83 protein-coding genes, 1 tRNA gene and 9 pseudogenes are annotated in these 90,720 nt (G+C 51.8%); 55 read left to right on the top strand and 38 right to left on the bottom strand.

Annotated elements, in window-relative coordinates; translation table 11 throughout:
- Positions 1-24 precede the first annotated feature (24 nt).
- The 4 genes from JCM2850_RS19480 to JCM2850_RS13765 all read left to right on the top strand — a co-directional run bounded on the left by JCM2850_RS19480 (position 25) and on the right by JCM2850_RS13765 (position 2,698).
- Positions 25-432 carry a PH domain-containing protein gene (locus JCM2850_RS19480; RefSeq protein WP_025872583.1) on the top strand — a complete coding sequence of 136 codons (408 nt, stop codon included), beginning with the start codon at positions 25-27 and terminating at the stop codon, positions 430-432.
- A gap of 139 nt (positions 433-571) precedes the next feature.
- Positions 572-937 (top strand): hypothetical protein, encoded by a 366-nt coding sequence (locus tag JCM2850_RS13780; RefSeq protein ID WP_148301286.1) that lies wholly within the window; start codon positions 572-574, stop codon positions 935-937.
- A gap of 767 nt (positions 938-1,704) precedes the next feature.
- The gene (locus JCM2850_RS13770) at positions 1,705-2,025 is read left to right on the top strand and encodes a hypothetical protein (protein WP_025872579.1); all 321 of its coding nucleotides are present in this window, start codon (positions 1,705-1,707) and stop codon (positions 2,023-2,025) included.
- Between the two features lies 1 nt (position 2,026).
- Positions 2,027-2,698 carry an SOS response-associated peptidase gene (locus JCM2850_RS13765; protein WP_025872578.1) on the top strand — a complete coding sequence of 224 codons (672 nt, stop codon included), beginning with the start codon at positions 2,027-2,029 and terminating at the stop codon, positions 2,696-2,698.
- On the opposite strand, the gene JCM2850_RS23530 is transcribed toward JCM2850_RS13765, so the two are convergent.
- Positions 2,695-2,823, bottom strand: coding sequence for a hypothetical protein (locus tag JCM2850_RS23530; protein ID WP_267879295.1), 129 nt, complete (start codon positions 2,821-2,823; stop codon positions 2,695-2,697). The genes JCM2850_RS13765 and JCM2850_RS23530 overlap by 4 nt on opposite strands.
- A gap of 612 nt (positions 2,824-3,435) precedes the next feature.
- Here JCM2850_RS23530 and JCM2850_RS13755 point away from each other — a divergent pair.
- The 12 genes from JCM2850_RS13755 to JCM2850_RS13700 all read left to right on the top strand — a co-directional run bounded on the left by JCM2850_RS13755 (position 3,436) and on the right by JCM2850_RS13700 (position 16,841).
- A complete protein-coding gene (locus JCM2850_RS13755) occupies positions 3,436-3,804 on the top strand; it encodes a LexA family protein (RefSeq protein ID WP_234406271.1) in 369 nt (122 codons plus the stop codon).
- Positions 3,782-5,074, top strand: a complete 1,293-nt coding sequence (gene umuC, locus JCM2850_RS13750) for a translesion error-prone DNA polymerase V subunit UmuC (RefSeq protein ID WP_025872574.1) — start codon at positions 3,782-3,784, stop codon at positions 5,072-5,074. Before JCM2850_RS13755 ends, umuC begins: the two co-directional genes overlap by 23 nt.
- Positions 5,075-5,096: 22 nt before the next feature.
- Positions 5,097-6,785, top strand: coding sequence for a VRR-NUC domain-containing protein (locus tag JCM2850_RS13745; RefSeq protein WP_199898350.1), 1,689 nt, complete (start codon positions 5,097-5,099; stop codon positions 6,783-6,785).
- Complete coding sequence (locus JCM2850_RS13740) at positions 6,782-9,076, top strand: ATP-dependent DNA helicase (protein ID WP_025872570.1); 2,295 nt, start codon at positions 6,782-6,784, stop codon at positions 9,074-9,076. The genes JCM2850_RS13745 and JCM2850_RS13740 overlap by 4 nt, the downstream gene beginning before the upstream one ends.
- A gap of 63 nt (positions 9,077-9,139) precedes the next feature.
- Positions 9,140-9,298, top strand: a complete 159-nt coding sequence (locus tag JCM2850_RS21125) for a DUF4113 domain-containing protein (protein WP_081775083.1) — start codon at positions 9,140-9,142, stop codon at positions 9,296-9,298.
- Positions 9,299-9,468: 170 nt separating this feature from the next.
- The gene (locus tag JCM2850_RS13735; RefSeq protein ID WP_025872568.1) at positions 9,469-10,023 is read left to right on the top strand and encodes a hemerythrin domain-containing protein; all 555 of its coding nucleotides are present in this window, start codon (positions 9,469-9,471) and stop codon (positions 10,021-10,023) included.
- Positions 10,024-10,215: 192 nt separating this feature from the next.
- The gene (locus tag JCM2850_RS13730) at positions 10,216-10,473 is read left to right on the top strand and encodes a hypothetical protein (protein ID WP_025872566.1); all 258 of its coding nucleotides are present in this window, start codon (positions 10,216-10,218) and stop codon (positions 10,471-10,473) included.
- 1,135 nt (positions 10,474-11,608) lie between these two features.
- Complete coding sequence (locus JCM2850_RS13725) at positions 11,609-12,610, top strand: PRTRC system protein D (RefSeq protein WP_081775082.1); 1,002 nt, start codon at positions 11,609-11,611, stop codon at positions 12,608-12,610.
- 439 nt (positions 12,611-13,049) lie between these two features.
- Entirely contained in the window at positions 13,050-13,391 is a 342-nt protein-coding gene (locus JCM2850_RS13720; RefSeq protein WP_025872564.1) for a hypothetical protein, read from the top strand.
- 1,222 nt (positions 13,392-14,613) lie between these two features.
- Positions 14,614-15,432: a hypothetical protein gene (locus JCM2850_RS13710; protein ID WP_025872562.1), complete on the top strand. Its 819-nt coding sequence runs from the start codon at positions 14,614-14,616 to the stop codon at positions 15,430-15,432.
- A 183-nt stretch (positions 15,433-15,615) separates the two neighbouring features.
- A complete protein-coding gene (locus tag JCM2850_RS13705; protein ID WP_025872561.1) occupies positions 15,616-15,993 on the top strand; it encodes a hypothetical protein in 378 nt (125 codons plus the stop codon).
- Between the two features lie 440 nt (positions 15,994-16,433).
- Positions 16,434-16,841 carry a hypothetical protein gene (locus JCM2850_RS13700; RefSeq protein ID WP_025872560.1) on the top strand — a complete coding sequence of 136 codons (408 nt, stop codon included), beginning with the start codon at positions 16,434-16,436 and terminating at the stop codon, positions 16,839-16,841.
- Between the two features lie 112 nt (positions 16,842-16,953).
- On the opposite strand, the gene JCM2850_RS23020 is transcribed toward JCM2850_RS13700, so the two are convergent.
- A complete protein-coding gene (locus JCM2850_RS23020) occupies positions 16,954-17,184 on the bottom strand; it encodes a hypothetical protein (RefSeq protein ID WP_148301284.1) in 231 nt (76 codons plus the stop codon).
- Between the two features lie 269 nt (positions 17,185-17,453).
- Between JCM2850_RS23020 and JCM2850_RS13690 the strand changes: the two genes are divergently transcribed.
- The 3 genes from JCM2850_RS13690 (at position 17,454) to JCM2850_RS13660 (ending at position 20,293) form a co-directional block, all read left to right on the top strand.
- Positions 17,454-18,116, top strand: coding sequence for a PEP-CTERM sorting domain-containing protein (locus JCM2850_RS13690; protein ID WP_081775084.1), 663 nt, complete (start codon positions 17,454-17,456; stop codon positions 18,114-18,116).
- A gap of 1,384 nt (positions 18,117-19,500) precedes the next feature.
- A complete protein-coding gene (locus tag JCM2850_RS13665; RefSeq protein WP_025872554.1) occupies positions 19,501-19,806 on the top strand; it encodes a hypothetical protein in 306 nt (101 codons plus the stop codon).
- 64 nt (positions 19,807-19,870) lie between these two features.
- Positions 19,871-20,293 (top strand): thermonuclease family protein, encoded by a 423-nt coding sequence (locus JCM2850_RS13660; protein WP_234406270.1) that lies wholly within the window; start codon positions 19,871-19,873, stop codon positions 20,291-20,293.
- A 15-nt stretch (positions 20,294-20,308) separates the two neighbouring features.
- Here the strand turns inward: JCM2850_RS13660 and JCM2850_RS13655 are convergent, their stop codons facing one another.
- Together JCM2850_RS13655 and smpB are read right to left on the bottom strand one after the other, a co-directional pair.
- Positions 20,309-20,752 carry a hemerythrin domain-containing protein gene (locus tag JCM2850_RS13655; RefSeq protein ID WP_025872550.1) on the bottom strand — a complete coding sequence of 148 codons (444 nt, stop codon included), beginning with the start codon at positions 20,750-20,752 and terminating at the stop codon, positions 20,309-20,311.
- Between the two features lie 121 nt (positions 20,753-20,873).
- Positions 20,874-21,337 (bottom strand): annotated as a pseudogene (smpB, locus tag JCM2850_RS19475) (SsrA-binding protein SmpB).
- A 123-nt stretch (positions 21,338-21,460) separates the two neighbouring features.
- Here smpB and JCM2850_RS19470 point away from each other — a divergent pair.
- A pseudogene (locus tag JCM2850_RS19470) lies at positions 21,461-21,897 on the top strand (type II toxin-antitoxin system RatA family toxin).
- A gap of 125 nt (positions 21,898-22,022) precedes the next feature.
- Here JCM2850_RS19470 and JCM2850_RS13640 read toward each other — a convergent pair.
- Complete coding sequence (locus JCM2850_RS13640) at positions 22,023-22,499, bottom strand: DUF4124 domain-containing protein (protein WP_025872548.1); 477 nt, start codon at positions 22,497-22,499, stop codon at positions 22,023-22,025.
- 200 nt (positions 22,500-22,699) lie between these two features.
- Here JCM2850_RS13640 and guaB point away from each other — a divergent pair.
- Positions 22,700-24,161, top strand: a pseudogene (guaB, locus tag JCM2850_RS19465) (IMP dehydrogenase).
- A 144-nt stretch (positions 24,162-24,305) separates the two neighbouring features.
- Positions 24,306-25,886 (top strand): glutamine-hydrolyzing GMP synthase, encoded by a 1,581-nt coding sequence (gene guaA, locus JCM2850_RS13630; RefSeq protein ID WP_025872547.1) that lies wholly within the window; start codon positions 24,306-24,308, stop codon positions 25,884-25,886.
- Between the two features lie 154 nt (positions 25,887-26,040).
- Here guaA and JCM2850_RS20630 read toward each other — a convergent pair whose 3' ends face one another.
- Positions 26,041-26,853, bottom strand: a complete 813-nt coding sequence (locus JCM2850_RS20630; RefSeq protein WP_025872545.1) for an FkbM family methyltransferase — start codon at positions 26,851-26,853, stop codon at positions 26,041-26,043.
- Positions 26,854-27,072: 219 nt separating this feature from the next.
- Here JCM2850_RS20630 and trpS point away from each other — a divergent pair, with 219 nt between their 5' ends.
- The 4 genes and pseudogenes from trpS (at position 27,073) to JCM2850_RS13605 (ending at position 31,113) form a co-directional block, all read left to right on the top strand.
- Positions 27,073-28,095 carry a tryptophan--tRNA ligase gene (gene trpS, locus JCM2850_RS13620; RefSeq protein ID WP_025872543.1) on the top strand — a complete coding sequence of 341 codons (1,023 nt, stop codon included), beginning with the start codon at positions 27,073-27,075 and terminating at the stop codon, positions 28,093-28,095.
- 203 nt (positions 28,096-28,298) lie between these two features.
- On the top strand, positions 28,299-28,796 hold the full coding sequence (locus tag JCM2850_RS13615; protein WP_025872542.1) for a GreA/GreB family elongation factor: 498 nt from the start codon (positions 28,299-28,301) through the stop codon (positions 28,794-28,796).
- A gap of 12 nt (positions 28,797-28,808) precedes the next feature.
- Positions 28,809-29,413: pseudogene (locus tag JCM2850_RS19455) on the top strand (nitroreductase family protein).
- 104 nt (positions 29,414-29,517) lie between these two features.
- Positions 29,518-31,113, top strand: coding sequence for an ABC-F family ATPase (locus JCM2850_RS13605; protein WP_025872540.1), 1,596 nt, complete (start codon positions 29,518-29,520; stop codon positions 31,111-31,113).
- Between the two features lie 121 nt (positions 31,114-31,234).
- Here the strand turns inward: JCM2850_RS13605 and JCM2850_RS24125 are convergent, their stop codons facing one another.
- The 7 genes from JCM2850_RS24125 to yegD all read right to left on the bottom strand — a co-directional run bounded on the left by JCM2850_RS24125 (position 31,235) and on the right by yegD (position 38,428).
- Complete coding sequence (locus JCM2850_RS24125; protein WP_369384905.1) at positions 31,235-31,408, bottom strand: hypothetical protein; 174 nt, start codon at positions 31,406-31,408, stop codon at positions 31,235-31,237.
- Entirely contained in the window at positions 31,405-31,581 is a 177-nt protein-coding gene (locus tag JCM2850_RS24120; RefSeq protein ID WP_369384904.1) for an HD domain-containing phosphohydrolase, read from the bottom strand. The genes JCM2850_RS24125 and JCM2850_RS24120 overlap by 4 nt, the downstream gene beginning before the upstream one ends.
- The gene (locus tag JCM2850_RS19450; protein ID WP_369384903.1) at positions 31,578-32,327 is read right to left on the bottom strand and encodes a response regulator; all 750 of its coding nucleotides are present in this window, start codon (positions 32,325-32,327) and stop codon (positions 31,578-31,580) included. Before JCM2850_RS19450 ends, JCM2850_RS24120 begins: the two co-directional genes overlap by 4 nt.
- An 18-nt stretch (positions 32,328-32,345) precedes the next feature.
- Positions 32,346-33,554, bottom strand: a complete 1,209-nt coding sequence (locus JCM2850_RS20625; protein ID WP_159105175.1) for a response regulator — start codon at positions 33,552-33,554, stop codon at positions 32,346-32,348.
- 65 nt (positions 33,555-33,619) lie between these two features.
- Positions 33,620-36,364, bottom strand: a complete 2,745-nt coding sequence (locus JCM2850_RS20620; protein WP_051525419.1) for a PAS domain S-box protein — start codon at positions 36,362-36,364, stop codon at positions 33,620-33,622.
- Positions 36,365-36,375: 11 nt separating this feature from the next.
- The gene (locus tag JCM2850_RS13590) at positions 36,376-36,744 is read right to left on the bottom strand and encodes a hypothetical protein (RefSeq protein ID WP_148301281.1); all 369 of its coding nucleotides are present in this window, start codon (positions 36,742-36,744) and stop codon (positions 36,376-36,378) included.
- 415 nt (positions 36,745-37,159) lie between these two features.
- The gene (gene yegD / locus JCM2850_RS13585; protein WP_025872536.1) at positions 37,160-38,428 is read right to left on the bottom strand and encodes a molecular chaperone; all 1,269 of its coding nucleotides are present in this window, start codon (positions 38,426-38,428) and stop codon (positions 37,160-37,162) included.
- 373 nt (positions 38,429-38,801) lie between these two features.
- Between yegD and JCM2850_RS13575 the strand changes: the two genes are divergently transcribed.
- The 11 genes from JCM2850_RS13575 (at position 38,802) to JCM2850_RS19440 (ending at position 48,132) form a co-directional block, all read left to right on the top strand.
- Positions 38,802-39,206, top strand: coding sequence for a hypothetical protein (locus JCM2850_RS13575; RefSeq protein ID WP_148301280.1), 405 nt, complete (start codon positions 38,802-38,804; stop codon positions 39,204-39,206).
- Between the two features lie 104 nt (positions 39,207-39,310).
- Positions 39,311-39,401 (top strand) — tRNA-Ser (locus tag JCM2850_RS13570).
- Entirely contained in the window at positions 39,357-39,692 is a 336-nt protein-coding gene (locus JCM2850_RS24115; RefSeq protein ID WP_369384910.1) for a DUF6538 domain-containing protein, read from the top strand. The genes JCM2850_RS13570 and JCM2850_RS24115 overlap by 45 nt, the downstream gene beginning before the upstream one ends.
- A 140-nt stretch (positions 39,693-39,832) precedes the next feature.
- Positions 39,833-40,495 carry a site-specific integrase gene (locus JCM2850_RS13560; RefSeq protein WP_025872533.1) on the top strand — a complete coding sequence of 221 codons (663 nt, stop codon included), beginning with the start codon at positions 39,833-39,835 and terminating at the stop codon, positions 40,493-40,495.
- Positions 40,496-41,129: 634 nt separating this feature from the next.
- Complete coding sequence (locus JCM2850_RS21470) at positions 41,130-41,354, top strand: hypothetical protein (protein WP_148301279.1); 225 nt, start codon at positions 41,130-41,132, stop codon at positions 41,352-41,354.
- Positions 41,355-41,388: 34 nt separating this feature from the next.
- Positions 41,389-42,129 (top strand): hypothetical protein, encoded by a 741-nt coding sequence (locus JCM2850_RS13550; protein WP_025872531.1) that lies wholly within the window; start codon positions 41,389-41,391, stop codon positions 42,127-42,129.
- Between the two features lie 145 nt (positions 42,130-42,274).
- The gene (locus JCM2850_RS13545) at positions 42,275-42,826 is read left to right on the top strand and encodes a GNAT family N-acetyltransferase (protein ID WP_025872529.1); all 552 of its coding nucleotides are present in this window, start codon (positions 42,275-42,277) and stop codon (positions 42,824-42,826) included.
- A 324-nt stretch (positions 42,827-43,150) separates the two neighbouring features.
- Positions 43,151-45,451 (top strand): TonB-dependent receptor, encoded by a 2,301-nt coding sequence (locus JCM2850_RS13540; protein ID WP_025872527.1) that lies wholly within the window; start codon positions 43,151-43,153, stop codon positions 45,449-45,451.
- An 11-nt stretch (positions 45,452-45,462) separates the two neighbouring features.
- Positions 45,463-46,497, top strand: a complete 1,035-nt coding sequence (locus tag JCM2850_RS13535; protein ID WP_025872526.1) for an ABC transporter substrate-binding protein — start codon at positions 45,463-45,465, stop codon at positions 46,495-46,497.
- Between the two features lie 139 nt (positions 46,498-46,636).
- Positions 46,637-47,371, top strand: coding sequence for an ABC transporter permease (locus JCM2850_RS13530; RefSeq protein ID WP_199898349.1), 735 nt, complete (start codon positions 46,637-46,639; stop codon positions 47,369-47,371).
- Positions 47,368-48,132, top strand: a complete 765-nt coding sequence (locus tag JCM2850_RS19440) for an ABC transporter ATP-binding protein (protein ID WP_199898348.1) — start codon at positions 47,368-47,370, stop codon at positions 48,130-48,132. Before JCM2850_RS13530 ends, JCM2850_RS19440 begins: the two co-directional genes overlap by 4 nt.
- A gap of 70 nt (positions 48,133-48,202) precedes the next feature.
- On the opposite strand, the gene JCM2850_RS23525 is transcribed toward JCM2850_RS19440, so the two are convergent.
- The 14 genes and pseudogenes from JCM2850_RS23525 to JCM2850_RS13480 all read right to left on the bottom strand — a co-directional run bounded on the left by JCM2850_RS23525 (position 48,203) and on the right by JCM2850_RS13480 (position 60,411).
- A complete protein-coding gene (locus JCM2850_RS23525; protein ID WP_159105174.1) occupies positions 48,203-48,388 on the bottom strand; it encodes a TonB-dependent receptor in 186 nt (61 codons plus the stop codon).
- The gene (locus JCM2850_RS19435; protein WP_500778290.1) at positions 48,358-50,061 is read right to left on the bottom strand and encodes a TonB-dependent receptor; all 1,704 of its coding nucleotides are present in this window, start codon (positions 50,059-50,061) and stop codon (positions 48,358-48,360) included. Before JCM2850_RS19435 ends, JCM2850_RS23525 begins: the two co-directional genes overlap by 31 nt.
- Positions 49,950-50,411 (bottom strand): TonB-dependent receptor plug domain-containing protein, encoded by a 462-nt coding sequence (locus JCM2850_RS23015; protein WP_234406269.1) that lies wholly within the window; start codon positions 50,409-50,411, stop codon positions 49,950-49,952. Before JCM2850_RS23015 ends, JCM2850_RS19435 begins: the two co-directional genes overlap by 112 nt.
- Positions 50,412-50,929: 518 nt before the next feature.
- Positions 50,930-51,583 carry an MFS transporter gene (locus JCM2850_RS23010; RefSeq protein WP_234406268.1) on the bottom strand — a complete coding sequence of 218 codons (654 nt, stop codon included), beginning with the start codon at positions 51,581-51,583 and terminating at the stop codon, positions 50,930-50,932.
- 163 nt (positions 51,584-51,746) lie between these two features.
- Positions 51,747-52,022 carry an MFS transporter gene (locus JCM2850_RS23005; protein WP_234406267.1) on the bottom strand — a complete coding sequence of 92 codons (276 nt, stop codon included), beginning with the start codon at positions 52,020-52,022 and terminating at the stop codon, positions 51,747-51,749.
- Positions 52,023-52,130: 108 nt separating this feature from the next.
- A pseudogene (locus tag JCM2850_RS23520) lies at positions 52,131-52,915 on the bottom strand (aldehyde dehydrogenase family protein); the annotation flags it as partial.
- Positions 52,800-53,534 (bottom strand): aldehyde dehydrogenase family protein, encoded by a 735-nt coding sequence (locus tag JCM2850_RS23515; protein ID WP_267879293.1) that lies wholly within the window; start codon positions 53,532-53,534, stop codon positions 52,800-52,802. The gene JCM2850_RS23515 and the pseudogene JCM2850_RS23520, both read right to left, overlap by 116 nt.
- Entirely contained in the window at positions 53,521-54,042 is a 522-nt protein-coding gene (locus tag JCM2850_RS23650) for a GMC oxidoreductase (protein ID WP_305079993.1), read from the bottom strand. Before JCM2850_RS23650 ends, JCM2850_RS23515 begins: the two co-directional genes overlap by 14 nt.
- Before the next feature lie 234 nt (positions 54,043-54,276).
- Positions 54,277-55,139: pseudogene (locus JCM2850_RS23645) on the bottom strand (GMC family oxidoreductase); the annotation flags it as partial.
- A gap of 62 nt (positions 55,140-55,201) precedes the next feature.
- Positions 55,202-57,430 (bottom strand): TonB-dependent receptor domain-containing protein, encoded by a 2,229-nt coding sequence (locus tag JCM2850_RS13500; RefSeq protein ID WP_025872522.1) that lies wholly within the window; start codon positions 57,428-57,430, stop codon positions 55,202-55,204.
- A 478-nt stretch (positions 57,431-57,908) separates the two neighbouring features.
- Positions 57,909-59,054 carry an outer membrane protein assembly factor BamB family protein gene (locus tag JCM2850_RS19415; RefSeq protein WP_369384902.1) on the bottom strand — a complete coding sequence of 382 codons (1,146 nt, stop codon included), beginning with the start codon at positions 59,052-59,054 and terminating at the stop codon, positions 57,909-57,911.
- Positions 58,957-59,619 carry an outer membrane protein assembly factor BamB family protein gene (locus tag JCM2850_RS24110; RefSeq protein WP_369384901.1) on the bottom strand — a complete coding sequence of 221 codons (663 nt, stop codon included), beginning with the start codon at positions 59,617-59,619 and terminating at the stop codon, positions 58,957-58,959. The genes JCM2850_RS19415 and JCM2850_RS24110 overlap by 98 nt, the downstream gene beginning before the upstream one ends.
- 339 nt (positions 59,620-59,958) lie before the next feature.
- On the bottom strand, positions 59,959-60,111 hold the full coding sequence (locus JCM2850_RS21665) for a hypothetical protein (RefSeq protein WP_159105173.1): 153 nt from the start codon (positions 60,109-60,111) through the stop codon (positions 59,959-59,961).
- A gap of 84 nt (positions 60,112-60,195) precedes the next feature.
- A complete protein-coding gene (locus tag JCM2850_RS13480; protein ID WP_025872520.1) occupies positions 60,196-60,411 on the bottom strand; it encodes a hypothetical protein in 216 nt (71 codons plus the stop codon).
- A 443-nt stretch (positions 60,412-60,854) separates the two neighbouring features.
- Here JCM2850_RS13480 and JCM2850_RS13475 point away from each other — a divergent pair, with 443 nt between their 5' ends.
- Positions 60,855-61,580 carry a Crp/Fnr family transcriptional regulator gene (locus tag JCM2850_RS13475; protein ID WP_025872518.1) on the top strand — a complete coding sequence of 242 codons (726 nt, stop codon included), beginning with the start codon at positions 60,855-60,857 and terminating at the stop codon, positions 61,578-61,580.
- A 76-nt stretch (positions 61,581-61,656) separates the two neighbouring features.
- Here the strand turns inward: JCM2850_RS13475 and JCM2850_RS13470 are convergent, their stop codons facing one another.
- From JCM2850_RS13470 to JCM2850_RS13445, 6 genes are read right to left on the bottom strand one after another with little or no spacing between them, the layout of a single operon-like run.
- On the bottom strand, positions 61,657-61,848 hold the full coding sequence (locus JCM2850_RS13470) for a hypothetical protein (RefSeq protein ID WP_148301275.1): 192 nt from the start codon (positions 61,846-61,848) through the stop codon (positions 61,657-61,659).
- On the bottom strand, positions 61,827-62,009 hold the full coding sequence (locus JCM2850_RS13465) for a hypothetical protein (protein WP_025872515.1): 183 nt from the start codon (positions 62,007-62,009) through the stop codon (positions 61,827-61,829). The genes JCM2850_RS13470 and JCM2850_RS13465 overlap by 22 nt, the downstream gene beginning before the upstream one ends.
- The gene (locus JCM2850_RS13460) at positions 62,009-62,428 is read right to left on the bottom strand and encodes a hypothetical protein (RefSeq protein ID WP_025872513.1); all 420 of its coding nucleotides are present in this window, start codon (positions 62,426-62,428) and stop codon (positions 62,009-62,011) included. Before JCM2850_RS13460 ends, JCM2850_RS13465 begins: the two co-directional genes overlap by 1 nt.
- A gap of 16 nt (positions 62,429-62,444) precedes the next feature.
- On the bottom strand, positions 62,445-62,813 hold the full coding sequence (locus JCM2850_RS13455; RefSeq protein WP_025872511.1) for a response regulator: 369 nt from the start codon (positions 62,811-62,813) through the stop codon (positions 62,445-62,447).
- Between the two features lie 15 nt (positions 62,814-62,828).
- Positions 62,829-65,003, bottom strand: a complete 2,175-nt coding sequence (locus tag JCM2850_RS13450; RefSeq protein ID WP_025872509.1) for an ATP-binding protein — start codon at positions 65,001-65,003, stop codon at positions 62,829-62,831.
- Positions 64,981-65,664 (bottom strand): biliverdin-producing heme oxygenase, encoded by a 684-nt coding sequence (locus JCM2850_RS13445; RefSeq protein WP_148301274.1) that lies wholly within the window; start codon positions 65,662-65,664, stop codon positions 64,981-64,983. Before JCM2850_RS13445 ends, JCM2850_RS13450 begins: the two co-directional genes overlap by 23 nt.
- Before the next feature lie 440 nt (positions 65,665-66,104).
- Between JCM2850_RS13445 and JCM2850_RS13440 the strand changes: the two genes are divergently transcribed.
- From JCM2850_RS13440 to JCM2850_RS22015, 5 genes and pseudogenes are all read left to right on the top strand, one after another.
- Positions 66,105-67,679 (top strand): peptide chain release factor 3, encoded by a 1,575-nt coding sequence (locus tag JCM2850_RS13440; protein WP_025872506.1) that lies wholly within the window; start codon positions 66,105-66,107, stop codon positions 67,677-67,679.
- Between the two features lie 5 nt (positions 67,680-67,684).
- A complete protein-coding gene (locus tag JCM2850_RS13435; RefSeq protein WP_025872504.1) occupies positions 67,685-68,101 on the top strand; it encodes a YchJ family protein in 417 nt (138 codons plus the stop codon).
- 2 nt (positions 68,102-68,103) lie between these two features.
- Positions 68,104-68,615, top strand: a pseudogene (locus JCM2850_RS22025) (glycosyl transferase family 1); the annotation flags it as partial.
- Between the two features lie 9 nt (positions 68,616-68,624).
- Positions 68,625-68,846, top strand: a complete 222-nt coding sequence (locus JCM2850_RS22020; RefSeq protein WP_234406266.1) for a hypothetical protein — start codon at positions 68,625-68,627, stop codon at positions 68,844-68,846.
- Positions 68,816-69,331 carry a glycosyltransferase gene (locus JCM2850_RS22015; protein WP_199898346.1) on the top strand — a complete coding sequence of 172 codons (516 nt, stop codon included), beginning with the start codon at positions 68,816-68,818 and terminating at the stop codon, positions 69,329-69,331. Before JCM2850_RS22020 ends, JCM2850_RS22015 begins: the two co-directional genes overlap by 31 nt.
- Here the strand turns inward: JCM2850_RS22015 and JCM2850_RS13425 are convergent.
- Together JCM2850_RS13425 and JCM2850_RS19405 are read right to left on the bottom strand one after the other, a co-directional pair.
- Complete coding sequence (locus JCM2850_RS13425) at positions 69,328-70,860, bottom strand: ATP-binding protein (RefSeq protein ID WP_025872502.1); 1,533 nt, start codon at positions 70,858-70,860, stop codon at positions 69,328-69,330. The two genes, JCM2850_RS22015 and JCM2850_RS13425, sit on opposite strands and share 4 nt — an antisense overlap.
- Positions 70,861-70,875: 15 nt before the next feature.
- A pseudogene (locus JCM2850_RS19405) lies at positions 70,876-71,558 on the bottom strand (response regulator transcription factor).
- A 164-nt stretch (positions 71,559-71,722) separates the two neighbouring features.
- Here JCM2850_RS19405 and JCM2850_RS19395 point away from each other — a divergent pair.
- The 3 genes from JCM2850_RS19395 to JCM2850_RS13405 all read left to right on the top strand — a co-directional run bounded on the left by JCM2850_RS19395 (position 71,723) and on the right by JCM2850_RS13405 (position 74,404).
- A complete protein-coding gene (locus JCM2850_RS19395; RefSeq protein ID WP_148301273.1) occupies positions 71,723-72,316 on the top strand; it encodes a Spy/CpxP family protein refolding chaperone in 594 nt (197 codons plus the stop codon).
- A gap of 277 nt (positions 72,317-72,593) precedes the next feature.
- Positions 72,594-73,199, top strand: a complete 606-nt coding sequence (locus tag JCM2850_RS13410) for an EF-hand domain-containing protein (protein WP_025872499.1) — start codon at positions 72,594-72,596, stop codon at positions 73,197-73,199.
- Between the two features lie 446 nt (positions 73,200-73,645).
- Complete coding sequence (locus JCM2850_RS13405; protein ID WP_025872497.1) at positions 73,646-74,404, top strand: hypothetical protein; 759 nt, start codon at positions 73,646-73,648, stop codon at positions 74,402-74,404.
- A 55-nt stretch (positions 74,405-74,459) separates the two neighbouring features.
- Here the strand turns inward: JCM2850_RS13405 and JCM2850_RS24105 are convergent, their stop codons facing one another.
- The 3 genes from JCM2850_RS24105 to JCM2850_RS13395 form a co-directional block, all read right to left on the bottom strand.
- Complete coding sequence (locus JCM2850_RS24105; RefSeq protein ID WP_369384900.1) at positions 74,460-74,606, bottom strand: hypothetical protein; 147 nt, start codon at positions 74,604-74,606, stop codon at positions 74,460-74,462.
- A gap of 137 nt (positions 74,607-74,743) precedes the next feature.
- A complete protein-coding gene (locus tag JCM2850_RS24100) occupies positions 74,744-75,019 on the bottom strand; it encodes a hypothetical protein (RefSeq protein WP_369384899.1) in 276 nt (91 codons plus the stop codon).
- Between the two features lie 131 nt (positions 75,020-75,150).
- The gene (locus tag JCM2850_RS13395; RefSeq protein ID WP_025872495.1) at positions 75,151-77,055 is read right to left on the bottom strand and encodes an ATP-binding cassette domain-containing protein; all 1,905 of its coding nucleotides are present in this window, start codon (positions 77,053-77,055) and stop codon (positions 75,151-75,153) included.
- A 268-nt stretch (positions 77,056-77,323) separates the two neighbouring features.
- Between JCM2850_RS13395 and JCM2850_RS23000 the strand changes: the two genes are divergently transcribed.
- The 9 genes and pseudogenes from JCM2850_RS23000 (at position 77,324) to JCM2850_RS24080 (ending at position 90,027) form a co-directional block, all read left to right on the top strand.
- Positions 77,324-79,576, top strand: coding sequence for a YhdP family phospholipid transporter (locus tag JCM2850_RS23000; protein WP_234406264.1), 2,253 nt, complete (start codon positions 77,324-77,326; stop codon positions 79,574-79,576).
- A complete protein-coding gene (locus tag JCM2850_RS22995; RefSeq protein WP_234406263.1) occupies positions 79,573-81,204 on the top strand; it encodes a YhdP family phospholipid transporter in 1,632 nt (543 codons plus the stop codon). The genes JCM2850_RS23000 and JCM2850_RS22995 overlap by 4 nt, the downstream gene beginning before the upstream one ends.
- 177 nt (positions 81,205-81,381) lie before the next feature.
- Entirely contained in the window at positions 81,382-82,242 is an 861-nt protein-coding gene (locus tag JCM2850_RS13385; RefSeq protein ID WP_025872494.1) for a carbon-nitrogen hydrolase family protein, read from the top strand.
- Positions 82,243-82,483: 241 nt separating this feature from the next.
- Positions 82,484-83,959, top strand: coding sequence for a metalloprotease TldD (gene tldD / locus JCM2850_RS13380; RefSeq protein ID WP_025872492.1), 1,476 nt, complete (start codon positions 82,484-82,486; stop codon positions 83,957-83,959).
- A 77-nt stretch (positions 83,960-84,036) separates the two neighbouring features.
- Positions 84,037-84,357, top strand: a complete 321-nt coding sequence (locus JCM2850_RS13375) for a DUF2934 domain-containing protein (protein ID WP_025872491.1) — start codon at positions 84,037-84,039, stop codon at positions 84,355-84,357.
- 265 nt (positions 84,358-84,622) lie between these two features.
- Positions 84,623-88,042 carry a transcription-repair coupling factor gene (mfd, locus tag JCM2850_RS13370; protein WP_025872489.1) on the top strand — a complete coding sequence of 1,140 codons (3,420 nt, stop codon included), beginning with the start codon at positions 84,623-84,625 and terminating at the stop codon, positions 88,040-88,042.
- 1 nt (position 88,043) lies between these two features.
- Positions 88,044-88,673, top strand: a complete 630-nt coding sequence (locus JCM2850_RS13365; RefSeq protein ID WP_025872487.1) for a DedA family protein — start codon at positions 88,044-88,046, stop codon at positions 88,671-88,673.
- A 401-nt stretch (positions 88,674-89,074) separates the two neighbouring features.
- Positions 89,075-89,826: pseudogene (locus tag JCM2850_RS24085) on the top strand (choice-of-anchor A family protein); the annotation flags it as partial.
- A 36-nt stretch (positions 89,827-89,862) separates the two neighbouring features.
- Positions 89,863-90,027 (top strand): PEP-CTERM sorting domain-containing protein, encoded by a 165-nt coding sequence (locus JCM2850_RS24080; protein WP_369384906.1) that lies wholly within the window; start codon positions 89,863-89,865, stop codon positions 90,025-90,027.
- Positions 90,028-90,720: the final 693 nt, after the last annotated feature.

Here is a 90,720-nt window from a genome sequence, read left to right as displayed (position 1 = left end):
GACAGCATGTTCTAAGGAATCATCATGATCAAATTCATTCAAAACCAGCTCCGCAAGGGCGAGCTGGTGCAATACTCTGCCCGAGTTAGTCACTGGGTGTATTTCTGGTACTACTTTTTTGGGTTCGGATTCTGGTTTTTCGGGGGGCCGCTCCTATGGGTGTTGGCATTTCTCCTGTGCCGGTCCAATGTGCTTGTGATCACGAATGAACGAGTGATTGCCAAGTTTGGCTTGATCAGGCGCCATGTCGTGGAGTTGCCTTTGCATAGGATTGAGAGTGTACAGATTCATCAATCCGTGACCGGTCGTCTCTTGGGGTATGGAACGATTGTGATGAGCGGCAGTGGCAATCCCATGGTGCCCTTCCCTTCCATTAGGCAACCAATGAAGTTTAAATCTAGCCTTGATCGCGTGCTGTACGGGAATAGATGATCTTTAAAACCAGCCTTGCTCATCATTAAACCCATAGGCGAATGTAGTGTTGACTGGCGAGGTTGGTTTTTTTCTGAAATCTCTATGATGAAGTCATGGCTAGCGTGTGGCTGGCCAACAAACTATCAAGGAGATCAGCATGCATGACATAACGCAAATTCAACAAGCCAAGAAAAAAGCAGACGTCCTACTTTTGTTGTCCTTCACACCACTCGGTTTGATTGGCATACCACGAATGATCGCTGGTAAATCTATGCATAGCTGGAAGTTCGCTGGGCTGCTTTACCTTGTGGGGATGGGGTTGGTGATGAAAGCCAGCCAGCTAGAAACAGCATATCCCACCTCATCCGGGATTGTGGATATCACAGGTGCATTTGTAATCTGCTGGGCTATTTCTTTGCACGCGTTTATGGTGATTAAGGATGTGATGATGTTCTGGCGGATTAGTGAAGATAAGCAACGCTTCTTGCGTCTCAGCACCATACAGAACATCCTGATTGCTTAGAATCAGTGAATGTATTGCGATAAAGGCGGCGCAGAGCTAAAGGTTTTAGGACGTGCAGTTAAATAAAGAGACTAGCGGCAACTCAAGAAAGAAATCTTTAATCGTGGTTGCCCATGCACTGCATCGACAATTAAATTTAAAAACATTTGGAGCATTATGATGACCGGTAAAGACCTACTGATTTACGGCGCACTCATTCTGGGTGTAGGCGGAAATATAGTTTTCTTCATCATGTACATCCATGACAGACGTAAGGCAAAGAAGGATCAACATCCCTTGTAAATCCATAAAATCAGGCCAATTTAGAACAGCGCCATAATTTGCACTCGCCGCATGAAAGCAATATGAAAAAATTATTCAAATCGATAACCCAGTCCGGCAGGTTTTTTATTGCGTGTCGTGCTTGGGTTGCCCATGTCTGCATTGTTGATTACCATTCAATCGCTTCGCAATGTACTGATACGCAAGCAGACGCTTTTAGCCATCCTTCGGGGTGGCTTTTTTATTGCCTGTAGAGGCTCAGGTCTTTTCGGACTATAGCCATTCCTCACCCAAGGCCTATGATATTCGTGTCGATGTTCCACGACATGGCGTCGACACTCTCAACACTCTTCGAGCACCTCTATCCCCCTAGGTTTGAGGTGCTTTCTTTTGCCCATAGCTACCATCACATAGTTAACTCAAGCTTATCCGCGACTATCACTAGACTATAGATAAGTCATTGGATTATGATTTTGGTATCCCCCCCTGGATATGTAGGCTCGATTATGTTTCTCTTAGACTATCAAGCTGAATTGAGTGCCAAGCGCACCTTAGAAACCCTCCGTGAAGAGCTAGCTCTGAACATCAGGAGCGCAAAATCATTTGAAGCGGCGGCCATTGCATGTGAACAGCTATGTCTCATTGCTCGAGCGCCAAATCACTACCTGGGCCTGGAATTGATCAAGGTGTTAGATCACCCTGATAAACATCTCTCCAGTGACATTTCTGCCATGATTTTGGCTTTCATTAAAAGAATCCAAATACAAATAGACCATGAGCGCGCAATTGATCCTTCAGGGAATCAGTACAAAATGATGCTAAATTGAAATGTGCTCTCACTACGAACCCGTCATCACGAAGAAGCAGCTGGCCACGCATTTCAAGGTCGCCGATCTTGAGGATGGGCTTAAGCCTGAGCTATGGCCTGGCTACATTGGTCCCTTCATCCGAAAGCATGAATATGCTGACGTTGGCGATGATGCTGTGCCCTTCCGTGAGTTGATGGTGGGATCGTTCGGCATGATCCCTCATTGGTCGAAAGACACTAAGATAGCGCGCATGACTTACAACGCCAGGTCAGAGACTGTCGCTGAGAAACCCAGCTTCCGAGATGCCTGGCGCCTCAACCGTCATTGCATCATCCCTGCCCAGGCTATATTCGAGCCAGACTGGAGCACTGGTAAAGCAGTACCCACCCGTATTGTGCGAACTGATGGAAAGCCAATGGGTATTGCGGGGATCTGGACCGGCTGGAAGAACCCGGCCAACGGGGAAATCCTACGCAGCTTCTCCATGCTCACCGTGAACGCAGATGATCATGAGTTCATGCGCAACTTTCATAAACCTCAGGATGAAAAGCGAATGGTGGTGATACTGCAGGAAGAAGACTATGACGGGTGGCTATCAGCGACATGGCAGGACAGTAGGCAATACCTTAAGCAGTTTCCTGCTGAGCTGATGCAAACCCAAACTGAAGCTTGGACTACTGACTTACCTTAGACTGGTGACATATCCCACGCATACACAAACACTACAATAGTGGCCAGCATCAACATAGCGGCCAATCCTGCAATTAAATACTCCAGAACTTTGAGTTCTTTGATTTCATCATGGCTGTTAGGCATGGCAGATATTCCTGTCTATTTACCTATACATGAATCCCCGAAATCAACTGACAACAAAATACTCCGATAGCTCCTTTTACCCCCAAAGCCAATATGCACAATTTGCAAGTAACGTTGCCAAAATAATTATTACTATTAATTTTGCAACCCAGTCAAATCTATTCATGGCTTACTCGACCATTAGCTAAGATAGTTCATGTTAAGCAAAATCAACTTTCAAATGTGTCGGCTCAGCTCCAGTTTAAATGTAAGGTTTAACTGACAGGAAAGGGTTAGGTAAGGGTCATACACTCCCATCGATTGAATCATCAAACAGAAGTGTTAGAAAAATCCAAAGCGCTAGTCCCAACAGAATTGCGACGGTGACCCAGTCTATTCTTTTCATGAGGTTGCAATCGGGTAAATTGAGTAAATTCAGGATAGGGCTGATTCTTCCAGCCTCTTATCGGAAGGTGCCCGAGTTTGTAGTCAGCATGCCTTACAAGATATGTGAAATGTCATAGTTGAAACTGTACATTCGTACAGTAGAATGTCCCAACTATGAGCACATGTCATCTAATCGGTTTCGCCCCACTCAATCCGCCACCGCTGCACCTCCGCCAGGCAATCAAGGTGCGCGCGGGTCAATCACACTTCCCTAGCCCGGCCCAGGACTACGAGCAGCGCGACCTGGATCTGCACGAAGCATTCATCAAGAACCCTCCAGCCACTTTCATCTTCAAGGTGTCCGGCGATTCTATGATTGGCGCCGGCATCTTCCCTGGCAGCACGCTTCTGGTGGATAGGTCGATCACTCCGCAGAGTGGCCAGGTGGTGATCGTCGATATAGATGGCGAATGGATGGTCAAGCGACTGCAGCGCCGTGGTGGCTGGGTACGCCTGCTGTCCGAGAATCCAGCCCATCCCCCTATCGTTATGAACGAAGGCCAGGAGCTTACTGTTTTTGGCGTGGTGACGTATGTTATCCATCCGCCCGAATAGCAAGGTCTATGCGCTCTGCGATGCCAACAGCTTCTATGCATCGTGTGAGCAGGTGTTTCGTCCTGACCTGCGCGGCAAGCCAGTAGTGGTTTTATCCAATAATGATGGGTGCGTAATTGCCCAATCGAAGGAAGCCAAGGAGCTACTGGAACTTTGGATGTGCCGACCATGGTTCGAGATTGAGAAAGAGGCTACTGCGCTGGGCGTGGTGCACTTCTCCAGTAACTATGAGCTGTACGCCAGCATGAGCAATCGCTTCAGCGCCACGCTGCGCCAGTTCGCGCCCAGGGTCGAGGTATATAGCATCGATGAGTCCTTCCTAGACCTATCCGGCGTGCGCGCCGACTTCAATTCTCTGGGTTGGCAGATCAAGAACACAGTCCACCAGTGGACCGGCCTGGGCATTGGGGTGGGCATCGGGTATACCAAGACCTTGGCCAAGCTGGCGAATCACTGCGCCAAACGCGTTGAAGGCTTCAATGGTGTCTGCGACCTTACCAGCATGCCCGTGGCCGAGCAAAAGCGCATATTTGAGACGATGCCGATATCCAAGGTATGGGGCATAGGCTCACGCCTTGAGGCCAGGCTGAATAAGCTAGGAGTCAATGATGTCTGGCACCTGAAGAACGTCAGCCCGCGGCGCGCGCGCGATGAGTTCGGCGTGTTGCTGGAGCGCACAATCAAGGAATTGAACGGCGAGCCTTGGATAGAGTTTGAAGAGCAGTTGCCCGAGGCCAAGCAAGTCATGTCATCCCGTTCATTCGGCCAGCGCATCGACAACTACAAGGACATGCGCGAGGCCATCACTTTCCACGCGACCAATGCCGCCCAGCGCATGCGCAAGAAAGGCCTGTATGCGGGCGCGGTCTATATGTCCATCGCCAACGGCATTCATGACCAGGCCGAGTTCTACCACGGCAGCCAGTACGTGTCCCTGCCCTCTCCTACCAATTGCACCATACAGATCACCCAGGCGGCGTTATGGCTACTAGATCGAGTGTATAAGCGCGGCGTGTACTACATGCGCGCCAGTGTAATGCTGGATGAGCTTGTTGCTGAGGGTGGACAGCAGCAAGAGCTATTCGGCTACTCCGACCAGGACAGTAAGGCAGTGAAACTGATGGCGGCCGTGGATCTGATCAATAAGAAGTATCAGCGCGGCACAATTAAGCTGGCCAGTGAAGGTGTAGAGCATGGCTGGGCCATGCGGCGGGCTTTCAAAAGCCCCAACTATACGACCGACTGGAAAGATATATTAGTAGTAAAGTAATGTTGGATTTCGTGAAATTTAGATGAGCATGGATAACGCTATCTCGACCATTCCCGTGCATAAGTACTACTACCTGCACAACTTTCAGAATGCGCTGCAATGGATCAATGATCGATACCAGGATATATTGCAGCCGGAAGAAACGGAATTTATCGAGGGATTTTCTTGCCTGCCCGTCATGTCGCAAGCCCTGTTTGTCAGGCTGATCATGCGCAAAGGTCCCTGGTTCAGATATTCCAAACTCGTGTATGACGAGATCCCAGATGTATTAGCAGCGGCTCAACCATTATTGGCATTGGGATGGCTCAGGGAAGATAAGCCTTTGTCACTGGAAGAACTGTTTGGACTTTATGCCAAACCTGAACTGGTAACTGTCTTTGCTCCACAAGGCGCACGTGCCAGCATGCGTAAGTCCGAGATCCTTGCCCTGATGAGTGCTGTAGATACTGCCCCTCAGTATCACAATGAGTGGATCACAGACAGTACCGAGCGAGCCTGGAAAATCGATCTTGGCCAATTGTGCACCCGGCTGCGGTTGATGTTTTTTGGCAATCTGTATCAGACCTGGTCAGAGTTTGTTCTGGCCGACCTGGGCATTTTCAATTACGAAGCTGTTGCACTTGATGCTTCCTGCCGTGCTTTCCAGCAAGGCCATGACGTTGATACCTATCTTGAAATCAATGTCTGGCGTGAGCTAATTAACGATGCTCCCTGCCTAGAGGAATATCTAGAACTCCTGAATGCCCCAGTATGCGGAAATCACTGGCTGGAAGGCAGGAGGCAAAAGCTACTGTATTGCCTGGGCCAGGCCTATGAAAAGCAAGGCGACCTTAGCTTTGCCCAACAGGTTTACGCAGCCAGCACTTATCCGGGAGCTCGCCACAGAAATATCCGGGTGCTGGAAAAGTTGGGGGACTGCACACAGGCACTCGCATTGGCACAGCGCGCGATTGAAAATCCTGAAAGCCCAGACGAAAAACAAAAACTAGCCCGTATGTTGCCGCGCCTACTGCGCAGTCAGGGCATTCCCACCCAGCGCCGCAAAGCAATATGCCCCAGTATTGCGGAGCTTAGCCTACACCTGGAATTATTAAATCCAGAGCCATTACTATCGGTTGAATTTGCATTACGCCATCACTGGCATAGTGAGCATAGCCCAGTCTTCTATGTAGAAAACTCACTGTTCAATGCCTTATTCGGCCTGCTGTTCTGGGATGCCTTGTTTGCACCCTTGCAAGGCGCATTCTTCCATCCCTTCCAGGCAGGGCCAGCAGACTTTGGATCGGCGGATTTTGTGCAGCGCAGACATGCACTGTTTGAAAAAGGACTGAACGCGCTTGAAGACGGTAGCTATCAGCACATGATTCAAAGCCGTTTTATTGAGAAGAAAGGTTTGCTCAATCTGTTTGTGTTCTGGAACCACCTGACGCAAGATCTTCTGGATCTGGCGCTAATTTGCATCCCACCTCAACATTTGCGCTTGGTGTTCTCTCGCATGCTGTGCGATCTGAAACAACACCGCACGGGTTTCCCCGACCTCATCCGCTTTTGGCCTGAACAGCAAAGCTATGAGATGGTGGAAGCCAAGGCGCCAGGCGACAAGCTGCAGGATAATCAGATCCTCTGGCTGGAGTATTTCGTGGCGCACAATATTCCCGTCAAAGTCTGTCATGTCACCTGGCTTAAGCCCCTGGCCACGGAGATAGCGTGAACCCCATTTCCGTTTCTGTGCGGGCTTTGTGTGAGTTTACCGCCAAGCAAGGTGACCTGGACCTGCGCTTCACCCCTTCCCCCACATCTGCCCAAGGCATGGAAGGTCACAAATGGGTGCGCAAGCAACGCCAAGGCAGTTATGAAGCTGAAATCTCTCTTGAGGGTTTTTACCAGGATCTGCTGGTCAGAGGAAGGGCCGATGGCTTTGCGCCAACATCTAAGCGTCTTGAAGAAGTCAAAACCTATAGAGGCAAGCTAGAAGGCATACGGGCTCACTATAGATCGCTGCATTGGGCTCAGGCCAAGGTATACGCACACCTGCTATGCCAATCGCGAGACTTCACCGACATTAATGTAGCCCTGGTGTACTTCAACATTGATACGCAGAAAGAATCGGTGTTAAGCGAGTTCTGCAGTGCAGCCGATCTGAAAATCCATTTTGAAACCTTATGTCAGCGCTATATTCAATGGGCACAGCAACAGGCGCAACACCGCAATGCTCGTGATACGGCATTACAACGCCTGGCATTTCCCATGGGTAAATTCCGCTCAGGCCAGCGCAAAATGTCAGTAGCGGTATATCGCACGGCTATGCTGCAAGACAGCGGCCAAGTATTACTAGCACAAGCCCCCACTGGGATAGGAAAAACCATAGGCACTCTTTTTCCAATCCTGAAGGCATGCGCAGATAACCATCTGGACAAAGTGTTTTACCTGACTGCCAAAAACACTGGCCATGCCCTTGCCGAGCAAGCGCTGAGTAGCATCAATCAACAAATTGGCACCTCAACTGCTGGTCGTCTCCGAGGACTCACGCTACAAGCCAAAGAGAAAAGTTGTGAGCATCCGGATAAAGCCTGCCATGGTGATTCTTGTCCCCTGGCCAAAAATTTTTATGACCATCTACCATCAGCACGCTATGAAATTTCCAATACTAGTGAATGGGGCAAAGAGCAGATACGCAGTATTGCCATTAGATATCAGATTTGTCCCTACTACCTCACACAGGAGCTTGTGAAGTGGGCAGACGTGGTGATTGGTGATTACAACTACTTCTATGATAGATCCGCCATGCTGGCCGCGATGACCACCAGTTATCAGTGGAAGGTCGGCGTTCTAGTAGACGAGTCGCATAACCTGGTTGATAGAGCCAGAGCCATGTATTCCGGAGAGCTAGCCCAGTTTGACTTAGTCCGCGCCATCAAGTATGCATCTGGCACCATCAAGCGCAACCTGAATGCCCTGAACAGAGCCTGGAATGAACTCAATCAGGAAGCGAGACAAACGTATCACATTCTTAATGACATCCCGGCAACCTGGCTCAAGGCCTTGAACAAAGCCATCGTGCGCATAGGTGAAGTCAATGCAGAAAACCCCATGCTGCCAGATAACCCAATACTTGGTTTTTACCTGAATGCCTTAAGTTTCGAGGAGCTTGCCAACCAGCTAGGCAACTATGCGTTTGTCGTTTTGACCCGTTCGCACTCAGCCAATAGTGATCGCAGTTACACCAGGCTCAACATACAAAATGTAATCCCAGCGCCCTTTCTGAACGAAAGACATGAGACGGCCCATGCCACGGTAATGTTTTCTGGGACACTGACCCCTAATCACTTTTACAGTGACATGCTGGGCTTTCCTGAGGATTGGTACTGGGTTGATATCCCCACGCCATTCAAGCAAGAACAGCTACAGGTGCATGTCAGTCATGACATTTCGACCAAATATAAAGACCGCAATGCCTCGCTAGCTCAACTGATGCATACCATCAGCAGTCAGTACATCTCCCGACCTGGCAACTATCTATGTTTCCTCAGCAGCTTTGAGTATCTAAATATGGTCTTAGGGGCATTCCAAGAGAAATATCCTGAGATACCCATCTCCCAGCAATACCGGAGTATGAGTAACCAAGCAAAGGATGACTTCATTGCGGGCTTTTCAGAAACATCTCAGCAGGTTGGATTTGTTGTGCTGGGTGGCGTATTCGGTGAGGGCGTGGATTTGCCTGGAGACAGGCTAATCGGGGTATTTATCGCCACTTTGGGATTGCCGCAATTTAATGCAGTCAACGAGCATATGAGGCTAATCACCGAGACTGTGTTTGGCAAGGAGAATGCCTACAACTACACCTATTTATACCCAGGTTTGCGAAAGGTTGTTCAGGCCGGCGGCAGACTGATACGTTCCGAACATGACTGCGGTGTTATTTACCTGATTGATGAGCGATACAGCAATCGTGAATTACAGCAACTCTTACCACCGCAATGGCATCCTATAACACTGTCTTAGGGCACTCCCAAGTTGATTTTCAATATTTAACTATTCGGCTGCTCCAAAGAGGACAATAAGGCCGTGAGGCTGATTGCGCCTCTAGACCTGATCAATAAGAAATACCATGGCGGGACTTTTAAGTTGGCCAGCGAAGGCGTTGAGCATGCGTGGAAAATGCGGCGAACATCTAAGAGCCCGAACTACACCACAGAATGGGCTGATATCTCGATAATCAGATAGCGATGGGTTTGAGTTAAGACTATCGATTGTTGCGATTAAATAGCATTATCATTTTCCCTATGTATCAATGACATACAGTATTTTTCCTACATGTAAATCAGCATAGATAGACTAAACGATTTCTACGCTACCCAGCATGATGAGCTACCTTTCAATTAAGGAGTCAAATCATGGCAACTACTACATCCAGTTCTGGATCATCAGCCATAAAGCATGATGCGATTGTGGTTTTGAAGAATGATCATGCAGAAGTGAAAAAGCTGTTCAAACAATATGAAAAGTTAGCAGACAAAGATGACATTGCCGGCAAGACTGCCATTGCAAATCGGATTTGCGCCGAGCTTATCATTCATACTGAAATTGAAGAGCAAGTGTTTTACCCAGCCGCTCGAGAAGCTATTGATGATGATGACCTGCTCAATGAGGCGGATGTTGAACATGCCAGTGCTAAGGATTTAATTATTCAAATCCAATCTGGCGATCCCAAAGACCCTATGTACGATGCGAAAGTAAAAGTGCTCAGCGAGTATATAGAGCATCATGTAGAAGAAGAGGAAACAGAAATGTTTCCGAAGGTGCGAGAAGCCAAAAAACTTAACCTAAAGAAAATGGGCCAAGAGCTTACAGACCGTAAAGCATCAATGTTGGCGGCTTTAACGGGTAAAGACGGAGAAATTGATTCAAAAAACTTGTTGATTCTGTTGAACCAAGATACTAAGCACTAATTAATTGCTAACAACTTCTAAGCCCGTATTCGCGGGCTTTTTTTTACCCACACATTTCTGGCCAGCTGAGAAATTCAGTAATGCAATCATACAGCTTGAAATGAATCATTCATCCCCATAACTCAGCCAAAGCTTACAACCAATTTATCTGAAGAACTCTAAGCTAATTTCTCCATACACAAGGAGAAGATCATGAAACAAATCGTCGCTATGTTCAGCCTCAGTTCATTTTTGCTCTGCTCAACTGCATTTGCTGAACAAGTCAATCCACGAGCGCTTGATGACAAAAACACTTCTAGTCAGCAAAATAAGGATAGTAAAGGAGCAAAAACCAAATCCATGGAAAACGCAACTGAGCAACAATCCGATCCAAATGTGAAATCGAACCAGCATCCAGACAAGCAGAAGACGGGACATGATTCTGGAAATGCCAAAGGAAATGGTCACTAAGATGCGTCTATAGAGTTTATGAAAAATAACTGGGGCTATTGCCCCTGTTATTTGATGTATCTAAATTGGTGTCGTAAAGATGTTTTAATTAAGGCCCACTCTTGGTTAAGGCCAGGCTACCAGAGCTGGCCTGGATTATTTCCCGCCCCCACAGCTCCCGAACCATAAAGATAGAGCATGCTGGGTGCATGGCGTTGTCCCCTCCTCTGTTATTCAAGGTCAACTCAGCCTCCCCCTAGTTGCCGCATAACGAACTGAAATAACTATCCAATATCAAAAATCTGCCTCGATCGACCTGACCAACCATCTGCAAAAAAATCTGCTTCAACTATCTACCAAGACATACAAATGTACCCAGCCGCACCTTAAAAATGAGTCGCCAAGAAGAGGGCTGGCTTTGGAGCCCTCTTCGAACTGTGTACCAGACACAGAGCTGAATAAGTCCACTAGGGAGTTGTCAGCTGCTTTTGCATCCCCAATTGGTAGATGGCCCGTTAAGCGTGGTGCATACGTAGTTATTCATCCGATCTTGACCTTAACTCTGCTTTGAGTAGAGACCGTTCCAGCTGCTGGGTTGTTAGCCACTAGGGCATCCAATACCAACAACGCATTCGCCAAAGGAATCGCGAATCGGGAAAGCTTTTTTCTTAATCTAGTGTGAAATTTCTACGGTTTTTTCTAAGAACCCTTGGCATTACTGCAAATACAAAGCCTCTAGTTCTTATGAAAATACTTCTGCAACCTCAAAAAAAAAACGCCGAGGTGGCGATAACAACAACGTCAGCTTACTTCGTGTAGCTTGAAACTAAGTGTCAGTATCCGCACAGCTGGTAAAGGTCGATGTCTGAAGCCCTCAGACGGAGGTAAGTTGTACTGCAAATTCGATACGGCTAATGTAACACTAGGATAATGGAGACTACCTTTCGAATGACTTAGATATTTAATGAGTATTCGAGGGGGTAACTAAAAAGTGTAGTTGGGAAACGCCCTAAAGTTATTGCTACATGCGCGCGATTGATTTATTTATTTCGGGATAGTCCCGGAAATGAGTAGGAAAAATCCTGCAGCATTCCATAGGTAGGTATTTTAATAATCATTTAATCTTTACATTCCTTAAACAACGATTGGATGAATAATGAAGAACTTAAATAACCTAACTGTGAGAGCAATTGACCTGGGATATGGGTATGCAAAATACGTACGTGAAGTGACTGATGTGGGAGATATCATCGTTGACTCATTTCCATCAATCGCAGTTCCAACATCAATAAGTTTAGCTGAAAAAGCAACAAGGAATACTGTAATTATAGATGTTCATGGAAACCAATACGAAGTTGGTCCGGATGTGCATCAAGCATCAGTAAGTAGTGCATCTATGGATTTCAATTACATGTATGCAATAACATTTCCATATGATGCAATGCTAAGGGCTGCACTAAACTTCATGAACATCAAGAAACTCGATTTACTTGTCCTTGGACTACCAATCAGTGTTTTCAATAGTAAAGAAATCGGTATTTATTTGCAAAATAAATACACAGGTACTGTTGAATTAACACCAGGATGTTTCATTGAAATATCTAAAGTATGGATATTTCCTCAACCTGCCGGTGGTATTTTCTACTACGGCTCCACAAATAAGTCATATATACGGATTGATAATAAAATAAATCTTCTTATTGATGCTGGATATTACTCTTATCAATGGTTTGTAACAAAAGGTGTAGATCAAAAGCTTCCAACTTGTGGCAATACGAGTGGAGGTGTTTCAGGCTATCTTAAAGGTTTAGCTAATCAGATATCAAAAGATACTGGCATTAAAGTACAAGAACTGCAGCGCCTGGATAATGCATTAATAAATTGTGGACCTGTTACTCTATGTGGACAACCAATTTGGTTGAATAAGTACAAAGAAGGAGCTAAGAAATCTATTGAGCGCGATGTAAACAAAATGAAAGCTAAGGTGGGTAACGGAGCTTATATTGATAATATCATTATTGTTGGAGGAGGTGCCCCACTATATTACCCTGAAATTAAAAAACGGTTTCCCCATCATGATATACAAACTCTTAAAGATGGTATATTCGCTAATGTCAAGGGGTTCCAGCTAGCTGGTGAGACTTACATAAAAACTTAATATCGTAATCATTATCAGCGAGAATATTATTGTAAAATTTCAGATTAACAACGATTTTCACCCTATATTTTTAACGAACTTAAAGAGTTTTTCCTAAGCTTTAGATCCCAGAATGTAGGATCGTTGTTAAGAATTATTCTGAAAAATTAGAAGTTGGAAGATTTTTTTAATGCACCATCTGTGAATGAAGCAAAGATTGCTCCTTTTCCAAATGCGGAGGTGTCTATTCCCATCAGGTAGTTCTTGTGTCGTGTGCTGCCTTCCAGGACGGCGATGGTATCGCCGCCTGCGACGGCACTCTGCCCTATCCGCTGGGATGTCATGCTACAAAACCCTAGGTGTACTTAGCAACCCTTCGATTTATTTCAAGCTGGGCTTCTTGTATTCCTACTCTACAGTCAGCAGAATTGCCCCAAGCTCATCAATTAAGGGTCTGCTCATGGCTTCACTTGAATACCAGTCATGTATCGAGGTTGAACAGGCCTGCAATGACCACGATCTGGCATGGGCCAAAGCCCAGCATGAAAGTGCAACAGGCCCACGCGTCATGTGGTTTGCAGAATGGATACACCGGACGGAACTGGCGTCAAGGGATAAGCAGGCGCAGATCAGCCGCGATATAGAAATGCGCGCGATCAAATGTGCCTCTGATGCCGCCCTGGCAGCGCAGCAATCCGCTAAGTGGACGATGTGGGCGGCCGTCGCAGCTGCGGCTGGGGTTCTGGTGCCAATCGTGAACAACATCATTTCTTGGTGGTTGAACCCCTTCACCATGTTCTGAGCTTGCTCCCCTGGCAAGCTACTACTAAAACGCTAGACACATCAAGGGTGATGGCGCGGTACTACTTGGTCAGGCTTATATGCCCGTAAAACTTGACGTAGCATTGGCTGCCCACTACCTGGATGCTCGCCTATTATGTTCATGACCGTCTGCCATCTCTCATCACTGATATTCAGCCTGCGCAGAATGAGTAAACATCGTTGGCAAAAATCCCTTCCTGAGACTGATAACCAATTTTAGAATTCTTTAAATCGAAATCTGGTTCGGTTCCTGAATATCGCGTAACAATTAATTCATTGACGAACAATAATTTATTAGACTATCAAAATAAAAATTCATTACCCATTTTTTACCCATTTCCACAATAGACCCATACAAAATCGTGCATGACGAGTCCTGACGGGGACACCAATTCATTAAGGCTTTGATTTTCAAACTGCTCTTGTCCCGCAAGAGATGCCTATCATCCCTCTGGTAACTTTTCTGGACATTCCCCGAGTTAATACCTCCCAAAGGTAACGGTTCCAGAGAAGGTCATAGATGAACCTAAAGCTCCTTTCTTACCCTCTCCCACTTTATCCCAGAGTGGGCACTTTATTACGCTTCTAAGCTGAAGATAATCAGCAAGTGGGAATACACGGTCAAGCTGGTCCATGAACTCCATTCGGCCTTGCGCTTAGACCAGATTGAGAAGCGCCATATAGTCGCATTCAAAGACAATAGGCTTGAGGCTGAGCTCTCCGCTGCTACTGTTACCAAGCATCTCTCCGCGCTTAGTCCTTGCTTGAATACTCAATAGAACTGATACGCTTCGGTTTCCTTAAGTATTTTGAGAGTCACGACCCTGAGACATCCATATTCCCTAAACTCAATCGCGTTAAGGGCCTACAGCTTACGCACAACTACTCAAAATGGTGGGGCAATTGGTGTCGGTTAGAGTTAGGCATTACGGACACGTGTAAGGTCTTCCATAGCTTCCGCCATGCGTTTAAAGATGCGTGTCGTAATAGCGGGATACCCAGGGAAATTCATGACGCTTTTACGGGACACGTAGGGAGTGACGTTGGGAGTACCTATGGGGTGGGGAATTCGTTGAAGACTTTAAGAGAATCGATGAGGAAACTTAAGTATGAAACAACAATTATTGATTGAGATATTTGAAAGCCTCTCATCTAAACACTGATAGAATCATAAGCGACAAGATCAATAAATTTTCATACATATGGGACAGTCTTTAACAAAAGTAAAACGCTTCCTTAGTAACAATCCAATTTGTATATTTTGTGGAGGTGTAACGCCATCAACTTCACAAGATCACATTCCAGCACGGAGCATTTTCATTGATCGAAAATGGCCCGAGGGTTACGTATTTTCAGCATGTGACTCTTGTAACAATAGTAGCAGCGATGCTGAATATCTCGTTTCATTTTTAACTGCAGTAGGGTGGGATATACTAGATGCCTCTGAAGCCACAAAACAAAAGGCGAAAGAGGTATTTGAAGAGTTCATCATTAGGAAACATAGCTTAGCGAAAAAAATAACATCTGCTTCCACAAATCAAAAGCGGGCACTAGCTAGACAGTCTGGATTTGAATTACCGCGCGGTGCAACTCACTCCCAAATACCGCTGGCAAAACTTCCTCCGGAGTTTGATGCTGCATTAAAAACATTCGGTGTTAAGCTCGCCAAAGCGCTCCACTACCTTCACTCTGGGAATCAATTCATCTTACCTGCCGAAGCAGATATTACAGCTTTTGGTGAAACCAACACCTCCTGGCTTCGAGGCGAATCATTTCAAGACTATGAATTGTTTAACACATTGTTTCCTGTCCAAAACTTAAGACGAGAAAATATCGTCTTGTCTCAGCAGTTCTCTTACTCTTACGGCATGACTGGTGACTTCAGAAATTCTGTTTTCATTTGCAGATTCGGCCATGTTTTCAACTTAGCTCTATTTGTTGTTCTTGATAGTGATGAGTTTGGCGACTCTGTTAACAGAAGCATTGACTCTCTATCTGAAAATCATAGTCCAATACCTTAAGGATATTTTCCAACAAAAATCCGAAGTGGTATCCCCTTAGGCGTCATCTAACGAATACCCCCCGTGGGGGTACCTAGGGGCACACCTCAGGCCCTAACGCCCGGCTAAATCTACACCCCTGTATTACACCCAACGATGATGTGATAGTCTTCCCACACTTACTTCACATGCCATCTCCTAGATATGAATACCGCTGTAGAACACTCTCAGGCTCCCAAGCGGTTTACGCTATCTCCCTGGAGAGTGTTCCTTAAGTATTTACGTGGGGACTATGGCCTTGCTATCACAACATGGATTTTTGGCGCGGGCTTCGCATTGGCAGCAGAATGGCTAAATTTTGTTGCAGAGAAAGGCCCGTGGCATTGGCTGTTATTCTCTGGGATTTGTGTTGTACAGGCATTCACGATTCCTTTTGCAGTTACCTTTGCGGCACTGAAATATAAAGGCCCCAAGATATGGGCCATCAGTGCGCCTATCCTGGCTATTGCTTCAGGTTACACATGGGCTTTAGCTTTGCCGTCTTACATTATCGCGGTTAAGAAAGTCATCGTGGTGCTTTAAGGGCTACGAATTACAGCCCATACAGAAAACCCTTTCGCCTACCCCCTTTGGCAACCCGCATAGCTACGCTTGAGATTAGCTGCATTTCATCTATACAGAAATCAGTGGACTCCATCCAATAGCTTGCCCGCTACTGTGTGAGTGCTTGAGGTTCGAGCCGAATATTATCGAGCAGCGTAAAGCCATGATGCATACATGGGCAGATTATTCAGATGCGTTGAAAGTCGGAGCAAATGAAAGTCACCTACAAGCCTGATTAACTAGTTAAAAACATTTCCCCCGCGCCATCAGTTAATAATCTCAACCTTGATGACAACTTGAGCAAACTCGCAGACAGCGCAGTAAAGGTCATAACTTTTGTGAAGCTTGCGTTTTTGCCTGGGCCAGAGCTGTAAACTTGTGCCAAAATAGCGCTGCCAAACACACTTAAAAATAGGATCATGCATCTAGCAAGTGGCAAATTTTTTGCCTATGACATGGCATTCGAAAACTACCCAACCATGAACTGCCCTGCCTGCAACCGCCCAATTGAAGCAACTGATGCAAGATGCATTCATTGCCGCCAATCTCTCGTGGTGGATATCTACGATCCTCCAAAAAAAATAGAGGGATTTAAACTGTATAAGCTCAAATATTTACCTGGATATTTTGCACTTTATCTGGTACTGATGACCATAACATGGGCTATAGCAGGGTTATATGCTCTTGTTAGGATTTGGTTCGAACTTCATTTTATTTTTATCCCTGACATGGAATGGATAAAAATGATTATTGCTATAGTTTTATCTGCCGTTTTTTTAACGGTCTTTTTTTGGGTCAAAGAAGTAATATTCGAAAACTATGACTGACTGATATTTGTAAAACCGTGTCTCCCCCATATCTGCTCAAAGTAGACCAGACTTAGCGTTTCCCTAACTAAGCTATACCAACCATCCATAGTCGGAGCTGAGCACTCGTTCGCTAGCGCTTTGCAAACACAATCACCTCGGGCAATCCACTACGCGCAAATTCTGAGTCGCCCAAGTGCTCATGCTCCCAATCTGGCGCTTGCATTTTTTCAGCGCAATCCAATAAAAAACTGGCAATGGCTTCAAGCTCCTCCCGCGTTGAGGCACTGAAGGTCAACTCCGCCAGCCTTAGCAACTTTGGGGCTTGCCCTTCACTAATATCCTCATATCCAAAAATTTCCATATCGTGATCCCCTTCTTGCTTGCAGGCAGCGTGCTCAATGGTGCCGCTTAGCTCAAGCCTGTAGCCATAAATCGCGCGGCTTACCAGATGGAAAGCCACCCCAGCCTAACAATGGTCCAAACAGACTATGCTCAGCGCTTGAAATGCTAAGCCAGTTGGATTAATTTCATATTGTTATATCCAGATATTCCAAACAAGTTTCAGCACTTTTTTGCTGGATGTTTTATACATTCCACCGGGTGCTGATCATTAATACCAGGGAGAAGATTATGAAGTTAGTCATTTCGCTATTGCTGGGTGCAGGGCTTATCTTGAGTAACTCCGCCTATGCCGCAACAGTGTATTGGGCGGATTGGACTCAAAGCTCGAATAATACCGTCACCGGCTCTATTGATGCCTTAGGTACTACTGTTGGCATCAACACCAGCAGTTCTACCAATTATCACTTCGTACAAACTGATGGCAGTGGTATCAATTATTACCTTCCCTCTGCCCCCTACATCAGCCCAGCGGTTGAAAACGCACCGAGTACTTCCGACATCATCGCGCTTAATAGTGCAGGCACTGAAACCATTGTGTTTTCCACTGCCGTGGTTGATCCATTGATTGCGCTGGTCAGCTGGAATGGCAATACGCTGGAATTTAATGCGCCCATAGAAATAGTGAGTTACGCACCCGGATATTGGGGTAGTGGTACACCCATTCTCAATAGCACAGAAACTGGCCTGTTTGGGAGTGGTGATTTGCATGCCGTGGTGCGCCTGAAGGGTACTTATAACAGCATTAGCTTCACGCACACTTCAGAGCTTTGGCATGGCTACACCGTAGGTATTACCGCCGCTGTGCCAGAACCTGAAACCTATGGCCTCATGCTGTTAGGCTTGGGCCTGATTGGTATTAGCGCGCGTCGCCGTAACAGCCAATACGCTTAAACCAGGATGGTTTAAGCTATATTCCCGCTAATCAGCGTGGGATTGTGCAATCCCATATAAAAAGCCCGCTTTGCGGCTTTTTTTACTTTCAAATTTGATCTTCCATCATTTCGAACAATAAATAACACAAATAAAGGATGGCCAAACTTCCAATCACCAAGGCCAAAGCAAGCAGTTCTTCTTTTTGTTCTGGTTTCATGGCCTTTCCCCTCCTCACGCCTTTAGCGGGTCAAAGCACAGAATCAAATTACTCTTGCTTTTAGGGTATAGCCAATGGTCCGAACGGACTAATGCAGAGCTTGTAAAGAAGCACATGCGTCTGCGCAAACACGGGGAATGATCTTGCATAAAGCGAGATGACACCCTGGGGGCAGGCAGTGAGAGGGGCAAGCCAGGTTTGAAGAATAATTTACATTGAGCTGGCTAGATTGCTATTGTTGTTGCCAGCTTGAAATTAAATTCAATCAGCTCATGCACTTAAATACAGAAAACCTCTTAAGTCAGCTATTACTGTTGATTGCAAAGGCGATCCAGGCGATGGCACCTACACAAATCAGCATCAAGGTATCCATTAATCTCGTTATTTTTGTTGAGGGCTTAGGCATTTACTCACCTGCTAAATTGAAACTTGGGAAAGAGTTGCAATCGAGTTTTTCACGCTGTAAACACAGTGCTTACTTTAACATAAATGACACATATATGAAAAATATGATACTTAGGATTATTCACCATGCGCTTTCTAATGTGTACTCAAATGCAATGTCGCTCATGATCAAGCCACTGTGACGGCACCTCAGTTTATCCATTACTATTGAACCGCTGCGTTGAACCATTGCTTCAAGCTCAGGCTCTATAAAAGCAGTTTTCGATATCAGACTCAGGTATGCTGAAACTATTGGGTGGCTTTTTCTGCAAAAAAATCCATTTGGCACGCATTAACCACCAGCCACAATCTCACCACATATATTTGATTGCAATGACAAAAAACTCGACAACAGCAGCTTGAGCATTGCCATGTTTTAGCCCATTTAGACTATTTGATGCAATCCACGCTCTTGTTACCCTCTAAGGCTTAAGTTATTTATCTCCCCCGTGCATGACCCTGATTATTTGCCCTCAATGTAGTCACGAAAATAGCGCTTTGGCAGAAGTTTGCCTCGAATGCGGCCTTGAGCTGGTCGAGGATAAAATGAAATTCTCGGAGATGGCGGTGATTTTGCTGGTGATCGCCACTTTGATCATGATCATTTATTACATGACCATGGCGCCACATTAATGCTGTAACGTTATTGCGTGTGATGTGTTATTGCTACTCGCTCGCATTTCAATGGTAAACGGCTTACCATAGCGTTTTGGACAATCTCACCTTTTATTCGCTTGATGTATGACGCTTAGCCCGCAAACCCTGATCAATATATTTATCGTAGTGGGATTAATTTCCGCACTACTGATCATTCTGGTTATTCCCTGGGTCACAAACCGCCACCGCACACAGCAAGAAACCGAAAAAATTTATAACTGGCTCAAGAAAAGCAAGCAAACCACACGCTATAAATACCGCTCCAGTATTTCCATTGCCATCAATTGCGAACTCAGTGAATCCCGCGTCAATCATTTATGCAGTCAAGATGCGCGTTTTTCCCGCGCGGGAGAAACCGGGAGTTTTTGGGGTTTAAGTAATGAGCATTAAAGCGGCTTGCAAGTTGCTTTTAATTTGGAGCTTGCTAAGTGCAAATCTGCTTAATGCAGAAACCTTGACGGGTAAAGTCATCCACATTGCCGATGGTGACAGCATTACCATCATGCGCGACAACACTCAATACAAAATCCGCCTCTTGGGCATTGATGCCCCAGAACGCGATCAACCCTTTGGCAAACAAGCGCGCGTGGCGCTCAATCGGGCGATTAACGGCAAAATTGTCAATGCGGAGTGGAACAAAAAGGATAACTACGGACGCCTGGTAGCCAAGGTCAGTTACAAGCAACAGGATATAGGCCTACAGCAAATCCAAAAAGGCATGGCTTGGCATTACAAGCACTATGCACGCGAGCAAGACCCTGAGGATCAATCCCGCTATGCGCAGGCGGAATATCAGGCCCAGCGCGATAAACAAGGGCTATGGCAGGATGCCAAGCCGATTCCACCCTGGGATTATCGTCACAAGCGCTCACGCTAAGCGTTAAGCACCCATTTAATGCTGGGTTAAAGCCTCTTCATAATCCTTCAAATAGGGCTTGGTGAGTTTTTCTTTTTCTTCCTGGCTCAATATCTTGCCTGCCATCTGAAAAAACTTATGCTCTTCCTCATCCAAATGATGCAGCACCTTGTGCTGCAATTGCTTGGCATGGCTCAGCCAAGCCGGGGATGATGGATCGGTATCGTTGAGTTGCTCTAGTATTTCATCAATCTCATGATGCTCGGCAATGCCGTGACGGCTGGGATCAACGCCGTTATCGTCCATCATCAGTGGGCGATAAAAATGTCGCTCTTCTGCACGTTCGTGGGCTTCCAGTTCCAGCGTAATGGCTTTGAACAGTGAGGTACGTTCTTCGGTATCACCACTGGTATTGACGAGTTGCGCCAGTATGTCTCGTTGACGTTCATGACTTTCCCGCAATGCTTCAAAGATATTCATTTGCCACCTCACATATATCAAACTATTGGGCAAACTTTAACCGTCGAGCACGCGCTTTGCCGTCAGCGCATGGCGGCAAAGCATGTCAGAAAATTCTGAAAGCAGATATTACTGAGGGGAGTTAACTACTGGACTGGGTTTTGACGTATTTCTTCATCAATGAGCCTTGCTCACGCTTCCAGTCTTTTTCACGCTCGGTGGCGCGCTTGTCGTACTGCTTTTTACCTTTGGCCAAGCCAATTTGTACCTTGATACGACCACGGGTGTAGTGCATATCCAAAGGCACCAGGGTATAACCCGCACGCTCCACCTTGCCTATGAGCTTGGCGATTTGTTCATTGTGCAGCAACAGCTTACGCGTGCGAATGGCATCAGGCCTGACGTGGGTAGAGGCAGAACCCAGCGGCGTGACGTGGCAGCTATCAGGTAAATCTCGCCACGCTGGATAATGACGTAGGCTTCCTTCAGCTGAATGCGGTTTTCACGAATCGCCTTGACCTCCCAGCCTTCAAGCACGATCCCTGCTTCATACTTTTCTTCAATGAAATAGTCGTGAAACGCTTTTTTGTTCTGGGCGATACTCATGGTGATAGGCGCTTGCCGGCGAGGCTTAACATCAGGACACGCACAGCATGGCCGCGCCCTTGTTTGCTTGATACCGGGGAATTATGACGTAAAATCGGCATTTTACTCTAGATCGCAACGCGAATGGCACAGGTTGATAAAACAGTTCTGGTCGGGCACTCGGCTGAGCACATGTTCTCACTGGTAGATCAGGTGGAAGATTACACCCAGTTTCTGCCATGGTGCGGCGGTGTAGAACTGCACCAACGTGATGAAAGCGTGACCGAGGCAACGCTGCATATTGATTATCACGGCATTAAACAGAAATTCACCACACAAAATCTCAAGCAATTTCCACACAGCATGGAAATCCGCCTCAAGGATGGCCCTTTCAAACATCTGCAGGGCCATTGGCGCTTTATCACCCTGGCACCAGATGCCTGCAAGGTGGAGTTCAGCCTGCAGTATGAATTTTCCAGTGTGTTACTAGAGAAACTTATCTCCCAGTGTTCAGCCATATCGCCAATACCTTTGTCGAGGCGTTTGTGGTGCGCGCTGACAACCTGACTCAAGTCAAATAAGCACCACAAAACTTAGCCAGCAAAAAGGCCGAGCTCCATTAAAACAAAAGGCGGCTCAAAGCCGCCTTGGTATTTATTCATTGATAATTTAGTTTAACCAGTCATCACCTGTGACTAGCTTAGCCTCACTCAGGCTCGCAGTATTGCTGCACTTGCTTGGTGGCGCTTTCCAGGCCTTTCCTGATATCTTCGTCACCCAAGTATTGCCGCTCACCCTCAGGCGTCATTTTATAGATACGCCCACCCTGCTTGTAATTCTGATAATCCGCTTTGGCGTTCTGGCAATTTGCCTGCTTGGCCTGCAGGTCAGCCTTGGCCTTTTCTTCGTTGCGCCTTTCCAATTCAGCATCGCTTTGACGCCTTAGCGCTGCAGCATTGCGCACTGCCTGCGCATCAGCCCCGCTTGGCGCTGCTGGTTTTGGCGCAGGCTTGGCTTTGTCTACCATTTCATAGGCCACATTACCCGGGGGAGGCGTATCCGAATACTGAACCGCCCCATTTTTGTCTTTCCACTTGAAAACTTGCGCCTGTGCCATGAGCGGCACAGTGATCATCAGACCTAACAATAGACCCAATACCAAACGACCATGGGCTTTATTCATGCATCCCCCGAATATAGAAGTACCGCGCATCACACATTAAGTGGCTTCTTTCTAGCCGTCAATCAGCACACGCGTTTAAAGACAAGCCACTTGATTGTTGCTTCAAGATATTTAACGACAGATATACACAAAGATTGACTAGTGTGATTTACCACTGAGGCACTCCTCGGTATAATTGCCTTTTGCCGGAAAGATATTCTATGCGTCTGTTGCAACAAGCGCTTACTTTCGACGATGTTCTCCTGGTTCCTGCACACTCCAACGTGCTGCCACGCGAAGTAAGTCTCGCCACCAAGCTCACCCGTAATATCAGCCTTAACATCCCACTGATTTCTGCTGCCATGGATACCGTGACAGAAGCGCCTTTGGCTATTGCTCTGGCACAAGAAGGCGGCATGGGGATTATTCACAAGAACATGACCATTGCAGCACAAGCTGCGCATGTCTCGCGCGTCAAGCGCTTTGAGGCTGGCGTGGTACATGACCCTGTAACCATACAACCCCACCTCACCGTACGTGATGTGCTGGCCCTGACTCGCCAGCATCGCATCTCCGGCCTGCCCGTTGTCGATGGCAACAAGGTGGTGGTATAGTCACCAACCGCGATCTGCGCTTTGAAAGCAATCTCGATCAAGCCATCTCCAACATCATGACCCCGCGTGACCGCTTGGTCACAGTGCGTGAAGGTGCCAGCCTGGAAGAAGCGACCAGCCTGCTGCACAAGCATAGACTGGAACGTGTACTGGTCGTCAATGAAGCCTTCGAGCTCAAGGGTTTGATTACGGTCAAGGACATCCAGAAATCCAGCGATCACCCCTACGCCTGCAAGGACGAGAAAGGCCGTTTGCGCGTAGGCGCAGCAGTCGGTGTGGGCGAAGGTACAGAAGAACGCGTTGCCGCCCTGGCTGAAGCTGGCGTTGATGTGGTGGTGGTAGATACCGCTCACGGCCACTCCCAAGGCGTGCTGGATCGCGTTAACTGGGTGAAGAAAAATTTCCCACAAATTCAAGTAATCGGCGGCAACATTGCCACCGCCTCTGCTGCCAAGGCACTGGTTGATGCTGGCGCTGATGGCGTCAAGGTCGGTATAGGCCCAGGTTCCATCTGTACCACCCGTATTGTGGCGGGTGTAGGTGTGCCGCAAATCAGTGCTGTGAGCAACGTTGAAGAAGCCTTGCGTGGCACTGGCGTACCGTTTATTGCCGATGGTGGCATCCGCTTCTCTGGCGATATCTCCAAGGCTATTGCTGCTGGCGCCTACTCGGTGATGCTAGGCGGCATGTTTGCTGGCACTGAAGAAGCGCCTGGTGAAATTGAACTGTTCCAGGGCCGCTCTTATAAGTCTTACCGTGGCATGGGTTCGATTGGCGCCATGGAAAAAGGCTCTAGCGACCGCTACTTCCAGGACAACAACGGCAACGCCGACAAGCTAGTACCTGAAGGTATTGAAGGCCGTGTGCCTTACAAGGGTAGCGTGCTGGCGGTGATTCATCAGCTGATGGGTGGCTTGCGTGCTCCATGGGCTATGTTGGTTGCAGCACCATTGAAGAAATGCGTACCCGTGCTGAATTTGTGCAGATTACTGCCGCTGGCATGCGTGAGTCGCATGTACATGACGTGCAAATCACCAAAGAAGCCCCTAACTACCGCATAGACTCCTAAAGTGGCTAAGTTAAGCGGACAGATGTCCGCCATACCCTTCCCAGGCTGGCAAGCCAGCATCTGGGAAGCGTATGCAAGCACTTTAAGCATGCATGCCCGGCGCGCCGGGCTTTTATTCATTTAACTCCACGCGCTTGAGCTTACATGCAACAGAAAATACTGATTCTCGATTTTGGCTCCCAATACACCCAGCTAATCGCACGCCGTGTGCGCGAAGCCAATGTTTACTGTGAACTGCACTCCTGGGATGTGGATGATGCCTTCATCCGCGATTTCCAGCCCACAGGCATTATCCTTTCCGGCGGCCCTAACTCGGTTTACGAAGACGAAACCCCGCGTGCTCCGCAGCAGGTATTCGAGATAGGTGTGCCGGTTCTGGGCATCTGCTACGGCATGCAAACCATGGCGGCACAACTTGGCGGCAGCGTGGAAAACGCTGCCAAGCGCGAATTTGGTTATGCGGAAATCCGCGCGCAAGGCCACTCTGCCCTGCTCAAGGACATTCAGGACAGCAGCAATGAGCAAGGCCACGGCCTGCTGGATGTCTGGATGAGCCATGGTGACAAGGTGACGGCCTTGCCAGAAGGCTTCAAGATCATCGCCAGCAACAGCTCAACACCGATTGCTGCAATGGCCGATGAAAGCCGCCGCTACTACGCTGTACAGTTCCACCCCGAAGTGACACATACCAAGCAAGGCCGCGCCCTGCTAAGCCGCTTTGTGCACGAAATCTGCGGCTGTGACCGTAGCTGGAACATGCCAGATTACGTTGAAACCGCAGTCCAGCGCATCCGTGATGAAGTCGGTAGCGACCAAGTTATCCTCGGTCTCTCTGGCGGCGTGGATTCCTCCGTGGCCGCAGCTTTGATTCACCGTGCGATTGGTGATCAACTCACCTGCGTGTTCGTTGATAACGGCTTGCTGCGCCTGAATGAGGCCGAACAAGTCATGGAGACTTTTGCCAATAACCTGGGCGTACGCGTCATTCATGTTGATGCCAGCGCCAAGTTCCTCGGTGACCTCGCAGGCGTCAGCGACCCAGAAGCCAAGCGCAAAATCATAGGCCGCGAATTTGTGGAAGTGTTCCAGGCCGAATCTGCCAAACTGCCACAGGCACGCTGGCTGGCGCAGGGTACCATCTACCCGGACGTGATTGAGTCTGCAGGTGCCAAAACCAAAAAAGCGCACACCATCAAGAGCCACCATAACGTTGGTGGCCTGCCAGATACGCTGAAACTGCAATTGCTGGAACCCCTGCGCGAGCTGTTCAAGGATGAAGTGCGTGAACTGGGCGTGGCCCTGGGCCTGCCGCATGCCATGGTCTACCGCCACCCCTTCCCCGGCCCTGGCCTGGGCGTGCGCATCCTCGGCGAGGTCAAGCGCGAGTTTGCCGACTTGCTACGTAGGGCTGACAACATCTTCATAGAAGAACTGCGCGCCACCAAGGATGCCGATGGAAAATCCTGGTACGACAAAACCTCGCAAGCCTTTGCCGTGTTCCTGCCCGTCAAGTCTGTAGGCGTGATGGGTGATGGCCGCACCTATGATTATGTAGTGGCCCTGCGCGCCGTAGTCACCAGCGACTTCATGACTGCGCATTGGGCAGAACTGCCTTACTCACTGCTAGGCAAGGTGTCCAACCGCATCATCAACGAAGTGCGCGGCATCAACCGCGTGGTTTACGATGTGTCTGGCAAGCCGCCAGCGACGATAGAATGGGAATAATCCTTGCCTCAATAGGCTAGGTATTGTGAAAAAAAACAGGCTTCATTTTTTATTAATGAAGCCTGTTTTATTTTGACTTGGACATGTCAGCATTGGTCACACCATGATTGGATACCCAGCGAAACATCGTCAGATTCCCTTGTACAACACAAACTCAGGCACCCAAAATCTGCCGATTAAAGAGAAATAGATTTTCGTCATTTGGTAAAAGATCAAAATCATATTGTGCGATGGCTTTGATGAAATTTCTTGAAGATCCTGAAAATGGCAGCATCCAGTCATGCAGCTCAATAATGACCAAGGGAAATTTGTTTAACCAAGTAGTGTCGCCTTGAAACAAGGCATCTTCCCCTCCTTCAATATCTATTTTCAATATCAAAGGCTTGGTATTTTGCGTGCTGGGATGCGCCAGTATGCTGGCGGGAGAAATACTTTTCACCCGCTTTAAATCCAGGCCTTGATCAGCATCACTCACGGGGCGAGTCATGAAACCCCAGTCTGAGCGGCCCGGGTCCTCGATCAGCAGCTCTCCATCCACATCGGCAATAGCGCCATGAAAATTGAACACATTCAATTGCTTTGTGTTCAGCTCCAAAAAGCGCCAGTTCATCTCATCAGGCTCAATCGCAAAGACCAGAGAGTTGGGATAAAAATGGGAAAAAAACACCGCAGAAGCGCCAATATTGGCTCCCGCATCAATAATCAAAGAGGGCTGAGTTTTGGATTGTTCAAGATGATAATCCAGTAACTTCTGGCCTTGCGGCCATTGAGAAATATCATAATCCCCTTGCTGGAAAATCTGCTCAATCACGCCTTGATCACCTACTGAGTCTGCTCTGAAGTGCAGATGTACTTCAGTTTCATCAAGCCTGATGATAGCGGTATTAATATTCATAACTTTGGATGTCATATTGGGATGATGTTGATATTCGTAGCGGGATATAGCCAGCATGGTGGTGATGCCCATGCATGCTATACTTTGGCCCGCTAGACATCAATGAAAAAACTGCGCTTAAAAGCAAGTCTCCATTTTCATAGATTTTATATACATTCAATCACTTACCCAATCACCACTCATGCCAATGACCAGCATTGAAGTATATTGGATGACGTGAGAAGTTGATTAACATCAAGCGAACGCCTGGGTGCCAGTCAAGCTGAGCGCCCCAGGCATAGAGAATACGATATGAGCACTCAACCCATTATTCTGACCGGGGACCGCCCCACTGGCCCACTACATCTGGGCCACTTTGTCGGCAGCCTGCGTAATCGCGTTAACTACCAGCATGAATACAAGCAATACATCATGCTCGCCGACGCGCAGGCGCTGACCGACAATATGGAAGACATAGACAAGGTTCATCGCAATGTGATTGAGGTAGCGCTGGATTACCTTGCCGTGGGCATAGACCCCAAGCTGAGCACCATCTTCATTCAGTCGCAAGTACCCGAGTTGGTTGAACTGGCCTTCTACTACCTCAACCTGGTGACCGTGGCGCGTCTGGAACGCAACCCTACGGTGAAAGAAGAAATTCGTCTGCGTGATTTTGAGCGGGATATTCCTGCGGGTTTCCTCACCTACCCCGTCAGTCAGGCGGCCGACATTACTGCCTTCAAGGCGACGCTAGTGCCCGTAGGTGAAGACCAGATTCCGATGATAGAGCAGACCAATGAAATCGTGCGTCGCTTCAATCGCCTGTACAAAAACCCGGCCACCAAGCAGGAAATCCTGGTGGAAACCAAGGCACTGGTGCCTGAACTGGGCCGCTTGCCCGGCATTGATGGCAAAGCCAAAATGAGTAAGTCTTTGGGCAATGTCATCAACCTCAGCGCCACTGCGGACGAAGTCAGCAAGGCGGTGAAAAAGGTATATACCGACCCTCTGCACCTGCGCGTTGAAGACCCTGGCCATGTGGAAGGCAATATTGCCTTCACTTATCTGGATGCTTTTGACACTGACAAGGACGGCGTGGCAGAACTGAAAGCCCACTATATTCGTGGCGGTCTGGCAGACAGCATCGTCAAGAAGCGTCTCGAAGCCGTGCTGCAAGAATTGCTGGAACCCATACGCAGCCGCCGTGCAGAATTGGCACAGGACAAGGGCTATATCCTGCAACTGCTGCGTGAAGGCACAGATCAGGCGCGTGAAGTTGCGGCGCAGACCATGAGTGAAGTCAAGGCAGCACTGGGGCTGAATTATTTTCGTTGATTCAAGCTCACGCTAGATATCAGAACTAGCCAATACACTAGCCAGGAAAGCAGCACATAAAACGCGATCCCCAACCGGGTCGCGTTTTTTTATGCTCCATGCTGAGGCTTCCCCAGCATGAGTTATCAGGCTTTTGCGTTCATCGCCTGCGGACTTGCTCTCTGCCTTGGGTTATAATTCAAGGTTTTATAGATGCCGAGTCCATGAGCCGAGGATTTGTCAAAGAGGATGACCTGGAGCACGCTGGCACCGACCTGCCCGAGCGCCCCATCAGCACGCATCCCAACTACCTGACAAGCCAAGGCTATGCGCAACTGCAACAGCAGGCTGATACCCTATCCGAGCAACGTCTTGCCCTGACCAACCGCAAAGATGACCCTATTGCTCAGCAAAAGCTGGCCATGCTGGACAGGGATTTACGCTATGTTGCCGCCAGGCTGGAAAGCGCCATCGTGGTTGACCCAGCAGCGCAGCCTGCTGACAGCGTGTTATTTGGGGCCAGGGTTGAGCTTGAAGATGAAAACGGTGAACAGCACCAGTTTCATATCGTCGGCGAAGACGAAGCGGATATTGCCACCCACAGGGTGAGCTGGGTTTCGCCGCTGGCACGGGCGCTGATAGGCCTCAAGGTAGGCGAAAGCGCCACCTGGCATAGACCGGCAGGCGATCTGGAACTTGAAGTCATCGCCATACATTATTGAGAAAGCTGTTATATGAATGTAATTGATGCCATAGAAAGCCGCCGCTCGGTCAAGGCCTTTGACCCAGCGCACCGCATGTCGGAAGAGGAAATCCAGCAACTCATGTCGCTGGCTGTGCTCTCCCCTACCGCTTTTAACATCCAGAACTGGCGCTTTGTGCTGGTGCAAGACCCGGCACTGCGTGAGCAAGTGCGCGCCGCAAGCTGGAACCAGGCTCAGGTCACCGATGCCTCACTACTGGTGGTGCTAACCGCCGACCTCAAGGCCTGGGAGAAAGAACCTAATCGCTACTGGCGTAACGCAGAGCCTGCAGTGCGCGATTATCTGGTGAATGCCATTGCTGGTTACTACGGCGGCAAGGAGCAAGTACAGCGCGATGAAGCCATGCGCTCCTGCGGCATGGCAGCTACTACCTTGATGCTGTCTGCCAAGCATTGGGCTATGACTCCTGCCCTATGGATGGTTTTCATTTTGACGCAGTGGCCAAACTGCTCAACCTGCCTGCAGATCACACCCCAGCCATGTTTGTGGCCATAGGCAAGCCCTTGCGCCCTGCCAACCCCCGCGGTGGCCAATTGGCGCTGGACGAGGTAGTGATACGCGACAAATTCAAGTAAGTTACTGACATCATTGATTCAACTGGTTTTACTTATCTGACTGGTTTTTCTTATCTAATTAACTTTAGTTATTCAGCCAGTTTTACTTTAGGAATACAAAAGACGTGTTAATCGCAAACAATATCACCATGCAGTTTGGCGCCAAGCCCTTGTTCGAGAACATCTCGGTCAAGTTCGGTGACGGCAATCGCTACGGCCTGATTGGTGCCAACGGCTGTGGCAAATCCACTTTCATGAAAATCCTCGCTGGCGTGCTGGAGCCTTCTGCGGGCAATGTCGCGCTGGACTCCAACGAACGCATGGCTTTCCTGCGTCAGGATCAGTTTGCCTATGAAGACCAGCGCGTGCTGGATGTGGTGATGATGGGTCATGAAGAAATGTGGAAGGCGAATGTGGAAAAAAACGCCATCTACATGAACATGGAAGCCACCGAAGACGACTACATGAAGGCCGCCGAACTGGAAACCGTGTTTGCCGAATATGACGGCTACACCGCCGAAGCGCGTGCTGGTGAGTTGCTGCTGGGTGTGGGCATCCCTACCGAGCAGCACAATGGCCTCATGAGTGCGGTAGCCCCAGGCTGGAAGCTGCGCGTGCTGCTGGCTCAAGCGCTGTTTGCCAACCCGGATGTGCTGCTGCTGGATGAACCGACCAACAACCTGGATATCAACACCATCCGTTGGCTGGAAGATGTGCTGAATAATCGTGACTGCACCATGATCATCATCTCGCACGATAGACACTTCCTGAACCAAGTGTGTACGCATACCTGCGATATGGATTACGGCACGCTCAAGGTCTATCCAGGCAATTACGACGACTACATGGAAGCCTCTACCGCTGCCCGTGCCCAGTCTGCCAAGGATAATGCCCGTGCCAAGGAAAAAGTGGCTGAGCTACAGGATTTCGTGCGTCGCTTCTCGGCCAACAAATCCAAGGCCAAGCAGGCCACCAGCCGTCTGAAGATGATAGACAAGATCAAGATTGAGGAATTCAAGCCCTCCAGCCGTCAATATCCCTTCATCCGCTTTGAATATGACGACAGGGAAAAGCTGCACCGTCAGGCAGTGGAAGTGGAAAATCTCAGCCACGGTTACGACAAGCCGCTGTTCAACAACCTCAACCTCATGGTCGAGGCTGGTGAACGCATTGCCATCATTGGTGAAAACGGCATAGGCAAAACCACGCTGCTGCGTACCATCGCGGGCCAATTGCAAGCCAACCACGGCAATGTGAAATGGGCAGAAAAAGCCAAGATTGGTTACTACGCGCAGGATCACGAATACGAGTTTGACAATGGCGAAGAACTCTTCGAGTGGATGACGCTACACACCCAGCCTGGTGACGATGATCAATCCGTGCGCAGCATGCTGGGCAGACTGCTGTTCTCCGGTGAAGACACCAAGAAATCGGTCAAGGTGCTGTCTGGTGGCGAGAAAGGCCGCATGTTGTACGGCAAGCTGATGCTGGCACGTACCAATGTGTTGCTGATGGATGAGCCCACCAACCATATGGACATGGAATCCATCGAAGCGCTCAATACTGCGCTGGATAAATACAAAGGCACTTTGATCTTCGTCAGCCATGACCGTGAGTTTGTCAGCTCACTGGCCACGCGTATTATCGAAATCAAGGCTGATGGCATTGTAGACTTCAGCGGCAACTACGAAGACTATCTGGCTAGCCAGGGTGTAGATTAAGCCTGACTCAGCGGCAGTCTTGCGCTGCTGCCATTAAAAAAAGGATTGCCTGGGCAATCCTTTTTTTCCGTCCGCAGTTTGCAGCAATATGCACTAGCGCCTGCCCACCTCGTGCAGACTCTCAAGTGTTTTGTTGCCTATCGTTGTATTGCTCGGCCACGCGCTGGAACTGGTCACTGATGCTGATAAACGCATCTATCATGTCCGGGTCAAAATGCGTGCCACGGCCAGAGATAATGATCTCTATCGCCACGTTGTGGTCTATCGCGCCTTTATAGACGCGTTCGCTGATCAAGGCATCGTAGACATCGGCAATCGCATCAAGCGGGCAGAGAGCGGGATATTGTCGCCCTTGAGGCCATCAGGATAACCCGAGCCATCCCAGTGCTCGTGATGCCACATGGCAATTTCGCGCGCATATTGCAGGAAATTATTTTTGCGGCCTATGAGCTTTTCCGCCTCTATCAAGCATTGGCGCCTAACTGGGCGTGAGTTTTCATCACTTCATATTCATCTCGGCTCAAGGGGCCGGGCTTGAGCAAGATGCGGTCAGGTATCCCCACCTTGCCTATATCATGCAGCGGTGCGGATTTATACAGCATCTCAATCACCATGGGCGTCAGCATGGAGGTGTACTTGGGCTTTTCACGCAGCTTTTCCGCCAACAGGCGCACATAGCCCTGGGTGCGGCGGATATGGTTGCCGGTTTCGTTGTCGCGGGTTTCCGCCAATGACGCCAGCGCAAAAATGGTGACATCCTGAATCAGCGCAATCTCACGCGTGCGCTGCTCCACCTGATATTCAAGAAAACGCCGTTGGTCATTAAGGAATAAATGCGTCTGTATCCGCGCCAGCACTATCGGCGGGCTGATAGGTTTGACGATGTAATCCACGGCCCCCACATCAAAGCCATGTTGCTCGTCTTCCATATGAATCTTGGCGGTGAGAAAAATCACCGGAATATTCTCGGTGACCGGGTTGGCCTTGAGCTGGCGACAGACTTCATAGCCATCCACATCCGGCATCATGATATCCAGCAGAATCAAGTCTGGCTGCGGTAGCGATTGCGCTACCCGTAAACCATCTACGCCCTTGGTCGTGACCTTGACATGGTAGAACTCGCGCAGCAGGGCATTGATCACTGCCAGGTTTTCCGGGGCGTCATCAATGACAAGTATGGTTTGTTTATTGCTGCTATCCGGCAGATCGCTCATGGTCGTCATCCTGCTGTTCTAATGGGGTGATTTACTCAAGAAAGGCTTGAGCAACTGCAATGCTTCATCAAAGTCATACACATTCACCAGCATGGTCAATCTGTCATAAGACATGCTGGTCAAGCTGGCGCGCAGGCCCTGGGTTTCCCTGATCAGAAAATCCTGCACATCGGCATCACGATTTTCCAGATACTGCTGCAATTTTTGCAGCAAGGCGGCATTATCTTCAGCTGACCTCAAGGCAGCGCTGGCATCCACTGTCGCGCCCTGATGTTGGTGCAACTCCTGCTGTTGGCTGAGGCTAAGGCTTACTGCCGAGATAGCCTCATCCAACTGGGATTCAAACACCTGCAGCGCAATCTCCACACCGCTATTTTCCTTCAGCGCCAGCTCCAGCCCGGCAGCGCTGCCTGCCAGGGCTTGAGCACCCAGATTGCCTGCCACGCCCTTGGTGGTATGCGCCAAGCGGATGGCATCATCCAGGCGTTGCTCATGTAGGGCCATGCGGATTTCCTGTGCCGCCTCTTTTTGGCTGGCTGAAAACTGCTTCAATAGGCGTGTATATAAATCCTGATTACCCGCCACCCGGCGCAGGGCCTCGGCCACGTTGAATCCCTCAATCTCCAGCACGGCATATCCTCCAGTTGCTTCCAGCACTTCAGCGTCCTTGGTTTGCTGATGCTGCGCATGCAGACACACCAGGGATTGATACAGCATGTCGGGGTCTATAGGCTTGGTGACATGGGCGGACATGCCCAGCTCCAGGCATTTCTGCCGCTCTTCCACCGTGGCATGGGCGGTCATGGCAATCACGGGCAAGGCATCAAAGCGCGTTTCACTGCGAATCAACCGTGTGGCCTCATAGCCATCCATTACTGGCATCTGCAAATCCATCAACACCACGTCATAGCTCGCAGGGCTGGCATGCAGCTTATCCAGGGCTACCTGCCCGTTTTCAGCAATCTCGACCACAGCGCCCACTGATTGCAGCAACTCGCTGGCAATCTGCTGATTGATTTCGTTATCTTCCACCACCAATAGCCGCATACCACTCAAGTCATAACTGACAGTGGGAGGGATAAACGTGCCCTCTTTTACCGTCTGGCTATATAACCCAACCAGGGTATCAATCAGCGTGGACTGGCTGACGGGCTTGACCAGGAAGCCTTCCAGTTTCAGGTCTTCGCAATCACGCCTGACTTCATCCTTACCATAGGCGGTCACCATGATGATGGCAGGCACATGCTCTAAATGGCTGTCCTGCTTGATCAGCCTGGCTGCATCAATACCACTCAGCCTGGCATTTTCCAGTCCATCAGTACCAAATCTACGGGCAATACATGTTGCATGGCCCTGACCGTGGTGACGGCTTCGGTGCCTGATTCGGCATAACTGAGCTTGAACGGCAGGAAGCCTAGCTGTCCGGTGAGTATGCTGCGTGCGGCGGCATTGTCATCCACAATCAGCACATGCAGATCATTCAACTCCTCAATCAAGACATAAGGCCGGGTTGGATGGCCAGTGCCGAACCAGGCGGTGAAGGTAAAGGTAGACCCCTTGCCTATGACGCTGGTAACCCAGATATCTCCCTGCATCAGTCCCACCAGGCGCTTGCAGATGGTCAGCCCCAGCCCGGTGCCGCCATATTTGCGTGTGGTGGAGCCATCCGCCTGGGTAAAGGGCTGGAATAGGCGTTGTGAGGTCTCTTCATCCATGCCGATGCCGGAATCGATGACATAGAACTGCAGTTTGACCTGCTCACCGTTGTGATCCAGCACCTGGCAACGAATGATAATCTGGCCTTCGGTGGTGAACTTGATGGCATTGCTGACCAGATTGAGCAATATCTGCCCCAGGCGCAGGGGGTCCCCCACCAGATTGCTAGGCACCTCATCACCGACATCAAACAGCAGTTCCAGCCCGGCATCGCTGGCATTGTGCGCGAGGGTATTGGTGACGCTGCTCAGCACTTGGTCCAGCGAAAACTCGATGGACTCGAGATCCATGCGCCCGGGTTCTATCTTGCTGAAATCAAGAATATCGTTGATGACTGAGAGCAGCGAAATGCCTGCGGAGTGTATCTTGGTGAGGTAATCGCGCTGCTTGGGATTGAGATCAGTCTTGAGTGCCAGATGCGCGAGACCAATCACGGCATTCATAGGCGTGCGGATTTCATGGCTCATATTGGCGAGGAACATGGACTTGGCCAGGGTCGCTTCTTCTGCGGTATCCCTGGCCTGACGCAACTGCTCTTCTACCATGCGTTTATCGGTAATGTCCTCAAATTGCCAGACGCTATGGCTCTCGGGGTCTCCCACCACCACGGCATGACCAAAGATACGGCACCAGAACTTGCTGCCGTCTTTGCGCGTGAATTGGTGTTCATCGGTATAGGTTTCACCGCGACGCAAGACTTCATAACCCAGCGCACCAACTGCGGCGTGAGATTCATCAGTACTAAACCACCTGCGCGTAGGCAGGCCTATCAGTTCACCAGCGCTATAGCCCAGCATGCGCTCAAACTTGCGATTGCATTGCACCACCACGCGGTTACGTAATTCGATAATGCCCAATGGGGCGGAATCCAATAGCGCTTTTTGCTGATCTATCGCCACGCTGAGCGCCTGTTGTGCCTCACGCTGTGCGGTGATATCGACAATGGACCCCACCATGCCGCCAGGGGAGCCATCGGCCAGCTTGAAGCCACTCACCCAGTACAAGACCTGGTGCATCTTGCCATCGGCAAACTCCATGGATAGGGCCTTGTGTATGGTGGCCCCGGTGGCAATCACATGCTCGTCTTCTTCTTGATAGGCCAGCCTGTCATCATGGGGCAGGTATTCCAGCTCCAGCACCTTTTTGCCGACTATATGGTCGCGCTTGACCCCAAACTCCTGCTCATAAGCCCGGTTACAACCGAGGAAGCGGCTATCCGCGCCCTTGAAGAACAAGGGGCTGGGGATGGTATCAATCAACTGCTGCAGGAAAAGGCTTTGCGCCTGGGTTTCCAGATCTATGCGTTTACGCTCGGTGATATCCTCAATGTAGCCGTTGTATACCACCTGGCCAGTGAAGGTACGTCTGGGCACGGCACGCGCATGCAGCCAGCGTATGCCATCGTGATGCTGCAGGCGGAATTCACCTTCCCACAGCACCTGCTTTTCCTTGGCCTGACGCAACACCTTGAGCAGATGGTTTTTGTCCTCTGGCAGCAAATGCATAAAGGCGTTTTGCCATTGCTCAAGAATGACGTCCTCTGAAACGCCCAGCAGTTCGGTGGCACCCGCATTCACAAAGCTGAAGTGCGCAGGGCTATCGCTACCCGCATGAATCTGGAATACGCCTATGGGCAAGTTGGCGGTCAGATTATCCAAACGCTCCTGTGATAATTTCACCTCGCGCTGCTCACCCAGCATGCGGTACAGCAGCAAGGCCAGCAATAATGAAATTGCCAGCCCGGCACCCACAATAGTCAGCATGCGCCCGGCATGATTGAACATCAGCGCCGGGCGCGGATGCACAATCAACTGGCCGTCAAAATTGGCCAATGAAAACGGCAGGTTAATATCAAAATTATCCAGCACATAGGCGTGATGAAGATCAAGGTTTTTGAGATCGCCCTGTTCATCTATGGAGCGGAGTATGGGCTGTATCATCTGCTCGCTATCCAGCAAAAAGATATCTACATCAAGCTTTTCCGCCTTTTGCTCTATTTCATGCTGCAGGGTATGAATGGCCACACGGCCTGAGATAAAGCCCTTGAGGTGCTGGCGGTCATGGCGCGGTGCGCCACGCTCAAATACTGGCACCTGCACCAGCACCTGGTGCGCATCTGCCATGGTGACAATCACGCTCAACCCTTCGCTAATGCCCTGCTCCAGCGCGGTTAACTCCGGGGAGGTTGCAGCGGTATCTACCCCCAGCAGGGAAGGATTAACGGCATCATGGCTATCCATGTCGCTGTAAAAAACCGGGAAGTATTCCGCCCTGGGCTGGACGGGAATGTATTTGCCCGAGCTAGGGTCTTGCTCCAGCAAGGCAAACTCTGTCAGGCCATCCTGACGTGCCGCTCGATAAATTTACCTACATCCCCAGCAAGGACGCGAGGACGCCATTGCAGCTCGCGCAATAACAGGCTGTTGCTGATGGCGTGGGAGGCAAACTCCCTGAACTCGGCACGATTAACACTTTGGCTGGCGTTGAACAGCCAGGCGGTGGTTTGTACCAGATCAACTGCATGCTGAATCTCGGATTGAATGCTGTGGTGCAGCTCTTGCGCAGCCGTATTGACCAGCTCAAGCTGGCGGGATTGCAAGGCAGTGTTGTAGAACTGGGTACGAGCAATCACTCCTGTCACGGCCATCCCGAAGATGAACACGGACAAAGCGAGTATCCAGCTATGCCTTCTCTTTCCCATAAGCACTTTCGTTTTGGTACTTGTTATGAAACAACCTGGAAAATGTTGCTGCTTATCCCGGCCATCATTTGTTCTTGACCATCAATGCATAGGTACGAGTCCAACCCACATACACCTCCAACCTCAATTGCAGCAATCACCTGACCTCAAGCCAGGCTACCCTGCCCGGCGGCAGGATGAATCAGCATAACTACATGCACACCATGTCAGAATGATGACCTGACGCAATCACGGATTGAAAAATCCCAAGAAATACATGCTGGGTAACCCCAGCACACCCATGATCGACAAAACCAGGCTATTAATCAGTCATGGTTCTAGCCATGGTTTAGCTGTGAATTAACTTGCTTACAATCGCAGTCCGAAAAATGAAAATAATGATACCTTATCTTCTTCGGCGAAAAACACAATAACTTTAGTTGGAAATCCCCGAAAAATGGCGGTTGGCAAACGTACTCAAACCACAAGCCACACTGCCATGCATATTGCCCGAGACAAAAGGCACCCCGCCGCCTACCACATTACGTATGACCTGTTGAATCACGGGTGACACCGCAGAACCGCCAGTCAGGTAAATCTTGTCGATATGGGCATCGCTGGCCTGACGTGCGTCTTCAATCACTTGACGGATTTTTTCAGTTGAACGTTCAATTGCCAAGCGGAAATCTTCCCGAGTTACCGCCAACTGCACTTCTGGCTCGATATAGTCGAGGTTGATCTGATGCTGCTCGGCATCGGACAAGGCAATTTTTGCCAGCTCGGCACTGCGCACCAGATAACTGCTGAGCTTGTTCTGCCAGACCTGATACAAGCGCTCACGGGTTTCATCGGCCTTGCCATGCACAGGCATTTCAAAGCGTGAATAAAACGCCTGCTGGCTGGGAATGCTATTCACGGAGATAGCGTCAAAAGCCTTGTTGTGCAGCTCATCCGTGCCGCGGCCAAACCAGGGCATAATGCTGTGCCAGCCCAGGTTGATATCCATATCCACCCCGCCTATGCGGTTGCCGGAATAAGCCAGCAAATCATCAGAGCGCTCACGCTTGGCCATATACGACGGCCCCACCTTCACTACTGAGCAATCCGTAGTGCCGCCACCTACGTCTACTACCAGCAATACCTCATCCTCACTCAGGGTCTGCTCATAATCCAACGCCGCCGCCAGTGGCTCATACATAAACACCACTTCATCCAGCCCAGCATCGCTAGCTGCCTTGCGCATGATAGCCAAAGCCTGCTGGTCACCTTTTTCACCATGAATACCGTGATAACGGATAGGCCTGCCGACCACCGCCTGGCGTAAATCCGCGCCAAAAAACTCACGGCCACGCTCAAGAATATGCGTCATCATGCGGGCGATGATGATCTCAAAGAAATCCAGCTGATCTTTATTGAGATCACTGCCCAGAAACACCTTGGGTGACTTCATAAACAGCCCATCGCCGGGGTGGCGCACATAAGCCTCTATCGCCTCAGTACCATACACCAGCCCCTGCGCATTACCCAACTGCTGACGTATGGTGAGCGATTCCACATCTTCATTAAGCTCGCGCTCAGTAAATGCGCGGTAAATGGCAGATGGCAGATAATGACTACCATGCTCCAGCTCCGCTTGCACTACTTTGCCGTTTTGTACCATGCCGATAGAAGAATTCGACGTCCCGTAATCAATGCCACACACCATAAGCTATAACAACCAATCACCAATTAATTAAGCCAGGCAGCGCCAGCAGGCAGCCGCCAAAAAGAAGCTGGAGTATAGCATCTGCCAGCTAGCGGCCTTATTGCCAAGCCAGGCCTGCACAGCGTTTTAATCATGCATGCATGTCACTAGAGGATTGCCAGGCAAGCCACAGCCTAAGCAGCCAAGTGCTGAGTTAAATAGCAAGCGCTGTATTTAGTTTAAAAATGAAATGTGCTGGCAAAAATCCGCACATTAAAGCCAAGCACAAGCACAGCATTAACATCATGTTTTATATAAACAACTTATTGGTAGTACACTGAACAGCAGCTACCTCACACGGGGTTGCCACCCTCACCACTTGCAGGCCAGCACCATGCCATTCAAACGCAAACTATCAAAGAGAACCAAAGGGTTATGGTTTGGCGGCCTGCTCGCGGCGGCCGTGCTAGTCATCGTGGTGCTGCGTGACCTCAGCTACTACATCAGCGAAATTCCACCCGGCTTTGAATTTGTAGATGTCCCCAGCGACGCTAGCGCCTTGTATTACGCCAAACATGAGCACAGCTTTACCGAGCTGAAAAACCTCATGGTCATGCGTCAGGCAGAACATCAAGCCAGATACCAGCTTTATGCCTTTGATTGCGTGAGAAAAAGCTATTTAACTTTGGATGAAGGCATCAAGCTGGAGCACATGCAACCGCCGATAGCCTATGAAGATTTCAGCCAGATCAAGCCCAACAGCAACGAATATTATTTGCTGAGATATGCCTGTAGATAGGCTTAGCGCTTTAGTGGCAGGGTTAAAGATATTGCGCGTAGAACCCACAATTGCAGGCTGAAGGTTTTACTCCCACCATCCGCTAGGCTATAATCGCCCTCCCCGGAGAGGTGGCAGAGCTGGTTGAATGTACCTGACTCGAAATCAGGCATACGTGAAAGCGTATCGAGGGTTCGAATCCCTCCCTCTCCGCCAATTAGGCATCCAAGCCTTCGCGGCAAGACCTACTACTTCCACGGTCGCATCCCTGATGATGTCGTCGCCCACTACGGTAACGGCACATCCACCCTCAAGACGTTCAGTCTTAACACCAGCATAAGACGATTGGCAATTCGGCTAGCCCGTGAGCATGCAGCACACGTGGATATTTTCATGCCTGTACTCATCAAAACGCTGAGGCACTTCTTCAGAAAGGAGTGCATCAAAGATGTTCGCTTGATACGCCGGGGTATGATGATGGAGCTTTGTGATCATTTATTAGCTTAGGGCCAGCACTTCCGCACTTTGGAAAAGAAAATCGCCCTGATCAGCGCCTTATTCCAAGTGGCCATGGATTGAGAACAGATTGTCAGCAATCCCGCGTCGCGCATTAAAGTGGCAAAGCCTAAGGTAATCAAGCCTTCCGCGTGTCATTTAACCAGGATGATCTCCAGCGCATCTTTAATTCTGGGATTTACCATGGCGACATTCCAAAGGCAGGCGCTGGAGCTGTTGCTATTTGGTTGCCAATCTTGGGTATGTATACCGGAGCACGCTTGAAAGAACTTGCGCAACTCATGGTATATGACGTCAAGCAAGATCCCAAGCATGGCTATTACCTGAATATTACAGACCTCAACGAGGAGGACGACGATGAGCATATCAAGGCCGTAAAAACCAATACCTCTAGGCGTCGCATCCCACTTCACCCTGATTTAATCAAGATCGGTTTCCTTACCTACTGGGAGGAATGCAAGACGCAGAAACACAGACAGCTATTCCCGCTCCTGAAAGTTGATCAGCACGGCAAATTATCAGGCAATTGGAGCAAATGGTGGAGTCGTTACATGAGAGCCGAGATTGGCATTACAGCCAAGTCCAAGGTGCTTCATAGTTTCCGCCATACATTCAAGGATGCCTGCCGGGAAGCAGGAATTGGGGAAGAGATTCATGACTCTCTGACGGGCCATTCAGGTGGTGGCGTGGGCCGCGTATATTGTAGCGAGTATTCTCTAGAGCAATTGACCAAGGCTATCGAAAGTCTGCAGTTTAATACACGGCTCACTGAGACTTGTAATGTGGAGGTGTAATAAGTTTTGTGTAAACGGTCATTTGGCAGGAAACTGCCGCTACTTTGCTTAGGAGTAATAATGACCGCAGCAACACCAGCCATCCCAAAAGATGTATTAGATAGCGTGTTGTCGGTGTACCCAAAGCCTGATGACCTAATTGGCTAAGCTCCCACCATGGATCAGTTGTTTGTCACTATAAGCAATATGAGCGAGAGCAAGATGTCTAATCCAATCTACATCCACCTGCTCTATACATAAACTGTAGTGCTTGAGCTACAATTTATCAAAACACCATGTCCAGTGACTTTGGCGTTTTTTTTTAAGGTGTCATTACCTGAAAAATTAGGGTGTGCCTCCACACTTAAGAACAATTAAAACAATTACCTGCAAAATAATAAACAGTTTAACACCCAAGAGGTGCATTTCTTGTGCATTTTAGGGAGTCTATTTTAGTTGGGCATCATCATTTAAGGCGCATTGAATACATGAATCACGACAACTCTTTTTCTGGTGATGTCGGCGTCGCTCTTCGAGTACGAGCTGTCGGTTTCGGTCAAACCCGCGATACTCGCTCAGTACCAACCCTTCTATCGAAAGGACGTGCCCCGGCAAGCTGGGGCACGTCCTCCCATGTCAAACGTTAGGGATAAATATGTCCGCACAGTTAGTTGCAGTAATTATTGATAATTTAATAACAATTGTGGGTGGTATTGTTGCAATACTCATAGGCTTACGTTTAGTCGGTCCGAAACCAGAAACCAACCCAAAATTTGATGCCTTTTATGAAAAATGGGGCAAGCACTTAAAATGGCTTGGCCCTTTCATTATCATATTTTCACTGATACAAATCGGTTTCTATTTTCATGATAACCCTTAAGCAATCATTCAAGTGTTAGGCACAGGAGACAAATGTGGTTAAGAAAGTTTTGATGTCAGTGATTGTTCTGATGATGTGTTCCCCTGTAGCAGCGGAGAGTATTGCGACGAACATTAATTCCACCCCAGATCCGACAGTTCCGATTAAGCATATCGGCGTTTATGTAACGCCTTACTACCAATCGGCCGACTCATCCGATGGCCGTCCAACAGTACAGGTAGCTAAGGCTTTTGATGATCAGCTCGCGTCTAACAAGATAGATGACATCTTGGCAGTTCGGGATGCAATTCAAGCTAAGCCGCAGCGTACAACGCCGATGACGCTAATGGTCTTAGCAATACGGCTCTATGACGTCGGCTTACGCGATGATGCTGTTTTTTGGTTTTATGCTGCAAAAAATCGCTACATAACGATGTCAGATGTTCTTGACGTTAATTCCGCTAGTCTTAGTCAGGCAGGAGAGGCTGTAAAGGCGTTTGCTGTTCTAGCTGGCCCATTCATAAATAGCTATGCGTTTTGCGATATAGCAAAGCAACGGGACGCTAGTGCAAGGTCGATTTCTTGGGTCGAACAGAACCCTTACGAAGTAATGTTTATGGAGCAGCTGCCGGCTCTCCCAGGAAATCGTACCGAGAATTTGAAGAAATCAATCTCCAGCATAAAAGAGAGAGCTTTGATGGAGCAAGAGTATTTTGATGAGCCAAAGAATAAAGAAGAGTTCCAGAAAAAACGAAAAGAACAGCACGTAGTCGAGCAATTTTGTTGGGCAGCTTGATCACGTAGTGCCCAACCCGTCATTCAATCCGACGCCGCTTCGCAGCACGGCTTAATCCAGGCGTTAGGCAGCAGCATACAGATAGACGCCTCTTCCGTTTTTGCCAGACCACATTTTGAAGACCTCAATCTCCTCGCGGTAAATAGTGTTAGCTACATCCATATTTGAATCAAATCGACTTATTTGCAGGCATTGGATAGCTGAAGACTTAGAGCCTCTCTTTAGCGTCTATTCTGATGCTGACGCAATGCGCTGGGTCGGTGACGGTCAGGCAATTACATGGGAGGCTTGTGAAAACTGGCTCAAGGTCACGCAGGCAAACTATATTAAATACGGCTATGGAATGTTTACCCTGGTAGAGCGAGAGTCGGGGCACGTGATTGGCTTTGCAGGTCTTGTGCATCCTGAAGGGCAACCTGAACCAGAAGTGAAATATGCGCTGAAGCGTTCTGTTTGGGGGCAAGGTCTAGCCAGTGAGGCGGTTCCGGCTTTACTGGCTTATGGTGCGTCATTCCACGGCCTTGGTCGAATAATCGCCACCGTTGCAGCAGACAACATTGCCTCTCAGCGGGTTTTAGCCAAGTCTGGAATGACATACTCAGGTGAGTCTTTGGAGGAAGATGGCTCTGTAACGCTCATCTTTGCATGGACTGCAAACTCATCTCATACCCAAGCCTTAATGCCGCTGCAATCTTGACTATGGTCTACAACTGAAATGGTTTACAACCAGCAGGATTAAAGCCATCACCATGCTGCATGGTGGCAAACAGCATGCTCTACTTCATCCAAGCCAATTACTCTCCCCTGCCCGCACACCACCAGCGTTGCTGTTAGTGATTCAAAATTACTGTTTCCCTTGCAACACTAGCGCAACAGTTAGCATTTTTTTCACTTAGGCTAATGAATTTTTATCACATTAATTCAACACCCTAGCCACACACCCCCTCCTACCCCTACCAACTCAGCCATGGCACATTTCTTGTTATAGACCTGCATTCTTTATTTCAACAAGACCTTTGCCATGCCGCGTACTCATACCCCTCAGCCAGGCTTCAGCCTCAAGCTGATCTCACTTGCCGTTTCTACCTTGTTCATCAGCCAGGCCTGGGCAGCTGAACCTAATACTGTTGAAACCACTGCTATTCAATCCAGTGATGTTAAATCCACTCATGCTGAACCCACAGCCTCTGAACAGGATGAGGCTAAAAAACCCAGCCAGACGGTCACACCGCCTTCTCTGCAAAAGGTGCTGGTGACCGCCGAGCGCCGGGTGGAAGATGTGCAGGGCATTGCTTCAGCAGTGACCGTGGTGGGGGGGGATAAGATCAGAAGTAATGAAGTACGTAATGCGGGTGACATTATCCGTTTTGTGCCCAATATGTCCGCCGACACTACCGATGGCCATGGCAGACCCAAGTTTTATATCCGCGGCATAGGCCTTTCTGATGCGTCTATCTGGAACACCAACCCCATAGGCACTTATAACGATGATGTGTATATCTGGAATGCCTCTACCGTAGGTTTTCCGCTGTTTGATCTGGATAGAGTAGAAGTGCTGCGCGGGCCGCAGGGCACGCTATGGGGCAAGAACACCACAGGTGGGGCCATCAACTTTATTTCCAAAAAGCCTACTTTCAAGCCTGAGGGTTATATCAAGGGTTCTTTGGGTAATTACGGTAACACTCTGGTTGAGGGCGCTGTCAGTGGTGCGCTGAAGGAAGATGTGCTGGCGGCGCGGGTTTCCATCCATAAGGAAGATAGTGACCGCCATGCGCAAAACCCTTATGTGCCGGGCAAGGAAGACTGGAGTGAATTTGCCATACGCACACAATTTTTGCTCAAGGTTTCTGATAGCTTCAATGCCTTGCTGAACGTGCACTACCGCGATTTTGATGGCCCGGTGCTGCAAAACGGTAACCGCCGCTCACCAGAAAATTCCCGCTCGCAAATTGGTATTCTGCAAAACCCCACGGACGAGCTGAAGCAACGCGGTGCTACTTTGACCTTGAACAAAGAGTTTGCCAATGGCAACACCCTGACCTCGGTCACTGGCCTGGAACGCTTTGAGCGTGACCAGACCAGTGTGGATGCCGTGACTTATGAATCTAGCCGTAACCGCAGCGAGTTCAGTGTGGATCAGTTCAGTCAGGAGCTACGCCTGGCTTCTAATAAGGCCAGTGCTTTCTCCTGGATAGTCGGGGGTTTCTACTTCAAGGGCAAGCTGGATTATGTGGGCCAGAATGGCGTGTTGCCAGGCTCGCGCAATGCCAATGGCAGCGCCAAGGCCATTACCTATAACAACACCGATTACGATCTTTCTTCCGAGAGTTTTGCCCTGTTTGGTAATTTTGCCTATGAGTTCACCGAGAAATTCAAAGTGGCCCTGGGCTTACGCCAAACCCGCGAAATCCGCGATATCGATTATCTCTATCAGGCATCACCTTCGGGTTTCAGCTATACCAACCCCTCACAATGGTGGCTCACCAGCAGCGTTAACAGGCTTAACAATGTCGCCGTGCAAGATACTTCCAAAACCTGGGATGCGCTGACTTACGATATCACCCCCACCTATCAGTTCACCGATACGTTCATGGGCTATTTCCGCCATGCCAAGGGCTTTAACGGTGGCAACTTCAATGCAGGTGCCACCACCCAGGGCCAAATCACCACCATAGACCCCGAGTACATCAAGTCTTATGAGGCTGGGGTGAAGACTGAATGGCTGGATAACCGTCTGCAAGTCAACGCAGCCGTGTTTTACTATGACTACACGGATATTCAGCAAAAAGCCGTAACGCTGGACCCGCTGGATGCCACCCGTCAGGTCACTACCTTTATCAACGCCAAGGGTGGTTACGTCAAAGGTGTGGATCTGGAAATTGTTGCCGCGCCTATCGAAAACCTCAGGCTGGCCGCCAATTTAGGTTTCAACCACACCAAGTTCACCGATTTCCAGGACACGCCAACCACCAATGTTTCCGGCAACTGGTTTAACCGTGTGCCGCGTGTCATGAGCAATCTGCAGGCAGATTACCGTTACCCGCTGGGCAATGGCGCAGCGCTGGTGTTCAACACTGATTGGGCGTACCGCAGCAAGGCCTACTTCAATGCTACGGATCAAACTAGTGCAGACCTGATTGAAAAAGGCTATTGGCTGGGCAACCTCTCCACGGGCTACCTCGCCGCCAATAACAAATACGAAGTCCGTTTCTATGCACTTAACGTCACTGATAAGGCTTACCGCAATACATCCCTGATCAATGGCCTGTTCTCCTACGGCCCATCGCGCACCTTCGGCGTTTCAGCCACTTACAGGTTCTAGGGAGTCAGCATATGAGCAAGCAGTCATTATTCACCAGCGGCAAATTGCGCTGGATCATCATCGCCCTGGTGCTGTTCAGCGCCATAGGTGTGTACGTCTGGAACAAACAACAGCATGCTTCTACTGGGCAGGATCAAGGCCTGGTGGGCTTCAAGATTGCGGGCGTGGCGGTGGGCAACCCAGACAAGCTCGAGAAAACCCTGCGCACAGGCGGGCCGCTGGGTTACGCAATTCACTTGGGCACTTTCCAGCAAGAACTGCGTGATGCGGGCTTCCGCTTTGATGGCATTGTCGGCTTTCCGCGTACGGCGGCCTCCCTGCTGGGCATGATGAGCGGTCAGGCCGAGCTGGCCACCACCGGGGATTCCCCCGCCGTGTTGTCGCGCGCACGTGGCGACAAACACAGGGTGCTGTTTGTCACCAGCCCGCACATGATTGAATCCTCATTCTGGGTGGTAGGCCGCAAGGGTGGCCCCAAACGCCTGGAAGACCTGAGCGGCCAGCGTGTGGGCCTGTTGTTTGGCTCCACCTTTGACTATGCCTTCCAGACCGCAGCCCAAGGCCTGCAATTGCAGGAGATCAAATATTCTCAGCTGCCCGGCAGCGCAGCCCTGCCCGCGCTGCAAAACAATCAGCTGGATGCCTATGTCACTTCAGCATCCATAGGCAAGCTATGGGTAGATCAGCATGGGCTGACGCTGATAGGCAAGCTGGGGGATGTGCCCTCCTCCGGCAAGATTGTCAGCGTGATTACTGCGCGTGAGGATTTTCTGGCGGCCAACCCGAAGTTTGCTGCCGCCTTCTGGCGCGGTATCAAGACCGGTATAGAAGCGATACAGGGCGACCCTGAAGCCTATTATCAGTGGATAGCTGACTCCACGGGTTACACGCTGGAAAACGCGCGCACCACCACAGGCATTAATTATGAAGACAGGCCGATTTCGGAAGAAGGTGTAGAGGCGCTGAAAAAACTGCTGGAATTCCGTCTGCAAAGCCAGGTGGCGCAATCCAACTTCTCGGTGGATGACTGGGTGCTGCGGCAATGAGTCAAGATTTGCATGCTGGCGAGCAACATCGGCAGCCACTGGTTTTAAGCATTCTACAAACACGCATACGCTAGAAACCCCAAAGCCCCTGCACGACGCCAGCCGTAAGCGCGGCCTTAGCCTGGGGCTGCGATTTCTGGTGCCGCTACTGATAGTCTCGCTGTGGAGTCTGGGGTCGTTTTATGGCTGGATAGCCAGCAATATTGTCGCCCCGCCCTGGGTGGTGCTCAAAAGCGCCTGGAGTTTGGCTGAGTCCGGCGTGCTCTGGCACCACCTGTCTATCTCGCTTTCCCGCGCTGGCCTGGGCCTGCTGCTGGGCGGCAGCTTTGGGCTGTGGCTGGGTATTACCGCGGGCTTGAGCAAGCTGGGTGAAGAGTTGATAGACCCAAGCTTTCAGATGTTCAGAGCCATTCCTTTCCTCGCTTTGATTCCCTTGCTGATTGTCTGGTTTGGCATAGGTGAATCATCCAAAATTCTGCTGATTGCCGCTGGTTCGGCCAAGCCCATGTATCTGAACGCCTACACTGGCGTGCGCAGTGTGGATAGAAAGATTATTGAGGCGGCCAAGATCTTCGGCCTCTCGCGCTGGGCCATGATCACCGAAATACACCTGCCCGCTGCCCTGCCCTACCTCATGGCGGGCTTGCGCCTGTCCATGTCCATGGCGCTGCTGGCGTTGATAGGTGTGGAAGTCATCAACACCACCCAGGGCATAGGTTTTCTCATGCTACAAGCGCAGGAATATTTCCGCACCGAGGTGCTGATTGTCTGCGTGGTGATTTATGCGCTGTTTGGCCTGGGCACCGATTTTCTCGTCAAGCTGATTGAGCGTATCAGCATGCCCTGGCGCCGCGCGCACAAGGAAAGAACATGAGTCAACACACATTACCTGTCGCCGTGCGCGTCAAGCAGGCTAGCAAGCAATTCAGCGTCAAAAAAGTGCTGGATCAATTCTCTCTGGATATCCATGAAGGTGAGTTTGTCGCCCTGCTGGGCAAGAGCGGCAGCGGCAAAACAACCTTGCTGCGCATACTGGCCGGGCTGGAGACTGTGGATGCTGGCGAAGTGCTGGTGCCGCCAGTGCGCACCGTGGTGTTTCAAGAACCCAGGCTGATAGAGTCCAAACGCGTGCTGCCCAATGTGCTGCTGGGCCTGCCCATAGATGATGACACGCGCAGGGCGGCTAAAAACGCCCTGGCTGAAGTGGGGCTGGCCAGCCATGAAGATGCCTGGCCCAGCACCCTCTCAGGCGGTGAGGCGCAACGCGTGGCGCTGGCGCGCGCCTTGATCCGCCAGCCACAACTGCTGATGCTGGATGAACCCTTTGCCGCGCTGGATGCCCTGACCCGCCTCAAAATGCAGGCCCTGGTGCAGTCACTATGCCAGCGCTACACACCTGCCGTATTGCTGGTAACGCATGATGTGGATGAAGCGATACAACTGGCAGACCGTGTGCTGGTGCTGGCAGATGGCAAGGTGGCGGTAGATGCTCGCATCAGCTTGAACACCCACGCAGCCGGGGCAATGCCGGCTTTGACCAGCTACGCCAGCAGTTGCTGCAGGCGCTGGGCGTGTTTCAGGAATAGCGGCCGATTATGCATGCGCGAGTGTGCGGGCAACAACCTGCGCCGCTAAAAGCAAACCGCCCTGCATCACGAAGGGCGGCATTTATGGGTTAAATATTTAGAGGTTTAATAGTTAACGTTTAAAAGAACTGCTTGGTCAGCGAGAAGCCCACGGTGCGCGGCTCGGCATAGGTAAAGTTACCTGTGTTGTACCCACCTGGTGCAGAGTTGGCCAGATAGCGCTTGTCGGTGATGTTATCGACATAAGCTGTCAGTTTGATATCACCATCATTGATCAGGTAAGAAACACTGGCCTGCCCCAACACGCGTGAATCATCCTGAACGCCTTGTTGGTGTGATCTATCGACAGCCATTGCGGGCTGCGGTAGTTCCAGTTGGTGTCAAACACCAGCGCATTTTTACCCGCTAGCGGAATCTTGTAATTCGCCCCCAAAATCAGGCTGTATTTCGGTGAGCGCCCAAACTCATCCCCGGTGTAATCGGTGCGATTTGCGGTGACAAAATCGGTGTATTCCGTATGCAGGCGTGACAAGGCCGCATTGACGCGCAGGTTATCCAGCGGCAAGGCGCTCAGCTCAAACTCCGTGCCCCAAACCTTGCCTTTGGCGCCGTTGGTGCGGAAGGAGGTATAGCGGTTATTAAAGACAAACTGCACATTGGTCTGGATATCCTTGTAGTCATAGTAAAAGGCATTGGCATTGAAATTAAGCCGCCCATCCAGCCACTCTGACTTCAGCCCCACTTCATAATCTGTGAGGTATTCCGGGTTCACCAGGCCTACCGCCTGCTGATTATTGGCCCCGCCATTAAAGCCACCGGAAAGAAAACCCCGCGCGTAGCGGAAGTAAACCCGCAGATTGTCATTCACCTTATAGGCAGGCGTGATATCCCAACTCCAGTCGCGCCAGGTTTTTTCCTCATCCTGCACAGCGGCGGTCACCAGCGGGCTGCTCACCGATGAATAATTCCACCACTGGTTAAGATTGCTGAACGTGGCGTTGCTGCTGGTTCTTCTCAGCAAATTAATGCTCTTGGTTTCTGAAGACCAACGCAGGCCTGAGGTGAGGTTGAGTTTATCCGTGAAGTTAAAGGTATTGCTGCCAAAGAAGGCATAACTGGTGGTTTTCTGATCCCAACCCAAACGGTCAAAGTTGTTGGCAGTATAAGGATTGGGCAAGCTGGCCGAGGCACTGCTTTGCGAGGCATCTTCCCGGAAGTAATGGAACCCTGCCAGCCAGTTCCATCTGTCCTCGCGTGGCGAAGCCAGACGCAACTCCTGCGATATCTGCTTGCTGCGCTGCACCCCCGCCCAGCTACGCTGCAAGTCATATGGCCCACCATCACCATCGGTATCACCCCGGGCGCGTGAGCGATAGTCATCGAAGGCGGTGATGGAAGTCAGCTCCAGCTTGCCCAGCTGCCAGTTCAGTCTGTTACTGATGCCCTCTTGCGTCACCAGTGGTGCCCTGCCATTGATATTGGCATTGGTCAGCCCTGGCGTGCCTATAAAGCCGTACTGGTCTGCGCCATTGGCGCGCGTGCCATAACGGGTAGCGCGTGCCAGCACACCTTCGGTTTTATATTCCCGGTGGTGCACCGTCAGCAGGGTATCAAGGTTTTCACTAAGCTTGGCCAGCAGTTGCGCCCGGAAAGCCTGATCTTCCAGCTTGCCACGGCGGCTGTCGCCACCAAATACATTCTTGCCAAAGCCATCCTGGTTTTCATCATAAAAAGAAATACGCCCCGCCAGCCGCTCATCCAGAATCGCGCCGCCTATCGCACCTTCTATCCTGCGCCTGTCATAGCTGCCGCCATCCAGCTTCACATAGCCATCCGGCTCAAAAGTGGGTTTCTTAGAGATAAAATTCAGCGCGCCTCCTGTGCTATTCCGGCCCCATAAAGTGCCCTGCGGCCCCCGCGAAACCTCCACTCGCTCCAGATCAAACAAAGGACGGTTGGCGGCCGTGACATTGGAGATATAAATATCGTCGTAATACACGCCCAATGGTGAAACCGTGGTGCTGATGGGTCTCCGGTATACAGCCCACGCAGATTCCATCTGGGCAAGCCATGGCCGTTATTACGCTCGGCAGAGAGATTGGGGATGTAATTGCCTATCTGCGAGGCAGAAGACAAGGCCGTATCCTTGATTTTGTCACCGCCAATCACGGTAATCGGGATAGGCACATCCTGCGCATTTTCAGCACGTTTTTGCGAGGTCACCACCACGGATTGCAAACGCGCACCTTCTGCTTCCCTGGCGTCGTCCTTGGCTGTTGCCTCGTCAAGATTCTTGTTAAGCTCCTCCGCCGCCCAGGCTGGACCCATCAGAGCAGACCAGCACAGCAGGCTGGCAAATGACAGTTTGAATATAGCCCTGGGGTTGGGTGATACGCTGCAATCAGAAAACTTCTGCGTTGGCATTGTTGATTTTTTCCTTTTTAAGTGAGTGATGTGCACTAAAAAGGGGCAAATTTTATGCCTGCTAAAAAATCAGGATAGAATCAAACACATAGCATTAAAGCATTAAATATCAATGCTTTAATTGCTGAGTGACCAACATGGGTAGCATGGCTACATCAGCACTAGTGTTTTGTGCTGAGCAATCGCACGGTGGTGAGGGGAACTGGGGGAAGGGTTTGCGAGGACATGGGGACACATTGTTGCTCTGTGTATCTTTGATGGCGGGAGGTTTGATGGTCTTGACCCTCGCTACAGCAGATGTAGCGGGAAACTCACCCCATTCCCGTGATGCCCAATGCAGCAGGCACAATCCCCGCGTTATCCCAATAGCTAATAAAAAACCCGCCGCAGCGGGTTGTCAGCGTGGCAATCGCGCCAGCAAGCTATGCCACCACTTGCCCACGCTTGCTGAGCTTAAGCTCCAGCGGCAGCAAGAACAAAGGCAGCAAGTGCGCAATCGTCACCACCACCAGGAAAGGCACCAAGGTTGGCAAGCTAAACAAGGGGAAAAGAACGATAGGCCCGAGGAACATGGAAATATAGAGGAACTGTTCTGCAATCCCCCCTGCCCCCATTACATCCCCCTCCTGCGACATCTTCGGGATATTGGTAAATATCCACGCCACCACAAAGCTGCCAGTAAAGCCCTGGATGATCTTGGCGGCAATCGCCACATCCGCCGCCACGCCAGGGCTAAACACCACAAACTCCAGCAGCACGCTGGTAATCGCACTGATCACAACCACCCAGCCGCCTATACGCAGATTCAAGACAAACCCGGCAAAGATCCCGGCCAGCACGCTGGACAATATGCTCAGCGTGGAAATCAGCCCTATGGTGGCGGGTGCCACATGCAAGGTTTGAATGAAGTAGATAGGCACAATGGCCACCAGCCCCAGGGCCAGGGTCAGTGGCGATCCAACGGCAGCGGCCAGCCGGATCAGAGAGGGGTTTTTATAGATGGCGAATATCTGCCTGAAGGGTTTGATCTCGGCCTTGTCAATATGGCTGGTTTTCGGCAGCAGCGGTGTGAGCAAGGCCAAGCCCAGCAAAATGTAGCATGTCCGCTGAACGCCAGCCGCCACTCACCACCCACATAGGGCGAGACAGCGAAAATGGCGATAGCACCACCCAGCGGTGAGGCCACAGACCAGAACGCCAAACTGGTGGTGCGGCGTTTGCCCTCGGTGGTGTGCAGAATCAAGCCAGCGCGGCCAGCACCACCGTGATGTAACCTGCCCCCTCAATCACGCGCAACACCAGCAGATGAGAGAAATCCTGGCTTAAGCCGCCGAGATAACTCGCCACTGCCGCAATCGCCAGGCCCGCGACTATGGATTTACGCTCACCTGTATGCGCCACTATCCAGTTCACAATGGGTGAAAACAGGGCCGCAATCAAAGCCACAGCCGAGACTACCCAGCTTGCCTGGGAAGGACTGACGCCAAAGGCCTGCGCAACATCACCCACGAGCATGATGGTTTTGCCATGCAAGCCGCGATGATCACGGCGAATGCCAGGATTAATAAAATAGAAGGCCAGCTTCCAGCACGCATATTGAATCCTTTCTTTTGAGTGCCTGATTTATTTTTTGGCGTTGATGACTTGCAGCTGGTAGAACTCTTCAAAGCCCTTGGCACCGCCTTCATAACCCAGGCCACTTTCCTTGAAGCCGCCCTTGGGTGCTGCCGGATGTATATCGCCATGCTGGTTTACCCAGCCAGGCCCACATCCAGCTGTCTGGCCAAGGCCAGGCCGCGCTCATAATCGCCAGACCACACCGAGCCACCTAAACCAAACTGGCTGTCATTGGCTAGCTGTATGGCTTCTGCCTCGTCCTCAAACTCGACGATGGGCAATACCGGGCCAAATTGTTCTTCCTGCACCAGCGCTGAAGAGTGGCTGATATCGGTGACGATGGTGGGTGGATAGAAATAGCCTGGGCCCTCAATACGGCTACCACCCTGCAAGATGGTGGCACCCTGAATTTTGGCGTTTTTCACCAACTGCTCAATCTTCAGCAACTGAGCTTGATTATTCAGTGGCCCCAATTCCACGCCTTCATCCAGCCCATTGCCCACCTTGGTAGCCGCGGCACGCTTGGCCAGCGCCTCTGCCAACCGCTTGGCAATGCTCTTGTGCGCGTAGACGCGCTTGATGGCAAAGCAAATCTGCCCGGTGTTCCAGAATGCACCCCAGAACAGCGGCTCGACGATTTTTTCTACATCGGCATCTGCCAGCACAATGGCCGGATCATTGCCGCCCAATTCCAGGGTAATGCGTTTTAAATCCAGCGAGGCTTGGCCATAAATGGACTTGCCTGTGGCCACACTGCCAGTGAAAGTAATCTTGTTCACTTGTGAATGCTTGGCCAGCAAGGAACCTACCTGCCCCGCCCCCGCCAGAATGTTCAATACCCCCGCAGAAAATGCCTGCAAACAAGCGCCCCAGCAGCAAGGTGGAGAGTGGTGTGTATTCGGAAGGTTTGGCTACTACGGTATTGCCTGCCTTCAGTGCCGGGATAATTTTCAGCAGCAACAGGATAATCGGCACATTCCAGGGTGTAATCGCGGCGACTACACCCAGCGGTTTGCGCTCAACCACCACTAGGCCGCTGTCATCACTCTTGAACGGCACAAACGGGGGCAATTCAAAATTGGCGTAATGACGCAATATGCCTATCGCCCCCGCCACCTCGCCACGGGTATCACGTAAGGGGCGGCCCTGTTCCAGCGTAATCAGTCTGGCCAGTTCTTCACTTTGGGCCTGTACCGCATCAGCGGCACGTTGCAGGGTTGCGCTTCTCAAGGCAGCATCGCTAGCCCAGTCTGGGAAGGCTTTTTTGGCACTGGTCACCGCTAAATCAACCTGGGCCGCACTGGCCCTGGCAGCATGGCCAACGGTTTCGCCAGTGGCGGGGTTGATGACGGCATCGTATTCATCGGCAGTGGTGAGCTTGCCGTTAATCAATAAATCATACTGAGACATGTTGGCTTTCCTTAAGGCTGTCCAGGATTGCATCCGAGAGTTTCTCGGCAATCATGAAGGTGGGAAGATTGGTGTTGGCGGTGGGAATGGTCGGCATAACAGAGGCATCAGCAACATAAAGACCCGTGACGCCTATCACTGCGCCTGTGCTATCGACCACGGCCTGGCTGTCATCGGCCTGCCCCAGTCTGGCAGTGCCGCTGGGATGCCAGACGCCACCAACATTGACGCGTATATAGCGTTCCAGCGCGGCCTGGTCCTGCAAAATACTATCCAGCGCGGGGCCGCCTGGGGCGGGCACTGCAAATCTGGACAGGCTGAGCGGCAATGCATAGGCCGCCAGCGAGGGTTGCTGGAACACCTGCTGTAGCCATTTCAAGCCAAAGATAATGCGTTGCACATCCTTGTTATCCGCAAGCAGGTTGAAATCAATCGCAGCATAGTGGGCAGGGTCGCGGTCTATGATATTCAGCCAACCGCGCGAGCTGGGCTTATTAACCCAGAACACGATAGTGGCAAAGCCTGAATGCGGGTCTGCGCCTATGTGCACAAATAAATCTGCAGGCGTAGCCGGATCTACATTGGTCGAGATGCGTATGCCCAGCTGATGGCGGGTGGTAGATGTCTCGGTGGAAGCATCCTGACGCGCTTGTTCACCAAGCGGGGCCTCCAGCCCCAGCGAAGCATGCTCCCACAGGTTTTGCCCTACCCCTGGCCTATCCGCCAGTACCTCTATGCCCAGAGATTTGAGTAGCGCTGCCGGGCCTATGCCCGCACGTTGCAAAATAGCGGGGGTTTGCAGGGCACCTGCGGCCAGCACCACTTGCTTGGCTGCAACAATGATTTGCCCGCCCTTGCGCCTGGCCTGTACCCCCGTAATTACCTTGCCATCAAACAGCAATTGCTCCACCTGGGTTTCGGTCCAGATGGTGAGGTTGGCACGCGCACGGACATCTGGGCCTAAATACGCCCTGGCGGCCGAATAGCGTTCATCGCCTTTCAGGGTAAAAGTCGGCGGGAAGTAACCATCTTCAAAGCGGCCATTCTGGTCATGAATGTTTTCCAGCCCCAGCTGATCCAGGGCCGCCACAGTAGCGCGGGTAAAGTCGTTCCAGTTTGCAGGATCAACACGAGAGATAGGCATTGGGCCTGTAGCGCCGTGCAGGGGGTCATCGCCATATTGTTCATCACTTTCCAGCTTGCGGAAGTAAGGCAGCACGCCTTGCAGTCCCAGCCTTCGGCACCTAATGCCGCCCATTCGTCGTAATCCCGTGGCAGCCCTCGATTAGCCACCACCATATTGACGCTGGAGCCGCCACCGAGAATCTTGGCTTGTTCTATAAATTGCGGCTCTCTGGGAAACTCAGGGTGCTCGGCCGAGCGCAGAATATTCAGGCCAGGCCAGAAGAAGGTCTCGCCTGCCAATCGCGGCAGCCAAGGTTGTAGGCCATTGGCGATATCAGCGGGAATATTGCCTTCAGGCGTATCTATGCCCGCTTCTATCAGCAAGACCTGATGTTGGCCGCTGGCAGAAAGACGATTGGCCAGTACGCTACCAGCCGTGCCCCCGCCAACAACGATAAAATCAAAATGTTCAGTAGTCATCACATGATCTCTTCAAGCAAACGCCTCCCCGCTCAAGACACAAGCAGGAAGGCGCTCAGGGATTAAAACTCCAGGGTCAGGTTGGCAAAAATGCTTCTGGGGGCCAGACGGTAATAAGTGGGCGCAGAGTACAGGCCTGCATCTGCGGGATTGGCAGATACCGTGCCACCGCTAACACCAGACAAATGTTCCTTGTCGAACAGATTGTTGATGTTGAGGCGCAGCGTGCTGCTCTTTACAAAGGCATTCTTCAGGTCAAAGCGATAACCCAGGTTGAGATCAACCACGGTATAGCCACTGATTTTCTCGGTGTTGGCCAGATCGCCATAGAAGCTGCCTGTATAGCGGGCTAGCAAGTTGGAATAGAAGTGGCCGTCGTCATAACCCAGTCCTGCGGTGAGCAGGTTTTCCGGCGTGTTGAAGACCTGCTTGCCCTTGGTATTGGCTACTACGCCACCAGCACTATAGTCAGACTGTTGTTCTGCATCGATATAGGTATAAGAGCCTCGGTAAGTGAAGTTGTGCGGCAACTTCCCGTCCAAAGAGAACTCCAGGCCCTTGGTATTAACCTTGCCCGCATTGAAATAGCGTGTGACTGCGCTGTTTTCCTCGTAGGCCACTTGGCGATTCTTGAACTGGTCATAGAACAAGGCCGTTTTCACTAGCAGGTTTTCCGTGCTGTAACGCCAGCCTATCTCCTGGTTCAATGTGGTCTCAGCCTTTTGCTTGCTGGTCGCATCCTGCTCATAGACCGACGCTACCGCCGGAGTGCGGATATTGGAGGTGGTGTTGTAGTAGAACTGGTTCTGCGCATCAAGCTGGAAATCCAGGCTCAGACTAGGCAGGAAGCGGTAGTAATCCACCTCTCTGGTATAAGCATTGCCAGACAAGGTACCTGCAATATTCTCCCCTTCCAGCTTGGTGTGTTGCCAGGCCAAGCCCGTTTTCAGGTTCCAGTTGCTGGCAAAATTCCAGCTGTCCTGTACCCAGAGCTTTTGCGTGGTGATCTTGCTGCGCTGATCCTTGACGAACAGTTCATTGCCATTGACGTCACGCAGGATACGGCTGCCGTCTATGCTCACCACCTTGCCATCGCCACGGATAGGCGTTGCGCCAAACTGATCGCGTGCATGGGTGTAATCCAGCCACAAGCCTACTTGCAGCACATTGGTGTTGGATAAATCTAAGTCTATGCGCGCGGTATTACCAACCCGATACTGGGTGGGGTAAACCGTCAAGGCAAACGGCTTCACATCGAGCAAATCGCCATCGCCATTCACATCCGCATTGAGGATGAATTCAGGAATCCCCAGTGCTGCCACGGGTGCTGTGCCATCCGCAACGCGTACAAAATATGGGTCTACCTTCAGGCGTGCATGGTCAGACAGATTGAAGATGCCATTCAGGGCATAGGTCTGAATCTTGAAGTCAGCGCGCTGCAAGCGGCCATTGTTGCTGCTGGCGGCAGAAACATCGCTTACGCCATTGCTGCCACCATAACTGGAGTTAATAGGGCCCTGGAAACCAGCGTCATACGGCAGCGCACGTGACTCTGCCAAAGTCGGCTTGAAGTAGGCATTGGAACGCATACGGAACACCGAAAGAATGGCGTTGATGCTGTTGTTATTACCCCATTTGTACTGGATATTGCTTTCATAGCGATTGGATTCCACCTCACCGCCACCCGTAGTCCACAAATCACCCTTGGTGCGCGATGCAGATACCCAGGCCGATAAGCCGTTGTATTCGCCAAAGTTGTAGCGGGCAAAGGTGCGATGCAGGCTATTGCTGCCAAAACCTTGTTTCAGGTACAGGCCAGACTCAGCTGTAGGTGCCACAGTGCGAATTTCCACCCCTGCGCCACTGGCGGTCAAGGTTGGCGCGTTGATGCCAGCCCCACCATAAATCACGCTCACAGACTCATAGTTTTCCGGGTCACCAAAGAAATCAGTGTGTGGAGTCAGATAGAGCGGGTCGTTGATGGGAATGCCATCGCGCGTGAATCCAATCTGGTCACCAGAGAAGCCGCGTATGCTGATCGCGCCTTCAGTAATGCCATCCCCTGCTGCACCGCTGAAATGCACGCCGGGCAAATAGGACAAGGCACCGGACATGGCCGACTCCAGGCCCGCAAATTTCTCCAGCTCGTTCTTGCTTAGTGTGGCTCTGGATTCCGGAATGGTCTCTTTTTGCACATCCCCGACTTTAGGAATTTCCCCGCTGACAAGAATGGTCTTGAGGTCGCTGCTGTCCGCCTCTTCTTCAGCGTATACCGCGCTATTCAGGGACAACAGGCTGCTATCGCCAAAAAGGTTTTTTTATACTTGAAATCATTGTTCATTGATGAGATCTCTTGGATGGAAAAGAAAGTGAGGCTCCGCCTAATCAATACGGCTCCTAACGGTATCCAAGAGTTGCAGATTGCATGCCAGCTATAAAATGAAAAAACTGCAAATCATAAGCTGTTTGACATCAGTCATTTACCACTCACAGCCATCAGAATAAAGTTAATTAAAATCAGATAATTAACTTGAAAAATGCCTTATTAACTTTAAGCGATGTAATAACTTGAAAATGCCTGAGCAAAGACATCGCTGTTGCAGATTGACGATGGCTCTGCTTGAGTTAAAACAGTTTTCAGGCAGATATGCAGGTGTTAATAGCGCAAAGCCCTAGCCATGCATCGCAGATGCAAGCTAGGGCTCAAGAGACGATAAAGCTAAAAATGCCTAAGCAACAAAGTGGGTGACCAGCAGTCCAGGCACAGACTTACTTCAATTTATACACCCTGAACTCATCCCCGGTCTTAAAACCAAAAATCTGATTGCCGCCTGCCGCCACCGCCACATACTGCACACCATCTATCTCATAACTGATAGGCGGGGCATTGACGCCAGCCTCAAACTTGTCTTGCCACAACACCTTGCCGCTCTGGGCATCATAGGCATTAAAGTGGCCATTGCCCTCACCCATGAAAATCAAGCCACCTGCAGTGGCCAGCACGCCGCCCACCAGTGGTTGCTCGGTCTTGGCTTGCCACTGCACTTTCCCGGTTTTGAGGTCTAGCGCAGACAATAAACCCCAGCGTGGCGCATCGCCTAGCGGCTCCATGCTGGTGTAATGCACAGCAGGTTTATCCTGGCTGGTGGGGATGGTTTGCTTGAGGTATTTCACTGGCCAATGTATCGCCGGGACATAGGCGGTCAGGCTAGTTTTATCCACCGAGGTGGGTGACCAGTTGATGCCACCCAGCACCCCAGGCCAGATCACTTGCCCTTCAGGCGAAGGGTTGGCAAACATATTGTGGTGCTCAACAAACTCATCGGATTTGCGCAGCAATTCACCTGTGAGGCGGTTGTGGATGTAATACCAGCCAGTCTTGGCGGCGTGGCCTACTGCGGGGATGAGTTGTGAGTTGTGCGGATAATCGAATAACACAGGTGGGCTGGAAACATCGTAGCCCCATTGATCGTGCGGCACTTGCTGATAATGCCAGCGGATGTTGCCATTGTTCACATCCAGGCACACCAGGGAGACGGTGTAGAGGTTATCTCCCGGCCTGGAGGTGCCATCCATTTGTGGCGAGGGGTTGCCCGTGCCGAAATAGAGCAGACCGTTTTGGGTATCAATCGCCGGGGTAGACCAGGCCGAGCCACCGCCAAATTTGGCAGCATCAGGGTATTTATCCAAATCGGCTTTTTCTTGGGCAATGTCTCGGTGCAGGGGCACACCATCGGGGGTGCTTTGCCTGAACTCGCCTTCCCAATGATTAGGGGCAATGGTGTCAAACTGCCAGATACGTTGCCCGCTATTGATATCATAAGCGGCGATAAAGCCCGGCCTGCCATAGTTGCCCGGGAACCACCACAGCCCCCAGCGGTTTGTTTTCTCTATCGGCATCCAGATGCAGGCCATAGCCCACTCCGGTGACGCCTACCAGCACCTTGCCCTGATACACCAGCGGCGCCATGGCAATGCCTACGCCAGATTGGCCAGAAACCCCTGCGCTCTTGAAGGCGGCGGCATCGCCCAGCTGAGAAGCTGACTCGCCATGCGCGCTGCTGCTACCTGCCACCTGTATATCCCATAAGCGCTTGCCAGTCTGGGCATCCAGCGCAATCAATCTGGCATCCACCGTGCCTATGAATACCTTGCCTTGAGCTACCGCCACACCACGGTTGGCTGGCCCACAGCATAGCGGGTAATCCTTGATACGCTCATGTTTGTAACGCCAGCGCTGTTTGCCAGTCACGGCATCCAGCGCCACCACGTCATTGAACGGCAGGGAAAGGTAAATGGTTTTATCGACCATGATGGGGCTGGCCTGGAATGTTGCCTTGACGCCACTTCTATAAGACCAGGCCGTGGTCAGTTGCTGCACATTGTCACGATTGATTTGTGCTATCTGGGCAAAGCGCTGATTGCTGTAATCCAGGCCATAGCTAGGCCACTCAGTATCCTGTGCCTGGCTGGTTGGCACGCTGCATGGCAGCAAAAAAACAGATAGCAAGGCAAGCGCATAAGCTGATTTCATCTGAATGCTTTCGTTGGTGAACAGAAGAGCTGCGATTAGACCAACAGTGATGATATCTCAAGCGCTTGCTAATGACATGAGTGGGATAATTTCTGAATGCTGAGGTTTATTTCTGCCTAGCCATCGCTGCGCCTGGCTTTAGCAATGCATTAACGTTGCCTTTAGCTCATGGCCACATAAGCAATAAAACCCAGCAGGCCAATCAAGAAGGCAATGATGAAAATTTCCACAATGGTATGAGTAAGCTGATGCAGGGAATGTCCTGGTAATTTACGCTTCATGACGCTATCTCACCGGGGTAATCATGAGGAAATACATCAGGCCCAGCCCCAATACCAGCATTACGGTGAATGCAATCGCCAACATCAATATATCAGCGCGATCTCTACGGTTCAGCATGCCAGTCCCCAGATCTTGTGATGGTTCAGGAGTGACCATCAGCTGGGAGCCTGAGTTTCACTCAGCAATAAACTATTAGGCTTGCATAATGCAAACCATATTAAGTACCGCCGAGCAGTTCAACTATAGCGCCAGCCATTCAAAAACATCGGCTTCATGCTGCGACACCAGCGCAACATTAACCTCAAACTTCAAACCAGCTTCATTCTCGAAAGTTTCCAGCCCGAGCTGCCAAAAGCAGCCCAGGATGAGATCACCCACCAATAAAGTCACATCATCCAGAATTTCAAACGCGGCAAAATGATGATCAAAACTGGCTATATATTTTCTGCTAGGCACATTGCTGCAAGTACGACGCCAGGCATTTTGGGGCTCACTCCCGTGGTCAGGTGTTATGTGATAAATGCATCTCTTAGTAACATACACCGCCCCGTCAGAATAATTCCGTTGCTTAGTCCACAATGGCTAATCAAGTAGCGTAAAAGTTGTGAAAATCGCTTAAAATTTAGTAAAAATGCTTTAAATGATAATTTTGAAATATCCTAATTCAGAGAAGTCCGTGCGCCTCCACACGCCGCTGAATTCAGCATTTTTTATGCACTATCCCATGTCCCAGTTCAGCGTACTCGCCGGCTTGGAAACTTAGTGACTTGAATTCAATCTATCTAGAAACTAACCTTAACAACTCAGCCCAATTAGCTATTCACCCAACCCCGCTATATGATTGATGCATTACTACATCCCACCCCATCTCAACCGCACTTTCTTCAATTGGACGCCCCATGGATGATTTAAGCCAGTATCTGCGCCAGCAAGCCAGCTTTAAGCGCAACACTGCCGAGGAACTGACCTTTATCAAGGCCTTGAAACTCAGGGATGTCCATTTGGCGGCAGGCAAGATGATCATTGAAGAAGGTGTTACCCCGACGCAGCTATACACCTTGATGGATGGCTGGGCTTTCCGTCACCAAACCCTCAAAAATGGCAATCGGCAGATTCTGAATTTTCTTTTTCCTGGCGATATCATAGGCTTGCAGCAAAACTTGCTGGATATCAGCAATAACAATGTGCAGGCGCTGACACCAGTCACCCTGTGCGAGCTTAACCGTCAGCAACTCTGGCAGTTGTATGAAAAACACCCGGCCTTGGCGTATGACATCACCTGGCTGTGCGCGCAGGAAGAGAAAATTGTGGATGACAATCTGGTCAATGTAGGCGCGCGCAATGGTTTGGAGCGCGTGGCCATGTTGCTGCTGCATTTATACAAACGCTACAAGGCCATCTACCCGATTCCCGGCAAGACCATTCCCTTCCCTTTGACCCAGCAAGAGATTGCCGATGCTCTGGGTTTATCGCTGGCGCATACCAACAAAACCTTGCGCAAGCTGGAAAAGCTCGGCCTGCACAGCATAGATAACAACGCTTTGACGATATATGACGAGCATATGCTGGCCAGCCTGGCGGATTATTACAGCACCCCGATCAAGCCCAGACCCCTGCTCTGCTAAGAAATGGCCTGGCTAAGAAATGGATATGACTAAGAAATGACCCGGCTGAAATGGCCTGGTTAAGGCCTGACTCACCTTAGTCCCAGGTCAGTTGTAGGCCATCTGACTGTAAGCTCAAGGCAAAATCACCTGCACTGGCCAAGGCCACCAGCGCATCCTTGTCTATGGCCCTGGCAATGACCTTGGCGTTAGCCGCCCTACCGCTTGCACGCGCGTTGGATGCTGCGCTGACATCGTGCCGCACCGTCAGCGATTGCGCTTGCAACACGATATTGAGTGTGCAGCTTGTTGCAGGCTATCCTGGAAATAGCACAACACGCCTAGCCAGGTATAAAGCAATGCCGAAGGGTTGCTAACGCTCTGTTCTGCTGCGCTGGCATCCGTCACGTAATCCAGCACAATTTCACGCATGGCGAGCGGTGCAGTCATCAAGCCATGCCTTCACTGATGATCTCTACCAGCTGTTGCGTTTGCGGCTTGCTGCCTGGCTCCCAATTCTGCAAATTCCGTATGCCCAGCACTGCCTCAGCCAACTGCTGATCTATACGTTCCACAGGCTCATTGAGCGAGGTCAGGCTGGCATCACCGCGTGCCAGCAGACGGCGCACGATGGAAATGCTCATGCGGGCAATTGAGATAGGGCCAACCAGCCCGTGCCGCAGCGAAGGAAACACGCGCATGAAAATCTCATGCTTGATGCCTGCAATTACCCAGTGGTTCTGGTTTTCCGGATTAATATGGTTGTCGAGATTGATCTGTCCGTGCTCAGCCGCAGAGAGCACATCCGTTTGCTCAGGCTTGAGCGTATCTGGTTTAGAGAGGGTGCTGGGTTTCTGGCTTGAGTTCATGAATCAATTGACGGCACTAGCTGGCCTGCAAAATATGATCTAGGCGGCCTATATCCAGAGGCTTTTCCAGATAGAAATCAAAAGCGGCACGGTTTTCTGTTGCTATATCTGCCTGCGCAAAGCCGCTGACGGCGACAAAACGCGGCATGCGCTCCGCTGCCAGAGAGTCACGTAATTCATTGACCAGGGCCAGGCCTGAAATATCCGGCAGGTTGAGATCCATGAACACGATGGCGTAATCCTGCTCTGCAACTGCGGCACGCGCGTCAGCCCCGGACATGACATATTCGGCCTCACAGCCCAGCATCTCCAACAACTCCACAAAAGTCTCGGCTGCCGCCTGATAATCCTCGACAATCAATACTTTTTTAGCCTGCTCACTCAAACCTCTATCCCCTCATTACCGCTGTAGCGGCAATTCGACATTGAACACAATTTCGCCATTTTCAAAGCGATAGCTGATTACCCCGCCATGACCTCTGACAATCTCATTGGCGATATACAAGCCCAGGCCCAAACCATTACGATTGCGTGCATTGGGCAATGCCTGGCGCTTGAAAGGGTTGAACAGCACATCAACAATATCATCAGCGATAGGCTGGCCGCTATTATGCACGCTGATATGCAATAGCTGTGGTTCGCTACGTAACTTCACCGTCACGCCACCCGCCAATTCACCATGATGGCGGGCATTGCTGAGCAGATTGGAAATCACCTGCGACACACGGTCACTATCAATCTGCGCCATCACCATGGGTTCAATATAAGTGCGTACCGCCACATCCGGGTAGGCCGTGAGGTTTTCCTCGACCAGATCGCTGAGCAAGGCAGAAACATCAATTTCATTGAATACCAGATTCAGCCCCAGCCCGGTTTGTAGCCTGGTCATATCCAGCACCTGGGTCACCAAACGCTGCATACGGCCGCTGGAGTTCTTGATACGCTCACTCATGCGTGAGGAGCCAGATTGCATCTCCATTAACTGCGCTGCCATGCTGATTGAATTCAGCGGGTCACGCAGATCATGCCCCAGCACCGCCATTAATTGAATGCGCGTACGCTCGGTTTCTGCATTGCGCGCATTGCACACTTTTAACAGCTCATGCTGCAAGTCACGCGCATCATTGAGGTCTGCCGTGCTCCAGGGTTCGCATTGGCCCTTGACGGTTTCCTTCCATTCCTCAAACGAGCCGCGCGGTGTCAGCCTTGGCCCCAAGGGGCCGGGGACATAGTTCTTTTCCGGCTTGCCGCCCCAGTTGATGGTATGTATCTGTTCACGGCGCAGCAGAATGATCCAGCTGGCATTCACCTTATCGATATTGATGGCCAGAATGCCGCAAAAATCCGCCATTTCCGCATGCAATTCCTCGGGCACCTGCTCCAGCGCAGAGGCATGGTAGAAATCGGTCTTGTCCATGCCATCATTGAGCCATTGCACCAACTGGCGCGCCAGTGTGGTGGGTGCGCCTTCAGCCGCATGAATCTTGCGGCCATAGCTCAGCACCATGGCATCACAGGCAATCACTTCACGTAATTGCTCCAAGCTGGAAAACAGCACCGTGGATAATTCATCGGCCTCGGCAAAGCGCATCACCAGGTCGGCACGTTGCTTGGCGCTCGCCACCTGTCTGGCTGCAATGCTATGGGTTTCCAGTTGCTGTACCGTGCTGGCCAAGATCATGCACAACACATCACAGGCCATGCGTATGGAATAAGGCACCTGATGCGCTGTCATATGGTGGCAGGCCATCATGCCCCAGAGCTTGCCATTCAGCACAATAGAAACGCTCATGGAGGCATGCACCCCCATATTGCGCAGATATTCAATATGAATGGGTGAAACACTACGCAACATGCTGCGGCTCATATCCAGTGGCGGCGTGTCTGCGGCCTTGATCACCGGCACGGGTTGACTGCCCACATCAACAATCAGGCGCAAGGTGTTTTCTATATATAAGCGCCTGGCCTGCGCCGGAATATCACTGGCCGGGTATCTACGCCCCACCAGGCTATCCAGGTCTTCACGCTTGGCTTCGGCAACGATATCGCCGCTGCCATCATGGCGGAAGCGATAGGCCATGACCCGATCAAAGCCTGTCAAGACGCGGAACTCCTGCGCCGCCACATGCAGCACCGCATCTATGCTGCGCTGGCTCTTGATGCCATTGATGGCCTTTTGCGCCTTGAGCGAATAAATGTTGATGCTTTTATCATTGACCAGCCGTAATTCAAACTCGGCAATCACCAGCCCTTGGTTTACATGCAGCACCAGGTCAAACTTCTGACCATGGCCTTGTATATTCAGCTCATGGGTCTGGGTGAAGCTTTCGCCATCCAGCACGGCCTGCCAGTATTCAGCAATCAGCACATAGCCATCATGAGCGCGGGTTAAATGCTGCTCGGCCAGCACCTCGCCCAACGCGGGCAAGTCGCCCAGTACTGCCTCTGCCCCAATGCTGTAATGCGTGAGCCTGCCTTGCAGATCTATGGCCAGCAGCACCCCATGCGGCTGAATCAGCCCAGGGATATGGATAGGTTCCTGATCGCAGTTATCAAGCGTAACGCTGGCGTTCATCACTTGCCTTAGCACTTGCCATAGCAGGCTGCGCCTGCAGGATATTCAGGAAATGAGCAAAAGCGGCTTTGGCCCCCTGCTCGGCCTCACGCAGGCGTGATTGCTGCGTCATGGTATCGCTTAAGAGGTGGGACTCAAGCGCCTGCTTGAAACTGCGCCAGCGCTCGCCCGTGCTGGCGTGTCTGGCGCTGAAAAACACCATGGGGCAATCTAAAGGCAAGCTGGGACGCAGGCGCTGATACAGCACGCTGCTGCCGAGGAAAGAACCTTCAATAACGTATTGCGCCCCCCAACTGGCACCTAGGCCTTGCGGTAAAGCCAGCGCGTGCGGAAGTGCATGGGATAAATGAGCCGCGCTTTGCGTGATGGCATCGTCTGCCTTGTCATTGTTGGCAGTGCCTGTGCTGGCCTTATCTATATTGGCTACGCCCGCCGCCGCCAAATCCTGCTGCAATTGCTGCAGGCATAGCGCATTGTGTGCCAGCCACTCTGCGGGTAATTGACCCGCCAGGGTCAATGCTGCCTGCAAGTCACGCATCCACACATAATTGAATTGCAATTGCGCCAGATAATCCGCCAGGCTGGGCTTGGGCTGGCCCAGGGGGGCCAGGCTGTCTACCTCGCTGTGCAATGCCGCGGTGGCCTGCCTCAGACGCGGCAAGATGTCTAACACATGATTCTGGTCACTCTGCAAAATACCGCACCCTGATTTAATTACCCCGGTTTAATCACAACCCTGACAAGTGGCTACCTTGGATACCACTTTGTATGTTCTTGCTTTTGTACAATCTTTATTTTGATCAGAGCACAGTTATATTTGGTCCATACCTTGGCAGAAGATCAATATGCATGACCAATATGAATCTGCCGATCATTATAGGAAACAACATTTCATGCATGGTATGACATTTGTCATAGTATGTTACACCGACAGCTTGATTCTTAGCGACTTGTCATGACGCATTCCTGCGGGTTTTCAGGTAAAAAATGTCATTTTTGCCTACAAGCTGGCGCATTGAATAACAGTTGCACAAAATGCAGCGTCATCAGGGCACTAAAAAGGTAAAATGGCGGCTTTGCGCTCAGCCTGATTATCACGACATGTCCAGCTTCAACGAAGAAATCCATAGACGTCGCACCTTTGCGATCATCTCTCACCCCGATGCGGGTAAAACCACGCTGACCGAAAAGCTGCTCTGGTTTGGTGGCGCCATTCAGGTTGCGGGTGAGGTACGTGGCCGCAAGGCTGCCCGCCATGCCACCTCGGACTGGATGGAGCTGGAAAAGCAACGCGGCATCTCGGTGACCTCCTCGGTCATGCAGTTCCCTTATAGGGAACACATGATTAATTTGCTGGACACCCCAGGCCACGATGACTTCTCGGAAGATACCTACCGCACACTGACTGCGGTGGATTCGGCCGTGATGGTGATTGACTCGGTCAACGGTGTAGAAGCGCAGACCATCAAGCTCTTGAATGTCTGTCGCATGCGCGATACGCCCATCCTCACCTTCATCAACAAGCTGGACCGCGAATCGCGTGCACCGATTGAGCTGCTGGATGAAATTGAATCTACCCTGGGCATGCAATGCGCGCCCATGACTTGGCCCATAGGCATGGGCAAGAGCTTCCGTGGCGTGTATCACCTTTACAACGACACCATTTCTTTCTTTGACCCGCATGCGGAAAAAGGCACCTCAGAAACCATCAAGGGTTTGGATAACCCCAGGCTGGATGAGTTGATAGGCCGTCAGGCTGAGGAATTGCGTATAGACGTAGAACTGGTGCGCGGTGCCTCCAACACCTTTGACAAAGCGGCCTACCTCGCAGGCAAACAGACTCCAGTGTTCTTTGGTTCTGCCATCAACAATTTTGGCGTGCAATCGCTGCTGGATGCCGTGGTAGAGCTTTCACCTGCCCCGCTGGTACGCAGCACCGCCAGCCGCAGCGTGGCCCCCAGCGAAGAAAAATTCTCCGGCTTTGTGTTCAAAATCCAGGCCAATATGGACCCCAAGCACCGCGACCGCATTGCCTTCCTGCGCGTTTGCTCTGGCCGTTTTGAGCGTGGCATGAAAATCAAGCAAGTGGCCAGCGGCAAGATGCTGGCGGTGAACAATGCCATTACCTTTATGGCGCAAGATAGAAACACCACCGACGAAGCCTTTGCCGGGGATATCATCGGCATTCCCAATCACGGCACGGTCAAGCTCGGTGATACCTTCAGCGAGGGCGAAGAACTCAAGTTCATCGGCATCCCGTCTTTTGCGCCGGAATTCTTCCGCCGCGCACGCCTGAAAAACCCGCTGAAGATGAAGCAACTGCAAAAGGGTTTGCAGCAACTGGCAGAAGAAGGCGCATCGCAATTGTTCCGTCCGCTGATGTCCAACGACATGATTCTGGGTGCCGTGGGTATCTTGCAGTTTGACGTAGTTGCCCACCGCCTGGAGCACGAATACGGCGTGGACGTAGTGTTTGAATCCTTTGATTGCGCTACCGCACGCTGGCTGCGCGGCTCGGATGCCGACCTGAAGGCGATAGCCGACAAATATGGCTTCAATGTGGCGCTGGATGGCAACGAAGAATATGTCTACCTCGCGCCTAACCGCGTCAACCTGCAAATGGCGCAGGAGCGTTACCCGGATATTGAATTCCTCGAGACGCGTGAGATATTCTAAGGCGCATGAAGCCAGAGCCTACTCAGCTTGAACGCCAGCCCTGCCCTTGTGGCCATGACCTGCCCTATGGCCGCTGCTGCGGCCGCTGGCATGCAGGTCAGGCCGCCCCCAGTGCCGAGGCCTTGATGCGCTCTCGCTATACCGCCTACACCCTGGGGCTGGAAGATTATCTGCTGCGGACCTGGCACCCTTCCACCCGCCCCACCATCCTCAATCTGGAGCAAGATCAGCCCATCAAATGGCTGGGATTAAAGATTGTGCGTCATGGCGCACTGACTGATGCCAATGATGAGGAGGCAGAGGTGGAATTCATTGCGCGTTACAAAGTGCAAGGCAAGGCAGAAAAACTGCATGAGCTCAGCCGCTTTATACGTCAGACCGGGCACTGGCTTTATCTCGATGGCCAATTCATAACGGATTAAGCATGAAGATTCTTTTCATCCACCAGAATTTTCCTGGGCAGTTCCGCCATATTGCCCAGGCCCTGATTGATGAAGAGCAGCACCAGGTGCTCAGCCTGTGCGAGCCACATGCGCCTGGCATGTCTGGCGTGCAGCGCGTGGAATATAAACCCGCACGGGATAACACACCCGGTGTACATGGCTATCTCGCCGCTGTGGAAAACCACATTATCCGCGGCCAGAGCGCTGCACGTGCACTGCTGCAACTCAAGGAGCGTGGCTACCAACCCGACATCATCGTCGCGCATATGGGCTGGGGTGAAGCCATCTTCCCCAAGGATATTTTCCCCCAGGTGCCGCTGCTGACCTTCTTTGAGTTTTTCTATCACACCCAGGGCGCGGATGCCGGATTTGACCCGGAATATCCCCTGGTGCTGGATGACCTGCTGCGCATACGCAGCAAGAACATTACCAATCTGTTATCGCTGGAGGCTGCCGATGCTGGCATCAGCCCACCCACTGGCAGCGCAATCTCTACCCGGCGGTGTATCGCGACAAGATTCACCTGATACACGAAGGCATCAATACCGATGCGGCCAGCCCCGACCCTGCGGCTTGGGTCAGACTGGATTCCGGCCTGACTTTAACCCGCAAGGATGAAGTCATTACCTATGTCTCACGTAATTTGGAGCCTTACCGCGGTTTTCATGTATTCATGCGGCGCTGCCAGAAATATTGCAAAGACGGCCCAACTGCCGCGTGTTGATCATAGGCGGTGACGATGTGAGCTATGGGCGCAAACTGCCCGCAGGTGAGACGTATCGTGGTCAGATGCTGGCAGAACTACAAGGCAAACTCGATTTAAGCCGTGTGCATTTCCTCGGCAAAATCCCTTATCAGCAATACCTGCGTGTGTTGCAGATATCAACTGCCCATATTTACCTGACCGTGCCCTTTGTGCTGTCATGGTCCATGCTGGAAGCCATGTCCAGCGGCTGCCTGGTGATAGGCTCACGCACAGCCCCTGTGGAAGAAGTGATTGTCGATGGTGAAAATGGCCTGTTGGTGGATTTCTTCTCTGAGCGGGAGATTGCCGATGCCATAGACCGCGTGTTTGCCCACCCTGACCAAATGCAGGCGTTACGTGATGCAGCACGTGCCACTATTTTGCAACGCTACCCACTCAAGGCCGGCATACAGGCTTACCGCGATTTGTTTGCGCACTGGCTAGCGGAAACTGCCCAGCCCTAGACAGTGGCATGGGGGGTGAACGGCAGCGCCAATTCCACCTGCAAGCCCCCGCCTATGCGGTTAAACACCTTGATCTCGCCGCTGTGCAAGTCCATGACTTGCTTGGTAATCGCCAGACCCAAGCCATGCCCTGCCACGCTGCCATAGCTATCTGCGCGGTAGAAGGGCTGAAATATCTGTTCCAGCTCGGTTTCCGGAATGCCCGCCCCTCTATCCAGAATAGAGACCACCACCCGGCCAGGCTCTAGCCGGGCTTGCAGCTGTACTTCACTGTAATCCGGGCTGTACTTGAGTGCATTGCGTAAGACGTTCTCAATCGCGCGATAGACCAGGTCGGGCTGAATTTCCAGCGTGGCATTTAAGGCTGCATTCTGGTCACTCTCCTGCTGCGCAGGTTCACCAGCATCCTGGTCAAAGGCACTGATGATATGAATGTGCTTGGCACTGGCCTCAAAGCGCGCATCTTCCACCACTCCTTCCAGCAACTCTCTAAACACGACTTTTTCACGCCGTAGCGCCATCATGCCCGACTCCAGGCGCGACAACTCCAGCACTTCGCCTAGCAATTTATCCATGCGCTCGGATTCCATCTCTATCCTGTCCAGCGTGGCATCCAGCTTGTCTGGGTTTTGCTTGGCCAGGCCTATGCCCACCTGCAAGCGGGCCAGTGGTGAGCGCATTTCATGCGATACGTAATGCAAGAGGCGCTTTTGTCCCTGCATCAAGGCATCCAGATGCTCGGCCATGCGGTCAAAGCCCAGGCCCAGGTCGGCAAGTTCATCACTGCGCCTGCCCATGACCGGGCTGATTTTATCCTTGAGATTGCCACTGGCAGCGCGCTGAAAAGCGGCACTTAACTGCTTGATGGGTTTAGAGATATACCAGGCCAGCAGACCCGCAAATATCAGGCTGACGATCAGCCCAGCCCAGACCGGGTTCCAGGGGAACATAGGACCACGATGCGGTGGCGGTCCCATATGTGCCGGACCTATATGTGAAGACCCCAGACGCGGCGGCCCTAGATGATCTGGCCCCATGCCTGGCCCGAGCATATCTGGGCCATGCATAAGCGGCCTTCCATCCTTGTCCTTGCCAAGGAAAGGCGGAGGATGATTATCCTGCCCAGGCCCAGGCCAACTGGGGACAAACAGACGCAAGGATTTACCATCCGCACCACCTTCCTTGAGGATGGCTTTATGGCTCTCCAGCTTATCCAGCATCTGCAACATATGCGGCGGCACTGGTCTATGAAGTAGCTCATTGCCTTGTTCATCCACGGCATAAACTTGTGACATGGGCTTGCTTGCCCATTGCTGCAGCAGGTTTTGCAAGGCCGATTCACCGCCGTGGTGCAGGGTTTGCGCGGCAGCATCCAGCAAGGCCATGGCGGTGGGGCCACTGCGGAACTCGCGCTCCAGACGTTGGCTATCCTGGTGTGCAGAAAACCAGAAGAACAGGCTGACGCCGACAATAGAGGTCATTTGCGCCAGCAAAAAGAAGAAAAAGAATTTCCAGAATAACCTGCCCATAGTAATGCTTGCCGCTTATTCCTTGATCAGTTGATAGCCCATGCGGTACACGGTCTGTATGCATTGGCGGCCATCGGCATGGTGCCCAGTTTTTGCCGTATGCTGCTGAGGTGCACGTCTATGGTACGGTCAAAACGCGACAAAGGGCGGCCCAGCGCCAGGGTAGACAAATCACTTTTGCTCACCACGCGGCCTGCCTGGCGTACCAGTACTTCCAGCAGGTTGAATTCAGTGCTGGTGAGGTTGACTGGCTCACCCGCCCACTCCACCAGGCGGCGCTCAGGCCAGATCGTCAACTCACCCACGCTGATCTGCGCCTGCTGATCCTGGCTGGCAGGGGCCATGCGTCGCAAGATGGCACGTATACGTGCAACCAGCTCTCTGGGGGTACAGGGCTTGGGCACGTAATCATCAGCCCCCAGCTCCAGCCCCACTATCCTGTGCTCATCATCCCCCTTGGCTGTCAGCATCAGTATGGGCACATTGCTACCCGCGCGGATACGGCGCAGCACTTCTATGCCATTGAGTTTGGGCATCATCACATCCAGCACCACTAAATCCGGTGCCAGCGATTCCGCGTAGACCACGCCAGTTTCACCATCATGCGCGGTCTCCACTTCAAAGTTTTCTTGCAGCAGGTATTCACGGATCAGTTTAACCAGCTCGACGTCGTCGTCTATCAACAATACTTTAGTCATCAGCGCTTCATGGGTTTAAGGATGTTGTCATCATATCGTCTACACCGCATAAGCAGAACCGCGCAGGCGCAGATTTACCTTTCTTTACTGATAATTAACAGCAGCTTACAGCGTGCAGCAGCAGAATTTCTCGGACATTCACTTTGACTGACCTGAGGAACCTCATGATAAAAACCGCCCAAATCCTGGCCTATCCCGCAATGATCATTACCTTGAGCGTGACCCTGGCCTCACTCCCTGCCCACGCAGAACCTCCGCCCCCAGCCCAGCTAAAACCCGCTGGCCTGGGCAGGCCTGCCGAGCTGGAACTACCTGGCTTGCCACCCCAGTTTGCGCGATTGGCGCTTACCGACGCCCAGCAGGACAAGATTTTCAGCCTGTTGCACAGCCAAATGCCGCTGCTGCGCGATAACTTCAAGCAACAACGCTCACAGCAGGAAGCACTCGCCAAACTGCTGTCTCCTGCTGTGACTAACCCCACGGCAGGTACGGGCGCTTTTGATGAAGCCAAGGCCAAGCAGTTAAGCAGCAATATCGGGCGTTTGCAGGGTGAAGCCTTGTTTGCCCGGATCAGCACCGAAGCACGTATCCGCGCCCTGCTCAGCCCTGAACAACTGCTTAAGCTAGCAGAAGCGGAAAGATTTCATGAACAGCAGCGCCCATTGCCACCCGGCTTTCGCCCCCCTAAAGCGGATGGACATGGCAGCGAATTTGGCCCAGGCAAAGCGCTACCCCCAGGTCAGGAAACCGAGCAGTAAGCCCAGCAGCAGCTTACGCAGCCAGCATAAACCTGCTTTGCTGCCCCTGCTGCTGCACCTGCCCACAGGCGCTGTGCCTCATAGAAAACCTGGCATCATGGTCTAGCAGAGGCTAGACCATGAGACTTGCAGAGCTGCAATCCTGCCACAGCACTGGTTTTACACAGCTTTACCCGGCTTTACACCTTGCGGGGGCAATCCTGAGGCATGCTGGCCGTTACAGCACTTAAGGGCGTGAAGCTGGCCCTGAACCGCCGAAACCAACAAGGAGAATAATATGATCAGCAGCCTGGGTAGCAGCGCAGCACAAATTTCCAGTTCACTGTTCAGCAAGCTAGACAGTAACAACAAGGGCTATATTGCCGAAAGCGATTTGCAAAGCGCTTTTGCTGCACTGAGCCAGAACGGCAGCAGTGATGTCAGTGAGCTATTCAGCAGCCTGGATGGCGACAGCGATGGCAAAGTCACGCAAGAAGAGCTCAGCTCTGGTGTCAGCCAGTTGCTCAGCGAGCTCAATAGCCAATTCGACAATCTGCGTGTGCAAGGCGGCATGCCGCCTCCGCCCCCGCCTGCCAGTGATGAGGACGACGAAGGTTATACCCAGGATGAACTGGAAAGCATAGCCTCCACCACCACCGATACCAATCTCGCCAGTCTGATGAGCAAGGTGGCGGAGAACTTTGAAGCGGCCGATACCAATGAGGATGGCAAGGTCAGCGCCAAGGAAGCCATGGAATACCAGCGCCAAAGTGAAAGCGCGAATGCCAGCCAGCGCAGTGATAGCGCTGGCCTGGACAACATAAGCAAGCAGATTGCCCAGCAGATTTCGGCTTATGGCGAAACTAGTGGCAACGCCAGCAGCAGCTTGAGCATAGCGGCTTAAGCATCCGTACTCTAAGTATTAGTACTTGAGCCAATCTTCCGCGCCGGGGGCAATCTGCTCCCGTGCGCGCCTGGCTTGCTTTCAAGCCCATCCCCACCCCCAAAAAGCATGTCGCCAGACAAGCTCCAATTTCAGCTAAGTACTTAACAGGCTTGTAATTTTTCAAAATCGTTAATAAAATGAACCTGAGATATTAGTCGTTGTCACTAATATCAAGCGCTGTATTTTCGCCCGCTGCATAGCCAAATAATCGGTCATCAAGAGTATTCGGCCATGACTAGTCTAGCGATACAGCATGGCGCGTACTGCAAGTTACAAGTTGAGCAATAGTTTTTGTGGCTTGAGCTTTTATGCTTTGCAGGCGCAATCCTAAGGTTTTGAAGTCCTTGGTAATTTCAGGTTTGAGGTAATGACTCCCCAGACTGGCGACCAACAAGGAGAACAACATGGCAATCCCAGCCCTAAACAGTGTTACCCCAACGCTCACCGCTCCGGCCACGCCCAGGCTAGACCTCAGCTCGCCCGGCTATATTGCCGAAGTGCAAGCGGCGGTGAATGACCTCACTGCGTTTAACTCCAGAGGCAACCCTGAAGCCCTGAGTGATGTCACCGAGGTACGTCCCTTTATTTCAGCACTCAGCACCTCTAGCAACAACCTGCTGGGTGAGTTGAATGAACAGCTGAATTCACAGCGTATTATCGAGAGCCTGGCACCACCTCAGGCTGCTGATACTGCCCAGGCGCAAGCTGCTCAGGCAGAAAATACCGAGCCTGAATTTGCTGTCGCCAATCCTGCAGTACAGTTGCAGACCGGGAATAGTGACACCAGCAACACCAGCAGTGCTCCGGTCACCAGTTTTGAACCTGCGGATACCAATCTTGATGGTACGGTAAGCCCTCAGGAAGATTTTGCTTATCTCCAGCAGAATCCTCCGGTAGATAACAGCGCTACCACTACACAAGCCAATACACCTGCCGATACCAACGTAGCAGGTACAGCAACCACTCAGGATAACTCCAGCTTCCAGCAACAACAGAATGATGTCTTGGATAATGGTTCGCTGAATGCAGGCGCTGATAATGGGCTGTTGGCGCAACAAGCGGCCGAGCGTCAAACCGCTTTGCTCAACACGACTTATGGCCCTAACGCCAACGATGGTGGTGAACAGACCTCTAGTGGCGGCATTCTGAGCCTGGCTGCCTAGTCAACCACGTTACTCAATCCATCAATAAAAAAATGGGGGCTTAGGCCCCCATTTTTTATTCGCTGGCGAAAGCCTCACACAGCATGCTGAGTAGCGCCCCTAACATGGGCACCAGTTCTTCTTTGTCGAATGGCGCTTCTTCATCGGTGGCGGCGATAATAAAGGCTATCAGCACCTTCTCGATATCCTGGCGGTAATTCATCCAGTGCTCAGCCTCGGCATCGCCTATGAGCTGATACTTGTGATTACCTGATTCAATAATCTCGGCCAGTTCTTCATTTTCCAGCTCAGCAAATAGTGAACGGGCAATGGTGATGGCCGCAGCCTTGTAATCTGGCTCTATGCTTCATCGCCCAGCGGTAGCGTCAAATAGGTATACACGAGCATGGCAAAGGCCTGATATACCGCCAGCATGTCGAAGTTTTCCACGCGCTCATCCGCGGGTGAGCGCCCGGCTTCCTTGATGGCTCTGAAGGTGATGTAACAGGCCAAGTAAGTAGCGGCTTCCAGCGCGTCATAATCTTCCAGATTGGTGCTGGGGGTCTCCCCTGCTGCATCGCGTGCTTCGTTCAGGCAAAGCGCGTAGCTCAGGCTCAGTCTTTGCGAATAAGTCATGTCCATATCGTTCCTCTGCTGTCTTCTGATATTTGTGTTGTTAGCGGCCGCTGATTCAGCTGGCAGTTAATCTTCTGGCTTGGTCTTAATTTTCTGGCTAAATTTTGCTCCGGGCTTAGCTTTATCCAGCATCAGGCAATTTCAGGCAGTGCCTCTAGCTGGTCTTGCAGCTCCAGCCAGCGCATTTCGGCAGTTTCCAGTTGCTGCTCCAGCTCCAGCTGACGGCTTTGCAGTTTGAGTAACTGGCTGTTATCAGCTTGCTGGTATAGCTCGGGCGCGGCGAGTGCGGTTTCTATCTGGGTTTTCTCTGGCTGCCAGGTGGCCATTTTCTTTTCCAGTTGCTCTATTTCTTTCAGCAAGGGTTTGCGCTCCTGCAATCTGGCATGGCGCTCGGCTTTGCCCTGGGCCTTTACACTAGGCGTGGCCACAGGTTTTTCTGCCTTGTCGTTGGCTTTATCCCGCAGTCGTTGTTCGTTCAGCCACTCGCGGTAGTCTTCCAGATCGCCATCAAACAGCTCAACCTTGCCATCAGCCACCAGTAAAAAGCGGTCGCAAGTCGCGCGTAGCAAGGAGCGGTCGTGTGAAACCAATACCATGCCACCCTCGTAATCCTGCAAGGCCAGGGTCAGCGCATGGCGCATTTCCAGATCCAGATGGTTGGTGGGTTCATCCAGCAGCAAGAGGTTGGGCCGTTGCCAGATCAGCAAGGCTAGCGCCAGCCGTGATTTCTCGCCCCCGGAAAAAGCACCGCTGGCACTGGTGGCCATATCGCCACGGAAATCGAAACCACCTAGGAAATTCCTGTGCTCTTGCTCGCGGGTTTGCGGGTCCAGGCGCAGCATGTGCTGCAAGGGCGATTCATCTGGACGTAACTGCTCTAGCTGGTGCTGGGCAAAATATCCCAGGCTTAAATCCTTGCCCGTGACCATATCGCCTTTTAATGGCGGCATTTCCCCCGCCAGCAGCTTGATCAGCGTGGATTTACCCGCACCGTTACGCCCGAGCAGGCCCACGCGTTCACCGGGTCGCAGGGTTAGCATAATGCGCTGCAGAATGGGCTGCGCTGGCTGATAGCCTGCATCAGCCTGATCCAGAACCAGCAATGGATCGGGTGCTGCCAGCGGCTTACGGAAGCTGAAGCTGAATGGGCTATCCACATGGGCAGCACTGATCATCTCCATGCGCTCCAGTGCCTTGATGCGGCTTTGCGCCTGCCTGGCCTTGGTGGCCTTGGCTCGGAAGCGGTCTATATAGCTTTGCAGATGCGCCACCTCACGTTGCTGACGCTCAAAGCTGGATTGCTGTTGCGCCAGGCGCTCGGCACGCTGGCGCTCAAAATCAGAATAAGCGCCACGATACAGCGTCAGGCGTTGTTGTTCGATATGGGCAATGTGGTTAACGATGGCATCAAGAAAATCTCTGTCATGCGAAATCAGCAGCAAAGTGCCACGGTATTCCTTGAGCCAGTTTTCCAGCCAGATCACCGCATCCAGATCCAGGTGATTGGTAGGCTCATCCAGCAGCAGCAAGTCAGACCTGCACATCAGCGCGCGGGCAAGATTAAGCCGCACGCGCCAACCACCAGAGAAATCCGACACCGGGCGTTGCAGGTCAGTCTGGCTAAACCCCAGGCCATGCAATAACTCGGCGGCGCGCGCACGCGCAGAATAGCCATCAATCTCGCCCAGACGCGCATAAAGCTCGCCCACGCGTTCTCCCTGCTCCAGTGCTTCAGCCTCACGCAGCGCGGCTTCCACCTGCCGTAGTTCCACATCGCCATCCAGGGTAAATTCAATCGCCGCATCCGGTAGCGCCGGGGTATCTTGCGCCACATGGGCTATGGTCCAGTGCGGCGGAATATCCAGGTCACCACCCTCAGGGTGCAGTTCGCCACGCAACATGGCAAACACACTGGATTTTCCGGCGCCGTTGGCCCCGGTGAGGCCCACCTTGTGGCCGGGATGCAACTGGAAGCTGGCTTCTTCTACCAGGCATTTAATACCACGGTATAGCTTGATGTTTTTTAACTGGATCAATGCAATCTACTCGACAAAAGGCAACTCAGGCATGGGCAACTACTGTGTAAACACCGTCGCAGTATTTTGCAAATACTTACCATGCGCTGGATAGGAAAAGTCGCTATTGTAAGCCATCATGCCGGACTAGAGCCTAAAGCGTTGACCTACTGGCCTGCCAATGAAATACTCTAGGCTGAATTAACTGTCTGCCTCCCCGGAATACAAGCTCTGCGTGTGTCACATACCACGTCAGAGCGCTGCCCAAGATGATGTCTTAAATAACAATATGGTCAAAAAGTCCCTGCTCTGGTGCTACCGAGCCACGCTTGCTGCGCTCTGGTTTGTCATCATTGCCTTTTCTCTGCTGGTGCTGAGCTTGCGTTACCTGATTTTGCCTAACGTCGGCGAATATAAGGAGCGCCTGGCCAGCGAAGTCAGCAAGGCACTGGGCCAGCCAGTGACCATCGCCGCCATACACGCCAGCTGGAATGGCCTCAACCCGCACTTAAGCCTGCGCAATATTGACATTTATGACCAAGAGCAGCGCGTAGCGCTTTCGCTCAAGCATATTGAAGCCAGCCTGTCGTGGCTGAGCATTCCCTTGCTGGAGCCACGCCTCAGCACCTTGACCATACACGAGCCTGCACTGACCATACGCCGCGAAGCCGATGGCGTGCTCTATATCGCGGGCATCCCCACCAATGGCCCCTCACGCCCGGCTTTTGCCAACTGGCTGCTGCATCAATCCAGAATAGATGTGCGCAATGCCAGCATTGTCTGGCAGGACGATCTGCGTCAGGCACCGCCACTCAGTCTGGATCACCTCAATCTGCTGATAGAAAGCCCGGCCTGGCAGAGCCTGGTCGGCCATCACCGCTTTGGCTTGCAAGCCAAACCTTCGGCTGGTGCCTCTGGCTTAATCGATGTGCGTGGCAATCTCTATGGCAAGGATATCGCCACCCCTGAGGCCTGGCGTGGCACCATTTACGCTCACGCAGACGGCACTGATATCGCCGCCTGGCGCCAATGGCTGCCGCAAGTAGGTGGCATACAGCAAGGCTATGGCGCTGCCAGGCTGTGGCTGGATTTTGTCGATGGCAAGGCCGACAAGCTCACCAGCGACCTGATTCTCTACAAGGTCGTCAGCAAAGTCATCAAGGATCAAGCCGCAGTCAGGCTAGACCGCCTATCTGGGCGCTTTACCTGGAAGCATCATGAGCACGGTCAGGAACTGCTGGCAGAAAACCTCAAGCTTTCCACACCCGATGGCCTGGATATGCAAAGCGGCAAAGTGGCCTTGCTGGAAGATAACGCAGGCAAGAAGCCGAGCTTGAAAGGCGAAGTTCAGCTTGATGAAGTGGCGCTGCAATCTGCACATGCCTTGGCGAATTACCTGCCCCTGCCAGACAAGCTCAAGCAAACCCTGGCGGCCTTGCAGCCCGAGGGCACACTGCGCAAGCTCAAGCTGGAATGGCTGAGTCAGGGTGCCTTGGATAGCTTCCCGCAGACCTACAGTCTGCAAACCCAGTTTGATCAGCTAGGCATGCAAGCCTATCAGGGCATCCCTGGCTTCAATCGCATCAACGGCACAATCAGCGCCGATGAGGACGGTGGCAGCTTGAGCCTAAACGCGCGTAATGCTGATCTGGATTTCGCTGGCATATTGCGCTGGCCGCTGCCGGACAACAAGCTGGCAGGCCAGGTCAAATGGCAAAACAAACAGGGCAAGCCGCAAATCCGCATCAGCAACCTGACCATCGCCAACCCGCATCTGGCTGGCGCCATCAATGGCAGTTTTGTGCATAACCACATCAAGGGTGGCTTGCTGGAAGTGGCAGCCAAGTTCACGCGCGTGGATGGCAAATATGCCAAGTTCTATTACCCCCTGGTGATGGGGCAGCAAACCATGAGCTGGCTGGATAACTCCATACTTGCAGGCAAGAGCGATAGCGTCAGTGTCATGGTCAAGGGCAATCTGCATGACTTCCCCTTTGACGGCAATAAAAACGGCCTGTTCCAGGTCAAGGCGCGCATTCATGACGGCGAGCTGCAATTTGCCCCCAGCTGGCCCAAGATAGACAAGATAGGCCTAGACATGCTGTTTGAAGGTAACCGCATGGAACTCAACGCCAATCAGGGTGTGACCCTGGGCACGCAGGTGATCAAGGCCAAGGTAGCCATACCCAACCTGGCCTCGCATCAGCCCGTACTGACGGTTGCTGCTGAAGGGCAAGGGTCAGTGCAGAATGGCGTGCAGTATCTCAACAATAGCCCACTGGTTGATATTACTGGTGGCTTCACCCGTGGCCTGCAAGCCAGCGGCACTGGCAAGCTGGCGCTGGATTTGCTGATTCCGCTGCATGACGTCAACACCACCAAGGTCAAGGGCAGTTACACCGTCAGCAACGGCAGCATCAGCAGCGCAGACGTCCCTGAGTTGACACGCATCAATGGCAAGCTGGAGTTCACTGAAACGCAGTTCCGCGGCCAGAACCTGGGCACCTGGTCTATGGCGGCCCAGCGCAGGTTAGCCTCATGAGCGCCAAGGATGGCAGCGTACGCATTGCGGCGCGTGGCCGTGTCAGTGATAACGGTTTGCGCACCGGACTGGGCACCGCTTATCTTGACCGCGTTTTTGGCAGCACAGACTGGAACGGCGATATCAATGTCAGCAAGAACGGCGTGGATTTCAGCATACGCTCCAGCCTGGTGGGCATGGCCTCCAGCCTGCCCTACCCGCTCAACAAGGCGGCGGATGAATCCATACCGCTCAAGGTAGAAAAGAAACAGAGCGCAGGCAGCCAGCAAGAGAACATCAGCGTCAACTATGGCAACCAGTTGTCAGCACGCATCTTGCGCAACAAAAACAATGGCGGCGAGTGGCAGATTGAGCGTGGCAATATTGCCTTTAACAGCGCAGCCACTCTGCCCACCCAGCCAGGCTTGACCGTGCAGGGCAATCTTGATCATCTGGATGTAGATGAATGGCGTGCGCTTTCCGCAGACAGTAACGGCAATGGCAATGGCTCTGAGAGCAATGCTGGCAAAAACAGCAGCCTGGATGTACGCAAGCTGGATTTGGCTATCACCAAACTGGATGTGTTTGACCGCCGCATCAACGACCTCAAGCTCAATGCCAACGCTATCAAGGATGGCTGGCAGATGAAGGTGGACAGCCAGGAAATGAGCGGGGATATCCAGTGGCTAAGCCAGGGCAATGGCAAAGTGCTGGCCAGACTCAAGCGCCTGCGCTCGCCATCCGCTACCCCGGACACCGCCACCTTGCGCACCCAGGGCAAGTTCAGCCAGCAAGGTAGTGTCACCGAATATCCTTCACTGGATATCGTGGCCGAGAATTTCGAGCACGGTAAAAAACAGCTGGGCAGGCTGGAATTACTTGCCAGTGAACAGAACGATGACTGGAGCATAGAAAAACTACGCATCATCACGCCAGAAAGTGAAATTCATGCCGATGGCGAATGGCACAACTGGAAACGTGCGCCTAATACCCGCCTCAACATCAACTGGAAAATCAATAACCTGGGCCAGACCCTGGAGCGCTTTGGTTACCCCAATACTATCAAGGGCGGCAATGCTACTTTTGCGGGCCAGCTCAAATGGCCGGGTAGCCCGCATGAGTTTGAGACCACGCTGCTGAGTGGCAATCTGCACCTGGATGCACGCAAGGGCCAGATTCTCAAGATTCAGCCCGGCGTGGGCCGCCTGTTCAGCGTGCTGACCCTGCAAAACCTGCCACGCCGCCTGACCTTTGATTTCCGTGATGTGTTCAGCAGTGGCTTTGCCTTTGACAAGATCAGCGCCAATATCCGCATTGATAACGGCATTATGCGCAGCGATGATTTCCGCCTGGAAGGCCCGACTGCACTCGTAGAAATGACAGGCCAGACCAATCTGCAGGAAGAAACCCAGCAGCTCAAGGTCAAGGTGACACCCTATATCAGCGATAGCCTGTCGATTGCGGCACTGGCCGGAGGCCCGGTGGTAGGGGCAGCCACATATCTGGCGCAGAAACTGCTCAAGGACCCGCTCAACCAGTTTGCTTCCTCGGAATATGAATTCATAGGCACCTGGGATAATCCGGTTGAGGTCAAAGGCGGCAGCAAGCGCGATAACGCCAACCCTGCGCCTTTGCCTCTAGGTCGTTAAATTTCTCGTTAACTAGGTCATTAAATCGTAGTGAAGTATGGCACTAAGCCAAGTCGGGCTTAATTCACTACTCCTGGGCAAGCCAGAGGTTTAATATTCTCCTACTAAGCGCAGGCTGTGCGAGCACAACTGCAATAAAGCGGCGGCATAATCTACTCTCTGTCTGGATTTAATATCATGGCCATCAAATCACGCGATAAAGTCAGCAAGAACAAAAACAACAAGCAATCCATCCCTGGCATCAACCGCATTGCGGCGATCCAGATGGCGTCTGGCCCTTATGTCGCGGCCAACCTCAGCGAGGCCGAAAGACTGATAGAGATTGCCGTCAATCAGGGTGCCAAGCTGATTGCCCTGCCGGAATACTTTGCCATCATGGGCTTGAAAGACACCGACAAAGTGGCAGCGCGCGAGAAGGAAGGCAGTGGCCCTATCCAGCGCTTTCTCTCCAAGACCGCCAAAAAGCATGAGGTTTGGCTGATTGGTGGCTCAGTGCCACTGGAGTGTGACAACCCGGACAAAGTACGCAACGCCTGTTTGGTGTATGACGACAAGGGCAAGCAGGTCGCGCGTTATGACAAAGTTCATCTATTCGGCTTTGACCAAGGCAATGAGCATTATCAGGAAAAGAAAACCATAGAGCCCGGCGATGCGGTGGTCACGCTGGATACACCATTCGGCAGACTCGGGCTTTCCATCTGCTATGACCTGCGCTTCCCGGAACTTTACCGCGCCATGAGTGGCGTAGACATCATTGCCGTCCCTTCGGCCTTTACTGAGACCACAGGCAAGGCGCACTGGGAAACCCTGATACGCGCCCGTGCGATTGAAAACCTGTGTTATGTGCTGGCGCCAGCCCAGGGCGGTTACCATGCCTCTGGCCGTGAAACCCATGGCAACAGCATGATAGTCGACCCCTGGGGCGTGATTCAGGATAGATTGTCGCGCGGTTCCGGCGTGGTGATTTCCTCCATCAATACCGCCTATCTGCAAAGCCTGCGCAAAAGCCTGCCTGCGCTCAAGCACCGCAAGCTTTAAACGTGGGTCTGGGCTTTTAAAGCCGAAATTCAACCCCATACTATTCAGACAAGGCTGGGCAATGTAAGCGCATAAGCGCTTGCCCCCAGCTTTCAGTTACGTTCTTCAGACACCTTGTTCCTACACCCCTGATGCCTGGTCGGGCTTTCTAAAGCTGTGGAAATTAAGGAAAATACGTAGCGGTTGCTATGAATGTGGCTGCTATGATGAAACCATCTGCTTGAAATAAAGACATATCACTATGAAACCTGATGCCTTGCCCACTGCCTCCAGCCCTGCCACTGCTTCCCACTTCAGCACTGCCACCGAGACCCTGCTAGCCCCTGCTGGCCTGGATGTAGGCCAGGTGCAAAGCGTGATCGGCAGCATCATGTCGCATCAGGTGGATTATGCTGACCTCTACTTTCAATACAGCCGTGCCGAAAGCTGGGGGCTGGAAGAAGGTCAGGTCAAGTCGGGCAATTTCAGCATAGATCAAGGGGTAGGCGTACGCGCAGTGAGTGGTGAAAAAACCGCCTTTGCCTACTCTGACGACATCACCCTGCCAGCGCTGCAACAGGCTTCTGCCGCAGCGCGTGCCATTGCAGCACTCGGTGAGGAAAAAAGCGGCCAGGCCGTGCAGCGCGTCAACGCACCACAACTCTACTTGCCGCAAGACCCGATTGCCTCGCTCAGCGCCGAAGCCAAGGTCAAGCTACTGGAGCGGCTGGAAATGTTTGCACGCAAGCAAGACCCGCGCGTGACCCAGGTGATGGCATCGATTGCTGGTGAATATGAAGTAATGATGGTGGCACGCCATGATGGCGTGATGGCCGCTGACGTGCGCCCACTGGTGAGATTATCCATACAGGTGATTGCCGAGCATAACGGCAGGCGCGAACAAGGCTCTGCGGGTGGCGGTGGCCGTTTTGACTACAGCTACTTCACCGACGAAGTCTTGCAGGATTACGCACAAAAAGCCGTGCACCAGGCCTTGGTCAATCTGGAAGCCAGACCTGCCCCTGCAGGCAGCATGACCGTGGTGCTGGGCGCAGGCTGGCCTGGCATTCTGCTGCACGAAGCCATAGGCCATGGCCTGGAAGGTGATTTCAACCGCAAGGGCAGCTCGGCCTTCAGCAATGCCATAGGCCAGCAGGTGGCGGCCAAGGGCCTGACCGTGGTTGATGACGGCACCATCAGCAATCGCCGTGGCTCATTGAATATTGATGATGAAGGCAACCCTACCCAGCGCACCGTGCTGATTGAAGATGGCATCTTGCGCGGCTACCTGCAAGATAGCCTCAACGCCCGTCTTATGAACATGGCCTTGACTGGCAATGCCAGACGCGAATCTTATGCGCATATCCCCATGCCCCGCATGACCAATACCTACATGCTGAATGGCGATATGCACCCTGAAGAAATCATCAAATCGGTCAAGCGTGGTTTGTATGCGGCCAACTTTGGTGGGGGCCAGGTAGACATTACCAGCGGCAAGTTTGTGTTTTCTGCCGCCGAGGCCTGGATGATTGAAGATGGCAAGCTGGCCTACCCGGTCAAGGGTGCCACCTTGATAGGCAACGGCCCTGACGTGTTGACGCGGGTTTCCATGATAGGCAATGACATGGCGCTGGACAGCGGCGTGGGCACCTGTGGCAAGGAAGGCCAGAGTGTTCCTGTAGGCGTAGGCCAGCCAACCTTGCGCATTGACGGCTTGACGGTAGGTGGAACCGTTTAATAATATGGTGTTCAAAGGTTACAGCCTTTGAACACCCTCAATCGCAGCATGGAAGTCCCTAACCGAAAGGAACCGAAATGGCTACACCCAAAAGCACGACTGCAAAAACCCCCGCAAGCCCCAAAACCACAGCCTCTAAAGCCGTCACCGCAAAAGCAGTAGCAAAACCTGCCGCCGCAAAAAAAACCACCACCGCCACCAGTAAAAAAGCCAGCACCAGCAAGGCCAAGCTAGGCGATGGCCTCAGCAAGACCAGCACCAAAATCAGCCCGGAAGAACGTTATCGCATGGTAGAAGTGGCAGCGTATTTCCTGGCAGAACGTAATGGTTTTGCCGGCAGCCCGGTTGAATACTGGAGCACCGCCGAAGCCCAGATCAGTAAATTACTGGGCAAATAAGACCGTAAGCAATATCTCCCCAGCAGCAGATAAATCTCCAGCAGCCATTTGACGCTGATCACGTGTTCCCGGGATGACTGTTAACAGGCATCCCGGGCGCATGTTTCCTATGTCTAGATATCTGTCTAGATATCAGATTAAATCTCACAAACCCCTCTGCTGTTTGATTGCCACTCTCTCACTAACCCTAGTCATGCCTAGCCCCGTCGGGCGGGTACACCTATAGGCTATAATAAGCCGCTTAATCAACCGTACTCATAAGCACATGCAGTTTTCCCTTGTCATCCCCGCCGCAGGCCATAGCGCAAAAATCAAACCCATGGCAGCAGGTGCCGATAGCCTGGCCCTGGCCGAGTTGGCCAGCCAGCGCGTGGAACAAGGCGCCAAAGCGCCTTTGGTGGTGATTACCGCCAGTGCCTTTGATGCACAGCGCCTGCTGGAAGAAATACCCTGGTATGCCCCCAAGTTGCGGGTGTTTTTGCTGCCAGATTGGGAAACCCTGCCTTATGACCACTTCTCGCCGCACCCTGACCTGATTTCCGAGCGCTTGGCGACTCTGTACCAGATCAGCCAGAACAGCTGCGACATTGTGCTGGTGCCCGCCTCCACCGCCTTGATCCGCCTGCCACCCCATGCCTATCTTTCAGCGCATACATTTATGCTGAAAAAAGGCCAGAAGCTGGATACCGATGTGTTGCGCACGCAATGCAGCAATGCGGGTTACCACCATGTGAGCCAGGTGGTGAGTCCGGGTGAATTCAGCGTGCGTGGCGGCCTGATCGATTTATTCCCCATGGGTAGCGCGCTGCCTTACCGCATTGATATGTTCGATGACGAAATCGAGACCATACGTACTTTCGATGTCGATACCCAGCGCAGCCTGTACCCGGTGCCGGAAATCCGTTTATTGCCCGCACGCGAGTTTCCGCTCGATGAAAACGGCATTGCGCGCTTCCGGCAGAATTTCCGTGAGACCTTTGAGGGTGACCCCTCCCGCAGCCGCATCTACAAAGATATCAGCAAGGGTTTGGCCAGCGGAGGCATAGAGTGGTACCTGCCCTTGTTCTTCGAGCAAACCGCCACCCTGCTGGATTATGTACCCAAGGATGCCCTGCTCTGTCTGCATGGCAATCTGGATAACGCCGCCCAAGCCTTTTGGCATGATGCCCAGGCACGTTATCGCCAACTGGCGCACGACCCCGAGCGCCCCATACTCAAGCCCGATGCGCTGCTGATCAAGGCTGAGGATTTCTTTGCCCAGAGCCATGCCTGGGGCCGCTTGCAGCTAAGTCTGGATAGCGAGAAAAAACTGCCCGCCCTGGACATAGAACGCCGCGCCGAGCAGCCGCTGCATAAGCTCAAGGACTATATCCGCCGCTTCAAGGGCCGCATTCTGATTGCGGCTGAAAGCCTGGGCCGCCGCGAAACCATGGCGCAGCTGTTTGCCGAGCATGGTGTGGAGTATGAAACCTCTGAAGACTGGACTGCCTTCCAGGCCAGCGACAGCCATGTGATGCTGGGCACCAGCCCGCTGCATGGCGGCTTTGTACTGGGAGGTAGTAAAGCCAGTGATATCGCCGTGGTCACCGAGGCAGAACTCTATGCCAACACCGTGCGCCAGCAACGCCGCCGTGACAAGGAAAAACAACGTAATACCGAGGGCATGCTCAAGGACCTTTCCGAGCTGCGCGAGCATGACCCGGTGGTGCATGAACAGCATGGCGTAGGCCGTTACCGTGGTTTGGTGAATATTGATTTTGGTGAGGGCGAAACCGAGTTTCTGCTGCTGGAATATGCTGGCGACGATAAGCTGTATGTGCCAGTTTCCCAGTTGTTCCTGATCTCCCGCTATTCGGGCGGCCCGCCAGAATCCGCACCGCTACACCGCCTGGGCAGCGGCCATTGGGAAAAAGCCAAGAAAAAAGCCCTTAAGCAAGTGCGTGACACCGCAGCTGAGTTGCTTAATCTGTATGCCCAGCGCGCAGCGCGCCGTGGCCATGCCTTCACGCTGGGCCTGCATGATTATGAAGCCTTTGCCGAAGGCTTCCCTTTCGAGGAAACCACAGATCAATTGGCGGCGATTGAGGCCGTCATCAGCGATATGCAGTCTGGCCGCCCCATGGATAGGCTGGTTTGCGGCGATGTTGGCTTTGGCAAAACCGAAGTGGCCTTGCGCGCCGCCTTTGTTGCGGTCATGGGTGGCCGTCAGGTGGCGGTGCTGGTGCCCACCACGCTACTGGCAGAACAACATTTCAATAACTTCAGTGACCGCTTTGCCGATTGGCCAGTGAAGATTGCGGAAATCTCGCGCTTCCGTACCGCCAAGGAGCAAACCCAGGCGCTTAAGGGCCTGGAAGATGGCAGCATAGATATCGTCATCGGCACCCATAGGCTGATACAGAAAGACATACGCTTTAAAAACTTGGGCCTGGTGATTCTGGACGAAGAACACCGCTTTGGCGTCAGACAGAAAGAACAGCTCAAGGCCATGCGCGCCGAGGTGGATGTGCTGACACTGACAGCCACCCCGATACCACGGACTTTATCCATGGCCATGGAAGGCCTGCGTGAGTTCTCGGTGATTGCGACGCCGCCGCAGAAACGTCTGGCGATCAAGACCTTTGCCACTGCGTATTCCGAAGGCATTATCCGTGAAGCCGCCATGCGTGAATTCAAGCGCGGCGGTCAAGTGTATTTCCTGCATAACGAGGTGGATACCATCTTTGTCATGAAGGAAAAACTGGAGCGCATTCTGCCAGAAGCGCGCATAGGCATTGCCCACGGTCAGCTACGCGAGCGCGAGCTGGAGCATGTGATGCGAGACTTCTACCAGCAGCGTTTCAACCTGCTGCTGTGTACCACCATCATTGAAACTGGCATCGATGTGCCCACCGCCAACACCATCATCATGAACCGCGCCGATATGTTTGGCCTGGCACAGCTACACCAGCTGCGTGGCCGTGTGGGGCGCTCGCACCATCAGGCCTATGCCTATCTGCTCACCGACCCAGACCGCAACATCACACCGCAGGCGCAAAAACGTCTGGACGCGATTCAATTGCTGGAAGATCTGGGCGCAGGCTTCCACCTGGCCATGCATGATCTGGAAATCCGTGGCGCTGGTGAATTACTCGGCGATAGCCAGAGTGGCGAAATGCAGGAGATTGGCTTTACCCTCTACTCTGAAATGCTCAACCATGCAGTGAAGCAACTCAAGGCGGGCAAGGAGCCGGATTTATCCGCGCCACTGGGGGTGACAACCGAGATCAACCTTCATATGCCTGCCTTATTGCCCAACGATTATTGCCCGGATGTGCATGAGCGTCTGGTGCTGTACAAGCGCCTGGCCAATTGCAGTGACGACGATGCGCTGGACAATATGCAGGAAGAATTGATAGACCGCTTTGGCCTGCTGCCGGAACAAGGCGAGGTGTTGATGGCCTGCCACCGCTTGCGCATTGCCGCCAAGTCTATGGGCATCAATAAAATCGATGCCAGCGATTCGGCCATACAACTGCACTTTGCTGCCAATTCCGAGCTGGACCCAACCAAGCTCATCAGCCTGCTGCAACGCGATAGACGCTGCCGCATGAACGGGCCGGACAAGCTGAGGATCACGGTACAATACCCCGGCATTGCGCAACGCACAGACTTTATAAAAACATTATTGAGGGAGTTGGCCTGACATGCTGGAAAAACTGATTGCGGCAGTCGCCGCCTGGATCATGGGGGTAATTTCCACCCTGGGCTATGGCGGCATTGTGCTGTTGATGGCGATAGAGTCCGCCTGTATTCCCCTGCCCTCGGAAATCATCATGCCGTTTGCTGGTTTTTTGGTGTTCAAGGGCGAGCTGAGCTTATGGGGCGTGGCCTTGGCAGGCGCTTTTGGCTGCGTGGTCGGCTCCATCCCGGCTTATTACCTGGGTATGATAGGTGGCCGCCCCTTGGTAGAAAAATACGGCAAATGGGTTTTGATCTCGCATCATGACCTGCAACTGGCAGACCGCTGGTTCGATAAGCATGGCGAAATCACCATCTTCATAGGCCGTTTGCTGCCTGCCGTGCGTACCTTTATCGCCTTCCCCGCAGGGGTAGCCCGCATGCACATGGGCAAATTCATAGGCTATACCTTTGTTGGTTCGCTGATCTGGTGCTATTTGCTGGCCTATGCTGGCATGAAGTTCGGCCAGCACTGGAAAGAGCTGGAAGTATATTTCCACGAATTCCATATCGTACTGGTGGTGATAGGCGTGATATTCGCCATCTGGTATGTACGCCGCCACTTCAAGGCAGTGCGCCGCGCCAATCATCTTTAACAATATTTGCTAACACCAGAGCCATGCCTATCCAGCATTTGGATGGCATGGCTCTTTTTCCATCAGCCCTGGCCTTGGATAACGGCGCTTAATGCCGGGCCAGAATGAGGGATAAGAATGTCGGACCAGAATGTCGGAATAGTGACAAGAGATGTCAGAATTTTGATGGATGTGTGGAAATTTTGTCACTCTGGCCTGGCCATGCCAGGCCTATGCCATGCCAAAGTGGCAAATAACGCCTTGCCATAGACAAAAAAATCATCTGTAAGTATTTGATAAATAATTATTTCACCAAAACCCTCACACCACTGGCACGCCAGAGCCAACAGTTGGTATATGGGTTGCTTATAGTTAGGCAACAGCAGTTAAACAGCAATAAACCTCTTAAAGAAAGCAAAGCGATGAAATTGAAATTCGGTTTGATGGCAATCCTGGCAGTGCTCTCCGCTCCCGCAGCAGCTGGCACCATTGACCTCGGCGTGGCAAGCAATTACAACGCTTTCATCTTTAACGACTTCAGTACCTACGGCAACTCCATTGGTGGCGCGCTGGCCGTTGGCAACAATGCCTTCCTGCCCAGCAACAGCATCGCCAATGGCAGCCACAACCAATACGGCCTGGTAGTTGGCGGCGACCTCAATGTACCCTGGGGTGGTGGCAGCCTCAACGGCAATGCTGGATCGGTGGCAACAACAACGCCATCCCGCAATACACCATCTCCGGCCAAGTCGCGACAGCCAGCACCGCAGCAGCCCCGGTTGATTTTGCTGCTGCCAAGACCAGCCTGACCTCCTTGTCCAGCCAGTTGGCCAGCATCAGCGCCACTGGTAGCTATGCCGCACAAGATCAATGGAACCAGAACAGCAAAATCTTCACCGGCTCTGGTGCCAGTGTTGAATTCTTCTCGCTGAATGCAAACGATTTCTCCAGCTTCAACAATCTGTTCTTCAACAGCATTGCCGCAGGCACCACACTGGTGTTCAATGTGGCCGGTGACAATGCCAGCCTGGGTTGGCAGTGGCAATCGCTGGGCAGCAGCTACAACGTGCTGTTCAACTTCTATGAAGCCAGCAATGTCACACTGAACAGCTTGTCCATCAACGCCAACATCCTGGCGGTAGATGCCACCATTAACTCTGGTTCAGGCAACCTGTTTGGCACCGTCATCGCCAACAACTGGAACAACAGCGTGACCTTGGGCAACGGCACCTTTGCCGCCGCCAATAGCCCGCTGTTCAACACCGTGACGGCTGCTGTGCCAGAACCACATCACTACGCCCTGCTGCTGGCAGGCTTGATGGTCATCCTCGTGACTGCCAAGCGTCGTAGAAGGCTTTTGACCGCGAGGGTCTAACCATCTGAATCCCGGGGGGGATAGAGGAGGAGAAGGGCGTGGGGTTTTATTACCCACGCTTTTTTCCTTTCTGGCGCTTGGGTTTTTGCTAGAGCTGGGAGAGAGGGGTGAGAGTACATGGGTGACACATTGTTGCTCGGTGTATATGTGGCCTCGGGAGATTTAGTGGTCTTGACCTCTGCTGCCGGAGGCGAGAGGTTTGGTTTCGCCTTGTCGGGCGAGTGCCTTTCTTTTGCTTCGCCAAAAGAAAGATCACCAAAGAAAAGGCGACCCGGATATCCCCGCCCCGGCTTACAGCCGGGTAACCTGCGTTGCTCGCGTTTATCGGGGTCACGCTCAAACTCGCTGCGCTCAGACAGTCGCGCGCCCTGATCCGATAAAGCCTGCGCTACTCGGCGGGTCTAAACGGGAAGGAAAGTCAAAGACTCCGGATCAAGTAACGTAGCTGGTAAATAGCTTGGTTTGTTGTATCTGCAACACTGCATTAATGCCGAGTTCTCTATGGTTTCAAGTATGGCTGCTGGTACTTAACCCTGGCTTTTGAAGTTGTTCCCGTTGAGTGCGCCGAGTAGCGCAGCAGTTTCTGGATTAAGGGCTTGCGACTGTTTGAGCGTAAGCGAGTTTGAGCAAGACCCAGAAACTGGGAGCAACGCAGGTTGCCCGGCGTAGCCGGGACGCAGGAATCGGGTCGCC

Origin of the sequence: Methylobacillus glycogenes JCM 2850 (assembly GCF_000617925.1) — a bacterium.
Lineage (GTDB): Bacteria > Pseudomonadota > Gammaproteobacteria > Burkholderiales > Methylophilaceae > Methylobacillus > Methylobacillus glycogenes.
Note: the sequence above shows the minus strand (reverse complement) of the source record. Positions and strands in the feature narration are given on the sequence as shown.

Excerpts from the sequence above, each read along its gene's own strand:
- JCM2850_RS19480 (WP_025872583.1), top strand. The coding sequence starts at position 25 with ATGATCAAATTCATTCAAAACCAGCTCCGCAAGGGCGAGCTGGTGCAA.
- JCM2850_RS13780 (WP_148301286.1), top strand. The coding sequence starts at position 572 with ATGCATGACATAACGCAAATTCAACAAGCCAAGAAAAAAGCAGACGTC.
- JCM2850_RS13770 (WP_025872579.1), top strand. The coding sequence starts at position 1,705 with ATGTTTCTCTTAGACTATCAAGCTGAATTGAGTGCCAAGCGCACCTTA.
- JCM2850_RS13765 (WP_025872578.1), top strand. The coding sequence starts at position 2,027 with ATGTGCTCTCACTACGAACCCGTCATCACGAAGAAGCAGCTGGCCACG.
- JCM2850_RS23530 (WP_267879295.1), bottom strand. The coding sequence starts at position 2,823 with ATGCCTAACAGCCATGATGAAATCAAAGAACTCAAAGTTCTGGAGTAT.
- umuC (WP_025872574.1), top strand. The coding sequence starts at position 3,782 with ATGTTATCCATCCGCCCGAATAGCAAGGTCTATGCGCTCTGCGATGCC.
- JCM2850_RS13745 (WP_199898350.1), top strand. The coding sequence starts at position 5,097 with ATGAGCATGGATAACGCTATCTCGACCATTCCCGTGCATAAGTACTAC.
- JCM2850_RS13735 (WP_025872568.1), top strand. The coding sequence starts at position 9,469 with ATGGCAACTACTACATCCAGTTCTGGATCATCAGCCATAAAGCATGAT.
- JCM2850_RS13730 (WP_025872566.1), top strand. The coding sequence starts at position 10,216 with ATGAAACAAATCGTCGCTATGTTCAGCCTCAGTTCATTTTTGCTCTGC.
- JCM2850_RS13725 (WP_081775082.1), top strand. The coding sequence starts at position 11,609 with ATGAAGAACTTAAATAACCTAACTGTGAGAGCAATTGACCTGGGATAT.
- JCM2850_RS13720 (WP_025872564.1), top strand. The coding sequence starts at position 13,050 with ATGGCTTCACTTGAATACCAGTCATGTATCGAGGTTGAACAGGCCTGC.
- JCM2850_RS13710 (WP_025872562.1), top strand. The coding sequence starts at position 14,614 with ATGGGACAGTCTTTAACAAAAGTAAAACGCTTCCTTAGTAACAATCCA.
- JCM2850_RS13705 (WP_025872561.1), top strand. The coding sequence starts at position 15,616 with ATGAATACCGCTGTAGAACACTCTCAGGCTCCCAAGCGGTTTACGCTA.
- JCM2850_RS13700 (WP_025872560.1), top strand. The coding sequence starts at position 16,434 with ATGCATCTAGCAAGTGGCAAATTTTTTGCCTATGACATGGCATTCGAA.
- JCM2850_RS23020 (WP_148301284.1), bottom strand. The coding sequence starts at position 17,184 with ATGGAAATTTTTGGATATGAGGATATTAGTGAAGGGCAAGCCCCAAAG.
- JCM2850_RS13690 (WP_081775084.1), top strand. The coding sequence starts at position 17,454 with ATGAAGTTAGTCATTTCGCTATTGCTGGGTGCAGGGCTTATCTTGAGT.
- JCM2850_RS13665 (WP_025872554.1), top strand. The coding sequence starts at position 19,501 with ATGACGCTTAGCCCGCAAACCCTGATCAATATATTTATCGTAGTGGGA.
- JCM2850_RS13655 (WP_025872550.1), bottom strand. The coding sequence starts at position 20,752 with ATGAATATCTTTGAAGCATTGCGGGAAAGTCATGAACGTCAACGAGAC.
- JCM2850_RS13640 (WP_025872548.1), bottom strand. The coding sequence starts at position 22,499 with ATGAATAAAGCCCATGGTCGTTTGGTATTGGGTCTATTGTTAGGTCTG.
- guaA (WP_025872547.1), top strand. The coding sequence starts at position 24,306 with ATGCAACAGAAAATACTGATTCTCGATTTTGGCTCCCAATACACCCAG.
- JCM2850_RS20630 (WP_025872545.1), bottom strand. The coding sequence starts at position 26,853 with ATGGGCATCACCACCATGCTGGCTATATCCCGCTACGAATATCAACAT.
- trpS (WP_025872543.1), top strand. The coding sequence starts at position 27,073 with ATGAGCACTCAACCCATTATTCTGACCGGGGACCGCCCCACTGGCCCA.
- JCM2850_RS13615 (WP_025872542.1), top strand. The coding sequence starts at position 28,299 with ATGAGCCGAGGATTTGTCAAAGAGGATGACCTGGAGCACGCTGGCACC.
- JCM2850_RS19450 (WP_369384903.1), bottom strand. The coding sequence starts at position 32,327 with ATGAGCGATCTGCCGGATAGCAGCAATAAACAAACCATACTTGTCATT.
- JCM2850_RS20625 (WP_159105175.1), bottom strand. The coding sequence starts at position 33,554 with ATGGTGACCGCCTATGGTAAGGATGAAGTCAGGCGTGATTGCGAAGAC.
- JCM2850_RS13590 (WP_148301281.1), bottom strand. The coding sequence starts at position 36,744 with ATGGGAAAGAGAAGGCATAGCTGGATACTCGCTTTGTCCGTGTTCATC.
- yegD (WP_025872536.1), bottom strand. The coding sequence starts at position 38,428 with ATGGTGTGTGGCATTGATTACGGGACGTCGAATTCTTCTATCGGCATG.
- JCM2850_RS13575 (WP_148301280.1), top strand. The coding sequence starts at position 38,802 with ATGCCATTCAAACGCAAACTATCAAAGAGAACCAAAGGGTTATGGTTT.
- JCM2850_RS21470 (WP_148301279.1), top strand. The coding sequence starts at position 41,130 with ATGTCCGCACAGTTAGTTGCAGTAATTATTGATAATTTAATAACAATT.
- JCM2850_RS13540 (WP_025872527.1), top strand. The coding sequence starts at position 43,151 with ATGCCGCGTACTCATACCCCTCAGCCAGGCTTCAGCCTCAAGCTGATC.
- JCM2850_RS13535 (WP_025872526.1), top strand. The coding sequence starts at position 45,463 with ATGAGCAAGCAGTCATTATTCACCAGCGGCAAATTGCGCTGGATCATC.
- JCM2850_RS19440 (WP_199898348.1), top strand. The coding sequence starts at position 47,368 with ATGAGTCAACACACATTACCTGTCGCCGTGCGCGTCAAGCAGGCTAGC.
- JCM2850_RS23015 (WP_234406269.1), bottom strand. The coding sequence starts at position 50,411 with ATGGGTCCAGCCTGGGCGGCGGAGGAGCTTAACAAGAATCTTGACGAG.
- JCM2850_RS23005 (WP_234406267.1), bottom strand. The coding sequence starts at position 52,022 with ATGCTCGTGGGTGATGTTGCGCAGGCCTTTGGCGTCAGTCCTTCCCAG.
- JCM2850_RS23515 (WP_267879293.1), bottom strand. The coding sequence starts at position 53,534 with ATGTCTCAGTATGATTTATTGATTAACGGCAAGCTCACCACTGCCGAT.
- JCM2850_RS19415 (WP_369384902.1), bottom strand. The coding sequence starts at position 59,054 with ATGGCCTGCATCTGGATGCCGATAGAGAAAACAAACCGCTGGGGGCTG.
- JCM2850_RS21665 (WP_159105173.1), bottom strand. The coding sequence starts at position 60,111 with ATGGTCACTCCTGAACCATCACAAGATCTGGGGACTGGCATGCTGAAC.
- JCM2850_RS13475 (WP_025872518.1), top strand. The coding sequence starts at position 60,855 with ATGGATGATTTAAGCCAGTATCTGCGCCAGCAAGCCAGCTTTAAGCGC.
- JCM2850_RS13465 (WP_025872515.1), bottom strand. The coding sequence starts at position 62,009 with ATGACTGCACCGCTCGCCATGCGTGAAATTGTGCTGGATTACGTGACG.
- JCM2850_RS13460 (WP_025872513.1), bottom strand. The coding sequence starts at position 62,428 with ATGAACTCAAGCCAGAAACCCAGCACCCTCTCTAAACCAGATACGCTC.
- JCM2850_RS13450 (WP_025872509.1), bottom strand. The coding sequence starts at position 65,003 with ATGAACGCCAGCGTTACGCTTGATAACTGCGATCAGGAACCTATCCAT.
- JCM2850_RS13440 (WP_025872506.1), top strand. The coding sequence starts at position 66,105 with ATGTCCAGCTTCAACGAAGAAATCCATAGACGTCGCACCTTTGCGATC.
- JCM2850_RS13435 (WP_025872504.1), top strand. The coding sequence starts at position 67,685 with ATGAAGCCAGAGCCTACTCAGCTTGAACGCCAGCCCTGCCCTTGTGGC.
- JCM2850_RS13425 (WP_025872502.1), bottom strand. The coding sequence starts at position 70,860 with ATGGGCAGGTTATTCTGGAAATTCTTTTTCTTCTTTTTGCTGGCGCAA.
- JCM2850_RS19395 (WP_148301273.1), top strand. The coding sequence starts at position 71,723 with ATGATAAAAACCGCCCAAATCCTGGCCTATCCCGCAATGATCATTACC.
- JCM2850_RS13410 (WP_025872499.1), top strand. The coding sequence starts at position 72,594 with ATGATCAGCAGCCTGGGTAGCAGCGCAGCACAAATTTCCAGTTCACTG.
- JCM2850_RS13405 (WP_025872497.1), top strand. The coding sequence starts at position 73,646 with ATGGCAATCCCAGCCCTAAACAGTGTTACCCCAACGCTCACCGCTCCG.
- JCM2850_RS24105 (WP_369384900.1), bottom strand. The coding sequence starts at position 74,606 with ATGAATTACCGCCAGGATATCGAGAAGGTGCTGATAGCCTTTATTATC.
- JCM2850_RS24100 (WP_369384899.1), bottom strand. The coding sequence starts at position 75,019 with ATGACTTATTCGCAAAGACTGAGCCTGAGCTACGCGCTTTGCCTGAAC.
- JCM2850_RS23000 (WP_234406264.1), top strand. The coding sequence starts at position 77,324 with ATGGTCAAAAAGTCCCTGCTCTGGTGCTACCGAGCCACGCTTGCTGCG.
- JCM2850_RS22995 (WP_234406263.1), top strand. The coding sequence starts at position 79,573 with ATGAGCGCCAAGGATGGCAGCGTACGCATTGCGGCGCGTGGCCGTGTC.
- JCM2850_RS13385 (WP_025872494.1), top strand. The coding sequence starts at position 81,382 with ATGGCCATCAAATCACGCGATAAAGTCAGCAAGAACAAAAACAACAAG.
- tldD (WP_025872492.1), top strand. The coding sequence starts at position 82,484 with ATGAAACCTGATGCCTTGCCCACTGCCTCCAGCCCTGCCACTGCTTCC.
- JCM2850_RS13375 (WP_025872491.1), top strand. The coding sequence starts at position 84,037 with ATGGCTACACCCAAAAGCACGACTGCAAAAACCCCCGCAAGCCCCAAA.
- mfd (WP_025872489.1), top strand. The coding sequence starts at position 84,623 with ATGCAGTTTTCCCTTGTCATCCCCGCCGCAGGCCATAGCGCAAAAATC.
- JCM2850_RS13365 (WP_025872487.1), top strand. The coding sequence starts at position 88,044 with ATGCTGGAAAAACTGATTGCGGCAGTCGCCGCCTGGATCATGGGGGTA.